Origin of the sequence: Shinella yambaruensis, from assembly GCF_022899355.1 — a bacterium.
Lineage (GTDB): Bacteria > Pseudomonadota > Alphaproteobacteria > Rhizobiales > Rhizobiaceae > Shinella > Shinella yambaruensis.
Genome location: NZ_JALJCK010000003.1, coordinates 54,346 through 168,571 on the forward strand (window position 1 = coordinate 54,346; position 114,226 = coordinate 168,571).

The 114,226-nt window shown below is 66.1% G+C and carries 100 protein-coding genes and 2 other RNA genes (2 of these 102 running past the window's edge); 39 read left to right on the plus strand and 63 right to left on the minus strand.

Annotated elements, in window-relative coordinates; all coding sequences use genetic code 11:
• Positions 1–26, plus strand: the 3' end of a protein-coding gene (locus tag MUU56_RS07535) for an aldo/keto reductase (RefSeq protein WP_244766708.1). It extends 820 nt beyond the left edge of the window; the window shows 26 of its 846 coding nt (coding positions 821–846); its start codon lies off the left edge, out of view; it ends in the stop codon at positions 24–26.
• Positions 27–254: 228 nt separating this feature from the next.
• Here the strand turns inward: MUU56_RS07535 and ilvN are convergent, their stop codons facing one another.
• Both ilvN and MUU56_RS07545 read right to left on the minus strand, forming a co-directional pair.
• Entirely contained in the window at positions 255–827 is a 573-nt protein-coding gene (ilvN, locus tag MUU56_RS07540) for an acetolactate synthase small subunit (protein WP_244766709.1), read from the minus strand.
• A 71-nt stretch (positions 828–898) separates the two neighbouring features.
• On the minus strand, positions 899–2,677 hold the full coding sequence (locus tag MUU56_RS07545; protein ID WP_244766710.1) for an acetolactate synthase 3 large subunit: 1,779 nt from the start codon (positions 2,675–2,677) through the stop codon (positions 899–901).
• Between the two features lie 343 nt (positions 2,678–3,020).
• Here MUU56_RS07545 and MUU56_RS07550 point away from each other — a divergent pair, with 343 nt between their 5' ends.
• On the plus strand, positions 3,021–5,081 hold the full coding sequence (locus tag MUU56_RS07550) for an ATP-binding protein (RefSeq protein ID WP_244766711.1): 2,061 nt from the start codon (positions 3,021–3,023) through the stop codon (positions 5,079–5,081).
• Between the two features lie 63 nt (positions 5,082–5,144).
• On the opposite strand, the gene miaA is transcribed toward MUU56_RS07550, so the two are convergent.
• Positions 5,145–6,074, minus strand: a complete 930-nt coding sequence (gene miaA, locus MUU56_RS07555) for a tRNA (adenosine(37)-N6)-dimethylallyltransferase MiaA (protein ID WP_244766712.1) — start codon at positions 6,072–6,074, stop codon at positions 5,145–5,147.
• On the opposite strand from miaA, the gene serB reads away from it, so the two are divergent.
• Positions 6,073–6,963: a phosphoserine phosphatase SerB gene (gene serB, locus MUU56_RS07560; protein WP_244766713.1), complete on the plus strand. Its 891-nt coding sequence runs from the start codon at positions 6,073–6,075 to the stop codon at positions 6,961–6,963. The two genes, miaA and serB, sit on opposite strands and share 2 nt — an antisense overlap.
• On the plus strand, positions 6,963–7,520 hold the full coding sequence (locus MUU56_RS07565) for a GNAT family N-acetyltransferase (RefSeq protein WP_244766714.1): 558 nt from the start codon (positions 6,963–6,965) through the stop codon (positions 7,518–7,520). The genes serB and MUU56_RS07565 overlap by 1 nt, the downstream gene beginning before the upstream one ends.
• A 91-nt stretch (positions 7,521–7,611) precedes the next feature.
• On the opposite strand, the gene MUU56_RS07570 is transcribed toward MUU56_RS07565, so the two are convergent.
• The 7 genes from MUU56_RS07570 to MUU56_RS07600 form a co-directional block, all read right to left on the minus strand.
• Positions 7,612–9,135: a DegQ family serine endoprotease gene (locus MUU56_RS07570; protein WP_244766715.1), complete on the minus strand. Its 1,524-nt coding sequence runs from the start codon at positions 9,133–9,135 to the stop codon at positions 7,612–7,614.
• A 127-nt stretch (positions 9,136–9,262) separates the two neighbouring features.
• Complete coding sequence (locus MUU56_RS07575; RefSeq protein WP_244766716.1) at positions 9,263–9,451, minus strand: DUF2065 domain-containing protein; 189 nt, start codon at positions 9,449–9,451, stop codon at positions 9,263–9,265.
• A gap of 7 nt (positions 9,452–9,458) precedes the next feature.
• Entirely contained in the window at positions 9,459–10,409 is a 951-nt protein-coding gene (gene hflC, locus MUU56_RS07580; RefSeq protein WP_244766717.1) for a protease modulator HflC, read from the minus strand.
• Positions 10,409–11,530, minus strand: a complete 1,122-nt coding sequence (hflK, locus tag MUU56_RS07585) for an FtsH protease activity modulator HflK (protein WP_244766718.1) — start codon at positions 11,528–11,530, stop codon at positions 10,409–10,411. Before hflK ends, hflC begins: the two co-directional genes overlap by 1 nt.
• A gap of 156 nt (positions 11,531–11,686) precedes the next feature.
• Positions 11,687–12,208: a dihydrofolate reductase gene (locus MUU56_RS07590; protein WP_244766719.1), complete on the minus strand. Its 522-nt coding sequence runs from the start codon at positions 12,206–12,208 to the stop codon at positions 11,687–11,689.
• A gap of 15 nt (positions 12,209–12,223) precedes the next feature.
• Complete coding sequence (locus tag MUU56_RS07595; RefSeq protein WP_244766720.1) at positions 12,224–13,018, minus strand: thymidylate synthase; 795 nt, start codon at positions 13,016–13,018, stop codon at positions 12,224–12,226.
• An 87-nt stretch (positions 13,019–13,105) separates the two neighbouring features.
• Entirely contained in the window at positions 13,106–13,417 is a 312-nt protein-coding gene (locus MUU56_RS07600) for a DUF2853 family protein (RefSeq protein WP_244766721.1), read from the minus strand.
• A 210-nt stretch (positions 13,418–13,627) separates the two neighbouring features.
• Here MUU56_RS07600 and ssrA point away from each other — a divergent pair.
• From ssrA to MUU56_RS07620, 4 genes are all read left to right on the plus strand, one after another.
• Positions 13,628–13,988, plus strand: a transfer-messenger RNA (tmRNA) gene (ssrA, locus tag MUU56_RS07605).
• A gap of 210 nt (positions 13,989–14,198) precedes the next feature.
• Positions 14,199–14,717, plus strand: coding sequence for an SspB family protein (locus MUU56_RS07610; RefSeq protein WP_244766722.1), 519 nt, complete (start codon positions 14,199–14,201; stop codon positions 14,715–14,717).
• A gap of 9 nt (positions 14,718–14,726) precedes the next feature.
• Complete coding sequence (locus MUU56_RS07615) at positions 14,727–14,936, plus strand: DUF4169 family protein (protein WP_244766723.1); 210 nt, start codon at positions 14,727–14,729, stop codon at positions 14,934–14,936.
• A gap of 157 nt (positions 14,937–15,093) precedes the next feature.
• Positions 15,094–15,318, plus strand: coding sequence for a ribbon-helix-helix domain-containing protein (locus MUU56_RS07620; protein ID WP_244766724.1), 225 nt, complete (start codon positions 15,094–15,096; stop codon positions 15,316–15,318).
• 93 nt (positions 15,319–15,411) lie between these two features.
• Here the strand turns inward: MUU56_RS07620 and MUU56_RS07625 are convergent, their stop codons facing one another.
• From MUU56_RS07625 to MUU56_RS07640, 4 genes are all read right to left on the minus strand, one after another.
• A complete protein-coding gene (locus tag MUU56_RS07625) occupies positions 15,412–19,209 on the minus strand; it encodes an AsmA family protein (RefSeq protein ID WP_244766725.1) in 3,798 nt (1,265 codons plus the stop codon).
• Positions 19,210–19,251: 42 nt separating this feature from the next.
• Positions 19,252–20,673, minus strand: coding sequence for an FAD-binding oxidoreductase (locus MUU56_RS07630; RefSeq protein ID WP_244766726.1), 1,422 nt, complete (start codon positions 20,671–20,673; stop codon positions 19,252–19,254).
• 261 nt (positions 20,674–20,934) lie between these two features.
• Entirely contained in the window at positions 20,935–24,111 is a 3,177-nt protein-coding gene (locus MUU56_RS07635; RefSeq protein WP_244766727.1) for an efflux RND transporter permease subunit, read from the minus strand.
• Positions 24,111–25,283: an efflux RND transporter periplasmic adaptor subunit gene (locus tag MUU56_RS07640; RefSeq protein ID WP_244766728.1), complete on the minus strand. Its 1,173-nt coding sequence runs from the start codon at positions 25,281–25,283 to the stop codon at positions 24,111–24,113. Before MUU56_RS07640 ends, MUU56_RS07635 begins: the two co-directional genes overlap by 1 nt.
• 299 nt (positions 25,284–25,582) lie before the next feature.
• On the opposite strand from MUU56_RS07640, the gene MUU56_RS07645 reads away from it, so the two are divergent.
• The 3 genes from MUU56_RS07645 to MUU56_RS07655 all read left to right on the plus strand — a co-directional run bounded on the left by MUU56_RS07645 (position 25,583) and on the right by MUU56_RS07655 (position 29,427).
• Complete coding sequence (locus MUU56_RS07645) at positions 25,583–26,404, plus strand: cyclase family protein (protein WP_244766729.1); 822 nt, start codon at positions 25,583–25,585, stop codon at positions 26,402–26,404.
• Positions 26,405–26,454: 50 nt separating this feature from the next.
• The gene (locus tag MUU56_RS07650; protein ID WP_244766730.1) at positions 26,455–26,868 is read left to right on the plus strand and encodes a carboxymuconolactone decarboxylase family protein; all 414 of its coding nucleotides are present in this window, start codon (positions 26,455–26,457) and stop codon (positions 26,866–26,868) included.
• A 102-nt stretch (positions 26,869–26,970) separates the two neighbouring features.
• Positions 26,971–29,427: an ATP-dependent helicase gene (locus MUU56_RS07655; protein ID WP_244767143.1), complete on the plus strand. Its 2,457-nt coding sequence runs from the start codon at positions 26,971–26,973 to the stop codon at positions 29,425–29,427.
• Between the two features lie 212 nt (positions 29,428–29,639).
• Here MUU56_RS07655 and MUU56_RS07660 read toward each other — a convergent pair whose 3' ends face one another.
• The 3 genes from MUU56_RS07660 to MUU56_RS07670 form a co-directional block, all read right to left on the minus strand.
• Positions 29,640–30,830 carry a DUF2778 domain-containing protein gene (locus MUU56_RS07660; protein ID WP_244766731.1) on the minus strand — a complete coding sequence of 397 codons (1,191 nt, stop codon included), beginning with the start codon at positions 30,828–30,830 and terminating at the stop codon, positions 29,640–29,642.
• Positions 30,831–31,083: 253 nt separating this feature from the next.
• Positions 31,084–32,502, minus strand: coding sequence for an amidase (locus tag MUU56_RS07665; protein WP_244766732.1), 1,419 nt, complete (start codon positions 32,500–32,502; stop codon positions 31,084–31,086).
• A 64-nt stretch (positions 32,503–32,566) separates the two neighbouring features.
• Positions 32,567–33,058: an anthrone oxygenase family protein gene (locus tag MUU56_RS07670; RefSeq protein WP_244767144.1), complete on the minus strand. Its 492-nt coding sequence runs from the start codon at positions 33,056–33,058 to the stop codon at positions 32,567–32,569.
• Between the two features lie 179 nt (positions 33,059–33,237).
• On the opposite strand from MUU56_RS07670, the gene MUU56_RS07675 reads away from it, so the two are divergent.
• Positions 33,238–33,846 (plus strand): TetR/AcrR family transcriptional regulator, encoded by a 609-nt coding sequence (locus MUU56_RS07675; RefSeq protein WP_244766733.1) that lies wholly within the window; start codon positions 33,238–33,240, stop codon positions 33,844–33,846.
• A gap of 1 nt (position 33,847) precedes the next feature.
• Here the strand turns inward: MUU56_RS07675 and MUU56_RS07680 are convergent, their stop codons facing one another.
• The gene (locus MUU56_RS07680; protein WP_244766734.1) at positions 33,848–34,963 is read right to left on the minus strand and encodes a hypothetical protein; all 1,116 of its coding nucleotides are present in this window, start codon (positions 34,961–34,963) and stop codon (positions 33,848–33,850) included.
• Positions 34,964–35,120: 157 nt separating this feature from the next.
• Between MUU56_RS07680 and MUU56_RS07685 the strand changes: the two genes are divergently transcribed.
• The 3 genes from MUU56_RS07685 (at position 35,121) to MUU56_RS07695 (ending at position 37,599) form a co-directional block, all read left to right on the plus strand.
• The gene (locus tag MUU56_RS07685) at positions 35,121–35,909 is read left to right on the plus strand and encodes a DUF1194 domain-containing protein (RefSeq protein ID WP_244766735.1); all 789 of its coding nucleotides are present in this window, start codon (positions 35,121–35,123) and stop codon (positions 35,907–35,909) included.
• Positions 35,910–36,007: 98 nt separating this feature from the next.
• Complete coding sequence (locus tag MUU56_RS07690) at positions 36,008–36,238, plus strand: hypothetical protein (protein ID WP_244766736.1); 231 nt, start codon at positions 36,008–36,010, stop codon at positions 36,236–36,238.
• Positions 36,239–36,402: 164 nt separating this feature from the next.
• Positions 36,403–37,599, plus strand: coding sequence for an aromatic ring-hydroxylating oxygenase subunit alpha (locus MUU56_RS07695; RefSeq protein WP_244766737.1), 1,197 nt, complete (start codon positions 36,403–36,405; stop codon positions 37,597–37,599).
• 198 nt (positions 37,600–37,797) lie between these two features.
• Here the strand turns inward: MUU56_RS07695 and MUU56_RS07700 are convergent, their stop codons facing one another.
• Positions 37,798–39,222, minus strand: coding sequence for an aminotransferase (locus tag MUU56_RS07700; RefSeq protein WP_244766738.1), 1,425 nt, complete (start codon positions 39,220–39,222; stop codon positions 37,798–37,800).
• A gap of 261 nt (positions 39,223–39,483) precedes the next feature.
• On the opposite strand from MUU56_RS07700, the gene MUU56_RS07705 reads away from it, so the two are divergent.
• The 3 genes from MUU56_RS07705 to MUU56_RS07715 are packed head-to-tail and all read left to right on the plus strand — an operon-like array spanning position 39,484 to position 42,347.
• Complete coding sequence (locus MUU56_RS07705; protein ID WP_244766739.1) at positions 39,484–40,401, plus strand: ABC transporter permease; 918 nt, start codon at positions 39,484–39,486, stop codon at positions 40,399–40,401.
• Positions 40,398–41,222: an ABC transporter permease gene (locus MUU56_RS07710; RefSeq protein WP_244766740.1), complete on the plus strand. Its 825-nt coding sequence runs from the start codon at positions 40,398–40,400 to the stop codon at positions 41,220–41,222. Before MUU56_RS07705 ends, MUU56_RS07710 begins: the two co-directional genes overlap by 4 nt.
• Positions 41,223–41,252: 30 nt before the next feature.
• Positions 41,253–42,347: an ABC transporter ATP-binding protein gene (locus MUU56_RS07715; protein ID WP_244767145.1), complete on the plus strand. Its 1,095-nt coding sequence runs from the start codon at positions 41,253–41,255 to the stop codon at positions 42,345–42,347.
• A 165-nt stretch (positions 42,348–42,512) separates the two neighbouring features.
• Here the strand turns inward: MUU56_RS07715 and MUU56_RS07720 are convergent, their stop codons facing one another.
• From MUU56_RS07720 to MUU56_RS07730, 3 genes are read right to left on the minus strand one after another with little or no spacing between them, the layout of a single operon-like run.
• A complete protein-coding gene (locus MUU56_RS07720; protein ID WP_244766741.1) occupies positions 42,513–43,595 on the minus strand; it encodes an extracellular solute-binding protein in 1,083 nt (360 codons plus the stop codon).
• Positions 43,596–43,623: 28 nt separating this feature from the next.
• On the minus strand, positions 43,624–44,289 hold the full coding sequence (locus tag MUU56_RS07725) for a TetR family transcriptional regulator C-terminal domain-containing protein (RefSeq protein ID WP_244767146.1): 666 nt from the start codon (positions 44,287–44,289) through the stop codon (positions 43,624–43,626).
• Positions 44,290–44,330: 41 nt separating this feature from the next.
• Complete coding sequence (locus tag MUU56_RS07730; RefSeq protein WP_244766742.1) at positions 44,331–45,149, minus strand: methyltransferase domain-containing protein; 819 nt, start codon at positions 45,147–45,149, stop codon at positions 44,331–44,333.
• Between the two features lie 163 nt (positions 45,150–45,312).
• On the opposite strand from MUU56_RS07730, the gene MUU56_RS07735 reads away from it, so the two are divergent.
• From MUU56_RS07735 to MUU56_RS07750, 4 genes are read left to right on the plus strand one after another with little or no spacing between them, the layout of a single operon-like run.
• Positions 45,313–46,932, plus strand: a complete 1,620-nt coding sequence (locus MUU56_RS07735; protein ID WP_244766743.1) for a phytoene desaturase family protein — start codon at positions 45,313–45,315, stop codon at positions 46,930–46,932.
• Positions 46,919–48,475 carry a phytoene desaturase family protein gene (locus tag MUU56_RS07740; protein ID WP_244766744.1) on the plus strand — a complete coding sequence of 519 codons (1,557 nt, stop codon included), beginning with the start codon at positions 46,919–46,921 and terminating at the stop codon, positions 48,473–48,475. The genes MUU56_RS07735 and MUU56_RS07740 overlap by 14 nt, the downstream gene beginning before the upstream one ends.
• A 5-nt stretch (positions 48,476–48,480) precedes the next feature.
• Positions 48,481–49,704: an aminomethyl transferase family protein gene (locus MUU56_RS07745; protein ID WP_244767147.1), complete on the plus strand. Its 1,224-nt coding sequence runs from the start codon at positions 48,481–48,483 to the stop codon at positions 49,702–49,704.
• Between the two features lies 1 nt (position 49,705).
• Complete coding sequence (locus tag MUU56_RS07750) at positions 49,706–49,963, plus strand: aminopeptidase (protein ID WP_244766745.1); 258 nt, start codon at positions 49,706–49,708, stop codon at positions 49,961–49,963.
• Here MUU56_RS07750 and MUU56_RS07755 read toward each other — a convergent pair.
• The 9 genes from MUU56_RS07755 to MUU56_RS07795 form a co-directional block, all read right to left on the minus strand.
• A complete protein-coding gene (locus MUU56_RS07755) occupies positions 49,933–50,559 on the minus strand; it encodes a TetR family transcriptional regulator (RefSeq protein WP_244766746.1) in 627 nt (208 codons plus the stop codon). The two genes, MUU56_RS07750 and MUU56_RS07755, sit on opposite strands and share 31 nt — an antisense overlap.
• 6 nt (positions 50,560–50,565) lie before the next feature.
• A complete protein-coding gene (locus tag MUU56_RS07760) occupies positions 50,566–53,703 on the minus strand; it encodes an efflux RND transporter permease subunit (protein WP_244766747.1) in 3,138 nt (1,045 codons plus the stop codon).
• A gap of 11 nt (positions 53,704–53,714) precedes the next feature.
• Entirely contained in the window at positions 53,715–54,998 is a 1,284-nt protein-coding gene (locus MUU56_RS07765; RefSeq protein ID WP_398431832.1) for an efflux RND transporter periplasmic adaptor subunit, read from the minus strand.
• A gap of 169 nt (positions 54,999–55,167) precedes the next feature.
• On the minus strand, positions 55,168–56,169 hold the full coding sequence (locus tag MUU56_RS07770; RefSeq protein WP_244766749.1) for an ABC transporter ATP-binding protein: 1,002 nt from the start codon (positions 56,167–56,169) through the stop codon (positions 55,168–55,170).
• Positions 56,170–56,179: 10 nt separating this feature from the next.
• The gene (locus MUU56_RS07775; RefSeq protein WP_244766750.1) at positions 56,180–57,244 is read right to left on the minus strand and encodes a Gfo/Idh/MocA family protein; all 1,065 of its coding nucleotides are present in this window, start codon (positions 57,242–57,244) and stop codon (positions 56,180–56,182) included.
• The gene (locus MUU56_RS07780) at positions 57,241–58,080 is read right to left on the minus strand and encodes a carbohydrate ABC transporter permease (protein WP_064330485.1); all 840 of its coding nucleotides are present in this window, start codon (positions 58,078–58,080) and stop codon (positions 57,241–57,243) included. Before MUU56_RS07780 ends, MUU56_RS07775 begins: the two co-directional genes overlap by 4 nt.
• 15 nt (positions 58,081–58,095) lie before the next feature.
• On the minus strand, positions 58,096–59,046 hold the full coding sequence (locus MUU56_RS07785; protein WP_244766751.1) for a carbohydrate ABC transporter permease: 951 nt from the start codon (positions 59,044–59,046) through the stop codon (positions 58,096–58,098).
• A 321-nt stretch (positions 59,047–59,367) separates the two neighbouring features.
• Positions 59,368–60,627 (minus strand): ABC transporter substrate-binding protein, encoded by a 1,260-nt coding sequence (locus MUU56_RS07790; RefSeq protein ID WP_244766752.1) that lies wholly within the window; start codon positions 60,625–60,627, stop codon positions 59,368–59,370.
• Positions 60,628–60,671: 44 nt separating this feature from the next.
• Positions 60,672–61,565, minus strand: a complete 894-nt coding sequence (locus MUU56_RS07795; protein WP_244766753.1) for an N-acetylmuramic acid 6-phosphate etherase — start codon at positions 61,563–61,565, stop codon at positions 60,672–60,674.
• A 197-nt stretch (positions 61,566–61,762) separates the two neighbouring features.
• Here MUU56_RS07795 and MUU56_RS07800 point away from each other — a divergent pair, with 197 nt between their 5' ends.
• From MUU56_RS07800 to MUU56_RS07830, 7 genes are all read left to right on the plus strand, one after another.
• A complete protein-coding gene (locus MUU56_RS07800) occupies positions 61,763–62,650 on the plus strand; it encodes a glucosamine kinase nucleotide-binding domain-containing protein (protein ID WP_244766754.1) in 888 nt (295 codons plus the stop codon).
• Entirely contained in the window at positions 62,647–63,411 is a 765-nt protein-coding gene (locus tag MUU56_RS07805) for a GntR family transcriptional regulator (protein ID WP_133032888.1), read from the plus strand. The genes MUU56_RS07800 and MUU56_RS07805 overlap by 4 nt, the downstream gene beginning before the upstream one ends.
• A gap of 20 nt (positions 63,412–63,431) precedes the next feature.
• A complete protein-coding gene (locus MUU56_RS07810) occupies positions 63,432–64,454 on the plus strand; it encodes an SIS domain-containing protein (protein WP_244766755.1) in 1,023 nt (340 codons plus the stop codon).
• Entirely contained in the window at positions 64,451–65,611 is a 1,161-nt protein-coding gene (gene nagA, locus MUU56_RS07815) for an N-acetylglucosamine-6-phosphate deacetylase (RefSeq protein ID WP_244766756.1), read from the plus strand. The genes MUU56_RS07810 and nagA overlap by 4 nt, the downstream gene beginning before the upstream one ends.
• Positions 65,612–65,695: 84 nt before the next feature.
• Complete coding sequence (locus tag MUU56_RS07820) at positions 65,696–66,751, plus strand: dipeptidase (RefSeq protein ID WP_244766757.1); 1,056 nt, start codon at positions 65,696–65,698, stop codon at positions 66,749–66,751.
• A gap of 22 nt (positions 66,752–66,773) precedes the next feature.
• On the plus strand, positions 66,774–67,520 hold the full coding sequence (locus tag MUU56_RS07825; RefSeq protein ID WP_244766758.1) for a copper homeostasis protein CutC: 747 nt from the start codon (positions 66,774–66,776) through the stop codon (positions 67,518–67,520).
• A gap of 91 nt (positions 67,521–67,611) precedes the next feature.
• Positions 67,612–68,118 carry a CreA family protein gene (locus tag MUU56_RS07830; RefSeq protein ID WP_398431825.1) on the plus strand — a complete coding sequence of 169 codons (507 nt, stop codon included), beginning with the start codon at positions 67,612–67,614 and terminating at the stop codon, positions 68,116–68,118.
• A 55-nt stretch (positions 68,119–68,173) separates the two neighbouring features.
• On the opposite strand, the gene MUU56_RS07835 is transcribed toward MUU56_RS07830, so the two are convergent.
• A complete protein-coding gene (locus tag MUU56_RS07835) occupies positions 68,174–68,536 on the minus strand; it encodes a hypothetical protein (protein WP_244766759.1) in 363 nt (120 codons plus the stop codon).
• Between the two features lie 196 nt (positions 68,537–68,732).
• Positions 68,733–69,197, minus strand: a complete 465-nt coding sequence (locus MUU56_RS07840; protein ID WP_023514279.1) for a chemotaxis protein CheW — start codon at positions 69,195–69,197, stop codon at positions 68,733–68,735.
• 266 nt (positions 69,198–69,463) lie between these two features.
• Between MUU56_RS07840 and MUU56_RS07845 the strand changes: the two genes are divergently transcribed.
• The 5 genes from MUU56_RS07845 to MUU56_RS07865 all read left to right on the plus strand — a co-directional run bounded on the left by MUU56_RS07845 (position 69,464) and on the right by MUU56_RS07865 (position 74,254).
• Positions 69,464–69,622 (plus strand): hypothetical protein, encoded by a 159-nt coding sequence (locus MUU56_RS07845; protein ID WP_244766760.1) that lies wholly within the window; start codon positions 69,464–69,466, stop codon positions 69,620–69,622.
• Positions 69,623–69,741: 119 nt separating this feature from the next.
• Positions 69,742–70,341, plus strand: a complete 600-nt coding sequence (locus MUU56_RS07850; RefSeq protein ID WP_244766761.1) for an SCO family protein — start codon at positions 69,742–69,744, stop codon at positions 70,339–70,341.
• 79 nt (positions 70,342–70,420) lie between these two features.
• The gene (locus MUU56_RS07855; RefSeq protein WP_244766762.1) at positions 70,421–71,302 is read left to right on the plus strand and encodes a 50S ribosomal protein L11 methyltransferase; all 882 of its coding nucleotides are present in this window, start codon (positions 70,421–70,423) and stop codon (positions 71,300–71,302) included.
• A gap of 428 nt (positions 71,303–71,730) precedes the next feature.
• Complete coding sequence (locus tag MUU56_RS07860; protein WP_244766763.1) at positions 71,731–72,255, plus strand: hypothetical protein; 525 nt, start codon at positions 71,731–71,733, stop codon at positions 72,253–72,255.
• Between the two features lie 163 nt (positions 72,256–72,418).
• A complete protein-coding gene (locus tag MUU56_RS07865; RefSeq protein WP_244766764.1) occupies positions 72,419–74,254 on the plus strand; it encodes an aminopeptidase P family protein in 1,836 nt (611 codons plus the stop codon).
• On the opposite strand, the gene MUU56_RS07870 is transcribed toward MUU56_RS07865, so the two are convergent.
• From MUU56_RS07870 to panC, 4 genes are all read right to left on the minus strand, one after another.
• Positions 74,244–74,555 carry an AzlD family protein gene (locus MUU56_RS07870; RefSeq protein WP_244766765.1) on the minus strand — a complete coding sequence of 104 codons (312 nt, stop codon included), beginning with the start codon at positions 74,553–74,555 and terminating at the stop codon, positions 74,244–74,246. The two genes, MUU56_RS07865 and MUU56_RS07870, sit on opposite strands and share 11 nt — an antisense overlap.
• Before the next feature lie 2 nt (positions 74,556–74,557).
• Entirely contained in the window at positions 74,558–75,286 is a 729-nt protein-coding gene (locus MUU56_RS07875) for an AzlC family ABC transporter permease (protein ID WP_244766766.1), read from the minus strand.
• 348 nt (positions 75,287–75,634) lie between these two features.
• A complete protein-coding gene (gene panB, locus MUU56_RS07880; protein WP_064330502.1) occupies positions 75,635–76,459 on the minus strand; it encodes a 3-methyl-2-oxobutanoate hydroxymethyltransferase in 825 nt (274 codons plus the stop codon).
• Position 76,460: 1 nt separating this feature from the next.
• Positions 76,461–77,330: a pantoate--beta-alanine ligase gene (panC, locus tag MUU56_RS07885; protein WP_244766767.1), complete on the minus strand. Its 870-nt coding sequence runs from the start codon at positions 77,328–77,330 to the stop codon at positions 76,461–76,463.
• Positions 77,331–77,609: 279 nt separating this feature from the next.
• Between panC and MUU56_RS07890 the strand changes: the two genes are divergently transcribed.
• The 4 genes from MUU56_RS07890 (at position 77,610) to MUU56_RS07905 (ending at position 82,066) form a co-directional block, all read left to right on the plus strand.
• Positions 77,610–79,553, plus strand: coding sequence for a DEAD/DEAH box helicase (locus MUU56_RS07890; RefSeq protein WP_244766768.1), 1,944 nt, complete (start codon positions 77,610–77,612; stop codon positions 79,551–79,553).
• A gap of 237 nt (positions 79,554–79,790) precedes the next feature.
• Positions 79,791–80,621, plus strand: a complete 831-nt coding sequence (locus MUU56_RS07895; protein ID WP_244766769.1) for a TIGR02587 family membrane protein — start codon at positions 79,791–79,793, stop codon at positions 80,619–80,621.
• Between the two features lie 7 nt (positions 80,622–80,628).
• The gene (locus tag MUU56_RS07900) at positions 80,629–81,039 is read left to right on the plus strand and encodes a TIGR02588 family protein (RefSeq protein WP_244766770.1); all 411 of its coding nucleotides are present in this window, start codon (positions 80,629–80,631) and stop codon (positions 81,037–81,039) included.
• 85 nt (positions 81,040–81,124) lie between these two features.
• Entirely contained in the window at positions 81,125–82,066 is a 942-nt protein-coding gene (locus MUU56_RS07905) for a M23 family metallopeptidase (RefSeq protein ID WP_244766771.1), read from the plus strand.
• Here MUU56_RS07905 and ligA read toward each other — a convergent pair.
• The 8 genes from ligA to MUU56_RS07945 all read right to left on the minus strand — a co-directional run bounded on the left by ligA (position 82,053) and on the right by MUU56_RS07945 (position 93,444).
• Positions 82,053–84,212, minus strand: a complete 2,160-nt coding sequence (gene ligA, locus MUU56_RS07910; RefSeq protein WP_244766772.1) for an NAD-dependent DNA ligase LigA — start codon at positions 84,210–84,212, stop codon at positions 82,053–82,055. The two genes, MUU56_RS07905 and ligA, sit on opposite strands and share 14 nt — an antisense overlap.
• 228 nt (positions 84,213–84,440) lie before the next feature.
• Positions 84,441–86,111, minus strand: a complete 1,671-nt coding sequence (gene recN, locus MUU56_RS07915) for a DNA repair protein RecN (RefSeq protein WP_244766773.1) — start codon at positions 86,109–86,111, stop codon at positions 84,441–84,443.
• 18 nt (positions 86,112–86,129) lie between these two features.
• Positions 86,130–86,996: an outer membrane protein assembly factor BamD gene (locus MUU56_RS07920; protein ID WP_244766774.1), complete on the minus strand. Its 867-nt coding sequence runs from the start codon at positions 86,994–86,996 to the stop codon at positions 86,130–86,132.
• Between the two features lie 140 nt (positions 86,997–87,136).
• A complete protein-coding gene (gene lpxC / locus MUU56_RS07925) occupies positions 87,137–88,093 on the minus strand; it encodes a UDP-3-O-acyl-N-acetylglucosamine deacetylase (protein ID WP_244766775.1) in 957 nt (318 codons plus the stop codon).
• Positions 88,094–88,452: 359 nt separating this feature from the next.
• Positions 88,453–90,183: a cell division protein FtsZ gene (gene ftsZ / locus MUU56_RS07930; RefSeq protein ID WP_244766776.1), complete on the minus strand. Its 1,731-nt coding sequence runs from the start codon at positions 90,181–90,183 to the stop codon at positions 88,453–88,455.
• 98 nt (positions 90,184–90,281) lie between these two features.
• Positions 90,282–91,613, minus strand: coding sequence for a cell division protein FtsA (ftsA, locus tag MUU56_RS07935; protein WP_244766777.1), 1,332 nt, complete (start codon positions 91,611–91,613; stop codon positions 90,282–90,284).
• Positions 91,610–92,530: a cell division protein FtsQ/DivIB gene (locus tag MUU56_RS07940; protein ID WP_244766778.1), complete on the minus strand. Its 921-nt coding sequence runs from the start codon at positions 92,528–92,530 to the stop codon at positions 91,610–91,612. Before MUU56_RS07940 ends, ftsA begins: the two co-directional genes overlap by 4 nt.
• Positions 92,518–93,444, minus strand: coding sequence for a D-alanine--D-alanine ligase (locus MUU56_RS07945; protein WP_244766779.1), 927 nt, complete (start codon positions 93,442–93,444; stop codon positions 92,518–92,520). Before MUU56_RS07945 ends, MUU56_RS07940 begins: the two co-directional genes overlap by 13 nt.
• Positions 93,445–93,879: 435 nt before the next feature.
• On the opposite strand from MUU56_RS07945, the gene MUU56_RS07950 reads away from it, so the two are divergent.
• Positions 93,880–95,184: an MFS transporter gene (locus tag MUU56_RS07950; protein ID WP_244767149.1), complete on the plus strand. Its 1,305-nt coding sequence runs from the start codon at positions 93,880–93,882 to the stop codon at positions 95,182–95,184.
• A gap of 63 nt (positions 95,185–95,247) precedes the next feature.
• Here MUU56_RS07950 and aqpZ (MUU56_RS07955) read toward each other — a convergent pair whose 3' ends face one another.
• From aqpZ (MUU56_RS07955) to MUU56_RS08040, 18 genes are all read right to left on the minus strand, one after another.
• Complete coding sequence (gene aqpZ / locus MUU56_RS07955) at positions 95,248–95,934, minus strand: aquaporin Z (protein ID WP_244766780.1); 687 nt, start codon at positions 95,932–95,934, stop codon at positions 95,248–95,250.
• Positions 95,935–96,064: 130 nt separating this feature from the next.
• Positions 96,065–96,799 (minus strand): aquaporin Z, encoded by a 735-nt coding sequence (gene aqpZ, locus MUU56_RS07960; protein ID WP_244766781.1) that lies wholly within the window; start codon positions 96,797–96,799, stop codon positions 96,065–96,067.
• A gap of 134 nt (positions 96,800–96,933) precedes the next feature.
• The gene (gene murB, locus MUU56_RS07965) at positions 96,934–97,908 is read right to left on the minus strand and encodes a UDP-N-acetylmuramate dehydrogenase (protein WP_244766782.1); all 975 of its coding nucleotides are present in this window, start codon (positions 97,906–97,908) and stop codon (positions 96,934–96,936) included.
• Positions 97,905–99,320, minus strand: coding sequence for a UDP-N-acetylmuramate--L-alanine ligase (gene murC, locus MUU56_RS07970; protein WP_244766783.1), 1,416 nt, complete (start codon positions 99,318–99,320; stop codon positions 97,905–97,907). The genes murB and murC overlap by 4 nt, the downstream gene beginning before the upstream one ends.
• Positions 99,317–100,453 (minus strand): undecaprenyldiphospho-muramoylpentapeptide beta-N-acetylglucosaminyltransferase, encoded by a 1,137-nt coding sequence (gene murG / locus MUU56_RS07975; protein ID WP_244766784.1) that lies wholly within the window; start codon positions 100,451–100,453, stop codon positions 99,317–99,319. Before murG ends, murC begins: the two co-directional genes overlap by 4 nt.
• 178 nt (positions 100,454–100,631) lie before the next feature.
• Positions 100,632–101,786, minus strand: a complete 1,155-nt coding sequence (ftsW, locus tag MUU56_RS07980; RefSeq protein ID WP_244766785.1) for a putative lipid II flippase FtsW — start codon at positions 101,784–101,786, stop codon at positions 100,632–100,634.
• 173 nt (positions 101,787–101,959) lie between these two features.
• On the minus strand, positions 101,960–103,357 hold the full coding sequence (murD, locus tag MUU56_RS07985) for a UDP-N-acetylmuramoyl-L-alanine--D-glutamate ligase (RefSeq protein WP_244766786.1): 1,398 nt from the start codon (positions 103,355–103,357) through the stop codon (positions 101,960–101,962).
• A 7-nt stretch (positions 103,358–103,364) separates the two neighbouring features.
• Complete coding sequence (mraY, locus tag MUU56_RS07990) at positions 103,365–104,465, minus strand: phospho-N-acetylmuramoyl-pentapeptide-transferase (RefSeq protein ID WP_244766787.1); 1,101 nt, start codon at positions 104,463–104,465, stop codon at positions 103,365–103,367.
• 116 nt (positions 104,466–104,581) lie between these two features.
• Positions 104,582–106,015: a UDP-N-acetylmuramoylalanyl-D-glutamyl-2,6-diaminopimelate--D-alanyl-D-alanine ligase gene (locus MUU56_RS07995; RefSeq protein WP_244766788.1), complete on the minus strand. Its 1,434-nt coding sequence runs from the start codon at positions 106,013–106,015 to the stop codon at positions 104,582–104,584.
• Positions 106,012–107,463, minus strand: coding sequence for a UDP-N-acetylmuramoyl-L-alanyl-D-glutamate--2,6-diaminopimelate ligase (locus MUU56_RS08000; protein ID WP_244766789.1), 1,452 nt, complete (start codon positions 107,461–107,463; stop codon positions 106,012–106,014). Before MUU56_RS08000 ends, MUU56_RS07995 begins: the two co-directional genes overlap by 4 nt.
• 64 nt (positions 107,464–107,527) lie before the next feature.
• Positions 107,528–109,276, minus strand: a complete 1,749-nt coding sequence (locus MUU56_RS08005) for a peptidoglycan D,D-transpeptidase FtsI family protein (protein WP_244766790.1) — start codon at positions 109,274–109,276, stop codon at positions 107,528–107,530.
• Positions 109,276–109,668 (minus strand): cell division protein FtsL, encoded by a 393-nt coding sequence (ftsL, locus tag MUU56_RS08010; RefSeq protein WP_244766791.1) that lies wholly within the window; start codon positions 109,666–109,668, stop codon positions 109,276–109,278. The genes MUU56_RS08005 and ftsL overlap by 1 nt, the downstream gene beginning before the upstream one ends.
• 3 nt (positions 109,669–109,671) lie before the next feature.
• A complete protein-coding gene (gene rsmH, locus MUU56_RS08015) occupies positions 109,672–110,697 on the minus strand; it encodes a 16S rRNA (cytosine(1402)-N(4))-methyltransferase RsmH (RefSeq protein ID WP_244766792.1) in 1,026 nt (341 codons plus the stop codon).
• A 14-nt stretch (positions 110,698–110,711) separates the two neighbouring features.
• Positions 110,712–111,152, minus strand: a complete 441-nt coding sequence (mraZ, locus tag MUU56_RS08020) for a division/cell wall cluster transcriptional repressor MraZ (RefSeq protein WP_244766793.1) — start codon at positions 111,150–111,152, stop codon at positions 110,712–110,714.
• A 421-nt stretch (positions 111,153–111,573) separates the two neighbouring features.
• Positions 111,574–111,969: RNase P RNA component class A (rnpB, locus tag MUU56_RS08025), an RNA gene on the minus strand.
• 41 nt (positions 111,970–112,010) lie between these two features.
• Complete coding sequence (locus tag MUU56_RS08030) at positions 112,011–113,192, minus strand: NAD(P)/FAD-dependent oxidoreductase (protein WP_244766794.1); 1,182 nt, start codon at positions 113,190–113,192, stop codon at positions 112,011–112,013.
• A 73-nt stretch (positions 113,193–113,265) separates the two neighbouring features.
• On the minus strand, positions 113,266–113,928 hold the full coding sequence (locus MUU56_RS08035; protein ID WP_244766795.1) for a lytic transglycosylase domain-containing protein: 663 nt from the start codon (positions 113,926–113,928) through the stop codon (positions 113,266–113,268).
• Positions 113,929–114,153: 225 nt separating this feature from the next.
• A protein-coding gene (locus MUU56_RS08040) for an N-acetylmuramoyl-L-alanine amidase (protein ID WP_244766796.1) crosses the window boundary here: on the minus strand, positions 114,154–114,226 show its 3' end. Its footprint extends 692 nt past the window's final position; the window shows 73 of its 765 coding nt (coding positions 693–765); the start codon falls outside the window, past its right edge; it ends in the stop codon at positions 114,154–114,156.

Sequence of the window (114,226 nt, forward strand, 5' to 3'; positions counted from 1 at the left end):
GCAAGCGGCCGCTGGAGATGATCTGATCCTTCTGAAAAGAAAAGGGCTTTTCCTTTTCCTGAAAAGCCCTCCCCCACCCGCGACGTCATCCTCGGGCTTGACCCGAGGACCCACCCACAAACTCAAGGCGCGCCGTGTCACGTGGATCCTCGGGTCAAGCCCGAGGATGACGGAGGAGAGGCTTGAGGCTCTGCCAAGACGTCCAACGCGGAAGCTTCGTCCGACAGGTTGAAAGCACTCGCCCCTCTACCCGCTCACATGCCCTGCGGGCCGCGGTTCATCGCGGCGATGCCCGTGCGACACACTTCGCTGAGGCCGAGCGGCTTCATGATCGCGACGAACTGGTCGACCTTGGACGATTTCCCCGTGATCTCGAAGATGAAGTGGTCCGTGGTCGCATCGACGACCTTGGCGTGGAAGGCGTCGGCAAGGCGCAGGGTTTCCGCGCGCATCTCGCCGGAGCCCGTGACCTTGACCAGCGCCACCTCGCGTTCGATCGGCCGTTCCTGGCCGAGCACCTTTGCACGAACGGTGAGATCGACGACCCGGTGCACCGGCACGATGCGTTCGAGCTGCGACTTGATCTGTTCGAGAACGCTGGGCGTGCCGCGCGTCACGATGGTGATGCGCGAAAGATGCGCCTCGTGCTCGGTCTCGGAAACCGTGAGGCTCTCGATGTTGTAGCCGCGGCCGGAGAACAGGCCGATGACGCGGGCAAGCACGCCCGGCTCATTGTCGACGAGCACGGAGAGCGTGTGGCTCTCCGCGACCTGGGTTTCCTTGGCGATGAAATAGGCAGAGCCGGTGGGCTGAAGGTGTGCGTTCATGATGTTCTTTCCTCACGCAATTCCAAACGCAAAACCGCTTCACGCTTTTGCTGGAATTGCTCTCCTTTCCATCAAACGAGCTGGCGGCCCTTGGCGTCGATCGCATTGGCGACCGCTTCGTCCGTGGCCTCGTCGGGCAGCAGCATTTCGTTGTGCGCCTTGCCCGAGGGGATCATCGGGAAGCAGTTGGCGAGGTTCGCCACGCGGCAATCGAAGATGACCGGGCGCTTGACGTCGATCATCTCCTGGATCGCGCCGTCGAGATCGCCGGGCTTGTCGCAAGCGATGCCGACGCCGCCATAGGCTTCCGCGAGCTTGACGAAGTCAGGCATCGCCTCCGTGTATGAGTTCGAAAGGCGGTTGCCGTGCAGCAGCTGCTGCCACTGGCGCACCATGCCCATGTACTGGTTGTTCAGGATGAAGATCTTGACCGGCAGGTTATACTGCACGGCACAGCTCATCTCCTGGATGCACATCTGGATCGAGGCATCGCCCGCGATGTCGATGACGAGGCTGTCGCGGTGCGCGACCTGCACGCCGATCGCCGCCGGGAAGCCGTAGCCCATCGTGCCGAGGCCGCCCGAGGTCATCCAGCGGTTCGGCTGCTCGAAGCCGTAGAACTGCGCCGCCCACATCTGGTGCTGGCCGACTTCCGTCGTGATGTAGGTGTCGCGGTCCTTGGTCAGCTCGTAGAGGCGCTGGATCGCGTATTGCGGCATGATCACGTCGTCGCTCGCCTTGTAGGCGAACGAGTTGCGCGCGCGCCACCTGGCAATCGACGTCCACCAGTCCGCCTGGACCGCCTTGTCGTAATCCTTCGCGGCAGCGCGCCACTGGCGGACCATGTCCTCCAGGATCGCGCCGACATCGCCGAGGATCGGAACGTCGACGCGGACGTTCTTGTTGATCGAGGACGGGTCGATGTCGATATGGATCTTCTTCGAGTTCGGCGAGAAGGCGTTGAGGCGGCCGGTGATGCGGTCGTCGAAGCGCGCGCCGATGCAGACCATGACGTCGCAGTCGTGCATCGCCATGTTCGCCTCGTAGGAGCCGTGCATGCCCAGCATGCCCAGCCAGTTCTTGCCGGAGGCCGGATAGGCGCCGAGGCCCATCAGCGTCGAGGTGATCGGGAAGCCGGTGATCTCGACCAGCTCGCGCAGCAGGCGCGAGGCTTCCGGTCCGGAATTCACGACGCCGCCGCCGGAATAGATGACCGGCCGGCGGGCCGAGCGCATCAGGCTGACGGCGGCCGCGATCTGGTTCGCGTCGCCCGTGAGCTTCGGCTGGTAGCTCTTCTGGATGGGCGCGGCGGAGGGCGGCGTATAGGTGCCGGTCGCGAACTGGACGTCCTTCGGGATATCGACGACGACGGGACCGGGACGGCCGGACTGCGCGATGCGGAAGGCCTCGTGGATGATGCGGGCGAGATCGTTGACGTCCTTGACCAGCCAGTTGTGCTTGGTGCAGGGGCGCGTGATGCCGACCGTATCGCATTCCTGGAAGGCATCCGATCCGATGAGCGTGGTCGGAACCTGGCCGGTGAGGCAGACGAGCGGGATGGAATCCATCAGCGCATCCTGCAGCGGCGTGACGGCATTGGTCGCGCCCGGGCCCGAGGTGACGAGCATGACGCCGACCTTGCCGGTGGAGCGGGCATAGCCTTCGGCCATGTGGCCGGCGCCCTGCTCGTGGCGCACGAGGATATGCTCGATGTCGTCCTGCTGGAAGATCTCGTCATAGATCGGCAGGACGGCACCGCCCGGATAGCCGAAGATATGTTCCACGCCATTGTCTTTCAGGGCCTGCAAGACAATTTCGGCGCCCGTCATCTGATTTTCTGTTCCGCTCATCGGATTTCCGTCCGTCTCTTTCGTATTTCGGGTGATTATCGAATTTCTGGGCATAAAAAAAGGCCCCTTGGAGGAGCCTGTTTACCGCGCATGGGTGCTTTCGCCGGGTGGTTACACCACCCTGCCCATGCGCGTTCCCACCACAAGAATGATAGAGGTCAGATTTTTCATGGGGCGAAGTGTTAACGGCAAAGCCCCCGCGCGTCAACGCCTTTCCGTCTGTTTCGCAATGGCACGGATTCTGGTGTGAGCGTCAAATTACAACCAAAGGATGTATCAGGACGAAACGTCTTATTAAGCGGCAATCATTAGACTTCGCCTTTGATGGCAAGGAGTGCCGTGATTGCTGAACAGTGATTTTCAGAATTCCATTGTAGCCGGCGAGCAGGATCGCCGGAATGGCCTGTCGACGGGCAACCGGCTGCTCGGCCGCGTCGTCGCCTGCAATGGGTCGCACGCCACCATCAGCGCCGTCGCCGAGAGCGGGGAAACCGCACTCACGGAACTGTGGGCCGTCGGCCGCCTCATCTCCATTTCCGTCGGCCGCAACCGCGTCGTCGCGCTCGTCTATTCCATGTCCACCGACCAGCAGAGCTGGGTGGAGAACCACGACACGGTCTTCCGCATCGAGGTGGAACTGCTCGGCGAGGTGCATGTCAGCGCCGACGGCCGCGAGGAATTTTCCGCCGGCATCACCGATTACCCGCATCTCGGCGCCATCGCCCACCGCATCCGCGCCTCGGATCTCGCCAAGGTCTACGACACCGGCAAGAACGACGTCTGCGCCATCGGCAAGCTGACGCAGGACGAGACGCTCGACGCGACGATCCATGTGCCGTCGATGCTGGAGAAGCACTTCGCCATCGTCGGCACGACCGGCGTCGGCAAGTCCACCTCCGTCACGCTGCTGCTGCACAAGGCGATCCAGGCCGATCCGCGCCTGCGCGTGCTCATCCTCGACCCGCACAACGAATTCGCCTCCGCCTTCGGCGAGCTTGCGGTCATCATCGATACCGATACGCTGGACCTGCCCTTCTGGCTGTTCCGCCTGGAGGAATTCGCCGAAGTCGTCTTCCGCGGCCGCCCGCCGGTGCCGGAGGAGATGGACATCCTGCGCGACCTGATCCCGGAGGCCAAGCGCGCCTTCCGCGGATCGAGCGACAACGGCCTGATGCGCCGCACGAGCGAGAAAAGCTCGGTGACGGCCGATACGCCGGTGCCCTTCCGCATCGCCGACCTGCTCGCCCTCATCGACGAGCGCATCGGGCGCCTCGAAGGCCGGGCGGAAAAGCCGCACCTGCGCTCGCTCAAGGTCAAGATCATGTCGGCGATCAACGACCCGCGCTACCATTTCATGTTCTCCTCGAACACGATCACCGATACGATCCTCGACACGATCGCCCGAATCTTCCGCATTCCCGGCGACGGCAAGCCGGTGACCACCTTCCAGCTCGCCGGCATCCCGTCCGAAGTCGTCAATTCGGTCGCCTCCGTGCTCTGCCGCATGGCCTTCGAAATCGGCCTGTGGAGCAATGGCGGCGTGCACATGCTGGTCGTCTGCGAAGAGGCGCACCGCTACGTGCCGGCCGACATGAAGCTGGGCTTCATGCCGACGCGCCAGGCCATCGCCCGCATCGCCAAGGAAGGCCGCAAATACGGCGTCTCGCTCGGCATCATCACCCAGCGCCCCGGCGAGCTCGACCCGACGATCCTCTCCCAGTGCTCGACGATCTTCGCCATGCGCCTTGCCAACGAGCACGACCAGGAGATCATCCGCTCGGCGATCCCCAATTCCTCGTCCTCGACGACCAGCTTCATCTCCTCGATCGGCAATGGCGAGGCGATCGCCTTCGGCGAGGCCGTGGCCGTGCCGATGCGCATGCGCTTTTCGCGCGTCGACGCCAATCGCCTGCCGAAGGCGAACGGCACCGGCGTCAAGATCAGCGACGAGACGCCGCAAAGCGTCGACCTGCGCTCCATCGTCGCCCGCATGCGCGCCATCACCGGACCCGACATTTCCGGCTTCCAGAACGCCTATCTCGCCGCCCAGGGCCAGAATGGCTCCTTGCCGACCGGCTACGAGGATGCGCCCTACGAGGACGAGGAGGATTACATCGAGACGCTGCAGGCCGCGCGTCCCGCCGCCCAGCCGTCCCAGCACGAGCCGTACCGGCCCGACATGCTGCCGGGCGCCCAGGGCGCCTACGACCCCTCGCCCCAGGAGCGTTTCGAGGCGATCCGCCGGGAATTGGCCTCCGAGCCGCAACGCCCCGCTGCCGATCCCTACCGCCAGCCGGCGGCACGCCCCGCGCCCGCCTTCGGCGAGCAGCAGGAGCCGCGGCGCGAGGGCTCCATCCGCGAACAGCTTCTCAAGAAGCCGCTGAGCAGCCTGATCCGGCGCTAGGGCGGGCGGACCCTTCCGCCTCCTGCGCCTTGAGGCCTGGTTTACGCCCGTCGCGGAAAGCCGCTACGGACCCTCATTGGTCGTGCCCGCGGCGGCCAGCGGGTCGATGCGCTGCCAGCTCTCGTCGAGCTGGTTGCGGAACCAGGTCATCTGGCGCTTGGCATATTGCCGCGTCGCCGCCGCGCCGCGCGCGACGACCTCCGCCGCACTCATCGTCCCGGCCAGCATCGCCGCGATCTGCGGCACGCCGATCGCCTTCATGACGGGCATGGCGGGGGAAAGGTCAAGCGCCAGCAGCGCCTGCACCTCCTCCACCGCGCCGGATGCCAGCATGTCTGCGAAGCGCCGGTCGATGCGGGCGGCCAGCACCGCGCGGTCCGGCAGGACGACCAGCTTCTCCGCCCGGTCCGCATCGATGACGGCCGGCCCCGTCGCCGCCTGGAAGGCCGAGATCGACTGCCCCGTCGCCTCCAGCACCTCCAGCGCCCGCACGATCCGCTGCCCGTCGCCCGGCTTCAGGCGCGCCGCCGTTTGCGGATCATGCGCCTCAAGCACACGGTGCAAGGCCTCGGCCCCCTCTTCCGCAAGCCGGCCGCGCAGATGCGTGCGGACGGCCTCGGGAATCGCGGGCATGTCGGAGAGCCCGCCCGTCAGCGCGCGAAAATAAAGGCCGGTGCCGCCGACGAAGACCGGCAGTTTCTCCCGCCGCCGCAGTTCCGCAACGACCGTCGCCGCCTCGCGCAGCCAGTCGCCGGTCGAATAGGCCGCACCGGCCGGCACATGGCCGTAGAGCCGGTGCTCGATGCCGGCCATGTCCGCCGGCTGCGGGCGGGCGGTGAGCACGTTCAGCGTGTCGTAGACCTGCATGCTGTCGGCATTCACCACCACGCCATCGTGCTCGGTGGCCAGCCGCACGGCGAGCGCGGACTTGCCGCTGGCCGTCGGGCCCGTTATCAGGATCGCGTCCCGCTTTCGATCAAGGTTTCTCATCATGGCTTTCGTTGCCACGCTTGTCGCCAATCCGTCAAACCCCGTCCTGACGCCGGCCCTTGCCGAAAAGGCCGCCGATGTGGTCAAGGCGTCCGGGCTCTACTGGCTTGCCGACGGCATCGCCTGCGACATCGCGCTGCGCGACGGCGGCGACCTTGGCGCCGCGGAGGCCGCAATCCGCGCCGTCATTGGGGCCGAGCCGGTCGATCTTGCCATCCAGGAAGCGGAAACGCGGCGCAAGAAACTGCTGATCGCCGACATGGATTCGACGATGATCGGCCAGGAATGCATCGACGAGCTCGCCGCCGAAGTCGGCCTCAAGGACAAGGTCGCGGCGATCACCGCCCGTGCCATGAACGGCGAGATCGCCTTCGAGCCCGCGCTTCGCGAGCGCGTCGCCCTTCTCAAGGGGCTCCCGGTCTCCGTTATCGACGAGGTCATCGAAAAACGCATCACGCTGACGCCGGGCGGACGCGAACTGATCGCGACGATGAAGGCCAAGGGGTATTATACCGCCCTCGTCTCCGGCGGCTTCACCGTCTTCACGAGCCGCATCGCCGCCATGCTCGGCTTCGACGAGAACCGCGCCAACCTGCTGCTCGACGCCGACGGCAAGCTCACCGGCGCGGTGGCGGAGCCGATCCTCGGCAAGCAGGCCAAGGTCGACGCCCTCATCGAGGTTTCCGAACGGCTCGGCATCTCGCCGGACGAAGCCATGGCCGTCGGCGACGGCGCGAACGACCTCGGCATGCTGCACCTGTCGGGTGCCGGCGTCGCGCTGCACGCCAAGCCGGCCGTCGCGGCCGAGGCGAGGATCCGCATCGACCACGGCGACCTCACCGCCCTGCTTTACCTCCAGGGCTACCGCAAATCCGACTTCGTGACCGGCTGATGCCCATCGCCACGACCAGGCGCCTGGTGCTCAGGAACTGGGAGGAAAAGGACCGGGACCTTTTCCACGAGATCAATTCCGATCCCGTGGTGATGGAATTCTTCCCGTTCCTGCGCACACGCGCGCAGTCCGACGAGCTCTTCGAGCGCATCCGCGGCATCATCGCCGAAACGGGCCTCGGCTTCTACGCGCTCGCCGAGCGGGAAAGCGACGCCGCCCTCGGCTTCTGCGGCCTTTCCCGCACGACGGACCGGCTGGAACCGCACCTGCCGGCCGGCACGGTGGAGATCGGCTGGCGGCTGGCGCGACGCCACTGGGGCCGGGGCTACGTCACCGAAGCCGCCGAACGGCTGCTCGCCTACGGCTTCGAGGAGAAAGGCCTTGCCGAGATCGTCTCCTTCGCCGTCGCCGGCAACACGCGCTCCATCGCGGTCATGCGGCGCATCGGCATGCGCACCGCGCCGGAGCGGAATTTCGACATGCCCGACCTCGACGACCCCACCCTTCGCCCGCATGTCCTCTACACGCTGGATCGCGCGGGCTGGCAGAGCCGCTGAGAGCCCCCGTAAAACGGCCGCTGAAGCAACACTCCAGCGGCCTAATTCCATCTCGCAGCTTTCGCCCGCAAGCCCCTGAAGGGACTCGCCCTTAATCGATGCGCACGGTGATGTAGCGCAGCGCTCCGGTGCGGTTGGCGATCATCATCAGCGCGTTGCGGCGGTCTTCCGACTTCAGCTTGGCGATGCGGGTCTTGACCTCTTCCGCCGTCGTCACCGCCTCCTGGCCGATCTCGACGATCACGTCGCCGGGCACGATGCCGCGCTCGGCGGCGGCCGAATCGGGCGCCACCTCGGTGATGACGACGCCCTTGACGCTTTCGACGATCTCGAAGGTCTTGCGCGCCTCCTCGCCAAGGTCGCTGATGCCCATGCCGAGCACCGTGTCGGCCTTGCTGGGCTGGGCCTCGCCGGTCTCGGGCGCCATGCCTTCCTCCGTGGTGCCCTCGCCCTCCGTCACCTCGTCCTCGCCGGCCTGCTTCTCGCCGTCCTCGAGGCGGCCGAGCGTGACCTTGACGGTCATTTCCTTGCCGTCGCGCAGCAGCACGACATCGACGGCCTTGCCGACCGGGCTTTCGGCGACGACGCGCGGCAGGTCGCGCATCTCGTCGACATCCTTGCCGTCGAAGCGGATGATGACGTCGCCGGTCATGATCGAGCCGTTGTCGACCGGCCCGCCCTTGATGATGCCGGCGACGAGCGCGCCCTTGGCCTCGCTCATGCCGATGCTTTCGGCGATGTCGTCGGTAACCGGCTGGATGCGCACGCCGAGCCAGCCGCGCCGTGTCTCGCCGAAGTCGCGCAGCTGCAGGAAGATGTTCTGCGCAAGCTCCGTCGGCACGGAGAAGCCGATGCCGATCGAGCCGCCGGAGGGCGAGATGATCGCCGTGTTGATGCCGATGACCTCGCCCTTCATGTTGAACAGCGGGCCGCCGGAATTGCCGCGGTTGATGGCGGCGTCCGTCTGGATGAAGTTGTCGTAGGGACCGGCATTGATGTTGCGCCCGCGCGCCGAGATGATGCCGACCGTCACCGAACCGCCGAGGCCGAACGGGTTGCCGATCGCCATCACCCAGTCGCCGATGCGCATGGTGCGGGAATCGCCGAAGGGCACCGCCTTCAGCGGCGCTTTCGGCTCGACCTTCAGGAGCGCAAGGTCGGTCTTCGGGTCGGTGCCGACGAGCTTGGCCTTCAGCTTGGAGCCGTTGGCGAAGTTCACCTCGATATCGTCCGCGCCCTCGATGACGTGGTTGTTCGTGGCGATGAAGCCCGAGGGATCGATGACGAAGCCGGAGCCGAGCGAATTGACGGTCTGGCCCTGGTTGCCCTCCTCGCCGCCTTCCCCCTTGAAGAACTCGTCGAAGAAGTCCTGGAAGGGCGAGCCTTCCGGCACCTGGGGAACGGGCGCCTTGTCGTCGCTCTTGACGTTCTGCGAGGTGGAGATGTTCACCACGGCATCAAGCAGGCTTTCGGCGAGGTCGGCGACAGATTCCGGGCCGTTCGGCTGGACCTGCGCGGCCGCCGGAACGGCAAGCGGTCCCCCCGCGACCAGCGAAAAACTCACCGCGAGCGCGAGTACCGCATGGGCAACGCTGGACCTCATCTTCAAAGCCATGGTCGGCATCCTCTTTCGTCTGGATTGTCGCAGCGAGTGTTTGCCCCGGATACGGCAAAAATCAGTCCGCCGCGCTGAAATCATGTGAAGTCTTGCCCGTCTTCGCGGGCAGCCGCAAGGGCCGCGTTCACGCGCCGCGGATGAACCAGACCATGGCGACGCCCAGCGCCACGGCGGCGAGCCCCGACATGCGCAGCTGGCTTTCCGGAATCTGCGGCAGCATTTCCGCCATGAGCTTCAAAACCGAAGGGGCCAGTGCGTACACCAGCCCCTCGATGATCAGGAAGAACGCGATCCCCGTCAGGAAATCGGACATGCCGTTCTCAGTTTGCGGTCGACGGCGTCGTCGCCGTGCCGTTGCCGGTGCCCGTCGCCGCACCCGAGGTCGCAGGCCTCATGCCCGCAGCGTCCTCGAAGTAGCGGAAGAACTCCGACTGCGGCGACAGAACCAGCGTGGTGTCGGACGAGGTCATCGAGGTCCGGTAGGCGCTCATCGACCGGTAGAAGTCGAAGAAGTCCGGGTCCTGCGAGAAGGCTTCGCCGAAGACGCGGTTGCGCTCGCCTTCGCCCTCACCTCTGAGGATTTCCGAATCGCGCTGCGCGGCCGCGATGAACTCGACGACCTGGCGGTCGGCGATGGCACGGCGTCGCTGGCCCTCTTCGTTACCGCGGGCGCGGATGAGTTCGGCTTCCGCCAGACGCTCGGCCTTCATGCGATCGTAGGTCTGCTGCGAGACTTCCTGCGTCAGGTCCGTGCGGCGGATGCGCACGTCGGAGATCGTGAGGCCGAGGTTCGAGGCGTCGTTCGTCAGTTCGCCGCGCACTTCACGCATCATCGAGGCGCGCTCTTCGGAAAGCGCGGATTCGAAGCCGCGCAGACCGTAGACCCGGCGCAATGCCGCATCGAGACGGGTGCGCAGGCGCGCTTCCGCCGATTCCCGGTCGCCCGAGACCGCTTCGCGGAAGCGGCGGGCATCGGTGATCTTGTAGACCACGAACGCATCGACCTCGTAGAACTTGCCGCCCGAGACCTGGACGCGGATGTCGTCGAGGTCGAAGCGCAGCGCCTGGTCCTGGATATACTGCACGCTGTCGGCGTCCATGAAGCCGAAGGGCAGCTTGAAGTAGAGGCCGGGCTCGGCCTTGACGTCCTGGATCTGGCCGAAGCGGATGACGATCGCCTGCTGGCGCTCGTTGACGACGAACACAGAGGAATAGGCGATGAAGAGGAGAACGCCGATGGCGATCAGGATTGCCGGTACACGATTGCCCATTACTGCGTGCCTCCCGCCTGCTGCTGGCTGGTCGACCGGCCAAGTTCGTTGAGGGGAAGGAACGGAACGACGCCCTGGCCGCCCTGCTTCTCGTCGATGATGACCTTCTTGGAATTCTGCATCACGCCTTCCATGGTTTCAAGGAAGAGGCGCTTGCGGGTGACGTCCGGCGCTGCCTTGTACTGTTCGTAGATGGACAGGAAGCGTGCCGCCTCACCTTCCGCTTCCTTGACGACGCGGTCCTTGTAGGCGGCCGCCTCTTCGCGGATCTGCGCGGACTGGCCGCGGGCAAGACCCAGCTTCTGGTTGGCGTACTGGTTGGCTTCCTCGACGAAGCGGTCCTCGTCCTGCTCGGCGCGTTGCACCTCGTCGAAGGCATCGGCCACCTCGCGCGGCGGGGCCGCGTCCTCGATGGCGACCGTGTTGATCGAGATACCGGAGCCGTAGGCGTCCATGGTCGCCTGGATCGTCGTCTTCACGCCTTCCGCGATCGCCTGGCGGTTGTCGCGGAAGATGTCCTGGGCGGGACGGCGGCCGACGACTTCGCGCATGGCGCTTTCGGCAACCTGCTGCAGCGTCTCGGCCGGGTATTCGAGGTTGAAGAGGTAGGACTGCGGATCGGTGACCGAATAGAGCACCGAGAACTGCACGTTGACGATGTTCTGGTCGCCCGTCAGCATCAGGCCGGAGCTGTCGGAATTCGAGGAGGCCGTGCGGCGGCCGATATTCTGCTGCTGCTCGGTGATCTTCACGAGTTCGACGGTTTCCAGCGGCCAGAGGTGGAAGTGCAGGCCGGGCATGGAGACTTCCTGCTTCGGCTTGCCGAAGCGCAGCTCGACGCCGCGCTCGTCCGGCTGGACGGTGTAGATGGAACTCATCAGCCAGAAGACGCCGACGAGCAGCAGCGCGATGACCACGACGCCGCCGTTGATGCCGCCGGGCATGACGTTCTTCAATTGGTCCTGGCCGCGCCGGATGATGTCCTCAAGGTCGGGCGGGCCGCCATTGCCGCTTCCGCCGCCGCCGCGGGGGCGGTTCGGTCCCTGCCCCCATGGCCCCTGATTGTTTCCGCCGCCGCCGCCCCAAGGGCCGCCGCCGCCGTTCTGATTGCTCCAGGGCATCAATACCTCTTTCTTTATATCCCTACGTGCCGCATTTCGCGGAGTGTTTCACCGCGAAACGCGAGGTGAACCCGTTATAGGTATCCCTCCGGCACCTTTCAACAAATCCGCGTGGGCTTGCGGGCCTGTGCGGCAAAATAGTTCGTGATCGGGGGCTTATGCGGCCGCTTTTCGGCGCCAGGTGACAAAACGCATGGCGTGACTGTCCTTCTCGCCCTGCGGAATCGGCTCTTCCACCGCCTTTTCGAAGACGGCCGGGTCGATGTCGGGAAAGCGCGCATCGCCCTCCACATCCGCCTTGACATGGGTGACATGCAGGATATCCGCCCGGTCGAAGGCCTGGGCGTAGATCTGCCCGCCGCCGATGACGCAGACCTCGTCGACGCCCAGTCTTCCCGCCTCCCGGCGTGCGGCGGCCAGCCCCTCCTCGAGCGAGGAGACGACCTCGGCGCCGGGCGCGGAAAAGGCCGCGTCGCGGGTGATGACGATATTCGGCCGGCCCGGCAGCGGCCGGCCGATCGATTCCCAGGTCTTGCGGCCCATCAGCACCGGCTTGCCGAGCGTCAGCTGCTTGAAGCGCTTGAGGTCCGACGGCAGGCGCCACGGCAGGTCGCCGTCGCGGCCGATGACGCCGTTCCTGGCGACGGCCACAACGAGGACGATCTTGGCTTCAGTCATGCGGACACCTGGAAATCAGACGGCAATGGGCGCCTTGATGGTTGAATCGGCTTCATAGCCGATCAGGGTGAAGTCCTCGAATTTGAAGGAGAAAAGGTCCTTCACATCGGGGTTGAGCTTCATGAAGGGCAAGGGCTTCGGGCGGCGCGTCAACTGGGTGCGCACCTGCTCGAAATGGTTGGAGTAGATGTGCGCGTCGCCCAGCGTGTGCACGAAGTCGCCCGGCTGCAGGCCGGTCGCCTGCGCCACCATCATGGTCAGCAGCGCATAGGAGGCGATGTTGAAGGGCACGCCGAGGAAGATGTCGGCGGAGCGCTGGTAGAGCTGGCAGGAGAGCTTTCCGTCCGCCACGTAGAACTGGAACAGGCAATGGCAGGGCGGCAGCGCCATCTCGTCGACCAGCGCCGGGTTCCACGCCGAGACGATGTGGCGGCGCGAGTTCGGATTGCGCCTGATGCTGTCGAGGACGGCGACGATCTGGTCGAGATGGCGCCCGTCATGGGTCGGCCAGGAGCGCCACTGGTAGCCGTAGACCGGGCCGAGCTCGCCCTCGGCATCGGCCCATTCGTCCCAGATGGTCACGCCGTTCTCGTTGAGATAGGCGATGTTGGTATCGCCCTTCAGGAACCACAGGAGTTCATGGATGATCGAGCGCAGGTGCAGCTTCTTGGTCGTCAGCACCGGAAAACCTTCCGAAAGGTCGAAGCGCATCTGGTAGCCGAAGACGCCGCGCGTGCCCGTGCCGGTCCGGTCGGCGCGGTCGGTGCCGTTTTCCATCACATGGGCGAGAAGGTCGAGATATTGCTGCATGGTCGCCGCCGATTCGTTGTCCAGCGTGAGATACTAGAGCGGGAACGGCGGCGTCCAAAGCGTGAAATCGGGTTGTCCCGGTTTTCCTCAGGCGAGCGCGCCGAGCGTGCCGAGCTCCTTGGCGGTGAGATAGTAGAAGGTGACGCGCGATTTGGTGCGGTCGTCGGCCATGGTCTTGCAGACGGTCTCCACGGCCTTGTCGGCCGCCTCGCCCGTGATGCCGAACTTCTTGGCGCACCACTTTTCCTTGACGCGGTTCAGCTCTTCCGGGTCGGAGCAGGAGACGAGCGAGGAGTCGCGGTTGCGCAGCGCGATGCCGAGATGGCTCACGATCTTCTTGACGATGGCCTCGTCCGCACCGCTGTCATACTTGCGGACATCTGCGAGATAGTCGGTCATGGTAGCTCCTCTACGATCTCTCGGCCGCCGCCATCATGACGGACCTGCCGCGTGCCATGTTTTTCATGCGGTCGCGGCAAGTCAAGTGCTAATAAAGCCCGGCCATCCCGTCCCGCTCGCCGGCTTCCAGGGCCGAGGCCCGCGGAAACCCCGCCCTCCGTTCGCCGAAACCGCCCGAGCCCGAAAACTTTGCCAGATCCCTGTCACAAAGCCCTTTTCTTGGGGGCCGAGAGCGCCTATATGAAGGGTGCTGCCTCGGCAGCTATGGCAATAAACGGGCGGTGTAATAAACCCATTGGACCCGGGGGCGGTACCCGGCGCCTCCACCAAAAACCGGTCTTTCCAAGCGGACCGGCTTTTGATGGGGGCGAAATAGGATCGACAAGGGCGTAAAGATCGACTTTTTGCTCGGCATTGTACCACCGTTATCGGGCTAAACTTGTAGTTGCAAACGACAACTATGCGGAAGCTCGTCTCGCTGCCTAATGGCGGTGTGACACTTCACTCAAAGTCCTGACGGGTCGCACCGGCAGGCGGGGTCCGAAGGCACCTGGCAACAGAAGCCTTCACCTTCTCCAATCTCTTGAAATGGTCTATAGCTGTGCCAGATGACTCGTGCCGACAGGTATGAGGCCGGAGCAGTTCCAGCAAAAAGCGTGAAGCGGTTTTGCGTCCGGAATTGCGTCGAAACAAGGGACGGAGCATTTCTGCGTTTCGAAGAAAAGCACAAATGCTCTCATGCAATGCCTGAACACAAAGGCTGGAAGAAAGACAGGAACGGATGGCGCAAGACCATATTCGCTATGACATTCTCGCCCAGGACGCGCTGCGCAGCGTCATCCGCAAGGTTTTGTCCGAGGTCGCCGTCACCGGGCACCTGCCGGGCGAGCACCACTTCTTCATCACGTTCCTCACCAACGCCCCCGGCGTGCGCATCTCGCAGCACCTGAAGGCGAAATATGCCGAGCAGATGACCATCGTCATCCAGCACCAGTTCTGGGACCTTAAGGTCACCGAGAGCCTGTTCGAGATCGGCCTTTCCTTCTCCGACACGCCGGAAAAGCTCGTCATCCCGTTCAACGCCATCCGCGGCTTCTATGACCCGTCGGTAAGCTTCGAACTGGAATTCGACGTGCCGGCCGTCGAGGAAGACGGACACTCCGCCGAGATCACGGCCTACCCCGCCTTCGCGGAAAAGGCGGAGGAAGCCATCGAGGAGCCGACGCCGCCGACCGGTGGCGACGACAACAACAAGGGCGGCTCCGTCGTCTCGCTCGATTCCTTCCGCAAGAAGAACTGAGGTCGCGCGATGAGCGGCGACGTCGTCAATCTCCGCCAGGTCCGCAAGCAGAAGGCCCGCTCCGAAAAGGAAAGGCAGGCCGAGCAGAATCGCATCAGCTTCGGCCGCACCAAGGCCGAAAAGGCGCTGACGCGCGCGCTGAACGACAAGGCGCAGAAGACGTTCGAACAGGGCCATCTGGAACGGCCCGGCCGCGACCCCGAGGATGGCGAAGGCTGATCTTTCAAGCCCTTGCCGTCGGGACCGGACTCGATACCGGAGAACGTTCCGGCGGCTCAAGGCAGAGCGGGCAGCTCCTCGCGCCTTCGGGCAAGCAAGGACCGCCGCGCTCTGCCGGAACGCTCCAACCGGACGGCGCCGGGGCGCAGGAATGGGCATGATCCGCAAATATTCGACGACCCTGCACGGCCACCGCACGAGCTTCTCGCTCGAGCCCGCCTTTCATGACGCGCTAAGGGCTATCGCCGACGAGCGCGACCTGCCGGTCGCCGCCCTCATTCGTGAAATCGACGATGCCCGCGGCGTCGAGGGCAACCTGTCCTCGGCGCTGCGCCTCCATGTGCTGGACTGGCTGAAACGCAAGGCAGACGGCGCAACGTAGCGCACGGCCCGCAAGAGGCCTTGCCGGCTTCCCGGCGGGCCACGTCCGCGGCGGCATGGACCACAATTCGCTGTTCCCGAAACGCGGAACGGCTCAGTTGACACCCGGCAGTGCGTCGAAATTCAGGTTCTGCCCGCTGTCGACGGGCGGCAGTTCGCCGCCCCGCTCCACGCCCTCCTCCGGCGAAACCGGAAGGCGGCGGCGTTCCGCCTCTTCCTCCGCCCGGCGGGCCTCATCCGCCGCGCGCTGCTCGGCGCGGCGGCGGGCCTGTTCCTCGACCTCCAGCAGGCGGCGTGCGTCGTCCGCGGCCTTGCGGCGAGCGCTTTCGGCCGCTTCCGCCGCTTCCCGCGCGGTCAGTTCCTGCTCGGCGCGCGCGCGCGCCTCCGCACGACGACGCTGCTCTTCCTCCATCTGCAGGCGCATCGCCTCGGCCAGTGCGGCCCGCGCCTCGGCGCGCGAACGATAGAGGGCCGCCTCGCGCCTGAGCCGCTGCTTTTCCAGCACGTTGGCCTGCAGGGTCTCCACCCGGCGGCGTTCCGTCTCGAAGCGCCGCAGCGAGAGGTAATTGGCGAGCGGCTGCACGTCGAGCGCAACACCCGGCGCCTCCACGAGGCCGCGATAGTCAAGCACCACTTCGGGCTCCGCGCCCGCCAGTGCCTCCTCGCCGGCCGCGTAGGTGACGGACAGCCGGCCCGCCATCGCATCGCCGGCAAGGTCAATATCCGCATCGCCGGAGAAACCGGCCCTGCCATCTCCTACCGTCACGCTCTGGACGCGCAGCTTGCCGCCGGCAAGCGCGAAGGGCATGCGCACCGTGCCCAGCGCCGCCTCGCCCTTGAGGATCGCATCCGCCGCGAACCCGGCGACGCGCTCGGGCGTGATATCACCCTCGATACCGTCGGCCGCCGTCAGCAGCGCCGGCAGCGCGCCGGTATCGAGCCCGCGCAAGGTGAGATCAGAGAGCCGCGCCTCGCCCGAGCCGCTGGCGCCCTCAACCATGGCGCGCACGCTTTTGCCGGAGGCGTCGACGGCCAGTGTCACATCCGCCTTGCCCATGGCGACGGCGCCCTGCGGGCCGCTCCAGACGATCCTTGCCAAATCGGCGCCGGAAAGCTCCGCCCGTGCCTCGAACAGGCCGTTCTCCTCCGCATTGGCGACCTTGAGCCGTCCGGCAAGCCGGCCGCCCAGCCAGTCGCCCGCCATGTCGGTCAGCGCCAGTTCGCCCCCCTTCCAGACGAGGTTGCCCGAAAATCCCTCCACCGCGCCGTAGAGCCCCGGCCAGAACGCCCCGGCCTGCAGCGCGACGGACACATCGGCGGCATCCTGAAGCGGCTGCACGAGCGGCGCGGTGTTCAGCCCGCCGTCAAGGGGATCCGTCACCGGCCCGGCGACAGCCTCGGCGAGGAAGGCGAAATCGACCGTATCGAAGCGCAGCGCGCCCGTTCCCTTGAGCGTCGCCGCCGTGCGGTCGAGCGTCAGGCGGCCGGAAAAGGCATTGCGGTCGGCCTCCCCGGCAATGTCGGTGATCGTGATGGCCTCGGCGCTCGTGGCGACGGACGCCTGCAGGGCAAGCGGCAGGCCGGCGCCGGCCTGCGGCACGGCGATGCCGTTCATCATCAGATAGGGCTCGATGTCGTCGCTTTTCACCGAAAGCGCGAGCGCACCGGCCGGGAAACCGGCGGCGGAGAGCGCGGCCGTGCCCTTGATGGAGATCGTCGTGCTGCCCGCGTTGAAGGCCGCAGAGACATCGGCCGGACCGTCCTCCGGCTGCGTCACGCGGAAGGTGACGCTGCCGTCGGGGTCCGCATCGAAGGGCAATGGGTCGAGCCCGACCTGCCCGGCCAGCACGACCGACTGCGGATTGAAGATGCTGCCTTCAAGCTCGAAATTGCGTCCCACCAGCAGGTCGGCGGGTGTCGCGGCGGAGAATCTCATCTCGACCCGCCCGTCATTGACCGGGCCGCTGAGCGTCAGCGTCGCCGGATTCTCCGCCCCTGAGACGGCCAGGCGGACGGCGAGGTCCGCATTGTCGTAATAGCCGGAATTGGCAAGGAAACGGGCGAGCACGGGATGGGCCGGCAAGTGCCGCGCCAGCAGCTCGGCCACCGGACGCATCGCGGCCGCCTTCACCCTCACGTCGAGCCCGGCGCTCGGCGCAAGAAGCGAGCCCCCGAGCGTGCCGCTGGCCGAGACGGCCGCGCCGTCCAGCGAGGCGATGTTGAGGCGGCTCAGCGTCAGAAGGCCATCCTTGACGGACAGCGCCGCGTTGACGCCGGAGGCGCTTTCGCCGAAGGCGAGGAAACGATCGGCCTTGACGTCAAGCGCGATCGAATGATCCAGCACGGTCGAAAGCGAGGCATCGCCCGCGACAAGGCCGACAAGCGCCTGGAGCGATTCCAGCGCGACTTCGTTGCCGCGCAATTGCAGCGACAGGGTGGGCGCGGCGTCCGCGCGCGATTCCCGCTCGATACGCCCGAGCAGCGAGGCGCCGCCGATGGCGATTTCGAGGTTTTCGAAGCGCTGCAGTTCGTCGGTGAGGCTCACTTCGGCGGAAAAGCCCGCCGTCTTGAGCTTGCGGATTTCCGGATCCACGGATCCGGCAAGCCATGTCGCCAGCCCCGACGGCTGGTTCGAGGCGACCAGCAGGTCGCCGACGAAGCCGCGGTTCTGCCTGAGCGTCAGCCGGCCCTTGGCCTCCAGCGTGGTGCGGCCGGGCAGAAGCGCATCCGCCCGGTCGATCCGCCAGCCCTCGCCGTCCGGCTTCACGTCGAGACGCACCTCGCGCACCGTCGTGTCGCCGACCACCACGGCCGGCAGGAACAGGCTGGCGCGGCCGGGCACCTGCGGGATCGGGATGTCGGCGGCGATCGCCAGCAGCGCCTGGAGCCGCTGGCGGGCGGAAACCTGCGGGTTGCGGCCGGTCTTGCCCCCCTCGCCGTTGTTGCCGATGCGCGAGACGTCGATCTGCTGGCCGTCGGCGATCAGGAGGAACTCCGGTGCGCGGCCGGTGTCGAGCGTCGCCTCGCCCGTCACCACATAGGGGTCCTCGTGCGGGCCGGCCTCGAGGCGATAGTCCGGAACGCGGATGCGCTCGTTGGAAAGCTCGAATTTTCCGGCGACGCGGATCGGATCGGCCGGCCCCTCACCCTTCGGCCGCGGCTTTTCCGCGATGGTGAAGTCGCCGTGATATTGCGGGCGGAAATCGACGACCTTCAGCGCACCGTCGAGATCGGCGGTGAAGGCGAGCCGGTCGGGCACGATGCGGGCGCGCAGGGAAAGCGCGCCGTTCTCCGCCTGGCCGCTCGAAAGCTGGAAGGCCCCGCTCTCGCCATCGAGCGCCGCGCGCCCGTCGATGCGCCACGGGCCGGCGAGCGACTTTGCCGAGACCTGCGCATCAAGGCCGGTGACATGGCGGGTGCGACCGGTCTGCGCATCGACGAATTCGATCTCGCCGCCGGTGATCGCGACATTTTCGAGGATGACAGTGCGGGCCGGGATATCGGACTTGCGGCCACGCGCCCAGTCCAGCGTGCCGTCCTCGAAAAGCCTGATGCGCGCCTTCGGCTCCTCGATGCGCATGTCGAAGATCAGCGCCTCGCCGGAGAGGAACGGCGCCAGTTCCGCATCCATGGAGAAGCGCGCCACCTCGACCAGCGGCTGCCCGTCCTCGGGCGCCCCGACACGCACGTCGTTGAGCGTCACGGAGGGGAACGGGATCAGGCGGGCATCGACGCTGCCATGCACCACGACGGTGCGGCCCATGATGCGGCTCGCCTCGCGCTCGAAATCCTGGCGGAAGCTGGTCCAGTCGACGAAGAGCGGCGCGAGCAGCGCCGCAAAGAGCGCCACGACCACCAAGCCGCCAACGAAGAGCATGATTCTCGAAAGCACGCCGCCTGCCTTGAATTTCGTTTCACCGCCTCAGGATAACGACTAATTGCCCGAGAGGGTCGAAAAAATCTTGCCGGGGTTCAGAATGTTGTCCGGATCGAGCGCCTGCTTGATCTGCCGCATCAGCTGGACCGTGCCGCCGAGCTCGCCCGGCAGGAAGGCCTGCTTGCCCTGGCCGATGCCGTGTTCGCCGGTGCAGGTGCCGTCCATGGCGAGCGCCCGGGCATTGAGCCGGCCGACGAAGGCCTCCACCTCGGTGACATGCGCCGGGTCCTTGTCGTCGAAGACGAGGCTGACATGGAAATTGCCGTCGCCGGCATGGCCGACGATCGGCGCCAGGAGCCCGTGCTCCTCGATGTCGACCTCCGTTTCGGCCACGCAGTCGGCAAGGCGCGAGATCGGCACGCAGACATCGGTCGCGATCGCCTCCCAGCCGGGTCGCAGCGCCTTGGCCGACCAGTAGACATTGTGCCGCGCCTTCCAGAGCTTCGCGCGCTCCTCGGCGTCCGCGCTCCACTGGAACGTCCCGCCGCCGCATTCGGCGGCGATCGCGCCGAACTCCTCCGACTGCAGGCGCACGCTGTCCTCGTTGCCGTGGAACTCGACGAAAAGCGTCGGCTGCTCCGGCAGCGTCAGGCCGGAATAGGCGTTGCAGGCCTTGATCTGCAGCGTGTTGACGAGCTCGATGCGGGCGACGGGAATGCCGAGCTGGATGGTCATGATGACGGCATTGCAGGCGTCCTTCAGCGTCGGGAAGCCGCAGATGCCGCCGGCGATGACCGAGGGGATACCCTGGAGGCGCAGCGTGATCGAGGTGAGCACGCCGAGCGTGCCCTCGGCGCCGACGAAGAGCCGCGTCAGGTCGTAGCCGGCGGAGGATTTTCGTGCGCGGCGGGCGGTGCGGATCTCCTCGCCGGTGGCCGTGACGGCGGTCACGGCGAGCACATTGTCCTTCATCGTACCGTAGCGCACCGCATTGGTGCCCGAGGCGCGCGTCGAGGTCATGCCGCCGATCGAGGCATTCGCGCCGGGATCGATCGGGAAGAACAGGCCGGTATCGCGCAGGTAGACGTTCAGCTCCTCGCGCGTGATGCCGGGCTCGACGGTGCAGTCGAGGTCTTCGGCATTGACCTCCAGCACCCGCTTCATGTTGCTGAAATCAATGGAGATGCCGCCGTTCGGCGCGTTCACCTGCCCCTCCAGCGAGGAGCCCGTGCCGAAGGGGATGACCGGCACCTTCAGTTCGGCGCAAAGGGAGACGACGGCCTTCACCTCGTCGGCATTCTCGACGAAGACGACGCCGTCCGGCAGCTGGGCGGGAATATAGGTGGTGGTGTGCGCATGCTGGGCACGGATCGCCGCGCCCGTCTGGAACCGCGCCCCGAATCGCCCGGCAAGACGCGGCAGCGCCGCGGCGATGCCCTCCTCGTTGCGCGTGCCGCCCGTGATATCCGCCAAAGCCATCGTAAGGTCCTCAATTCCGTGAGGATTTACTCAGCAAATTGGCGGGCGGCTGTCCAGCCGCAATTGCGCGCAGGATGCAAGTCTTGGTAGCCCCTCATCCGGCCTGCCGGCCACCTTCTCCCCGCAAGCGGGGCGAAGGGATATGCTGCACCGATTTCCCCAACAAATACCCGTTCGTCAGGCAAGTCCCCTCTCCCCGCTTGCGGGGAGAGGGTTATGGTGAGGGGCAACTCGCCACAGGGCGGATAGCGCCGTGAGGCTTCACTCCGCCGCCTGCGGCAGGGCTTCCGCCGGCGGCGGCAACGCCTCGTCCTTGCGCTTGCCGAGCGTCTCGGCATGGGCAAGCTCGGCGGCGAGGCGCTTTTCCTCGTCGGCATGCGGGCTGGTGAAGCCGGCGATGACGAGATAGGCGACGGGCGTCAGGTAGAGCGTGACGACGGTGGCAAGGCCGAGGCCGCCGACCAGCACCCAGCCGAGCGAGATGCGCGCCTCCGCGCCCGCCCCGCTGGCGAGGATCAGCGGCAGGGCGCCGACGACGGTGGCGATCATTGTCATCAGGACCGGGCGCAGGCGGATGTTCGAGGCGTCTTCGATGGCGCTGCGGATATCCTGCCCGCGGTCGCGCAGCTGGTTGGCGAACTCGACGATCAGGATGCCGTTCTTCGCCATGATGCCGACGAGCAGCACGAGCCCGATCTGGCTGTAGATGTTCAGCGTCGTTCCCGTCATGATCATCGCGAAGACGGCGCAGGCAAGCCCCAGCGGCACCGTCACCATGATGATGATCGCGCTGACGAAGCTCTCGAACTGCGCGGCGAGCACGAGGAAGATGATGGCGAGCGCGAAGCCGAAGGTGATGAAGAGCCCGTTCGAATTCTCCTGCAGCGTCGCCGCTTCCGCCATGGGCAGCACGCGGGAACCTTCCGGCAGCAGCGGCGCGGCCATCTCCTGAACCATGGAAAGCGCCTCGCCGAGCGCCAGACCGTCCTTCAGGCCGGCGGAAAGCGAGACGGCGCGCAGCTGCTGTTCGCGCGAAAGCTGCGGGGCGACGGCCTTCTCCTCCAGCGAGGCGATGGACGACATGGGCACGATCTTGCCGTCGCCGGTCTTCAGGAAGATGTTCTCCAGGTCCATCGGGTCGTTGATCGGCTGCGTCGTCGAGGACAGCTTGACGGGATAGGCCTGCCCCTCGACATAGATGTCGACGACGCTCGTGCCTTCCAGCATGGCCTGCAAGGCCGCGGAAAGACCGGTGATGTCGATGCCGAGATCGGCGGCGCGCTCGCGGTTGACGGTCACGGAAAGCTGCGCCTGGTTGGCCTCGTAGTTCAGCCGCACGTTCTGGAAGCGCCCGCTGTCCTCGATCTGGCGCACGAGTTCGGCGGCCGCATTGCCGAGCTTGGTGTAGTCGTTGCCGACCAGCGCGACCTGCAGGCCGTTGCCGGCGCCGCGGATGCCGAGGCTGTTCGGCTGCATGGCGAAGGCGCGCACCGAGGGCACGGCGCCGACCGCCGCGTTGATGTCCTGCACGATCTGCTGCTGCGTGCGCTCGCGCTCGCCCCAGGGCGCCAGCGTCAGCACCATGAAGCCGCTGTTCGTCGAGCCGCCCTGGCCGGAGATCGAGAAGATGTTGACGATCTCGCCGCTGTTGTAGAGCGGGCGCAGCTTGTTCTCGATCAGCTTCATCTGGTCCTGCGCATATTCCAGCGACACGCCCTGCGGCGCGTTCACGCGCAGCATGACCATGGACCGGTCCTCGCTCGGCGTCAGCTCGGACTTGATGGTGAAGAAGGAGGTGGCGCCCGCCGCGGTGAAGATGAGCGCCACGACGAAGACGATGAAGGGCGCGCCGAGGCAGGCATGCAGCGTCGAGCGGTAGAGGCGCGAGGCCGCGCCGCCGATGCGGGCGAGAAGGCCCGTATGCGCGTGCGTCATGTCCTTGGTCAGCATGCGCGAGGCCAGCATCGGGCACAGCGTCAGCGCCACGAAGGAGGAGAGCAGGATGGCGAAGGCGAGCACGAAGCCGAATTCGCGGAAGAGACGCCCCGCCTGCCCGGGCAGGAAGGAAAGCGGGATGAACACGGCGGCGAGCGTCGCCGTCGTGGCGATGACGGCGAAGAACACCTCCAGCGTGCCGAGGATGGCGGCCGCGCGCGGCTTCAGGCCTTCGGCCCGGCGGCGCACGATGTTTTCGAGGACGACGATCGCGTCGTCCACCACGAGACCCGTCGCCAGCACGATCGCAAGCAGCGTGAGGATGTTGACGGAGAAGCCGGCCATGTAGATGGCCGCGATCGTGCCGATCAGCGCGATCGGCATGCTGATCGTCGGGATCAGCGTCGCGCGCCAGTCGAGCAGGAAAAGATAGATGACGAGCGTGACGATCGACACCGCGACGATGAGCGCGATCTCCACTTCGTGGATCGCGCCGTCGATGAAGACGGCGTCGTCGCTGGTGATCTTGATCTCGGTGCCCTCCGGCAGGATGTTGGCGAACTGCGCCACCATCTGCTTCACGCCGGCGGAGATATCGAGCGTGTTGGACTGCGCCTGGCGGATGATGCCGAGGCCGATGCCTTGCCGGCCGTTGGAGCGCAGCGCGGTGGAGCCCTCGTCCGGCCCCAGCGTCACCAGGGAGACGTCGCCGAGACGCACGCGGTTCTTCAGGATCAGGTTTTCGAAGTCGGCAGGCGTTTCCAGATCCGCCGTCGCGCGCACGGTGATGTCCTGGCTCTGGCTCTTCAGCGAGCCGGCGGGCACGTCGAAGGCGGCCGTCGCCAGCGCGTTGCGCAGGTCCGCGACCGTAAGGCCGCGCGCGGCGAGCTTCGACTGGTCGACGTCGACGCGGAAGATCTTCTCCTGGTCGCCATAGACGGCGACATCGGCAACGCCCTCCACGGAGGCGAGCCGGTCGGTGATCTCGTTTTCGGCAAGAAGCGTCAGGTCCTCGAGCGAGAGCGTGTCCGAGGTGAGCGCCAGGCGCATGATCGGCTGGCTGTCCGCATCCGCCTTGACGACGCGCGGTTCGTCGGCCCCGTCGGGGATCTGGTTCGCCACGCGGCCGAGCGCGTCGCGCACGTCGTTGGCGGCCTGGTTGACGTCGGTCGTGTCGGAGAATTGCAGGGTGACGCGGCTGCGGCCGAAGGAAGAGGACGAGGAAATGTCCTTGATGCCCTGGACGCGCGAGACGGCGCCCTCGATCACATCGGTCAGCTCGCGGTCGACGGTTTCCGGCGAGGCACCGTCGAACGTCGTGGAGACGCTGATCACCGGCTGGTCGACGGAGGGCAGCTCGCGGATCTCCACACCGTTGAACGCCGCAAGTCCGGCGACGACGATCAGCGTGTTGAGCACGAGGGCGAAGATCGGCCGGCGGATGAAGAGCGCGGTGAACCCCGCCTTGCCGGATGTATCCAGTCCGCTTGCCCCGCCCGACATTACGAGCCCTCCGACACGGAGGACGTCACCTGGCCGTCCTGCTCGGCCACGGTGCGCACCGCGCCGCCCGGCCTCAGCGTCTGCACGCCTTCGGTGACGATCTGGTCGCCCTCGGCGATCTCGGCCTTCACGAGAACCTTGTCCGGATTGCGCTGCACGATATGGACCGGCACGCGCTCGACCGTCTCGCCCTTCACCCGCCAGACATAGGAGCCTTCGGCGCTCCACAGCACGGAAAGCGGATCGACGCTCGGATAGAGGTCGCCGGCAAAGCGCATGGTCACCTGGAAGGACATGCCCGCGCGCAGGAGGTCCTCGGGATTGTCGATCTGGGCCCGCACGCGAAGCGTCCGGCTCTCCTGGTCGATGCGGTTGTCGATGGCCTGCACCTCGCCGGTGAAGGTTTCGCCCGGCCGCGCGACCGCCGTCGCCGTCACGGCGCCGCCGACACGCACGCTCGTCGCAAACCGCTCCGGCACCCAGAAATCGACAAGGATTTCCGAACGGTCGTCGATGCGGGCGATTGCCGACGACGTGGTGACGTAATCGCCGGGATTGACGGAGATGATGCCGACGACGCCGCCATAGGGCGCGGTGATGTCGCGGCGGCGCAGCGTCAGCTCCGCGTTCTGCAAGGCGAGTTCCGCAGCCTGCAGCGCCGTCTGGGCGTCCTGCAGCTCGGCGGTACTCATGGTGGATTTCAGGTTCTCGATGCGCGTCAGCTTCTGCCGGGCGCTGTCGCGCGCCACGCGCGCCTGGTCGGCGGTGATGCGCTGCTCGTCGCTGTCGAGGCGGGCGATCACCTGCCCCTGCTCCACCCGGTCGCCGGATTTCACCAGTACTTCCGTGAGGTTCCCGGTGGCATAAGGCGTGACGGTCACCGTGCGGATCGCCTCGCCGTCGCCGATGGCGTTGAGCCGGTCGTTGACGACGGACATGGCCACAGGCTTGGTGGCGACAAGCGCCGGGCCGCCGCCGAAGCCGCCGCGGCGGCCACCTTCGCGGCCGCCCTGCGCCTCGCCTTCGCCGGCCGGCGCGATGGCCGCAACGAGCGTGCCGGGCAGGCCCGTAGCCTCCAGCGTGGCATTCGCCCCGGGCACGAAGCGACCCCAGAGCAAGACCCCGGCCGAAAGGACGCCGAGGCTTATGAGGAGCTGTTTCCAAACCCGCATGCAATCTGTCTCCGAAGGAAGCGAACCGTCACCTGTTGCGGCGCGACATAGGCCAAGTATCCCGCTTTGAAAATGAACGGGCAATGAAAGAATGTGATCATTACCGAAATGTAAGATTGGCAGGCTGCTCTGTTACCGAAATGTAAGAAAAGGCGGAGAAATCTTCCCGTCCCGCCCCTTCTGCGAGCACGCACATGACTGGACGCCTCCTGCGCTTGTGGTAGCTTTTTCCCGACCCCGGCGGCCAAGCCCTATTTCAGTATTCTTTCATCAACGCATTGAACGACAGGGGGAATTCCATGTGTGACGCCTGCGTCATCGATACCGTCAAGAACCGCATGCTTTCGAGGAGGAGCTTTTTCCGCGCCGCTGCCGCGGGCGCTGCCACGGTCGCGGCCGCAAGTTCCGGGGCGCTCAGCCCGGCGCTCGCCCAGGCGCCGACGAAGGCAACGGACCTCACCCATGAGCTCTACGAGGAATTTCCGACCTTTTTCGGGGAGCAGCAGTTCTGGCGCGAGCAGAAGTTCAATTACAAGGAACACAAGTTCAATCTCTTCGAACTGCGCGTGAACGAGCATACCGGCACCCATCTCGACGCGCCGCTGCATTTCTCCGAGGACGGCAAGTCGGTGGCGGAAATCCCGGTCTCCGATCTCGTGGTGCCGCTCGCCGTCATCGACATCCGGGAGAAGGCCGCCGCCAATGCCGATGCGCAGCTGACGCCGGACGACATCAAGGCCTGGATCGCGGCCAATGGCGAGCTGCCGGAAAAGGCCTGCGTCGCGCTGCTTTCCGGCTGGGACAAGCATCTCGGCACCGACAAGTTCCGCAATGCCGATGGCGAGGGAAAGATGCACTTCCCCGGCTTCCATGTCGAAGCGGTGCAGTATCTCGCGGAAAATTCGAGCGCGGTCGGCATCGCCGTCGATACGCTCTCGCTCGACTACGGCATCTCGCCGGATTTCGCGACGCACTATTCCTGGCTCGCCTCGGGCCACTGGGGGCTTGAGGCGGCCGCCAATCTGGGAGAGCTTCCGGCCAGGGGCGCGACCCTCATCGTCGGCGCGCCCAAGGTGCGCGGCGGCACAGGCGGCCCGACCCGCGTCATCGCGCTGGCCTGATCCCCATCCGGCCGGCGGTTCCGCCGCCGGCCCATTCACCCGGAGGAACCATGAGCACCGTCAAGCCCGCCGACGATCTGGAAGCCGACCCGCGCGTCAAGGCGGTGTTCGACGATATCCGCGCCACCCGCAAATCGGACTTCGTCAACAATATGTGGCGCTACCTCGCCTTCGACCCGGCGCTGCTGGAGCGCACCTGGGCGGAGGTGAAGGCCGTCATGGCGACGCCCTCGACGCTCGATCCGCTGGTCAAGGAAATGCTCTACATCGCCGTCTCGGTGACGAACGGCTGCAGCTACTGCGTCCATTCCCACACCGCCGCCGCGAAAGCCAAGGGCATGACGGACGGGCAATATGCCGAGCTGCTGTCCATCGTCTCGCTCGCCGGCAAGACGAACCAGCTCGCAACGGCCCTCCAGGTGCCCGTGGACGACGTCTTCGACGCGGACCGCGCAAGGGCCTGAAGGCCGCCGCTTTCCACAATCTTGCGGCCATTCTTCTTCCCCGCGGAATAAAAGCAGAACGGAAAACTGGCCTTTCGGGGCCGAATCACTACATTGAGCCGCATGATCAGCGGTTACGACGACATTCCCTTCTTCGACGAGGACCCGCAGCTCGCCGGCAAGCCCGCGGCACCGGCCAAGCCGACGGGCGGCATCGCCGCGCGCGCCATGGCGGCGCGCGATGCGCACCGGGCGCCGGATTATCTCTCCGGCCTCAACCCCGAACAGCGCGAGGCGGTGGAAACGCTCGACGGCCCCGTCCTGGTGCTCGCCGGCGCCGGCACCGGCAAGACGCGCGTGCTCACCACCCGCATCGCCCATATCCTCGCCACCGGCCGGGCCTTTCCCAGCCAGATGCTGGCCGTGACCTTCACCAACAAGGCCGCGCGCGAGATGAAGGAGCGCATCGGCCTCCTCGTCGGCGGCGCCGTCGAGGGCATGCCCTGGCTCGGCACCTTCCACTCGATCGGCGTCAAGCTGCTGCGCCGCCATGCCGAACTCGTCGGCCTCCGGTCGGATTTCTCCATTCTCGACACCGACGACGTGGTGCGGCTGATCAAGCAGATCATCCAGGCAGAAGGCATCGACGACAAGCGCTGGCCGGCCAAGCAGTTCGCCGGCATGATCGACACCTGGAAGAACAAGGGCCTCGATCCGGCGCAGATCCCCGAGGGCGACGCGCGTGCCTTCGCCAACGGCAAGGGCCGCGAACTCTACGTCGCCTACCAGAACCGCCTGAAGACGCTGAACGCCTGCGACTTCGGCGACCTCCTGCTGCACCCGATCCGCCTGTTCCGCGCCAATCCGGATGTGTTGGCCGAATACCACCAGAAATTCCGCTACATCCTCGTCGATGAGTACCAGGACACCAACACCGCGCAGTACATGTGGCTGCGCCTTCTCGCCCAGCGGCCGAAGGGCACGCCGCAGAACGTCTGCTGCGTCGGCGACGACGACCAGTCGATCTACGGCTGGCGCGGCGCGGAAGTGGACAACATCCTGCGCTTCGAGAAGGATTTCCCGGGCGCGAAGGTCATCAAGCTGGAGCGCAACTACCGCTCCACCGCCCATATCCTCGGCGCCGCCGGCCATCTCATCGCCCATAACGAGGACCGCCTCGGCAAGACGCTCTTCACCGACCGGCGCGATCCCGACGACGACAAGGTCGTCGTGCACGCCGCCTGGGATTCGGAGGAAGAGGCCCGCGCCGTCGGCGAGGAGATCGAACAGCTCCAGCGCAAGGAGCACAAGCTGAACGACATGGCGATCCTCGTGCGCGCCTCCTTCCAGATGCGCGAATTCGAAGACCGTTTCGTCACGCTCGGCCTCAACTACCGCGTCATCGGCGGCCCGCGCTTCTACGAGCGGCTCGAGATCCGCGACGCGCTCGCCTATTTCCGCCTGGTCAGCCAGCCGGCCGACGACCTCGCCTTCGAGCGCATCGTCAACACGCCCAAGCGCGGCCTCGGCGATACGACGATCCGCAACCTGCACGACTATGCGCGCGCCCGCGACATCCCCATGCTCGCCGCCGCCGCCGACATCATCGAGACGGACGAGCTGAAGCCGAAGGCGCGCAAGGCCCTCTTCGACGTCGTCACCGATTTCCGCCGCTGGCAGTCGCTGCTGGAGACCATGCCGCACACCGAGCTTGCCGAGCAGATCCTCGACGAGAGCGGCTACACCGCCATGTGGCAGGCCGACAAGTCGGCCGAGGCGCCGGGCCGCCTCGAAAACCTCAAGGAACTCATCCGTTCGATGGAGGCCTTCGAATCGATGCGCGGCTTCCTCGAACATGTCTCGCTCGTCATGGATGCCGAGCAGAACGAGAACCTCGATGCCGTCTCGATCATGACGCTGCACTCGGCCAAGGGCCTCGAATTCGAGACCGTCTTCCTGCCCGGCTGGGAGGAAGGCCTCTTCCCGCACCAGCGCTCGCTCGACGAGGGCGGCCGCTCGGGGCTCGAGGAGGAACGCCGCCTCGCCTATGTCGGCATCACGCGCGCCAAGCGCCGCTGCCATATCTGGTTCGTCTCCAACCGCCGCATCCACGGCCTCTGGCAGACGACCCTGCCCTCGCGCTTCCTCGACGAACTGCCGGAAGCCCATGTCGAGGTGGCCGAGGTCGAACAATCCTACGGCGGCTACGGCCGCGGCGGCTATGGCCAGTCGCGCTTCGACAAGCAGGAGCCTTTCCAGAACGCCTATTCGACGCCCGGCTGGCGGCGTGCCCAGGCGAACCGCACCGATGCGACGCGCGACAACTGGGGCTCACGCTCCGGCCATGCGGTCGAGCGCATCGGCTATGGCGAGAGCGGGCCGCGCGCACGCACCATCGACGGCGAGCTCGTGGCGAAATCGACCGTGAGCGAGCCGTCGAAATTTGCGATCGGCGACCGCGTCTTCCACATGAAGTTCGGCAACGGCAACGTGGCGGCGATCGAGGGCAACAAGCTGACGATCAATTTCGACCGCGCGGGCCAGAAGCGCGTGCTGGACGGCTTTGTCGAAAAGGCCTGATCGGCGGCATCTGATTATTATCGTATCCGGTCTCACCCCCCTCTGCCCTGCCGGGCATCTCCCCCTCAAGGGGGGAGATTGGATGGAGGACCGTGCCGCCAAATTACGACGTTGCTGACCAAGCAAGGTTTTCGCCTCTTGCCGATCTCCCCCCTTGAGGGGGAGATGCCCGGCAGGGCAGAGGGGGGTGCCACCGCCGCCCATGAGAGCAATCAGGCGCCGGCCTTGCGATAGAGCGCGGCGAGCTGCGTGCGGGAGGACGGCAGTTCCGGGACCACGACCAGCATGGTCACATGGCCGCGCTTGAAGGCGTTAAGGAACGGCTCGTAGTTCTGGAAGGCGACACAGCCATGCGAGCCCTTCTGGCCGCGCAGCAGGTTGGTGTGCGTCAGAAGACCCGTGCGGTTCTTCGGATCGCGACCGTCGATCGACGTCATGCGGATCGCCTCGACGCCGTGGAAGCGCCGCTCGCGCATCTTCAGGCGATAGATGCCGGCCGGCGTCGGCCCGTTCATCTTGACATGCTCATAACGCGGATTGTCGCGCATCTTGCCGATGCCGGAATGGGCACGCAGCTTCGTGCCGTCGGGCATGTAGACCGTCGCGTTGGAGACATCGTAGATCGCGACCTTCGTGCCGCGGCCCGGCCAGCCGGTACCGCTGCCGCCCTTGCTCTTGAAGAGGTCGCCGAACAGCGAGCGCTCGGGCTTGACGAGGGCGACGTCTTCCCTGTCCCTGGTCTTCGCATCCTCGCGCCTGGTGCGCGCGACGGGCTTTTCCTCCACCACCGGCTTTTCGATGGTGACCGTCTCCAGCGCGGGCTTTGCCTCCGGCAGCGGGATCTGGCCGAGAAGGTTTTCCTCCTCCGCCTCCGGCTTCTGCATGACGAGGCCGAAGGGCTGGATGTCCTTGCGGGCGGAAACGTCCTCGACGAGCGCCGTCACCATGGTCGGCTGGCCGGTGATCCGCTTTTCGTCTTCCACGGAACGCTCGGCGCGGGCGATGGCCGCCTCGATCATCGCCGCCTTCGCCTTCTCCCGCTTGACGGCGGCGGCGAGCTGAATGGAAATCCGGCGCTGATGGGCGACCTGGATGGCCTCCGCGGTCAATTGCTTCTGGCGCAGCTCGCTTTCCGACGGCGACGAGAGCCGCGAAAACTTCGCGACCTTCACCATGCGCTCGGTGTGGTTCTTCTCCGTTGAAACGGGTTTGCCGTGAAGGGAAGCGGCCATTGTCTTCTTGCCCTCGGAAAGCAGGGAAGCCGCGTCCTGCATTGCGCCGAGCGTCGAGACGACAGCCCAGGCGGAACCGGCGACGACGCCGCAAGCCAGGAACGTGCTGAGAAGGATACCCCCCCGGCGGGATTTCGACGCGGAACGCGCGGAACTGTATACAGACGCCATGATACTCGTTACCCGATACTCGTTACTCGACGCGGCCGCGGAAAACACGCTCCGGAAGCCGTTACGCTTGCGGCAGGCGGCGGGATCACGCGTCCCGGGCTTCTGCCGAACGAGCAAAGAATGGCGAAATATGGTAAGCAATTCCTAAACGGCGCCTCGCGTTTTTGAAGGAGTCTGCCGGACGGTCCTCAACATCCGGCAAAGCTGCCTTTCACGAGAATGCGGCGCGGGCGTGTCGAAAGTCCGCGTATCCCTAGAACTGGGGATGCCGGGAAAGCCAGTCGGTGGCCGCCTCGTAGCGCGCGGCGGCGGCCAGCACGTCGCGGTCGGCCCGCGGGCGGCCGATGATCTGGATGCCGGCGGGCAATCCGTTCGCGCCGAAACCGGCCGGCATGGCGGCGACGGGAAGGCCGGCCAGCGTCGGGCCTATGACCACCTCCATCCAGCGATGATAGGTATCCATCGCCCGCCCCGCGATCGCCTTCGGCCAGTCGAGCCCGGCCTCGAAGGGGAAGACCTGGGCGGAGGGCAGGATCAGGAAATCGTAGCGTTCGAAGAGGCCGGAGATGTGGCGCTGCCAGTCGCTGCGGCCGAGCGAGGCGGCATAGACCTCCGCCGCCGAGAGGTTCCGGCCGTTCTCGATTTCCCAGATCATCTCCGGCTTCATGCGTGCGCGCCGGTCCGGATCGGCATAGTCGGCCGCCTGGCCGTTGGCGACGAGGAAATGGCGCAGCGTGCGCCAGGTCTGCCAGAGCCGCGCCATGTCGAAGCCCGGCGGCACCTCCTCCACGCGGCATCCAAGCCGCCGGAAGACGTCGAGCGAGGCGCGGCAAAGCTCCAGCACGCCGGGCTCGAAGGGAAGGTAGCCGTCGAAATCGCCGAGCCAGCCGATGCGGGCGCCGGAGAGATCGTGGTCGGCATCGAACGCGAGGTCATCGTCGGGAAGCGACAGCGGGTCGCGCGGATCGTGGCCGGATTGCGTCGCCAGGAGGGCGGCGACATCGGCGACGCTGCGCCCCATCGGGCCGTTGACCGCGAGCTGGCCGAGGAAGAGCTCGGTGTTGAGCGAGGGCACCCGGCCGAAGGACGGGCGGAAGCCGACGACATTGTTGAAGCCGGCGGGATTGCGCAGCGAGCCCATCATGTCGCTGCCGTCGGCGACCGGCAGCAGCCGGGCCGCCAGCCCCGCCGCCGCGCCGCCCGAGGAGCCGCCGGCACTCCTGCCGGTATCGTAGGGATTGCGCGTGACGCCGAAGACCGGATTGTAGGTGTGCGAGCCGAGGCCCATTTCCGGCGCATTGGTCTTGCCGATGACGATGGCGCCGGCCGCCCGGATGCGCTCGACATGGATGTCGTCGTAGTCGGGCACGAAATCCGCATAGTTGGCCGAACCGAAGGAGCAGAGGATGCCCTTCGCCTCGGAAAGGTCCTTCACCGCGAAAGGCATGCCGTGCAGCCAGCCGCGATGGTCCCCCGCCGCAAGCGCCCGGTCCGCCGCCTCCGCCTCGGCCAGCAGCACATCGGCCGGGCGCAGGCTGACAAGGGCGTTGAGGCGCGGGTTGATCGCCTCGATGCGGGAAAGATAGGCCGCCATGACGCTGCGGCAGTCGAGCCGGCGCTCGGCGATGGCGGCGGAAAGGGCAAGGGCGGAAAGGTCGGTGATGTCCTGCAAGGTCGGCTCCGGCATTCGTCTGGAACAGAGCTAGCAGGCGGAAGGAAGGAGCGCCAGCCCGGTCCTAGCCGGGCGGGACGCCCTGACGGAAGGCGAGCGCGAAGAAACCGACGGCGGCGAGCGAGCCGACCGTGCGCACGTGGTTCCACATCGTCCAGACGCCGAGATAGCGCTGCCAGAGGGCCGCCTGTTCAGGGCTGCCGACGGGTGCGGCGGCGAGCGCCTCGTTGAGCGGCACGTTGAAGACGATCGTCACGCCGATGACGGCGAGGAGGAAGACGACGCCACCCGCCGCAGCCAGCAGGCCGCCGGCTCCGCCCTGCAGGAAGCCGAAGACCGCCAGCACCAGCGACAGCAACGCCCCGCCGAAGAAGGCCGAGAAGAACCAGGGGTTCTGAATGACGGCATTGATGGCGTTCATCGCCGCTGCCCCTTCCGCCGGCGAAAGGCGGGTGAAGGCCGCCATGATGCAGACCGAGAAGATGAAGAACAGCCCGGCATTCAGCGCCGCGGCGAGAATGGAAAGGAAGGTCAGGATGGGAAAGGCGCTTGCCATGGTCGGGTCCTCCAGAAGCCGTTTCGTCCGCATCACGGGCGCGTTAAAAAATCGCGTGGCGGTCGGTCGGCCCCGCGCGCGGCATCGCCGCCCGAAAATATGAGTAATCCTCATATTTGCAAAATGTGAGGAATGCTCGTATTTGTCAAGACCAATCGAACGTCCTCTTGGAAAGACCGATGGCCGAACCGCAGACGCGCCGTGCACCGACCCAGAAGCGCAGCCGCGAACGGGTGGACGCCATCCTCGCCAATGCAACGGACATGATCGCGCAGGCGGGCAGCGACGCCCTGCGCATGAGCGAGCTCGCCCAGCGCACGGGCATCTCGATCGGCTCGCTCTACCAGTATTTTCCCGACAAGAGCGCGGTGGTGCACGCGCTTGCCGAACGCTGCAACGCGGAAAGCCGCGCCTGCATCGCCGAAGGCCTTGCCGCCGTCGGCAGCATGGAGGCGCTTGCCGACGCCTTCGGCAGCCTGATCGACACCTATTACGCGATCTTCCTCGCCGAGCCGGTCATCCGCGACATCTGGTCCGCCGTGCAGGCGGACGGGGCGCTGCGGGCCATGGAGGTGGAGGAGAGCCGCCGCAACGGCGCCCTGCTCGCCGCCCGGCTGCGGATGCTGCGCCCCACGGCCGATGCCGCCCGGATCGAGGCGGCCGCCCTCCTCGTCATGCATCTCGGCGAGGCGACGATGCGCCTTGCCGTCTCGGTCGACCGGGCGGAAGGCGACAGGCTGGTCGCGGCCTACAAGCGCATGGCGATCCGGGAGCTGACGGCGCTGTAGCCTATCGGGCGCGCCGCGCCTCCAGCACCTCGGCCGCCTCCAGCAGCGTGGCGAAGAGATAGGCGATCTTGTCGCTGCGCGTATCGCCGTACCAGATCTGCGGCACCATCACGCGGAAGCGCGTTTGGAGCAGATCGGCCAGCGCCTCGGTGTCGCCCATCCACTCCAGCATGTCGGCATAGAGGTTCATCACGCTCGGCGCGGGAAAGCGCGACAGGAGGTCCTCGAAGCCCTGTTTCGCCATGTCCGGATCGCAGAGCGTATCGGCAAGCGCGTGGTCGCCGACATCGGTGTTGGCCTGCTGGATCAGCGCGTAGAAGCCGAGGCCGAAACGATCCTGCGTCAGCGCCACCGCCCGGCGGGCAAAATCCTCGAGGTCCTGCGCATCGCGCCCCAGCCAGCGCGGCATGATCATGCGGGCATGCGATCGGCAGAGATCGATATTGTAGCGATCGAGCTGCCAGGCCTGTTCGAAGCGCGCCGTGAATGTCTCGAAATCGCCGTCATTGGCCGAGCGGCGGTAGTCGCTCATCCGCCAGCTGAAATTGTCCGGGTCGGCCTGGCTGTCGAGCACGGCGTCCGCCGTCTCCAGCAGCGCCTCGCAGCTCTGCCGCTGCTCCGCCTGGACGAGGTGCCCATAGGCGGTGCCGCGCTGAACGAAGGCCGCCACGCGCAGCGCATCGGCATAGGTCGCGGCGGAAAAGGCCGACGGGCTGCGTTGGAAGAAGGCCCGGAAAGGCTCCAGCATGGCGACATGCGCCGGCGCCTCGTCTTCCGGCAGTTCCAGGAACGGTTCGACGAACCATTCCTTCACCAGCGAATAGAGCGGCCGGCCGCTTTCCGTGATGACGCCGCTCGCCCGCGCCGCCTCGAAGGCCCGCTGGTAGGCCTCGAAATCGCCGTTGCGCCAGGCGGAGCGCATGGCGTCGCGCTGCGGCACGAGGGCCGGTATCTCGTCGTGGAGATCGACGAGATAGAGGTCGTAGTCGCGCACCAGCCGCTCTTCCGGGGACAGCAGTTCCTGCGGCGCGGCGCTCGCCCGACCGAGCATCCTGGTGCGCAGAGCGGCAAGAATATCCTTGAAAACCATGTCGATCCGCTTTCTCAGCCCCGGCATGCCTGCATTCCGCCCGCATGCGGCGGGAACCAGCGGAAGACGGTTGCAGCCGGGCGGCTATTCGCCTGTCATCACCGATTTTTGAAGAGCGCATGCCCTTTCCCTCCGCCGGTCGTGATACATTTCCAAACCCCGGATGCACGGATAGGTGACGGCCATGCTGACAACGCTTGCCTTGCTGATGAGCCTGATGCCCGGCGCGGAACTCGCCGCCGCGGACCAGGAGGTGGATGTGGAGCTGGTGCTGGCGGTCGACGTCTCCGGCTCCATGGACCTCGAGGAGGCGCAGGTGCAGCGCGCCGGCTACGTCGATGCCCTGCGCCACCCCGACTTCATCAATGCCGTGCGCGACGGGCTGACCGGCCGCATCGCCATCAGCTATTTCGAATGGGCCGGCACGATCCGCGACAATTCCCTGGTGCCCTGGCAGATCATCTCCGGCCCGGAGGACGCCGACGCCTTCGCCGCCCAGCTCGAAGCCCGCCCGATCGCCACGCGCCGCGGCACGTCGATCTCCGGCGCCATCGCCTATGGCGCGCAACTCTTCGATGCCAACGGCTATACCGGCCTGCGCCGCGTCATCGATGTTTCCGGCGACGGCCCGAACAATTTCGGACCGCCGGTGACGCCGGCGCGCGACGCGGCGACCGCGCTCGGCATCATCATCAACGGTCTTGCCATCATGATCCGCCCCTCCGCCGCCTACGGCTCGCTCGACAACTACTATGCCAACTGCGTCATCGGCGGCCCCGGCGCCTTCGTGCTGCCGGTGCAGGAGCCGGAGGATTTCGCCATCGCCATCCGCCGCAAGCTGATCCTCGAAGTCAGCGGCGCCGAGCCGCCCGCCCGCATCATTCCGGCCGCCGGAGAACCGGCCGATTGCCTGATCGGCGAAAAGCTGAGGCCCAGCTACATGGAGCGCTTCTACCCGGAACTCGACCGCTGAGCCCTGTTCCACCCGAAACAGCGCCGCCCGGTCCCCCATGCGACAGTCACCCTACTGGATGAATGGTTCGTCCATTGACTGGTAGAGAGGAGACTGAAATGCGCAAGTTCATCATGTCCGCCGTTGTCGCGACCGTCGCAGCGGTGTCCTTCGCCGCCCCCTCGCAGGCCGGCGGCTTCTACATCGGCTTCGGCCATGGCTGGGGCGGCCATCACCACGGCTATGTCAGCCACTACCATGGCCATCACCGCCATTGCTTCTGGAAGAAGATCAAGCGCTACAACAAGTGGGGACACGTCGTCTACAAGCGCGTGAAGGTCTGCCGTTAAACACCGGCACCGGCGCGGTTTTCCGCGCAGAATCCGCCCTGCCCCGGCCGCCTCGCGGCCGGGATTTTTCCGTTACGAAAACACACGGCGTTCGCAACCTATTCCTTTTGAACGGAAATCGTGCTTATATTGAATGAACGTTCAGCAAAATACAGGGGAGCGACATGAACGAGATGATCCGCAATATCAGCGTTCCGAACGACTGGGACAGGAGCGGACTTCCCGGCTGGTGTTATCACAGCCCCGCCCTCCTCGAACTGGAGAAGCAGCATGTCTTCCGCGAGCACTGGCAGATCGCCTGCCACGTCTCCGATATTCCCGAGCCCGGCAACTACCTCGCCATGGACGTCGTCGGCGAGCGCGCGCTCATCCTGCGCGGGCAGGACGGCGCGGTGCGCGCCTTCCACAACATCTGCCGCCATCGCGGCTCGCGCCTCGTCGCCGACGAGAAGGGCAGCTGCCGCAACGCGCTGGTCTGTCCCTTCCACGGCTGGGTCTACAATCTCGACGGCACGCTGCGCGGCGCCGCGCGCCCCCGCAGCTTCCCGCCGCTCGACAAGAACGAGTTCGCGCTGAAGGCGCTGGAATGCGAGGTCTGGCAGGGCTTCGTCTTCATCCGCTTCGCGCCCGGCCCGCAGCCTTCCGTCGCCGAGCTGATGAAGCCCTTCGAGGCGGAGCTGGCGCACTACCGCACCGAGGAGATGATCCCGGCGGGCGACATCTGGACCCAGGAGACGCCCGTCAACTGGAAGTCCGTGCGCGACGTCGACAACGAGGGCTACCACGTCGCCATGGCCCATCCCGCCCTGCAGGACCTCTACGGCTCGACTTACTACGACGAACCCTTCGTCGACGGCCTCTGCCGCTCCTTCGCCACCTACAACCCGCATGCCGGCCGGCGCTGGAGCGTGCGCAACTACGTGAAGATCTCGCCGGAAAACCATGCGCTGCCCGAGCGGCTGCGCAAGGCCTGGATCTATTTCGGCCTGTTCCCGAACGCCGTCATCGCCGTCACGCCGGAGACCGTGCAGTTCTACCAGGAATTCCCGCTCGGTGTCGGCCGGACGCTGCTGCGCGGCGGCATCTATCGCTACCGGCAGGAGGAGCGCGCCCAGCGCCTCGCCCGCTACCTCGCCTTGCGCATCGACCGCGACACCCAGGCCGAGGACGTGCAGCTCACCGTCTGGTCGAACGAGGCGATGACCTCCAACGCCTTCGCCGGCTTCTACCTCTCCGACCTCGAATACGGCGTGCGCACCCATCACGACCATCTGCGCAAAGTGCTGCCGGTGGTGACGATGAAGGAGGCGCCGGAGGAGAAGGCGATGGCGGAGGCCAATGCCGGGCTGCGGCAAGGCTAGGTTTCTCCGATAGGCCGTGGGTGCCGCGTGGGTCCTCGGGTCAAGCCCGAGGATGACGATAGGAGAGAAGCACGGCGGGCAAAAGCGACATGGCCGCATGCCGCACCGCTTGACAGGTGGGAGCCTCCTCCTCCCCACCGTCATCCTCGGGCTTGACCCGAGGATCCGCATCACACCGCAGGCCCAACGCGAAGAGCCTCAGCCCTTCCAGAGCCCTTCGCGCGCCAGGTCGTCCATCGTCAGTTCGATCCCCTTGCGCAGGATCGCCGCCATGTCGTCGATCTGGGCGGAAGTGATGGTGAGCGGCGGCGACATCACGCACATGTTGATGAGCGGGCGCACCAGGAGGCCGAGTTCCTGGCAATGCCGGTCGATGCGCTTGCCGACCTCCAGGTCGAGCGTCAGCGGGTTCTTGCTGACCCGGTCGGCGACGCATTCCACGCAGGCCATCAGCCCGAGGCCGCGCACCTCGCCGACCAGCGGCAGGTCCTCCAGCGCCTTCAGGCTCGCCTGGAAATGATCGGTAATGGCACGCGCATGGTCGAGCAGCCCGTCCTCCAGGATGTCGAGGTTCTTCAGCGCCACCGCGCAGCCGACCGGATGGCTGGAATAGGTCAGCCCATGCGCGAACATCGCCTCCGAATGGTTCGAGCGGCGCAGTTCCTCGAAGAGGCGCCCGGCGATCATCACGCCGCCGAGCGGGAAATAGCCCGACGTCACGCCCTTGGCGAAGGTGATCATGTCCGGGTCGATGCCGAAGACGTCCTGCGAGGCGAAGACGTGGCCGAGACGGCCGAAGGCGGTCACCACCTCGTCGGCGATGAAGAGGATGTCGTTGGCGCGGCAGAGCGCGTGCATGCGCTTCAGGTAACCGGCGGGCGGCACGATGACGCCGCCGGATGCCATGACCGGCTCGGCGATGAAGGCGCCGATATGTTCCGCCCCCCTCTCCTCGATCACCGCGCGGAACTCCTCCACGAGGAAATCGCAGAAGGCCTCGACGCTCATGCCCTCCGGCCGGCGGAACGGATCGGGGCAGGACAGCTTGACGACGAGATCGGCGGCGCTGTCCATCCAGTCATGGTCGCGCGGCCGGCCGTTGAGCGAGGCGGAGAGGTACGTCGAGCCGTGATAGCCGCCCTGGCGCGAGACGATCAGCTTCTTCTCCGGCCGGCCCTTCACATTGTTGGCGAACTGCATGAAGCGCAGCGCCGTCTCGACCGCCGACGAGCCGCCGGTCGTGTAGAAGACATGGTCGATCCCGTCGGGCGCATGTTCGGCAAGGCGGGCGGAGAGCACGGCGGACGGCGCGTTGGTCGTGTACCAGGGCGAATTGTAGGAGAGCTCCATCGCCTGCGCGGCCATGACGTCGGCCAGTTGCCTGTTGCGATGGCCGGCATTGACGCACCACATGCCGGCAGGCCCGTCGATCAGGCGCCGGCCGGCGGCATCGGTCACATAGATGCCCTCGCCCGCCTCGATGCGCCCGCGCGCCTCCGCGCCGATGGAGCCGGAAACCGGCCAGGGCTGCACCAGATGGCGCTCGGCCAGCCGGGTGAGTTCGTCGCCGGCCGCCTCGTCGGCACGCCGGTCCTCGTTCGCCGTCTTCGGAATTGCCGCCATGTCCCTCTCCATCGATTATTTGCCAGAAAAAATCTCGGAACAACGATATGAAAGATTTTGGTTTTCCCAATCATATTGAATGTTCGTTCAATCAATATTGCAGAAACAGGGCTTGATTTCAACGGGGATTTCGGCGCATGCTGTCCACCAGGGAACAGCAGCGTGCCCGAGAAGGAGCACGCAGAGGCCGAAAAGGCGCAGGCGCATGGGAACGGGAAATCTCACGCTCTACGAGAGTTGTCGCGGCGGGAGTTGCGGCCGATGACGGCGGCGGCGTTCGGCGCGCTTGCCGATACGCCCTCCTCCGGGAGGCGCAAGGCCTGGATGCGCAGCGAGGAGGCCCGCGGCCTCGCCCTGATCTCGCCGACCTTCCTCTATGCACTGGCGCTGCTCTTCCTCCCGGTCCTCATCGTCATCGCCTACAGTTTCTGGACCCAGGACTATCTCGACATCGACCGCACCTTCACGCTGGAGAACTACCGGCAGGCCCTCACCGAGCCGATCTACCGTGACCTGTTCGTCCGCTCGCTGTGGATCTCGCTGACGGTCAGCATCGTCACCGTCGTCTTCTCCTATCCGGTCGCCTGGTTCATCTCCTTCCACGGCGGGGTGCACAAGAACCTCTGGCTCTTCCTCGTCACCGTGCCCTGCTGGACGAGCTATCTTCTGCGCGTCATGTCGTGGAAGGTCATCCTCGGCTATGGCGGCGTCATGAACACCGGCCTCATCTCGATGGGCCTCATCGACAAGCCGCTGACCTCGCTGCTCTACAATTCCAACGCCGTCGTCATCACGCTGGTGCACAGCTGGGCGGCCTTCGCCATCCTGCCGATCTACGTCTCGCTGCAGAAGATCGACCGCACGCTGATCGAGGCGGCGCGCGATCTCGGCGACAGCCGCCTGAAGGCCTTCCTGCGCATCACCCTGCCGGTCTCGCTGCCCGGCATCATCTCCGCCTTCCTGATCGTGATGATCCCGACCGTCGGCGACTATGTCACGCCGCGCCTCGTCGGCGGCAAGGACGGCGTGATGATCGCGACCGCCATCCAGGCGCAGTTCGGCAAGGCCGCCAACTGGCCGCTCGGCGCTGCCCTCTCCGTCACGACCATGGTGCTCGTTTCGCTGACGGCGGCGGCCGTCGTGCTGGCACTGAAGTTCACCGTCAGGAGGATCAGATGAGCCTCCTCACGCAGCGCCTGCGCGTCCTTCCGTTCCTGCCGGCCTATGTCGCGCTCTATTTCCTCTTCCTCTACCTGCCGATCCTGCTTCTGCCGGTCTTCTCCTTCAACGATGCGGCGACGACCACCTTCCCCCTCGCCGGCTTCACCACCAAGTGGTACGCCTCGCTCGCCGGCAATTCGGTCATGCTGCAAGCGGCCTGGAACAGTCTCGTCGTCGGCGTCGCCGTCTCGCTGCTCTCCACCGTGCTCGGCATCTGCGCCGCCCGCGCCATCACGCGCTACCGCTTCCGCGGCCAGAGGGCGGCGGCCGGCCTCATCATGGCGCCGCTCTTCCTGCCGGAGATCATCGTCGCCGTGTCGCTCTTGATGATCGTGCTCGCGATGGGCGTCGAACTGTCGCTGATCACGGTCATCCTCGGCCAGACGGTGTTCTGCGTGCCCTATGCCATGTCGGTGCTGGTCTCCGGCTTCGAGGGCTTCGACCGCAGCCTGGAGGAAGCCTCCTACGATCTCGGCGAGACCGCGATCGGCACCTTCCGGCGCGTCACGCTGCCGGTCGTCGCGCCGGCCATCGTCTCCAGCCTGCTCGTCACCTTCACCATCTCGCTCGACGAGTTCATCCTCGCCTTCTTCCTTTCCGGCACCGAGCCGACGCTGCCGGTCTATATCTGGGGGCAGTTGCGCTTCGCGGCGAAGCTGCCGGGCGTGCTGGCGCTCGGCAGCGTCATGCTCGTCGCCTCCATCCTGATGCTCACCCTTGCCGAGATCCTGCGCCGCCGGGCCGAGCGCCGCACGCAGATGGCATTCACGCTGCCTTAGAAACAGGAGCCGGACATGGCCGACCGCCCGATGATCGAGATCGCCAACGTGTCGAAGTTCTACGGCATCTACAAGGCGCTCGACGATGTCTCGCTCACCATCGGCGAAGGCGAGTTCTTCTCGCTGCTCGGGCCCTCCGGCTGCGGCAAGACCACGCTCTTGCGCTCCATCGCCGGCTTCGAGACACCGACGGCGGGCGAGATCTTCATCGACGGCGTGCCCTCCCTCGCGCTGCCGCCGAACCGGCGCCCGACCAACATGGTCTTCCAGAACTACGCCATCTTCCCCCATCTCGACGTCGCCGAAAACGTCGCCTACGGCCTGAAACGGCTGAGGCTTTCCGCGCAGGACGAGAGGAAGCGGGTGGGCGACGCGCTCGACCAGGTGCGCCTTTCCGGCCTCGGCCAGCGCAAGGCGCACGAACTCTCCGGCGGCCAGCGCCAGCGCGTGGCGCTCGCCCGCGCCCTCGTCATGCGGCCGAAGGTGCTGCTGCTCGACGAACCGCTCTCCGCCCTCGACAAGAAGCTGCGCGAGGAGATGCAGGTGGAGCTGCGCACGCTGCAGAAGGCCGTCGGCATCACCTTCATCCTCGTCACGCACGACCAGTACGAGGCGCTGGCGCTCTCCGACCGCATCGCCGTGATGTTCGGCGGCCGCATCGCGCAGATCGCCAGCCCGAAGGAGATCTACCAGCGCCCGCGCACCCGCAAGGTCGCCGATTTCCTCGGCGGCATGAATTTCCTGAAGGCGAAGGTGCTGGGAGAACAGGGCAACGCCGTCTCCGTCGACGCCGCGCGCTTCGGCGCCGTCAATCTCGACAAGCCGCAGGGTTTTGCCGCCACCAACGGCCACGTCACCGTCGGCATCCGCCCGGAACGGCTGCGGCTCCTGTGGGACGACGACCGCGCCCCGCATGAGCTTGCCGGCCGCATCGAGAACCGCGCCTATTTCGGCGAGGTCACACATCTGACGGTCGGCGTCGACGGTCTGGAACAGCCGCTCTCGCTGGTCGAGACGAACAGTTTCGGCGCCGACGACCTGCCGGTCGGCGCTGAGATCCGGCTGGCCTATGATCCGGAGGCGTTCGTGTTGCTGGCGGAGGATCCGCCGGTTACGCGCGTGTGAGTGGCCCCTCATCCCGCTGCCGCGACCTTCTCCCCGCAAGCGGGGAGAAGGAAGCTGGTGGTGACGCTTTTGCGATGATCGAAGGAAACCCTGCGGCAATGTCCCTTCTCCCCGCTTGCGGGGAGAAGGTGGCCGGCAGGCCGGATGAGGGGCCGCCGCCCCCTCTCAATACCCCGATTTGATCTTCTCGAACTCCGCGATCATCTTCTGCCGCAACTCCGTCGGGATCGGCGCCTGGAACAGGGTGTTGGCGACGAAGGCGTCGACGTCCGCATAGCCCTTGTCGGCGAGGATCTTCGGATCGACGGCGGCCATGCCCTTGGCGTTGGAATGGCCGTAGCCCCAGCTCTCGACCATATAGGCCGCAATGCCCGGATCGGTGACGGCGTTGAGGTAGTCATAGGCAAGATCTGCGCTGCCTTCGCCGCCCTTCAGCCGCGAATAGCCGCAGACCCAGGTGGACAGCCCCTCCTTGGTGTCCTTCTTGATGGCGACCGGCTGGCTTTCGGCCTGCAGCGTCGTCGCCGTCTCGTTCCAGGCCCAGGCGAGATCGACCTCGCCGCTCGCCAGCGCCTGGCTGAGGTCGGTATTGTCCGTCCAGTAGAGCCGCACGTTCTTGTGCACCTCGCGCAGGAAGGCGGAAGCCTCCTCGAACTGCGCGTCCGTCAGGCTCGCCCAGTCCTTGACGCCGATGGCAAGGCTCGCCAGCGCATAGGCATCGTCCACATTGTCGCCGATCGAGACACGGTCCTTGAACTTCGGATCGGCGAAGGCCCTGAGCGAGGCGATTTCTTCCGGCTTCACCGTGTCGGTACGGTAGGTCAGCACCGTGTTGCCCCATTCGAACGGCAGGAACCAGGCCGTGCCGTCGTCCGAGGTCATCAGGTTCTTCATGCCCTTGAAGGCCGGCAGGATATCGTTCCACGCGGCCAGCCTGGACGTGTCGAGCGGCTCGAGCAGCCCGGCCTCGCGCCATTTCACGATGCTCTGCGCGCAGGGATGCGCAAGATCGGCCTTGAAGCCGGAGCGCAGTTTCTGGAAGGCCTCCTCCTCGTCGCCGAAGAACGAGAAATCCGGCGAGCCGCCGTGCTTTTCCGTGTAGGCGGGGTGGAAGGCGGGGTCCTCGTAGCCGGACCAGTCGAAGACGGTGAGCGTATCGGCGGCAAGGGCTGGAAGGGCGGTTCCGAGGGCGAGGAAGGCGGCCAATGCCGCTATCGTGGTGCGTTTGGCCTTGTCTTTGGTCTTCATGCCGTACTCCTTCCCCGTTTCGGGTTCCCTATTGTGATTGTGGTCCTTGCAAGGTGAGATGCTTCGGGAAGATCGCGACGACGAAGGCGATCGCCGCCTCCAGCGCCTTTTCCCGCGTGGTGCCGTCGCCCATCATCAGGCGCAGCCACAGGCCCTCCAGCATGGCGCAGAGCGAGAGCGCCATCGGCTCCGGCTCGTAGGCGTAATCGCCCTCCGCCTTCAGCGCGGCGCAGAGCGAGATCACGGTCTCCTGGTATTTCACGTCGCGCGCGCCGCACAGCGCCTGGTAGGTCGGCCGGGACTTGGCCTCGCCCCAGAAGGCGCACCAGGCGGCAAGCTTGCGCTTGGTGCAGATCTTGCGGTCGAAATCCGCATGAACCAGTGCCCAGACGCGGCTCGCCGCATTCGGGCCGGCCTTTTCCAGCGCCGCGTTCCAATGGTCCGCATATTCCTCGGACATGAACTGCAGCGTGGCGATAAGCAGGTTTTCCTTGCTCTCGAAATGGAAGTTGACGATGCCGCGCGAAAGGCCGGCGCCGTCCGCGACATCCGCGAGCGTCGTGTCGGAATAGCCGCGCCTTGCAAGCGAATCGATCGTCGCCTCGACGAGCTGCTGCCGCCGCGTCTCCTTGGAGGCCTTGCGCCCCCGCTTCTCGCCGTCGCCCGAGCCCTGTTCAGCCCCGCCTGCCCGCATCTTCACCGCCACCTTGCCTTTGGGATTGCGCATCGTCACGGTCACGGGCGCACTCCCGCGGCCGGCCTGACGCCGCGCAGATGAGCCGGACAATGCTCCCCGCTGTCAAGAACCTTCTGCATGGCCGTCCAGGTGCGGATGTTTTTGGCGACATAGGCCTCGCCCACCGCCGCCACCGCCTCGGCATGGAGCGGCCCTTGCAGCCGCGCCAGCTCGCCGCGCGCCACCTCGCGATACCAGGCATTGCGGCTCTCCACCGTGCCGTCGGCAAATCCCGCCGCCGCCATCGCCTCAAGGTAGCGGCGCGGCGAGGCCATGCCGAAGCTCAGCCCTTCGGCGGCGATGTAGTCCTGCATGTCCGGGCTCGGCGCGCCGTCATGGCCGATCAGCCAGTCGGACGCGGCCAGAACGCCGCCCGGCTTCAGCACGCGGAAAAGCTCGGCGAACAGCGCCTCCTTGTCCGGCACGTGGATCATCGCATCCTTGGAGAAGACGACGTCGAACTCACTATCGTCGAACGGCAGGCGGCCCGGCGGGCTGGAGACGAAGCGCGCCACCGCGCAAAGCCCCGCACTTGCCGCAGCCGCCCGCGCCCGGTCGATGACCGGCTGCTCCACGTCGTAGCCGACGATCTCGGCCGGGCCGTGGGTCCTTGCGATATGCAGCGTGATGCCGCCTGCCCCGCAGCCGAAATCGAGGACGCGCCTGCCCTTCAAGTCGACGCCCGCAAGGACGCGATCGACCTCCGCCGGTCCGCCCGGCGAAAGATAGCCGTCGCCCCACAGGACCGCGAGGAAGCGGATCGCAGCCTCGTCATATTCCGGCTCCGCCGCCGCACCGTCCCTGCCCGTTGCCGTCATGGCCTCCGTCACCCTTCGGCCGCATGGCCGGCGCGCTTTTTCCCTGGCCGAAATTCTAGCGCATAATCAGGCGATTGCAAGATACTTGCTGAATGATCATTCAGAATATCTGGACAACATTTTGCTTTTGATGCAGCTTTTAGAAACAAGGGAGACATCAAAAATGCAAAAGTACGATGCCCTGATCGTCGGCGGCGGCCATAACGGGCTCGTCGCCGCCTGCTATCTCCAGCGCTCCGGCCTGAACGTCGCGGTGCTCGAAAAGAACGGCTGGGTCGGCGGGGCGGCGACGAGCCGCGAGCTGACCCCGGGCTTCCTCTACTCCAACTGTTCCTATGTCTGCTCCCTCTTCCGGCCGGAGATCATGCGCGACCTGGAACTGCCGAAACACGGCCTCCAGGTCATCGCCTACGAGGGCGGCGCGGTCTTCACCCGCGACGGCGACTACCTCGCCTCCTACCGCGACCACGACAGCCACCGCCGCGAATTCGCGCGCTATTCGAAGCGCGACGCCGAGGCCTACGAGCGCTACGCCCGCGACGTGACGCGCCAGTGCCGCTTCATCCAGCCGCTCCTGATGCGCACGGCGCCCGACCCCTTCGGTTTTCGCCCGCGCGACCTCTCCGAATTCCTCTATCTCGCCAGAAAGTTCGGCGAATTCAGCCCGCAGGAAATGGCCGAGACGCTGCGCTTCTGGACCATGTCGATCTCCGATTTCCTCGACGAATATTTCGAGACCGACGTCATCAAGGCCTATCTCGCGCTCTCGGGCATCATCGGCACCGCGCTCGGCCCCATGTCGCCCGGCACCGCCTATGTCCTGCTGCACCACTATATGGGCGAGGTAGACGGCTCCGTCGGCGCCTGGGGCTATGCGCGCGGCGGCATGGGCGCGGTGACGCAGGCGCTCGCCCGCTCCTTCGAGGCTTCCGGCGGCACCATCCGCACCGATGCCGAGGTCTCGAAAATCCTCACCCGCGGCGGCAGGACCACCGGCGTCGTGCTCGCCAATGGCGACGAAGTCAGCGCCCGCCTCGTCGTCTCGAATGCCGACGTGAAGCGCACCTTCCTCAAGCTCGTCGACGAGGACACGCTGCCCGGCGACTTCGTCCACCGGGTCAGGCATTTCAAGATGCGCGGCTCCTCCGGCAAGGTGAACATCGCGCTCGACAGCCTGCCGGCGTTCCCGGCTTTGCCGGAAGGCTCCTCCTGCATACGCGGCGACATGCATTTCACCGATTCGATCGAGCGCATGGAACGCGCCTATGACGACTGGAAGGCGGGCCGCTGGTCGGCCGATCCCTTCCTCGACATGGTGATCCCGACGACGCTCGACCCGACCATGGCCTCGCCGGGAAAGCACTTCATGAGCTGCTTCGTGCAGTACTGCCCGCCGAAGCTTCAGGGCCGCGACTGGACGGATGCCGACCGCGACGCCTTCGCCGAGACGGTGATCGGCCAGATCGCCGATTATTCGCCGGGCTTCCGCGAACGCATCGTGCATATGGAGGTGCGCACGCCGCGCGAGATCGAGAACGAGGTGGGCCTGACGGAGGGCAACATTTTCCAGGGCGAGCTCACCTTCGACCAGTTGCTCTTCAACCGGCCGGTGCCCGGCTACGCCCAGTACCGCAGCCCGATATCCGGCCTCTACATGTGCGGCTCCTCCACCCATCCGGGCGGCGGGGTGATGGGCGCGCCCGGCCGCAACGCCGCCGCCGAGATCCTGCGCGACCTGAAGCGTTCCCCCGAACAGATGAGCAAAGCCCATGACGTCATTTGATGCCATCGTGATCGGCGCCGGCCACAACGGCCTTGCCGCCGCCACCCGCCTCGCCAGGGGCGGCCGCAGGGTCCTGGTGCTGGAAGCGGCGAACGAGCCGGGCGGGGCGACGCGCGGCCGCGAGTTCGCGCCCGGCTTCCGCTCCGCCGGCCTCGCCCATCTCGTCAACCGGCTCGATGCGGACGTGGCGCGCGACATCGGCCTCGACCTTGCCGGCGCCGATACCTTGCTGCCGACCACGGTTCTCGACGGCTCGGGAAAGGCCGCCGTGCTGCACGGCGCCTATGGCGAGCGCATCGACGGCGTCTCACCCGGGGAAGCGGACGCCTTCGCGGCCCTGCGCAGGAAGCTGGTCTTCCAGGCGGGCATCCTGAAGCGGTTCCTCCGCCGCCCGCCGCCGCAGATCGGCGCGCTCTCGCTCGGCGACCTCTCCACCTTCGCCGCTACCGGCTTCGGCCTCATCCGCAAGGGGCGCGGCGAGGGCCGCGATTTCCTGCGCATGCTGCTGATGAACGTCGCCGACGTCGCCGACGAATATCTTTCGGACGACCGGCTGAAGGGCCTCCTCGCCTTCGATGCGACGCTCGGCATCCATCTCGGCCCCCGCTCGCCGACCTCCCTGCTCGGCCTCTACTATCGCCTGACCGGCGAGGTCGCGGGCAAGGCCGGCGGCCAGTTCGTGCCGGCAGGCGGCATGGCGCGCGTCGCGCCCGCCTTCCTGCGCGCCGCCGAAAAGGCCGGCGTCACCCTGCGCTGCGGCACGTCCGTCGGCCGCATCCTCGCCGATCGCGGCCGGGCGAGCGGCGTGGTTCTCGGCGACGGCACGGAGATCGTTGCCCCCGTCATCGTCTCGGCTATCCACCCGCAGACGACCTTCCTCCGCCTCGTCGATCCCGCCGAAAGCGGCACCGGTTTCGTGCGCTCGGTGAAGAACGTGCGCAGCCACGGCAATGTCGCCAAGCTCGACCTCGCGCTCGACCGCATCCCGAACTTCACCGGCCTGCCGGCGGAAGCCCGCGGCGGGCGCATCGTGCTGGTGCGCTCGATGGAGCAGGTCGAGGAGGCCTTCAACCCGGCGAAGTACGGCGAATTCTCCAGCGACCCCGTCATGGAGGTGACATTGCCGAGCCTTGCCGACCCGTCATTGGCGCCCAGCGGCGGCTGCACAGTGTCGGCACTCGTGCAATATGCGCCCTACCGCCTCAAGGCGGGCTGGGAGAGCGGCAAGCCGGCCTTCCTCAGGATCGTGCTCGACACGCTGGAACGCCATGCGCCTGGCCTCGGAAAGTCCGTGGTCGCGGCCAGCCTGATGACGCCGGTCGATATCGAGACGGAATACAACCTGCCGGGCGGCCATTGGCATCACGGCGAATTGCAGGCCGACCAGCTGCTCGTCAACCGGCCGACCGGCGCCGCCTCCGGTTACCGCACGCCCATCGAAGGCCTTTATCTCGCGAGCGCCGGGGCGCATCCGGGCGGCGGCATTTCCGGCCTGCCGGGCTGGAACGCGGCCCGCCACATCCTTTCGGGAGCGAGCGCATGAACGCCATGACGAAATCCGCCGCGGAGCTGCGCCGCGCCGCCCGCAACCATATCCTCGCGCCGCGGCTCGAAAGCCCGTTCCATGATCGTCTGATGGCGCTGAGCGAGGTCAACGACTGGTACAACTGGGCGGGCTACAAGGCGCCGCATGCGCTGTTCGACGGCGAACTCGAATATTTCGCCATCCGCTCCACCGCCGCCCTCTTCGACATCTCGCCGATGGTGAAGTACCGCATCGCCGGCCCGGACGCCGAGCGCTACCTCAACCGGCTGACCCTACGCGACGTGCGCAAGCTCGGCGTGAACCGCGTGCACTACACCGCCTGGTGCGACGACCACGGCCATGTGCTGGACGACGGCACGCTCTTCCGCCTCGGCAAGAACGAATTCCGCCTCTGCTGCCAGGAACGCCACCTGCCCTGGCTCCTCGACAGCGCCTTCGGCTTTGCGGTCGACATCCACGAGGAGACGGAGGAGATCGCCGGCCTCGCCCTGCAGGGGCCGACGAGCTACGCGGTGCTGCGCGATGCCGGGTTTGCCGGTGTTGAGCAATTGAAACCCTTCCATATAGGCGCCTTCCCGCATGAGGACGGCGACGTGACCATATCGCGCACCGGCTTCACCGGCGATCTCGGCTACGAACTCTTCGTGCCCCGCGCCAGGGCGCTTTCCTTGTGGGACCGGGTGTGGCGCGCCGGCGCGCCGCACACGATCCGCGCCATCGGCTACGGCGCGCTCAACCAGGCGCGCATCGAGGCCGGCTTCATCGTCGCCAATACGGATTTCGTCACCGCCGAGGGGGCGCTGCGCGCCGACCGGGTGCGCATGCCGGACGAGATCGGCCTCGACTGGCTGGTCGATCCGGACAAGCCGAATTTCAACGGGCGCCGGGCGATCCTCGACGCGCGGCGGAATCAATCTCTCAAGCACATCCTCGTCGGCCTTGAAATCGAAGGGAATATTCCCGCCGAGCATGCCATCGTCTATCATCGGCAAAAGCACGAGGCGGGCCTCGTCACCGCCGCGATCTGGTCGCCGACGGCCAAGCGCAACATCGCCATCGCCAGCCTCGAACGGCCCTACGGATCGAAGTTCACGGAGGACCTTTGGGTGGAGATCTATGCGATGCGGGAGCTGAAATACCAGAAGCTGATGAAACGGGCGAAGATCGTGCCGCGCCCCTTCGTCAGGCTCGCCCGACGCACAGCAAGCCCGCCGGGCCTCACCTGACATGGACGAGGAGACCCGCCGCAACTGGGAGATCATCGCCATGCCGCCCGGCGCCGAATGGTCCGGGCGCGCGCGCTATGCGGCGGCCATGTATTTCTGCCAGCGCGGCGAGATGGCGCCGGAGGTGCTGGAGGTCTACCGCATCTGTTCGCGGCTCGATGCGGAGGACCCGGTTTCCGTGCTGCGGCGCTGGAAGATCGGCGGCGAGTGGATCGAACGGCTCGAGGCCTATCGCGCCGAGGGGGCGTGCGAGGAATAGGTCGCGAACAGGCGGCGGAGGGCATCCCTGCCTTCGCTGGCGATATCGAACCTGCGGCCGAACAGCAGCCATTCCGAGCACAGGCCCTTGATGACCCAGCGCAGCATGGAGGCCGCCGAGCGCGGCGTCCAGCAGGCGCAGAGTTTTCCCTGTTTCTCCGCCTTGGCGAAGGCGGCTTCCAGCGCCTGCATGTGCTCGTCGTCGAGATCGTTCTGCCGCTCGGAGATCGCGGAAAATTCGCCGGACGTATCGCAGCGCAGGAGGATCGACAGGATGCGCTGGCGGTGCTCGTCGGTGGCGAGCAGTTCGAGCCATTCGCGGCCGACCCGTTCGAGCACCGCGAAGACATCGGCGTTTTCGGCTTCCAGCTCGCGGGCGATCAGGTCCTCCTGCGGCATGGGCAGCGAATTGTAGAGCTCCAGCACGAGATCCGCCCGGTTGGCGAAGTGCCAGTAGATGGCGCCGCGGGTGACCCCCGCGGCACGCGCCACATCCTCCATGGAGGCATGGGCGACACCTTTTTCGTAGAAGACCTTTTCTGCCGCCAGCAGGATCTGCTGGCGGGTTTCCTTGGCCTCTGCCTTGGTCCGGCGCATGGCGGCTTACTCCGCCGGGCTTGCCGCCGGTGCCGGCTCCTCCTTTTTCTTCCTGCCGTAGCCGAACAGCTTCATCACGAAGACGAAGAAGACCGGCACGAAGAAGATGGCGAGCACGGTGGCGGTGATCATGCCGCCCATCACGCCCGTGCCGATGGCGCGCTGGCTGCCCGAGCTTGCGCCCGTCGCGATCGCCAGCGGCAGGACGCCGAGCGTGAAGGCCAGCGAGGTCATCAGGATCGGCCGGAAGCGCAGGTGGCAGGCCTCGATCGTCGCGTCGATCAGCGACCTGCCCTCCGCCATCAGGTCCTTGGCGAACTCGATGATCAGGATGGCGTTCTTCGCCGAAAGGCCGATGATCGCGATCAGGCCGACCTTGAAGTACACGTCGTTCGACATGTCGCGCAGCGTGACCGCGATGACCGCGCCGATGACGCCGAGCGGCACGACGAGGATGACCGCGAACGGGATCGACCAGCTTTCATAGAGTGCCGCAAGGCACAGGAACACCAGGAGGATCGAAAGGCCGACGAGGATCGGCGCCTGCGAACCGGACTGGATTTCCTGCAGGGACTGGCCCGTCCACTCATAGCCGAAGCCCGGCGGAAGCTGGGCGGCAAGCCGCTCCATCTCGGCGATGGCATCGCCCGAGGAGAAGCCCGGCTTGGTGTCGCCGCTGAAGCGGACGGACGGATAGCCGTTGTAGCCGACCGTCTGCGTCGGCGCCTTCACCCATTCCACGCTCGCAAAGGCCGAGATCGGCACCATGCCGCCGTTCGAATTGCGCACGTTGAGGTTCAGGAGGTCGGCCACCTGCATGCGCTCGCCCTGGTCCGCCTGCACCGTCACGCGCTGCATGCGCCCGGCATTCGGGAAGTCGTTGACATAGGTCGAGCCGAGGTTTGTCGAGATCGTCGAGTTGATGTCGGCGAAGGTCACACCGAAGGTGTTGGCCTTCTCGCGATCGATCATGACGTTGACCTGCGCGGCATCCGGCATGCCTTCGACGCGCACGCCCGCCACGACATTGCTCTGCGCGGCAAGGCCGAGAAGCTGGTCGCGGGCCGCCGAGAGCGCCTCCTGGCCGAGGCCGCCGCGGTCCTGCAGGCGGAAGGAGAAGCCGCCCGTCGTGCCGAGACCCTGGATCGGCGGCGGCGACAGCGCGAAGCTGATCGCGTCCTTGATCTGGCTCATCGCGACGGTCGCCCGGCCGGCGATCGCCTGCGCGGCGTTTTCCGGTCCGCGCTCGCTCCAGTCCTTCAGCGTCACGAAGGCTAGGCCGGCATTCTGGCCCGCACCGAAGAAGGAGAAGCCGTTGATGCCGACGATGGTGTCGACCGCCGTTTCCTGGCCGAAGATCTTCTCGGTCTGGGACAGCACCTCGTCCGTGCGGTGGCCGGTCGCTTCCGAGGGCAGCTGCATCATGACGATGACGAAGCCCTGGTCCTCATCCGGCAGGAACGAGGACGGCAGCTTCATGAACATGTAGCCGAGGCCCGCGAGGATGGCGAGGTAGATCACCATGAACCGGCCGGCACGGCGGATCAGCCAGCCGACGCTGCCGCTATAGCTCCTCGACGTCCTGTCGAAGCTGCGGTTGAACCAGCCGAAGAAGCCGCGCTTGGCATGGTGATGCCCCTTCGGCACCTGCTTGAGGAAGCTGCCGGCCAGCGCCGGCGTCAGCGAGAGCGCCAGGAACGCCGAGAACAGGATCGAGACGACCATCGTCAGCGAGAACTGCTGGTAGATGACGCCGACCGCGCCCGGGAAGAAGCCCATCGGGATGAACACCGAGGCGAGCACAAGCGTGATGCCGATGACGGCGCCGGTGATCTGCTTCATCGCCTTGCGGGTCGCCTCCTTCGGCGGCAGGCCTTCTTCCGACATGATGCGCTCGACGTTCTCCACGACGATGATCGCATCGTCGACGAGGATACCGATGGCAAGCACCATGGCGAACATGGTCAGAACGTTGATCGAGAAGCCCATGGCAAGCATGACGGCGCAGGTGCCGAGCAGCGCCACCGGAACGACGAGCGTCGGGATGATCGTGTAGCGGATGTTCTGCAGAAACAGGAACATCACGAGGAACACCAGGCCGACGGCCTCGAGCAGCGTGTGCAGCACCTTCTCGATCGAGACCTTCACGAAGGGCGAGGTATCGTAGGGAATCGAATATTCGAGGCCCGGCGGGAAGAACTGCGCCAGTTCGTCCATGCGCGCCTTGATCGCCTCCGATGTCTGCATGGCATTGCCGGTCGGCGAGAGCTGCACGCCGATCGCCGCCGAAGGCTGGCCGTTGAGACGGGTCGAGAAGGAATAGGTTTCGCCGCCCACCTCGACGCGGGCAACGTCACGCAAGCGCACGGCCGAGCCGTCCGCATTGGCACGCAGCACGATGGAGCCGAATTCTTCCGGCGTCGTCAGCTGCCCCTTGATGTTGACGGGCGCTGCGATCTGCTGGGTGATCGGGTTCGGCTGGGCGCCGATGGAACCGGCGGCGATCTGCGCGTTCTGCGCCTGCACGGCGGCGGTGATGTCGGCCGCCGTCAGGTTGAGCCCGAGCATCTTGTCGGGGTCCAGCCAGATGCGCATGGAGCGCTGCGTGGCGAAGAGCTGTGCACGGCCGACGCCCGGCACGCGCTGGATTTCGGAAAGGATGTTGCGGTTGAGATAGTCGCCGAGGCTGATGGCGTCCATCGAGCCGTCGGTGGAGGTCAGCGAGACGATCAGGAGGAAGCCGGAGCCCGCCTCCTCCACCTGCACGCCCTGGCGGCGCACGGAATCGGGAAGGCGCGGCTCGACGCGGCTGATGCGGTTCTGCACGTCGACCGAAGCCTGGCTCGGATCGGTGCCGGGCGCGAAGGTGATGTTGATCTCGGCCGAGCCCGCGGCGCTCGAGGTCGATTCGAAATAGAGCATGCCCTCGACGCCGTTCAGCTCATCCTCGATGAGCTTGGTGACGCTCTGATAGGTGTCCTGCGAGGAGGCGCCGGAATAGGTGGTCGAGACCGAGATCTGCGGCGGCGCCACGTCCGGATATTGCGCGATCGGCAGAAGCGGGATGGAGATGGCGCCGGCGATCATGATGAAGATCGCCACGACCCAGGCGAAAATCGGCCTGTCGATGAAAAAGCTGGGCATCGTCCGGATCCTTACTTTGCCTGCTCGGCCTTGGCGGCGTCGTCGCCGCCTTCGGCCTTGCCGGTCTCGCCGGTCTGGGCAGCGCCCTCCGTGGTGGCGGCGTCGCCCGCCTGGGCCGCGCCGCCTTCGGCAGCCGGCTGCTGGGCGCCGGCGACCGCGCCCGGGTTCCATTCCGCCGGAACGACTTCACCGCCCGGCTGAACCTTCTGGAAGCCTTCGACGATGATCTTCTCGCCATCCTTCAGGCCATCGGTGATGACCCAGCGCGTGCCGGCCGCGCGGCCGACGCGGACGCTGCGGGTGCCGGCCTTGTTGTCGGCGGAGACGACATAGACGAGCGCGCTGCCCGACGAGTCGCGCTGGACGGCCTGCTGCGGCACGAGCACGGCATTCTTCTCGATGCCCTGCTCGATCTGCACGCGCACATACATGCCCGGCAGCAGGTCGCCGTCCGGGTTCGGGAATTCGCCGCGCAGCGTCACCTGGCCGGTCGTCTCGTCGACGGCGGCCTCGGAGAACAAGAGCTTGCCCGGATGCGGATAGGCCGAGCCGTCGTCCAGCACCAGCTTGACGTCGGCGGAATTGTTGTCGGCCATCAGGTCGCCGTCCTCCAGCGCCTTGCGCAGGCGCATGAGATCGGTCGCCGACTGGGTGAAGTCGGCATAGACCGGATCGAGCTGCTGGATCGTCGCGAGGTTCTCCGTGCCGTTCGCCGACACCAGAGCGCCCTCGGTGATGAGCGCGCGGCCGATGCGGCCGCTGATCGGCGCCTTGACCTCGGTATATTCGAGATTGAGCTTCGCGGTCGCAAGGCTCGCCTCGGCGATCGCGACATCCGCATCCGCCTGCGCCAGCTGGGCGACGGCGTCGTCATAGGTCTGCGCGGAGGCGACGTTCGACTTGCGCAGCTGCTCCTGACGCTCGGCCGTGTTCCGCGCCTGGGCCTGGACGGCCTTGGCACGGCGCAGCGTCGCCTCGGCGCTGTCGACCTGCACCTGGAACGGCGCGGGGTCGATGCGGTAGAGCACGTCGCCTTCCTTGACCTGCGAGCCCTGCTCGAAGATGCGCTCGATGACGATGCCGGTCGCCCGCGGGCGGACCTCGGCCGTGCGCGTCGCCGCGATACGGCCGGGAAGGTCATTGGTGATCGGCACGTCTTCCGTCTTCACGGCGACGACGGCCACCTGCGGCGGCGGAAACGCAAAGCCGCCCTGCGGCGCCTGCTCGTCCTGACAGCCGGCGAGAATCAGAAGGGCGCCGAAGGTCGCAATCGAAATCGGTCTCGTGAAACGCATGGGTTCTTCCATAAGCGGTGCCGCCCGAAGCGCGGCAGGGTCCTGAAAACGTGAAGATGCGGTGATCGCAGGACCACCGCATCGCAACATACAAACAACGCTGTATGTTAGTTTCTGACGTTTGACAATCACTGCCGCGGCGCCAATCACGGACTTGTGATGAGGGTCCTCATCGTATGGCACGACCATTTGCATCGAAGCGATGCAGCTGATTTTCCGCCGGCGTGGCGAAGACCACATCGTCCGGTTGATAGTGGTGCTCCCCGAACAGGCGGACGGTGAAGGCCCCGACCTTCTCCGATTCCAGGTAGACGATGGTGTCGGCGCCGAGATGCTCGACATGCACGGCTTTCGCCTGCCAGTCGCCGCTCTCGCGCGACAGCGTGATGTGCTCCGGGCGCACGCCGATGGTCTTGGCGTCGGAGGCGCCGAGGCGCCCCGCGTCGATGAAGTTCATGCCCGGGGAGCCGATGAAGCCGGCGACGAAGAGGTTGGCCGGCCGATTGTAGAGCTCCATCGGCGAGCCGACCTGCTGGATGACGCCCGCATCCAGCACCACGATCTTGTCCGCCAGCGTCATCGCCTCGACCTGGTCGTGCGTGACGTAGATCATGGTGGCCTTCAACTCGCGGTGCAGCCGGGCGATCTCGAGGCGGGTGTTGACGCGAAGCGCCGCATCCAGGTTGGACAGCGGCTCGTCGAACAGGAACAGCTTCGGCTCGCGCACGATGGCGCGGCCGATGGCGACGCGCTGGCGCTGGCCCCCGGACAGTTCCGCCGGACGGCGGGCGAGGTACTTTTCCAGCGACAGCATGCCCGAGGCCTTGGCGACGCGCTTTTCGATTTCGTCCTTCGGGGCGCCCGCCTGCTTGAGGCCGAGGCCCATATTGTCCTTGACCGTCAAGTGCGGATAGAGCGCGTAGGACTGGAACACCATGGCGATGCCGCGTTTTGCCGGCGGCACGGTCACGACTTCCGTGCCATTGATGGTGATCGAGCCGGAGGTCGCATCCTCGAGGCCGGCGATGATGCGCAGCAGCGTGGACTTGCCGCAGCCCGAGGGGCCGACGAAGATGACGAATTCGCCGTCCTTCACGTCGAGGTCGATGCCCTTGATCACGTCGACATTGCCGAAGGACTTGCGTACGGATTTGAGTTGAAGAGAGCCCACTGATATCCCCTTAAAACTTGACCGGTTGGCCGGTTCTGACACTTTCATCGGCCGCCAGGCAGATCCTCAGCGACTGCACCGCGTCGTCCATGTGCCGCGTGAGGTCGATGTCCTCGCGGATCGCCTTCAGCACATAGGCCTGCTCGCGGTCGCACAGTTCCTGGTGGCAGGGCTCGCCGGCCATCTTCAGGTCCTCGTCCGGCGACAGGAACCTGCCGTCCGGGCCGGTGGCCGCGTTGTGCAGGCGGATGACCGCCGTCTTGGTGTGGGTGTCGATGTCGTCCGACTTGGCGTTCGGGTCCATGACGATAGAGACGGAGCCGTTCGGCGACATGACGTCCTTCACGAAGAAGGCCGTTTCCGAGATCATCGGCCCCCAGCCCGCCTCGTACCAGCCGAGCGAACCGTCGTCGAAAAGCACCTGGAGATGGCCGTAATTGTACATGTCCGGCGCGATCTCGTCGGAGAGGCGCAGGCCCATGCCGCGCACCTCGACCGGTTTGGCGTCGGTGATCTGGCACATCACGTCGACATAGTGCACGCCGCAGTCGACGATCGGCGGCGTCGTCTGCATCAGCGCCTTGTGGGTCGCCCAGGTCGGCCCGCTCGACTGCTGGTTCAGGTTCATGCGGAAGACATAGGGCCCGCCGAGCTTGCGCGCCTCCTCGATGAGCCGCATCCAGGAAGGATGGTGGCGCAGGATGTAGCCGACGACGAGCTTGCGGCCGTTCGCCTTCGCGCAGGCCACCACCCGCTCGGCATCCGCCACGGTCGTCGCCAGCGGCTTTTCGAGGAAGACATGGGCGCCCGCTTCCATCGCGGCGATCGCATATTCGGCATGGCTGTCCGAATAGGTGTTGATCGAGCAGAGCTCCGGCTTCAATTCGCGCAACGCGTCGGGGAAGGACGGATGGATCTCGTAGCCCTCCAGCCCCGCCGGGACGGGAACCTTCGAGCGGTTGACGAGGCCGATGATCTCAAAGCCCGGATTCTCATGGTAGGCGAGCGCATGGCTGCGGCCCATATTGCCGAGGCCGGCGGACAGGACGCGAATGGGGGATGTGGCAGAACTCACTTGACTGCTCCCGAAGTGATGCCGCGGATCAGCTGCCGCGAGAAGATGAAGTAGAGGATGAGAACGGGCAGGATCGCGAGCGAGAGCGCGGCGAGCACTGCATTCCAGTTGGTGACGAACTGGCCGATGAAGATCTGCGAGCCCAGCGTCACCGTCTTGGTCGCCTCGCTCGGCGCCAGGATCAGCGGAAACCACAGGTCGTTCCAGATCGGGATCATGGTGAAGACCGCGACCGTTGCCATGGCCGGCCTGACGAGCGGCAGGACGAGGCGGAAGAAGATCGCATATTCCGAAAGGCCATCGATGCGTCCGGCATTCTTGAGGTCGTCGGAGACGGTCCGCATGAACTCGGAGAGGATGAAGACGGCGAGCGGGATGCCCTGCGCGGTATAGACGAGGACCAGCGCCGTCAGCGTGTTGACGAGCCCCGTCGCCACCATGCCCTGCAGGATCGCCACCGTGCCGAGACGGATCGGGATCATGATGCCGATGGCAAGGTAGAGGCCCATCAGCGTGTTGCCGCGGAAGCGGTATTCCGAGAGCGCGAAGGCAGCCATGGCGCCGAACAGCAGCACCAGCGCGATGGAGGCCACCGTGACGATGAAGCTGTTCTGGAAGTAGGTCGCGAAATCCCCCTGCCCCAGCACCGTCGTATAGCCGACGAGGTCGAAGGTCTCCGGCGTCGGAAGCTGCATCGGGTTGCGGAAGATGGCGTTGCGATCCTTCATCGAGTTGATGAGCGTCAGGAACACCGGGAAGACCGAGATGATCGCGTAGCCGATCAGCGCCAGGTGGACGAGCGACGTGCGGGTCAGCGAAGTGCGTGCTTTGGACATGTCCGGCCCTCCCGATCAGAACTGGTAGCGACGCATGCGCCGCTGGATGGCGAAGAGATAGAGCGAGACGCCGGCGAGGATGATGAGGAACATGACCGTCGCGATCGTCGCACCCATCGAGCGGTCACCGAGCTGGAGCTGGAAGCCGAAGAAGGTGCGGTAGAGCAGCGTGCCGAGGATGTCGGTGGACTTGTCAGGCCCCGCCAATGCGCCCTGCACGGTGTAGATGAGGTCGAAGGCGTTGAAGTTGCCGACGAAGGTGAGGATCGAGATGATGCCGATGGCGGGCAGGATCAGCGGCAGCTTGATCTTCCAGAACTGGCTCCAGCCGGTGACGCCGTCGCATTCGGCCGCCTCGATCACCTCTTCAGGGATGTTGAGCAGCGCCGCATAGATCAGCATCATCGGAATGCCGACATATTGCCAGACCGAGATCAGCGACACGGCGATCAGCGCCGAACCCGGCTTACCGAGCCAGGGCGAGAAGAAGGACTTCAGGCCGACCAGATCCATCAGGTAGGGCGAGACGCCCCAGATCGGCGAGAGGATCAGCTTCCAGATGAAGCCGACGATCACGAAGGACAGCAGCGTCGGCAGGAAGATCGCCGTGCGGTAGAAGGCGGCAAAGCGCAGCTTCGGGATCGACAGCATGGCCGCGAGCGCCACCCCGATCGGGTTCTGCACCAGCATGTGGATGATGAAGAAGATGACGTTGTTCTTCAGCGCGTTCCAGAAATCGGCCGCCCAGCGCTCGTCGCCGAACAGCACCTTGAAGTTGCCGAGGCCAACGAAGGCCGGCTGGCCGTCCACCGTGTTGAACAGCGACAGGCGCAGCGTCTCTATGAGCGGCAGGATCATGACCGCCGAATAAACGATGAAGGCCGGCAGCAGGAAAACGCCGATATGCCAGCGCCTTGGCCGCCTGATCGGCCCCGTTGCCTCATGGGAAGAAGGTATGTCGCTCATGGCCCAGCGTGCCCCGTCCGGTTGTTGTTGGTTAGGTCCGCATGCACGGACGCGTTGCGCGGCCGGTTGTGCCGCACATGACAAATTCAGCATACACGATAGTGCCGGGGTCGCTCCCCGATTTTGCCTTGCGGCGTCCTGACCTCTCCATCTTCGGAAAGATCGGGGGCACCCAGCCCCTCATCCGGCCTGCCGGCCACCTTCTCCCCGCAAGCGGGGAGAAGGAGACTTGCCGCAACGTCTCGGTCCCCTCTCCCCGCTTGCGGGGAGAGGGCTGGGGTGAGGGGCATTCCCCTCCCCGCACATTAATTTGTCCCGGTCTTAGTTGGCCGGCTTGTACCAGCTGTCGAGGCCCTTCTGGAGCTTCTCGCCGGCCACCTCAGGCGTGTCCGTGCCGTTGATGACGTTGGCCGATTCGGTCCAGGTCTCGTTTTCGAGGTTCGGCGTGCCGCGCGACAGGATCTGGTAGGTCGAGCGGATCGTCGGCTGGCACTTCTCGCGCCAGGAGACGAATTCCTGCGCCAGCGGGTCGTTCATCTTCACGGCCGTCGAGTTCAGGCTGAAGAAGCCCGGCAGCGAGTTGGCGTAGATGTCGGCGAATTCCGGCGAGGCGACGAAGCTCAGGAACGTCTTGGCGGCCTCCGCATTGCCGCTCTTGGCGTTGAGGCCGATGCCGATGTCGTTGTGGTCCGAGATGTAGCAGGTGTCGCCGGCATTCTTCACCGGCGGCGGGAACGCGCCCATCTTGAACTGCGCCTGCGTGTTGAACAGGCCGATTTCCCACGAGCCGGCCGGGTAGATGGCAGCGCGGCCGAGCGTGAAGAGGTTCTGGCTGTCCGGATAGGTCTGGGCTTCGAAACCGTCGCCGAGATAGTCCTTCCACTTGGCGAGAACGCGGTAAGGCTCGACCCAGGCGTCGTCGGTCAGCTTCTGCGTGCCGGCGATCAGCGCCTTGCGGCCTTCCTCGCCCTTCCAGTAAGTCGGGCCGATGTTCTGGTAGCCCATGGTCGCGGCCTCCCAGAGGTCCTTCGTGCCCATGGCCATCGGGATGTAGCTGCCCTCTTCCTTGATCTTGTCGAGCGCGGCGAAGAATTCGGCTTCCGTTGCCGGAACGGCGATGCCGAGCTGGTCGAAGGCGTCTTTGTTGTAGATGAAGCCGTGGATGACCGAGGCCATCGGCACGCAGAAGGTCGTCGCGCCGTCGTCCGTCGTCCAGGCGGACTTGGCGACGTCGGAGAAGTTCTCCATGCCCGGCAGGTCGTTCAGGCCGGCAAGGTGCCCCTTGTTGAAGAGTTCGAGCGAGGCGTCGAACGGACGGCAGGTGATCAGGTCGCCGGCCGAGCCGGCGTCGAGCTTGGCGTTCAGCGCGGCGTTGTATTCGGTCGGCGCGGTCGGCGAGAAGACGACCTTGATGCCGGGATTCTTGGCTTCGAAGGCCGGGATGATCTTTTCCTGCCAGATGGACAGGTCGTCGTTGCGCCAGCTTTCGACCGTCAGCGTGACGTCCTGCGCCTGGGCAAGCCCGGCCGTGCCGAGGATGCTCGTGGCGAGCAACAGGCCTTTGATTGCGGTGCGTGTCATTTCATTCTCCCCTTTTATGCGCCGCGGCGCGTTTTGAGACCAGTTTATCCAAGGGTTTTCAGGGCGCGCCGGAGGCTCTGCCCCGCGCGGTCCAGCGCCGCCTCGGCCGCGCCGGCATCCCGCGCCCCCGCAGCGAGCAGCACGGCCGTCTTGACCGAGCCTTCGGAGCGCTGAAGGAGGCGTTCCGCCTCGTCGAGCCCGACACCGGAAATGTCGGAGACGATGCGGCAGGCACGTCCTCTCAGTTTGATGTTGTCGGCCTTGAGATTGACCATGTGGCCATCGTGCACATGGCCGAGATGCACGCCGACGAGCGTGGAAAACATGTTGAAGGCGATCTTCTGCGCCGTGCCGGCGCCCATGCGCGTCGAACCTGAAATGACCTCCGGCGGCGTTTCGAGCAGGATCGCCACATCGGCCCCCTCGAACAGCGCGGCGCCGGGATTGTTGGCGAGCGCCACGACCCGGGCGCCCTTCTCCTTCGCATGGGATGCGATCGCCAGCGCATAGGGCGTGTTGCCGCTCGCCGAAACGGCGACCACGCAGTCGCGCGCGCCGATGCCTGCCGCCGCGGCGTCGCCGACGGCGAGCGCACGGTCGTCTTCGTAGCCGCCCGCCAGGTCTTCGAGGCTCGCAGCCCCGCCGGCGAGCAGGATGACGATGCGATCGCGGGAAATGCCGTAGGTGCCGGGAAGTTCGAGCGCGTCGGCCATGGCCATCAGGCCGGAGCTGCCGGCGCCCACATAGACCAGGCGTCCGCCGGACAGAAGCGCATCGGCCGCAAGACGGGCGGCAGTGGCGATATCGGCAAGCGCCGTATCGACGGCGCCGGCCGCGACCTTCTGGGCATCCGCAAGCACTTTCAGCACATCCACGGGCTGACGCTCGTCCAGCCCGCTTGCCTGATCGTGTCTGCCTTCTGTCCTGCCTGCAGCCATCGCCGTGTCTCCTCTGGCCGGAATTAATGCCAAAAAAATACCAATTGTCCATAGGAAATTAATTTTTGAGACCACTTTTTTGATCTCAAATATTTTTATCATTTAAAAACAGCAGTTTGAACGAAAGCTTATTTTCGGCATCACCATACCCCTTGGTTAATGGTATTTTTTTGGTATCGTTGTGCTCGGAGGTGCCCATGACAGATCTTATTCTCGGTATCGACGGCGGGGGGACGAGTTGCCGCGCGGCGGTCGCACGCCCGGACGGCTCCATCCTGGGGCGCGGCAAGAGCGGCGCGGCCAATATCCTCACCGATCCCAACAATGCGATCATCTCCATCGCGGAAGCGGCCAGGGCCGCCTATCGCGACGCCGGGCTCGACGAGGCCGGCGTCGACGGCGCCTCCGCCTTCCTCGGCCTTGCCGGCACCAATGTCGGCGATCTCACCCGCTACGTGCACGACCGCCTGCCCTTCCGCCATACGGACATCGATTCCGACGGCCTGATCGCCCTGCAGGGCGCGATCGGCGATACCGACGGGGCCGTCGCGATCCTCGGCACCGGCTCCATCTATATGGGGCGCAAGAACGACGTGGTCCGCTATGTCGGCGGCTGGGGCTTTACCGTCGGCGATCTCGGCGGCGGCGCGCGCATCGGCCACGCGGCGCTCCAGGAAGCGCTGCTCGCCCATGACGGCGTGCATCCGCGCTCGGGCCTCACGGATGCCATTCTCGACGAGTTCAAGCACGATCCGCGCGGCATCGTCGAATTCGCCCGCCTCTCCAAGCCCGGCGATTTCGGCCGCTATGCCCCCCTCGTCTTCACCCGCGCGAAGGAGGGCGACCCGCAGGCGATCGCCATCGTCACGGCGGGGGCGGCAAGCGTCAACGAATCCCTCGACGCCATCATGGCGCTGGCCGGCGCGCCGCGCCTCTGCCTGCTCGGCGGCCTTGCCCCGCTCTATCCGCAATGGCTCTCCGAACATCACCGCGCGATCCTGGTGGAGGCTGAAGCGGACGCCCTGACCGGCGCCGTGGCGCTTGCCGCCAAGGGTTACAGAGAGCGAACGGGAGCTGCCGCATGACCACGCCCCTTGCCGCGATCCTCACGCCGGAAAGCCTGCAGTCGGGCGTGCCCGGCCCGCTCTATGTCAAGCTGCGCCAGATGCTGGAGGAGGCGATCACCTCGGGCAAGCTGAACTACGGCGACGCCCTGCCCGCCGAGCGCGACCTTGCCGACCACGCCAATGTCAGCCGCGTCACCGTGCGCAAGGCCGTCGACGACCTCGTCAAGGACGGCCTGCTGGTACGCCGCCACGGCTCCGGCACCTTCGTCGCCAAGCCCGTCGCCAAGGTGCAGCAGTCGCTCTCCCGCCTCACCTCCTTTACCGAGGACATGGCCCGGCGCGGCCTCGTCACCCGCGCCGAATGGCTGGACCGCGGCCTGTTCCACCCCTCGCCGGACGAAATGATGATGCTCGGCCTTCCTGCCGACGCCCTCGTTGCGCGGCTCGGGCGCCTGCGCGTCGCCGACGACATGCCGCTCGCCATCGAGCGCGCCTGCATCTCGGCGGAATTCCTGCCGGATCCGATGCAGGTCACGACCTCGCTCTATGCCGCGCTGGAAAAACGCGGCTGCCGGCCGGTGCGCGCCGTGCAGCGCATCTCCGCCTACAACATGAAGGATCCGGACGCGGCCATGCTTGGCGTGCCCGCCGGCTCCGCCGGGCTTTCCATCGAGCGGGTGTCCTATCTGCGCTCCGGCCGGGTGGTCGAGTTCACCCGCTCCATCTATCGCGGCGATGCCTACGATTTCGTCGCCGAACTGACGCTTTCCGAGACGTGACCAACCGCAAAGGCAATTCCATGCAGACCAACATGCGCAAAGAGATCAACGAAATCCCGGAAGCGGCGGCGCGGCTGCTCGAAAATTCCGCCAGCGCCGTCACGGCGGCCGGCAAGGCACTGCGGGAGCGTGATCCGCAGTTCTTCGTCACCGTCGCCCGCGGCTCCTCCGATCATGCCGCGCTCTTCCTGAAATATGCGATCGAGCTCACCGCCGGCCGGCCCGTCGCCTCGCTCGGCCCGTCGCTCGCCTCCATCTACGGCGCGAAGCTGAAGCTCGGCGGCGCGGCCGCCATCGCCATCTCCCAGTCCGGCAAGAGCCCCGACATCGTCGCCATGGCCGAGGGCGCGACCAAGGGCGGCGCGATCTCCATCGCGCTCACCAACACCCTGCCCTCGCCGCTGGCGGATGCCTGCTCGCACTCGCTCGATCTTTCCGCCGGCCCGGAACTTTCCGTCGCCGCGACGAAATCCTACGTCAACTCCATCGTCGCCGGCCTTGCCGTGCTCGCCGAATGGACGGGCGATTCCGACCTCGACCGCGCCGTGAAGACCCTGCCGGAACAGTTCGCGAAGGCCGTGGCGCTCGACTGGTCCGACCTTGCCGGTGACCTCAAGGACGCCCAGTCGCTCTACGTGCTCGGCCGCGGCCCGGGCCTTGCGATCGCCAGCGAGGCGGCGCTGAAGTTCAAGGAAACTTCCGGCATGCACGCAGAGGCCTATTCCTCCGCCGAAGTGCTGCACGGCCCGGTCGCCCTCGTCGGCCCGTCCTTCCCGGTCATCGCGCTTGCCGCACGCGACGCGGCGGAAGCCTCGGTCACCGGCATGGCCGACAGCCTCGCCGACCGCGGCGCCTATGCCTGCGTCACCGCCGCCGGCGCAAAAAGCGCGCGAAAGCTCCCCTTCGTCGCCACCGGCCATCCGATCACCGATGCGCTCGCCCTCATCGTGCCGTTCTACGGCTTCGTGGAGGCCTGGTCGCGCGGCAAGGGCCTCGATCCCGACAAGCCGGTCAACCTGAAGAAAGTGACGGAAACCCGATGACAGCGCTCACCGCCCTTACCGGCGCCCGCATTTTCGACGGCGATCTGTGGCACGAGGACAGCGCGCTGCTGATCGCGGATGGCAAGGTCACGGCCATCGCGCCCCTTCGCGATGTGCCGGCCGACGCCCGCGCCGTGCCGATGGACGGGCTGTCCCTCGTCCCCGGCTTCATCGACCTGCAGGTCAATGGCGGCGGCGGCGTTCTGCTCAACGAGCGGCCGGACCTCGAAGGCATCCGCACGATCTGCGCCGCCCATGCCCGCTTCGGCACGACGGCCCTCCTGCCGACGCTGATCACCGACAATGTTCAGGTGACGACGGAAACCATCGCCGCCGGCCTTGCGGCGCAGCAGGCGAAGGTGCCGGGCTTTCTCGGCCTCCATCTCGAAGGCCCGCATCTTTCGGTCGCCCGCAAGGGCGCGCATGACCCGAACCTCATCCGCCCGATGGAAGACGACGACCTCGCCCGCACCATCGCGGCGCGAAAGGGCCTCGATGCCCTCCTGATGACACTGGCACCGGAAAACGCCACCAACGACCAGATCGCCGCGCTCCATGCGGCGGGCGTCACCGTCAGCCTCGGCCATTCGGATTGCAGCTACAGGACCGCCGCCGCCGCCGTCGAGGCCGGCGCCGGCATGATGACCCATCTCTTCAACGCCATGAGCCCGCTCGGCCACCGCGAGCCCGGCATGGTGGGCGCGGCGCTCGATCTCGGCCATCTCAATGCCGGCCTGATCGCCGACGGCTTCCATGTCGATCCGGCCTCCATCGGCGTGGCCCTGAGGGCCAAGCGCGGCCCCGGCCGGATCTTCCTCGTCACCGACGCGATGTCGACCATCGGCACCGACATGACGAGCTTCTTCCTCAACGGCCGCGAGATTTTTCGCGAAGGCGGGCGCCTGACGCTAGCCGACGGCACGCTCGCCGGCGCCGATATCGACATGGCCTCCTGCATCCGCTTCATGCGCGACCACGTCGGCCTCGACCTGGAGGAGGCGCTGCGCATGGCCTCGCTCTACCCGGCCGAGGCGATCGGCATGACCGGCCGCAAGGGCCGTCTCACCCACGGCCATGACGCCGACATCGCCGTCATCGACGGCAATATCAACGTCCTCTCCACCTGGATCGCCGGCACGCCGGTCTTCGCCGCCTGATGCCTCCGCCGCGGTTCTTGCGGGCCGCGGCGGAATCGGCTCTACCCCGTCGGATGATCTGACGTATCGATCCGGGAGCGCCCCATGCAATTGATCTTCGACGGCCACAACGACGTCCTGCTTCGCCTGTGGGAGAATGCCCGCAAGGGCGCCGACCCGATCGCTGAATTCATCGACGGAACGGACCAGGGCCATATCGACGCGCCGCGCGCGAAGAAGGGCGGCCTTGCCGGCGGCTTCTGCGCCATGTTCATCCCGCCAGTGGAGGACTATCCGCCGCGCGAGGTCGACGAGAACGGCCACTACAACATCCAGATGGTCGGGCCGCGCGAGCATGCCGACGCGCTGAAGATCGCGCTCGACATGGCTGATATCGCCGCCCGGCTGGAACAGGCCGGCGGCCTTTCGATCTGCCGCTCCACGGCGGCGATCCGCGCGGCCATGGATGCCGGCCGCTTCGCCGCCGTGCTCCATATCGAGGGCTGCGAGCCGATCGCCGAGGACCTGTCGAACCTCGAAAGCTTCCATGACAAAGGCCTGCGCTCGCTCGGCCCCGTCTGGAGCCGCCACAACCTGTTCGGCCATGGCGTGCCCTTCGCCTATCCCTCCTCGCCCGATACCGGGCCGGGCCTGACGGCGGCCGGCGTCGAACTGGTGAAGGCCTGCGACCGGCTCGGCATCATGATCGACCTCGCCCACATCACCGAACAGGGTTTTTGGGACGTGGCGCGCGAAAGCACGCAGCCGCTCGTCGCCACCCATTCCAACGCCCACGCCCTGACGCCGATCTCGCGCAACCTCACCGACCGCCAGCTCGACGCGATCCGCGAGCGCAAGGGCATTGCCGGCCTCAACTACGCCACGACCATGCTGAGGGCCGACGGCCTCGAAAACCCCGAAACGCCGCTTTCCGACATGGTGCGCCACATCGACCACATGGTGGAGCGCATGAGCATCGACTGCGTGGCGCTCGGCTCGGATTTCGACGGCGCGACCATTCCCGGCGCGATCCACGACGCCGCCGGCAGCCAGGCGCTCGTCGAGGCGCTGCGCCAGACCGGCTACAGCGAGGACGACCTCGCAAAGCTTTGCCGGGAAAACTGGCTGCGGCTCCTCAGGACCGTCTGGCGCGAAGCCTGACCAGAACAACCGGAAGGACATCATGGCCAAGCCCCTCATCGAACTCTGCGTCGAAGGCATCGACGGTTTCATCGCCGCCCAGGACGCCGGCGCCGACCGCGTGGAACTCTGCGCCAGCCTGGTGGAGGGCGGCCTGACGCCGAGCCTTGCGACGATCCGCGCCGCGGTGAAGGCGGCCAGGATCCCCGTCCATGTCATCATCCGCCCGCGCGGCGGCGACTTCCTCTATTCGCAGACGGAATTCGAGACGATGGTGGAGGACGTCATCGCCCTTAGGCACGAAGGCGTTTCCGGCGTCGTCATCGGCTGCCTGACGCCCGACGGCAGGATCGACGAGGCGCGCACGAAGCGGCTGGTCGAGGCCGCCCGGCCGATGTCCGTCACCTGCCACCGCGCCTTCGACATGACGGCCGATGCCGGCGAGGCGCTGGAGGCGCTCATCCGCTGCGGCGTCGACCGCGTGCTGACCTCCGGCCAGCGCGACACCGCGCTGGAGGGCCTCGCCATCCTCAAGGCCGCCAACGAGCAGGCCGCCGGCCGCATCGTCATCATGGGCTGCGGCGCGCTCGATGCGGACAACATCCGAAAGGTCCGCGACGGCGCCAATCTCACCGAACTGCACTTCGCTGCGCTGAAGACCGTGCCAAGCGGCATGGCCTTCCGCAACCCGCATGTCGGCATGGGCGGCACCGAGAAGGACCGGGAATACGAGGTGACGCTGACCGACGGGGACGCGGTGCGCGCCGCCATCGCCGCGGCAAAATCGTGAGAACAAGTGCGGCAAAAGCGAAAATGCTTCAGCGCCGGCTTGCAAGCGGGCCGCTCCTCCTTACGTTGAAGACGGAACAAGGAGACCTGCCATGCCGCTGACGATTTCTGCCGCCCCCCGCCTCCGCACGGCCATCGCCGCCGGCCTGATGGCGCTTGCCGCCCTGCCCGCCGCCGCCGAGACGGTCGGCAAGGTCGGCGTCGACTGGATCGGCAACGACATCTATGTCGACGCGGTGACCGATCCGGAGGTGTCCGGCGTCACCTGCCACGTCACCTATTTCGACCGCAGCGTCATCGACCGGCTGAAGAAGGGCAACTGGTTCGAGGACCCCTCGAACAACGCCATCTCCTGCCAGCAGACCGGTCCCATCACCATCGGCGACATCGACCTCGACCGCAGCGGCGAGGAGGTCTTCAAGTCCGGCCTGTCGCTGATCTGGAAGTCGCTGATCGTCACGCGCATCTACGACAGGAAGAACGACACGCTGATCTATCTCGCCCATTCGCGCGAACTGACGGAAGGATCGGCGAAGATGTCGATCTCCACCGTGCCGCTCTATGGCGAGACGGTCACCTGGACCAACGGCAAGCCCTGAAAAACGCCCCGGCACCTGAAGAGGTCCGGGGCGTTTCCATTGATGGGGCAGCGGTTTACTTGACGTAGACAACCTTGCCGCCATCACCCGATGTCTGGATCTCGATGACGTTCTGCAGCTGGACGTTCTTGGACGCCAGTGCTTCGGCAAGGCCCGGCTCGCCCTGCAGCTCGGCCTGGACCTTTTCCATCGTGATCGGGTCGTTGGCCTTGAGGCTCAGGCGCTCGGCTTCGCCGCGCTTGCTGTCGTCAGCCTCCAGCGAGGACAGCGTGACGACATTCACATTGTCCGCGCTGATCGAGCCCGTGGACATGCTGTCCGAGGTCATGGGCACCGTGGCATCCTGGGCATAGGCGATGCCCGCCGCCGGCGCGGCGACAAGAAGCGAAGCAAGGGCAATGGTAACGGTCTTCTTCATAAGAATTCTCCATGTTTTCTCTATGGGAAGCATGGAGGAAACGATGCGGGCTTCGCATGGTTCCTGATAAATCGCCGCGAAACCGCGCATTATTAAATGTTAATTTAGGATACTATACTGCAGATGACGTCAAACGGCAGAAGGCACCCCGCCGCAAACCGGCCGGGCGCCTGAAATCCGAAGGTTCGCGCCGCGATCAGGCGGCCTGGGCGAGCTCGTCGGCGATGACGGTATCGAGGTTGAGGAAGCAGACCATCGACTTCTCCAGCGCGACGATGCCGCGGCAGAAGGCGCGCTGGGCTTCCGGGATGATTTCCGGCGCCGGCTGGAGGGCTTCGCTCTTGATGGTCATCATGTCGGAGACCTGCTCGACGAGCAGGCCGACGAGCTTGCCGGCAATGTCCGTGACGATGATCGCCGAGCGCTCGGACGGCTCCGTCATCTTCATGCCGAGGCGGCAGGCCATGTCGATGACCGGGATCACCGCGCCGCGCAGGTTGATGAGCCCAAGCACATAGGGCGGCGTGTGCGGCATCGGCGTCACCGGCGCCCAGCCGCGGATTTCGCGGATGGCCATGATGTCGATGCAGAATTCCTGCTCCCCGAGATGGAAGGAGACGATTTCGAGATAGGCGCCGGACTGCTTCAGGGCGTTGGACATGGTGAGGCTCTTTCCAATCGACGATGGACTTGTTGGAATGCGCTGCACGCCGTCTCCGGCGCACGGCGGACATCATGTCCAGCGGGTCTGACCGGCCCTTTGCGCGTTGTCCGAAAGTGGCAAAGAGAGATTAAACAATGGCTAAGGAACGGCACCGGAAACTGGTATTTCAGCAACTTTTGATGAAATACCGGGCACCGGAACACCTTCCGTTACGGCAGTCCGGCCCGGTTTGAAATCCCGCCATTCCGGTCTATACTTGCCCCATGGACAAGACCGCCCGCCGATACACCGCCCTGCCCGCCGCGCTCATCATGCTCGGCCTCGGCGTGATGGCCGCCACCGCCGCCTTTGCCGGCTGGGTGGAGCATGGCACGGCGATCTTCCTCAGCCTTGCCGAATCCGGCATGGCCTGGTGCTTCTGATCACAATTCCGCGAGACGCCGATCCCGCTTCGCATTGCGGCAATTGGCCCGTTTGCGCGCGTCCGGCCGAAGGACTATGACACCGGCAGACCTCGGACCTTGCTTATCGAAGGACTGCCATGAAGACCCTGCGCCTCGTACTGTGGATCGCCGTCGCGCTCGTCGCGGCCCTGCTCGGCTGGCTGACGCTGGAAATGACCAAAACGAAGGAAGAGGTCGCGGGCGGCCCGTTCGGCGTGCCCTTCGAGCTCGTCGCGCAGGATGGCAAGCCGATCACCGAAAAGGCCTTCACCGGCAAGCCCACCGCCCTCTTCTTCGGCTTCACCCATTGCCCGGAAGTCTGCCCGACGACGCTGTTCGAGATGAACGGCTGGCTCACCAAGGTCGATCCCGACGGCTCGAAGCTGCAGGCCTATTTCGTCACCGTCGATCCCGAGCGCGACACGCCGGAGCTGATCGGCCAGTATGTCGGCAACGTCTCCAAGCGCATCACCGGCATTTCCGGCCCGGTGGACAAGGTGCTGGACATGGTCAAGGGCTACCGCGTCTACTATCGCAAGGTGCCGCTCGACGAAGAGAAGCCCGACGGGGACTACACGATGGACCACACGGCCTCCGTCTTCCTGCTCGACGCGACCGGACGCTTCGTCGGCACCATCGCCTACGGCGAGAACCCCGAGGTCGCCGAGCAGAAGCTCGCCAACCTGATCAAGGGATAAGGCTGCCGGCGGGCGATCCGCCTTTGCCCTCGGCTTTCGGACATGCTAGGCGGGCCTGAAACAACAGGAACCCCGAGCCGTGAGCGAAATCCGCCTCTACATCACCACGACCGAGAAGCGGGCCGAGATCGCCCTCTCGCTGATGACCGACGTCTTCGAGGACGAAGGCTATGCCATCGCGACGATGGAGATCGACGAGAAGAAGGACATCTGGGAAGCCTCCGTCTACATGTTCCGCAAGGACGAGGCGGAGATCCACGCGCGTTTCGCCGCGCTGCTTGCCGGCGAGTTTCCCGATGCGACGATCGAGCGCGAGGAGCTTCCCGACATCGACTGGATCGCCAAGTCGCTGGAGGGCCTGAAGCCCGTGCGCGCCGCCCGTTTCGTCGTTCATGGCTCGCATGATCGCGGCAAGGTGCGGGCCGGCGAGATCGCCATCGAGATCGACGCGGGCCAGGCCTTCGGCACCGGCCATCACGGCACGACGGCGGGCTGCCTGGAGGTGATCTCCGACGTGATGCGCGCGCGCAAGGTCAGGCGCGTGCTCGACCTTGGCACCGGCAGCGGCGTGCTGGCGATCGCCGCGCGCAAGCTTGCCCCGGTCACGGTGCTGGCGACGGATATCGACCCGGTCGCCACCCGCGTCGCGCGCGAGAACGTCCGCCTCAACGGCATCGCCTCCGGCATCACGCTGGAGACGGCGCCGGGCTTCCACTCCACCGCCTTCGGCCGCCACGGCCCCTTCGACCTCATCATCGCCAACATCCTCGCCCGGCCGCTGATGCGCATGGCGCCGCAGCTCGCCGCCCAGTTGGCGCCGCAGGGCGACGTCATCCTGTCCGGCATCCTCGCCTCGCAGCGCTGGAAGGTGCTTGCCGCCTATAACGGCGCGGGCCTGCGCCATGTGCGCACGATCTGGCGCGAAGGCTGGGTGACGATCCATCTCGACAATCGCCGGTAACGCACCGGCTTGAAGCGGGGTGGCAACATCCCGCTTCAACATCAGAGAATTGCAGGCAAAAGAAAAGGCGGTGCCAGAGGCACCGCCTATGGGCCGGCGAACCGACCTGCCCGCGAGCTTGAGGAGGAGGAGTGCTCAAGCGGGCCTATGTGTTCCGAGCGCCTTCCCGGAGGAGGGAGGAGGAGTGACCGGCAAGACGCCTGATCGGAACACCTAGTCTTTTGCCTTTCGGCAGTTCATTTTGCGATCCGAAGGACTGGAGGAGCTTTCACTTCGTTTCGCTTAAAGCGCGTTTTGTTTCGCTTCGTTGGCGCCGCTTATACTGGATTCGAAAATTTGCGACAGGGCCTTTGGAACATGGGTGCCATGCACGGAATGCATAAGTCCAATTGCAGGCCTCTTCCCGATGCCGCAGGGTTTTCCTGAGCATGGCCGCCATCGTCATCCCGCTCATCGCGCTTGCGGTCATCGTCTTCGTGCTGTGGGTCGCGATTCGCGCCAATATCGAGGCGCGCAAGACCCCCTACCGGGTCGAAAGCACCACCCGCACCGAGGCGGAGCGCCGCCGCATCGCCGAATCCCTGCGCGATGCCCTCAGCCGCAAGCCGCTCGGCGCGGCGCTGGCCGAACGGCTCTGGCGCAAGCTGACGAACGAGATGCCCGGCAACGGCGTGATCTACGACCATCACCGGGATTTCTGCGGCCATGGCCTCATCCGCACCGAAGACGGCGTCATGCTGGCCGACGTGCAGGACGGCGGGATCTATTTCGGCCCGCCCATCGCGGAGTGGAAGACCGAGGAGGACTTCGTCGCCTTCCTCGCCCGCCAGTCGGATTTCTCGATGAGCGGCTGGGATGCCGGCGAACCCGCCTTCTTCACCGAGGACGACTGGTATCGCAACAACCAGCGCCTGACCCGCGCTGTGCTGGAGCGCTATCTCGCCCGCCTTTGACGCGGCCGGCCGATGGGCTAAAGCGCATCGCGATCTTTCAGATTCGCTCCTTGCGCCTTAGCTCTCTGGTTTTTCGCATGTCGTTGGCGCAAAACCGCTGCACACTTTTGCGCGACATGCTTTAGATTGCCGGCACGATTCATCGCCATACCGGAAGTCTTCCATGTTCCAGAGTTTCGACGTCACCTCCACGCCCCAGTTCGGCCGCGAACGCGCCGAGGCGCTGCGCGCCACCTTCGATGCGCTCGGCATCGACGGCTTTCTCGTGCCGCGCGCCGACGAATACCAGGGCGAATACGTGCCGGCCTCGGCCGAGCGCCTCTCCTGGCTGACGGGCTTCACCGGCTCGGCCGGCGTAGCGCTCGTCATGCGTGGTGCGGCCGTGGTCTTCGTCGACGGCCGCTATGTCACGCAGCTCGCCGAGCAGGTGGACGGCAGCGTCTTCACCGGCGGCGACCTCGTCGGCGAACCGCCGCATCTCTGGCTGCAGAACCACGCGCCGAAGGGCTTCCGCCTCGGCATCGACCCGTGGCTGCACACCGGCGCGGAGGTGCGCCGGCTGGAAAAGGCGCTTGCCGGCCTTGGCGGCGCCCTCGTCTTCCTGCCCCACAACCCGCTCGACAAGGCCTGGACCGACCGTCCGGGCGAACCGCTCGGCCGCGTGACGATCCAGGCGATCGACCAGGCCGGGGAACTGGCCAGGGACAAGCTCGCCAAGATGGCGGAGGCGACCGCCGGGGCCGGCGCCGATGCCCTCGCCGTCACCGATCCCTCCTCCATCGCCTGGATCTTCAACATCCGCGGCAGCGACGTGCCGCACACGCCGCATCCGCTGGCCCGCGCCATCATTCCGGCAGAGGGTCGCCCCCAGCTCTTCCTCGACAAGCGAAAGACCGGCATCGAGCCCGAGGCCTACCTCACCCAGCTCGCCGACCTCGTGCCGCCGTCGCAGTTCGACGAGCGCATCGCGGCGCTCGCCGCCGAGGGCAAGCGCATCCTGATCGATCCCGACCAGGCGCCCTTCGCGCTTGCCGAGATCGTGCGCCGCAAGGGCGGCACGCTTGTCGAGGCCGCCGACCCGGCCCGCCTGCCCCGCGCCTGCAAGAATGCCGTGGAGCTGCAGGGCTCCGCACGCGCCCACCTTCAGGACGGCGCGGCCATGGTGGAATTCCTCGCCTGGCTCGACGGGACGACGCCCGGCACGCAGACCGAGATGGCCGTCACGAAGAAGCTGGAGGCCGTGCGCGCCAGCGTCGGCGAGCGCCACCAGAACCCGCTGAAGGACGTGTCCTTCGACACGATTGCCGGCGCCGGCGCCCATGCCGCCATCATGCACTATCGCGTCACCACCGCGTCGGACACCGTCATCGAGCCCGGCACGCTCTTCCTCATCGATTCCGGCGCGCAATACATCAACGGCACGACGGACATCACCCGCACGGTGGCGATCGGCGCGGTGCCGGACGAGCAGAAGCGCTTCTTCACCCTGGTGCTGAAGGGCATGATCGCGATCAGCACCGCGCGCTTCCCGAAGGGCACGCGCGGCTGCGACCTCGATCCGCTCGCCCGCATCGCGCTGTGGAAGGCCGGCGCCGACTTCGCCCATGGCACCGGCCACGGCGTCGGCTCCTATCTTTCGGTGCACGAGGGCCCGCAGCGCATTTCGCGGCTTTCGACGCAGGAGCTGCTTGCCGGCATGATCCTGTCCAACGAGCCCGGCTACTACCGCCCCGGCGCCTTCGGCATCCGCATCGAGAACCTGATCCACGTCCTGCCGGCGGCCCCGGTCGAGGGCGGCGACATGGACATGCTCGGCTTCGAGACGCTGACCTTCTGCCCGATCGACCGCCGGCTCGTCGTGCCGGCGCTGATGACGGACGAGGAGCTTGCCTGGCTCAACGCCTACCACGCGGATGTGCGCGAGAAGATCACGCCGCTGCTGGCGGACGACGCGACGAAGCGCTGGCTGGAAAAGGCGACGGCGCCGGTCAGCCGATGACCTGACGCAGGACCATCACGACGACCCAGCCGATGGCCAGCACCGGCAGCAGCGAAAGACGCAGGCCAACGAGGAGGGCGACCGCCATCGTCAGGCTGACATCCAGCCCGCCCGTCACGGCTGCCGGCGCCACCAGCGTGGTGAGCACGGCGGCCGGAACGGCGTTCAGCGCCGCTTCGGCGCGCGGCGGGATGCGCTTCATGCGCGTGATGAAGACGTAGCCGCCGACGCGCGTGAGATAGGTCGCGATCGCGCCGGCGGCGATGATCAGAAGCGTCTGCATATGGAACAGCGTATCCATGCTCACGCCTCCCCTTCCACGACATCGCCGACCGCGGCCTCGTCGCCGTCGAGCGGCATGAGCGCGGCAACGAGGATGCCGGCCAGCGCACCCAGGCTGACATGCCAGGGCGAACCGACGAAATGCAGCGCCAGGATCGAGCCCGCCGAGGAGGCCAGCACCACCGGCAGCCAGTTCGCCCGGCTGCGGAAGCCGAGCACGAGGCCCATGAAGTAGATCGGCAGCAGCACGTCGATGCCGATCGCCTTGGGGTCGCTGATCAGGTTGCCGAGCAGGCCGCCGACGACCGTCAGGCAGAGCCAGGGTACATAGACGCTGAGGCCGAGCACCAGGGACCAGATATAGCTGACGCGGATGCCCGCATCGGCGCGGCGTTCGGTTTCGGCGAACTGCGGATCGGTGAGGAAGAACAGCGACGTCGCCTTCTGCCAGAAGGTGAGATGCCGGATATGGGCGGCGATCGCCGCCGAATAGAGCACATGCCGGAAATTCACGGCGAAGATCGACAGCACCACCAGCCAGGGCGCGACATTGTGATCGAAGAGCTCGACGCCGACGAGCTGGCTGGCGCCGGCATAGAGCGTCGCGCTCATCAGCGCCGCCTCCGCGATCGTCAGGCCGTTGTCGATGGCGACGGCACCGAACAGGACGGCAAACGGCGCCGCGGCGATCGCCACGGCGCTGCCACGCCGGAAGGCATCGCGGATTTCATCTTTCGTGGCGGGGGTCATGGGTCTGCTCTATCTCGGGATCGTACAGCCATAGAGCAGCAAGGGTCCACCTGCAAACCAATATGGCTGATGCATCGTTCAGCGCCGTTGATCGATCAGCGTCGAATTTCGCCTGATGCTGATGGATGTAGCCCCCTCTCCTCCGTCATGGTCGGGCTTGACCCGACCATCCACAACCCCGGGTGCCGCGTGGATGGTCGGGTCAAGCCCGACCATGACGAAAGAGAGGTAGAGCCAAGCGAAAGAGAGATGGCGCCGGGCGGAAGAGAGGTGGAGCCATGGATATGGCGCCAGACGAATAGAGAGGTGGCGCCCAGACGGAAGAGTGGCGCCTGGCGGTGCCGAAAATCACCCCTTCTTGAGCTGGAACGTGTGCTCGGGCCCCGGGAAACTGCGCGCCTTCACCTCTTCGGCATAGGTCGCGAAGGCCTCGCTCATGACGGGCGCGAGATTGGCGAAATGCTTGACGAAGCGCGGCTTGAAATCCGTGAAGATGCCGAGCACGTCGTCGACGACCAGCACCTGCCCATCGCAGGCCGGCGAGGCGCCGATGCCGATGGTCGGCACCTTGACCTTGCCGGTGATCTCGCGCGCCAGCGGCTCGACCGTGCCCTCGATGACGATGGCGAAGGCGCCGGCTTCGTCGATGGCCGCGGCGTCCCGGCGGATCTTCTCGACTTCCTTGTCGTTGCGGCCGAGCGAGCGGTAGCCGCCGGTCGTGTTGATGAGCTGCGGCATCAGGCCGACATGGCCGAGCACCGGGATGCCGCGCTGGGTGAGGAAATGCACCGTCTCGGCCATTTCCGCGCCGCCCTCCAGCTTGATCGCCGAACAGCCGGTTTCCTTGAGCACCCGGGCGGCCGTCGCAAAGGCCTGTTCCTTCGACTGCTGGTAGGAGCCGAAGGGCAGGTCGACGACGACGCAGGCATTGGACGAGCCGCGCATGACGGCCTGGCCATGGGCGATCATCATCTCGATCGTCACGCCGACGGTGGAATCGAGGCCGTAGAGCACCATGCCGAGGCTGTCGCCGACCAGCATGAAATCGACATGCGGATCCATGAGCTTGGCGACCGGGGTCGTATAGGCGGTGAGGCTGACGATCGGGCGCTCGCCCTTGAGGGCCCTGATATCGGCGGGCGCCAGTCGGCGCTTGGCGGTGTGTACGCTCATGTCACGCTACCTTTTTCGCGTTTTTCGGGCCAAGAACCCGGTTATCGAGGAGTTTCGTGCTCCCAAAGCGCACGAAAAGCAACAAAAGAACCGGCCTGTCGCCGACCGTGTCGATCTTGGCGAGCGTCTGCGGATCGCGGATCGCGACCACTTCGGGCCTTGCCAGCGGCTCGCTGGCAAGGAAGGCGGCAACGCCCGCCTCCAGCCGTTTCGCATCGGTCTCGCCGGCCATGATCAGCCGCTCGGCCTCCTCCAGCGCGCGCGGCACGATGACCGCAGCGGCGCGCTCCTCGGCCGAAAGGTAGACATTGCGGGAGGAACAGGCGAGCCCGTCCGCCTCCCGCACCGTCGGCACGCCGATCACCTCGACCGGCTGCGCCAGGTCCTCGGCCATGCGGCGGATGATGGCGAGCTGCTGGAAATCCTTCTCGCCGAAATAGGCGCGGTCCGGCTGGGCGATGTTGAAGAGTTTCGTCACCACCGTCGCGACGCCCGCGAAATGACCCGGACGCACCGAGCCTTCCAGCTCGCTGCCGAGCGTCGGCACGTCGACGACGGTCTCCATCGGCCGCGGATACATGTCCGCGACGCCGGGCGCGAAGAGATAGTGCACACCTTCCGCCTCCAGCATCGACTGGTCGCGGACAAGATCGCGCGGATAGCGCGCCAGATCCTCGTTGGCGCCGAACTGCAGGGGATTGACGAAAATGGTGGCGACGACGATGTCGTTGCCGGCACGGGCGCGGCGGGCAAGCTCCATATGGCCGACATGCAGGTAGCCCATGGTGGGCACGAGGCCGATCGTGCGGCCGTCCAGCCGGTGCGGGGCCAGCGCCGCGCGCAGGTCCGCGATGGTGGTGAAGGTCTGCATCGGCGGTTCCTCCTTGCTCTCGCCCTCTCCCGCGGGCGATGCCCCCGCTCGATCTCTGCGGATCGTTTGAGGAGGCGCCGTTTTCTATCTTGTGCAGCGCAAAAAGACAATCGGCAAACACCTTTGGCGGCGATAGGCCTCGCCGCTGGGCAGGGTTGCGTTTTGCGCACTGTACTTTTCGTGCAAGGGCCAGTAGAGAGCGCACCAGCAAGCTCGTCGCGGACGGGCTGAGAGCGCGACGCATGATCGTTGCGGAACCCGAATTCCGAAAGACCCTCGATGACAAGTTTTGAAGGCCTCGCTCCGGCGATGGCAAAGGCGTTGGAAAAACGCGGCTATACCACTTTGACGCCGGTGCAGGTCGCCGTCTCCGACCCGAAGATCGGCGATGCGGATGCGCTGGTCTCCGCCCAGACCGGCTCCGGCAAGACCGTCGCCTTCGGCCTCGCGCTCGCTCCGACGCTGCTTCAGGGCGAAGAGCGTTTTGCCCGCGCCGGGAACCCGCTTGCCCTCGTCATCGCCCCGACCCGCGAACTCGCCATGCAGGTCAAGCGCGAGCTGGAATGGCTCTACGAGATGACTGGCGCCGTCATCGCCTCCTGCGTCGGCGGCATGGACGTGCGCAACGAACGGCGCGCGCTGGAGCGCGGCGCCCATATCATCGTCGGCACGCCGGGCCGCCTGCGCGACCACATCACCCGCGGCAATCTCGATCTGTCCGATATCCGCGCCGTCGTGCTCGACGAGGCCGACGAGATGCTCGACCTCGGCTTCCGCGAAGACCTCGAATTCATCCTGGAAGCGGCGCCGGAAGACCGCCGCACGCTGATGTTCTCGGCCACGGTGCCGAAGGAGATCGCCGCGCTCGCCAAGAACTACCAGCGCGAGGCGCTGCGCATCTCGACCGCCGCCGAGCGCGAACAGCATGTCGACATCGACTATCGCGCGCTGCTGGTCGTGCCGGCCGACCGCGAGAACGCCATCATCAACGTTCTGCGCTACTACGATGCGCAGAACGCCATCGTCTTCTGTTCGACGCGCGCGGCGGTGAACCACCTGACCGCCCGCTTCAACAACCGCGGCTTCTCGGTCGTCGCCCTCTCCGGCGAACTCAGCCAGAACGAACGGACCCACGCGCTGCAGGCCATGCGCGACGGCCGCGCCCGCGTCTGCATCGCCACCGACGTCGCCGCGCGCGGCATCGACCTGCCGAACCTCGAGCTCGTCGTGCATGCCGACCTGCCGACCAACCCGGAAACCCTGCTGCACCGCTCGGGCCGCACCGGCCGTGCCGGCCGCAAGGGCGTCAGCGCGCTCATCGTGCCGCTCAGCGCCCGCCGCAAGGCCGAGCGCCTGCTGCAGGCGGCGAACCTCAAGGCCAACTGGGCGACCCCGCCGTCCGCCGAGGACATCCTGCGCCGCGACGACGAGCGCCTGCTCGCCGACCCGATGCTGACCGACGCGATCGGCGAAGACGAGGTCGAGACGATCGACGCCCTGGCCGCACGCTTCGATGCCCGCCAGCTTGCCGCCGCCGTCGCCCGCTTCTTCAAGGCCGGCCGCTCCGCGCCGGAAGACCTGGTCGAGGTGTCGCTCGAGCAGCGCAAGCCGCGCGAGCGCGGCAACGACTTCATCCCGGCCGAAACCAAGCGCCCGCGCGAGGGTTTCGGATCGAGCGTGTGGATCTCCGTCTCGGTCGGCCGCAAGCAGCGCGCCGAACCGCGCTGGCTGATCCCCATGCTCTGCCGCAACGGCAGCATCACCAAGAACGAGATTGGCGCGATCAAGATGCAGCCGGAGGAGACCTATATCGAGCTCTCTGCCGATGCCGCCGACGGCTTCCTCGGCCATCTCGGCCCGAACAGCATGCTGGAGCGCGGCATCCGCGTCACCGTGCTGGAAGGCCAGCCCGACCTGACGCCGCAGCCCTATACGCGCACGCCCGGCGAGAAGACGCAGCGCTACGACCGGCCGGAACGCCGCGCCGACTGGAAGCCGAAGGGTGACTTCGACAAGAAGCCGCGTTTCGAGAAGAAGCGCGATTTCGACAAGCCGGAAGGCGCTGCCGCCAAGCCGCACTGGAAGGACCGCGAGGACGGCGGCAAGAAGCCGGCAAAGCCGTTTGCCGGCACAAAACCCTTCAAGGGCAAGCGCGATGAAAAATTCGCCAAGCCCGAAGGCGCCGCGCGCAAGCCGAAGGGCAAGAAGCCGGACCGCTTCTGACGCGGCCGGCGCGTTTGGCCGTGGCTTGGCGACACACCGCGCGCCATTCTCAACGTCATCCTCGGGCTTGACCCGAGGATCCAAATCCACCGCGTGCCGGTGGGATGGATGCTCGGGTCAAGCCCGAGCATGACGGAGGAGAGTGTAGCAGGAGCCAAGGCCAACAGGCCTGTCGATCCAGCGCGGAACTTTCATCACCGCGCCGCATTACCCTCGCGCTTTTGCGAGGGGATATTCATGACACGCGCCGAGGGCGACAAGGACGAATTCAGCCGCTTCGTGACCGGGCTCGGCCGGGGCGTCGCCGGCGCCCTCCTCCTGGCGCTGCCCATGCTGATGACCATGGAAATGTGGTATCTCGGCTTCTACATGGCGCGCGAGCGCCTGTTCCTGCTGCTGCTGCTCAACATCCCCCTGCTCATCCTGCTCGCCCACCGCATCGGCTTCGAGAAGACCTTCAGCTGGCGCGAGGCGACACGCGACGCGGCGATCGCCTATGGTATCGGCATCGTGACCAGCCTGGTGGTGCTGACGGCGCTCGGCCTCCTGCGCGGCGGCATGCCGGCGAGCGAGCTTGTCGGCAAGGTCGCCCTGCAATCGGTCCCCGCCAGCATCGGCGCCATGCTCGGCCGCAGCCAGCTCGGCCATGACGAAGGCGACGCCGATACGAAGGAGACGAGCTATCCCGGCGAACTGCTGCTAATGGCGGCCGGTGCGCTGTTCCTCTCGCTCAACATCGCGCCGACCGACGAGATGATGGTGCTCGCCTACAAGATGACGACCTGGCACGCCCTCGTCGTCGCCGTCCTCTCCATCGCCCTCATGCACGGCTTCGTCTATGCGGTGTCCTTCACCGGCGGCCACGAGCTTTCGCCGCAAACGCCCTGGTGGCACGCCTTCGTGCGCTTCACCCTGCCCGGCTATGTCATCGCGCTGGCGATCAGCATCTTCGCGCTGTGGATCTTCGAGCGCCTTGGCGACAGTTCGCCGGTCGAGATCATGCTGTCCGTCATCGTGCTCGGCTTTCCCGCCGCGCTCGGCGCCGCCGCCGCGCGGCTGATCCTGTGAGGCCGACATGACCCGTTCAGAACAGGGTCGCCACAGGGAACGCCATGATCCGCACTGGATCGAGTGGCTGACAGGCCTCGTTTCCGCCCTGCTGATCGCCGGCATGCTCGGCTGGGTCGGCTGGGAAGCCTTCACGCGGGAAGCGATGCCGCCGGACCTCTCCGTCACCATTCTCGCCACGCAGAAGGCGAAGGCCGGATACCGCATCACCTTCGACATCGCCAATTCCGCGACCACGACCGCCGCCGCGGTCACCGTCATCGGCCGGCTGATGGACGGCGACAAGATCATCGAGGAGAACCATGTGATCTTCGACTATGTCGCCGCGGAATCGAAATCGACCGGCGCCCTCCTGTTCGAAACCGATCCGGCGGGGCGGCAGGTGGATATCCGCGCCGCCGGCTACACCGATCCCTGACCGCCGGCGGCCTTGAAACCGGGAACCAATTTCATCGCCGGGGATTGAACAGAGCACAAGTATCCGTGTCCGCAGATGAAAGGACATGGCCGATCCCACAAGGTTCTTCCCCATGGAATGGCCCATTCTCATTCTGCTGATCACCCAGATCCTTCTTCCAGCCTTCTTTCTGCTCTGGCTCTGGCTGCCGAGCCCGGCCGACCGGCTCGGCTGGCTCACGCGCGTGGTCTACGGCGCGGCCTATTTCGCCTTCGTCACGGTCATCGGGCGCTGGGATTTCCTGGGCACGGCGCTGACCTTCCTGCTGCCGGTCGCCTTCGTCGCGGCGACCGGCCTTTCCTATCTGCGTGTGCGTCGCCGCCGCTGGAACGCTTCATCCTCGGTGCTGCGCACGCATGGTTTCACCGCGGCCATGGCCGTGTTCTTCCTGGCGCTGACGGCGCGGGCGCTCTCCGGCTACGGCTATCAGGAGACGGCGGTCGATCTCGCCTTTCCCTTTGGCGCCGGCACCTACTATGTCGGCCAGGGCGGCGGCACGGCGTCGATCAACCATCACCACGGCAGCCAGAGCCAGCGCTTCGCCCTCGACATCGTCGCCCTCAACGGCTTCGGCATGCGCGCGGCAGGGCTGATGCCGGAGAACCTTTCGGACTACGCGATCTACGACCGCGAGGTGAAGAGCCCCTGCAACGGCATCGCCATATCCACCCATGACGGGATCGACGACAACCGCATTTCCGAGACGAACACCGAGGCGCCGGCGGGCAACCACGTCATCCTCGCCTGCGGCACGGCGCGCATCCTGCTTGCCCATTTCCGCAAGGGCTCCATCGTGGTCGCCGACGGCGCGATCGTCACGAAGGGCGAGACGCTCGGGCGCGTCGGCAATTCGGGCAATTCCTCCGAGCCGCACCTGCACATGCATGCCTATCTCGGCGGCACGCGCGACTACAATGAAGGCCAGGGCGTGCCGATGACCTTCGATGGCCGCTTCCTCGTGCGCGGCTCGACCGTCACGGTGCCTTGATCCGCTCGAACCAGCCCTCTTCGTCGATCACCTCGACGTTGAATTCCCGTGCCTTGTCGAGCTTGGAGCCGGCGCCCGGCCCCGCCACCACGAGATCCGTCTTCTTGGAGACCGAGCCCGCCACCTTGGCGCCCAGCCGCTCGGCCATGGCCTTCGCCTCGTCGCGCGTCATCTTTTCCAGCGAGCCGGTAAACACCACCGTCTTGCCGGCGACCGGGCTCGAGCTTGCCACGACCACCTCGGCCGCCTCCGGCGTCACCTCCTGCAACAGCCGGTCGATCACGTCGAGATTGCGCGGCTCCTTGTAGAACTCGACCATCGCCCGGGCGACGACCTCGCCGATGCCGTCGATGCTGTTGAGCTCGTTCCACGCCTCGCCGGACAGCGAGACGGAGGCCTTCATGCCCTCCTCGAAGGCCGCATAGGTTCCGTAGGCACGCGCCAGGAGCTTGGCATTGGTCTCGCCGACATGGCGGATGCCGAGCGCATAGATGAAGCGGTTGAGCGCGATCGACCGGCGGGCATCGATGGCGTCATAGAGCTTGCGCACACTGACCTTGCCGAAACCGTCGATGTTTTCGAGCTTGGTGAGCGAATCGGCCTGCCGCTTCTCCAGCGTGAAGATGTCCGGCGCGGTGCGGATCGTCAGCGACGGATCTTCAGCCGCGAAGAAGAAATCGATCTGCTTGGCGCCCAGCCCCTCGATGTCGAAGGCATTACGCGAAACGAAATGCTTCAGGTGCTCCACCGCCTGCGCGCGGCAGACGAAACCGCCCGTGCAGCGCGTGACGGAATCGAGCCGGCCCGTCTTCTCGTTGCGCTCGCGCACGGCATGGCTGCCGCAGACCGGGCAGGTCTTCGGGAATTCGTAGCGCTGCGCCTCCGCCGGCCGCTTTTCCATCACCACGTCCAGCACCTGCGGAATCACGTCGCCCGCGCGCTGCACGATGACCGTGTCGCCGATGCGGATGTCATGATCCTCCGCGCGGATGCGCTCGCCGCTGTTGCCGATGCCCTCGATATAGTCGGCATTGTGCAGCGTCGCATTGGTGACGACCACGCCGCCGACCGTGACGGGCGTCAGCCGCGCGACGGGCGTCAGCGCGCCGGTGCGGCCGACCTGGATATCGATCTTCTCGACGGTGGTGAAGGCCTGCTCGGCCGGGAACTTGTGCGCCGTCGCCCAGCGCGGCGAGCGGGAGCGGAAACCGAGGCGCTCCTGCAGCGCCAGCTCGTCCACCTTGTAGACGACACCGTCGATGTCGTAGTCAAGGTCCGGGCGGGCAAGGCCGATCTCCCGGTAATGCGCGATGATGTCGTCGACGCGGGAAAGCCGCCTGGTCAGCGGGTTGACGGGGAAACCCCAGCTCTTCAGGGTCTCGATCATGCCGTATTGCGTATCCGCCGGCATCGCCGACATCTCGCCCCAGGCGTAGGCGAAGAAACGCAGCCTGCGGCTCGCCGTGACGCTCGCGTCGAGCTGGCGCAGCGAACCCGCCGCCGTGTTGCGCGGGTTGACATAGGTCTGCTTGCCCTCCGCCGCCATCTTCTCGTTGAGCGCCAGGAAGTCGCTCTTGGCCATGTAGACCTCGCCGCGTACCTCCACGACGTCCGGCGCACCGGTCGGCAGGCGGTTCGGGATTTCTGCGATGGTGAGCACGTTGGCGGTGACGTTCTCGCCCGTCGTGCCGTCGCCGCGCGTCGCCGCCGTCGTGAGGCGCCCGTTCTCGTAGCGGATCGACATGGAAAGGCCGTCGATCTTCGGCTCGGCGGTAAAGGCGATCGAATCGTCCGGCAGGCGGCCGAGGAAGCGGTAGACGGAGGCGACGAAATCCCGGACATCCTCGTCGGAGAACGTGTTGTCGAGCGAGAGCATCGGGCGCGAATGGGTGATCGGCGCGAAGGTCGGCAGCGGCGCGGAGCCCACCCGGCGCGACGGACTGTCGTCGCGGACGAGCGCCGGGAACCGCGCCTCGATCGCCTCGTTGCGCCGCTTCAGCGCGTCGTAGTCGGCGTCCGAGATCTCCGGCGCGTCCTGGCCGTGATAAAGTTCGTCATGGCGCGCGATTTCCGCCGCCAGATAGGCAAGCTCGGCTGCTGCCTCTTCTTCGGTGAGATGCTCGACGGGGGTTTTCACATTTGCCATGGCCTGCTCCGGATTAGGCCACCGGTTTTAGAGAAAAGCTGACGAAAGGAAAGATGGAACAGCCCCTCATCCCGCTGCCGCGACCTTCTCCCCGCAAGCGGGGAGAAGGGGAACGCCGCCCGGGCTTCCCAGATTTTCTCCGCCGGCTGTTTGGGGAAAACGGAGCCACATCGCCCTTCGCCCCGCTTGCGGGGAGAAGGTGCCGGCAGGCGGATGAGGGGCAGCCCGCTACACCCCGCCCGACAGCAGCCGCGCCGCGGCCGCCCTCGCCTCGTCCGTCACCGAGGCACCGGCCAGCATGCGGGCGATCTCCTCGGTGCGGGCGCCGTCATCCATCCGGGCGACGCGGGTGGCGACCGTCTCGCTGCCTTCGACCGGCCCCTTGGAGATGAGCAGATGCGTCGCCGCGCGGGCCGCGACCTGCGGGGCGTGGGTGACGGAGAGCACTTGCACGGTCGAAGAGAGCCGCTTCAGCCGCTGGCCGATGGCATCGGCCACCGCGCCGCCGACTCCGGTGTCGATTTCGTCGAAGACGAGGGTCGGCGCGGAGCCGCGATCGGCGAGCGCCACCTTCAGCGCCAGCAGGAAACGCGAGAGCTCGCCGCCGGAGGCGACCTTCATGATCGGGCCGGGGCGCGTACCGGGATTGGTCTGGACGTGGAATTCGACCGTGTCGATCCCCTCCTCCGCGCCGCCTTCCGGGTCGGTGGTGATCTCGACGGTGAAGCGCGCACGCTCCAGCTTCAGCGCCGGCAGCTCGGCCATCACGGCGGCGGCGAGCGCCTCTGCCGCATGGTGGCGCTTGTCCGAAAGCGCGCGGGCGGCAAGTTCGAAGGCGGCGCGCGTCTCGGCAAGATGGGCCTGAAGGCGCACCAGCTTCTCCTCGCCCGCATCGAGATCGGCAAGATCGGCGATCATCTTGGCGGCGAGCGCCGGAAGGCCGGTGACGGGCACGGAATATTTGCGGGCGGCCGCGCGCAGGGCGAAGAGGCGCTCTTCCGTGCGCTCCAGCTCCTTGGGGTCGTATTCGGTCTTGCGCAACGCCACCTCGACGGCCATCTGCGCATCGGAAAGCTGGTTCAGCGCCTGGTCGAGCAGTTCGACCGTTTCCTCCAGCAGGCCCGGCGCCTCGTGGCTCTTGCGCTCCAGCCGGCGCACGAGCGCGGCGATGAGCGGCACGGGCGAGGCATTGCCGTTCAGGAACTCGCTTGCCTCGTTGATGTCGCCGGCAATGCGCTCGGCCTTCATCATGCGCGCGCGGGTTTCCGCCAGCACATCCTCCTCCCCGTCCTGGGGCGAGAGGATTTCGAGCTCCTCGACGGAGGAGCGCAGGTAATCGGCCTCGCGGGCCGCCGCCTCCACCTTCTCGCGGTGGCGGCGCAGCGTGCGCTCGGCTTCCTTCCACTGATGATAGAGCGTGCCGACGTCAGCAGCCGCCTCGCCAAGGCCGCCGAAGGCATCGAGCAGCAGGCGGTGCGCATCGGTGTCGACGAGCGCGCGGTCGTCGTGCTGGCCGTGGATCTCGACGAGACGCTGGCCGGCCTGGCGCATCAGCTGCACGGAGACCGGCTGGTCGTTGACGAAGGCCTTGGTGCGTCCGTCGGCGGATTGCTGGCGGCGGAAGATCAGGTCGCCGTCGTCATCGATGCCGTTGTCGCGCAGCAGCGCGCGGGCGGCATGGCCGTGCGGCACGTCGAAGACGGCCGTCACCTGGCCGCGCTCCAGGCCGTGACGCACCAGCGAGCCGTCGCCCCGCCCGCCGAGCGCCAGCGAAAGACTGTCGAGAAGAATGGACTTGCCGGCGCCCGTCTCGCCCGTCAGCACGGAAAGGCCCGGCTCGAAAGCGAGGTCGAGCCGTTCGATCAGGACGATATCGCGGATCGAAAGCTGCGCCAGCATGCGGTGTTTGCTCTTCGGTCAGACGCCGAGCAGGTTCTTGCCGGCGCGGGAAATCCAGGATCCGGTATTTTCGCGCGGCTCCAGCCCCTTCGATTGAAGCAGCTTGTAGCTGTCGGCATACCACTGGCTGTCGGGATAGTTATGGCCGAGCACCGCCGCCGCCGTCTGCGCTTCCGTATCCACGCCCATGGCGTAATAGGTCTCGACGAGACGGGCGAGCGCTTCCTCGATCTGGTTGGTCATCGGATATTTCTCGACGACGACACGGAAGCGGCTGGCGGCCGCGATATATTCCTTGCGCTCGAGATAGTAGCGGCCGACCTGCATTTCCTTGCCGGCGAGCTGGTCGCGGGCAAAGCGCATCTTGGTCTGCGCGTCCTCGACATATTCCGAATCGGGATAGTTCTCGACGACGGCCTGCATGGCTTCCAGCGTCTGCGCCGAGGCGCGCTGGTCCTGCGTCACGCTCGGGATCTGCTTCCAGTAGGCAAGGCCGACGATGTATTGCGCATAGGCCGCGTCTTCCGAACCCGGATAGAGGTTGAGATAGCGTTTGCCGGCGGCGATCGCTTCCTCGTTGCGGCCCTGACGGTAATTCGTGAAGGCCGACATGACGAGCGCCTTGCGCGCTTCCTCGGAGAACGGATGCTGGCGGTCGACGGCCTCGAACTTGCGGCTCGCCTCGCCCACCTTGCCGGCATTGAGGTTGGCAAGGCCCTGGTTGTAGAGCTTGTCGGCCGGTTCGGTCTCGCCGGTCAGCTTGGTGATGTCGATGTCCGGATCCGACTGGCACGCGGAAAGGACGACAGGCGAAGCCGCCGCAAAAAGCGTAAGATAGACAATGCGCGCCGTCTTCTTCACACCAACAGACCCTGCAACAACCATGTGACAATCCCAGTTCAACGGACGCGGTGCGGTAACCCGCCGCGCGCGCCCCGCGTTGTATCTCCAAATGCGTGAAGACCGCAACGCCATGCCGGCGCATTAACGCATTTTTATGGCAAGGCTGTCTGGAAGCGCACGCCTTACAGGGACCAGGGCGCAAACTCGGGGGCGTTGACGGCGATCAGCTCGCGCTGGCCGGCGCGCGAGCGCGGCGCGGAGGCTTCGACGACCTCGTAGGCCGTGCGGTCGCTGAGCAGCGCCTTCAGCGCATGGGCGTTCATCCTGTGGCCGCCGCGATAGGAGCGGTAGCAGCCGATGAACTGCGCGCCGGCAAGCGCAAGGTCGCCCACGGCATCGAGCGTCTTGTGACGCACGAACTCGTCCTTCGCGTAGCGCAGGCCCTCGACATTGATCACGGTGTTGTCGTCGGAGATGACGACGGAATTTTCCAGCGACGAGCCGAGCGCATGGCCGGAGGCCCAGAGCTTTTCCACATCGCGCATGAAACCGAAGGTGCGGGCGCGCGACAATTCGCTGCGGAAGGTCATCGGCGTCAGGTCGCCCTTCCAGGCCTGGCGGCCGATCAGCGGGCAATCGAAATCGATCTCGACCTCGAATCGCGTGCCGTCATAGGGCGAGAACTCGGCCCAGGAAGCGCCGGCCTCGACGCGCACCGGCTTGACGATGCGGATATAGCGGCGCTTGACGGCGAGCGGGATGAGGCCGACCTGGTCGATCGCATCGATGAAGGGGGCCGAGCTGCCGTCCATGATCGGCATTTCGGCGCCGTGGACCTCGATGAGGACATTGTCGAGACCGAGCGCATAGAGCGCGGCCATGACGTGCTCGACGGTGGCGATCGACGTCGCGGGCGTGAAGCCGAGCACGGTGCACAGGTCCGTGTTACCGACCTGCGCGGAGACCGCGCGGTACTCGCTCACGGTGCCGTCGTCGTGCAGGCGCTGGAAGAGGATACCGCTGTCGGCTTCGGCCGGGTTGAAGGTGATCGATACGGCCGCGCCGGAATGGACGCCCGTGCCGGCAATCGTCACCGGGCTCGCAATCGTCGTCTGGAAACCGAGCATACCGATCGTCATGTGCATTCGCCTCGTCTTACTGTCGGCTCATTCTTCGCCGACATTCTTATTTCACGGGCTCGCGGGAGCCCCGGTATTTCATTGGCCCAAGGAAACCCTTGGCCGGGCGCGTTGCGCCCACCGACAAGTCCGCCTCAACGTCTGGAGTGATTTGATGCCTCCGGCGTGATGCCGGCATCCGATCCCTGACTGGCCCCTGTGCCTAGTGTGAATGTAGTAGGTCCCTCAGGGTTACACAAATCACTGTTTCTTTCGTTTTGTTACGCTCCACATCAACGGCAAACTCTTGAATTTAGACAAGAATCAAAAATGCCCGGACCACGGTCCGGGCATTCTGTCAACGGGCTCCGGGGAAGGCCTCAGTTCGACTGGCGGCGCAGGAACGCCGGGATTTCGAGCTGGTCGTCCTCACCGAGCGAACGCGGCTGCGGATTGGCGCGGCCATGATCGTCGAGCTGACCGCGGCGCGGGGCGTAGAGGCTGGCTTCGGCCGACAGCGGACGGCGCTGCTGCTGGGCCTGCGGCGCCGGCTCCTGGGCGGCCTGCGGCTCCTCGTGACGGCCGAGCGAGGACGTCAGGCGCTTGAGGAGGCCCATCGGGCCGCGCTCTTCGCTGTGCGAGGCGACCGGCTGCTGGGCGGCGCGGTGGTCGATCTCGGCCTGCACGACGGGCGGGAAATCCTCGATCTTCGGCATGCGCATCGTCTGCGGCTCCTGACGGATGATCGGAGCGGACGGCTCGACGCGCTGCTGCATGACCGGGGCCTGCTGCATCGGCTGCTGCTGGACCGGGCGCTGCACCGGCGTCTCGGCCGGGGCGGCGAACAGGCGGTTCTGCAGGCGCGGCTCTTCCTGGACGGAAGCCACCGGCTGCTGCACCGGAGCCGGACGGTTCACCGGAATGGCGAGTTCCCGCTCGAGGTTCTCCTCCGAGGCGCGGATGGCCTCGGCGATCGGATCGACGACCAGCTGCTGGGCGACCGGCTGCTGCATGACGGGCTGCGGGACCGGCTGGGGCTGCGGCGCTGCGGCCTGGACCTGCGGCTGGGCCGGAACGGCGGCGGGGCGGACTACCGGCTTGCTGTGGCTGCGAAAGTCAGCATGACGTGCAGCCACCTCCGAGGCCGCGCGGTCGATGCCGGTTGCAACAACGGAGACGCGGATCAGGCCTTCGAGCTCTTCGTCGAAGGTTGCGCCGAGAATGATGTTTGCGTCCGGATCGACTTCCTCGCGGATACGGGTCGCGGCTTCGTCGACTTCGAAGAGGGTGAGGTCACGGCCGCCGGTGATCGAGATCAGCAGGCCCTGCGCGCCCTTCATCGAGGTTTCGTCGAGCAGCGGGTTGGCGATAGCCGCTTCCGCGGCGGCCATGGCGCGGCCTTCGCCCGAAGCTTCGCCCGTGCCCATCATGGCGCGGCCCATCTCGCGCATCACCGAGCGGACGTCGGCGAAGTCGAGGTTGATGAGGCCTTCCTTGACCATGAGGTCGGTGATGCAGGCGACGCCCGAATAGAGCACCTGGTCGGCCATCGCGAAGGCGTCGGCAAAGGTGGTCTTGTCGTTGGCGATGCGGAAGAGGTTCTGGTTCGGGATGACGATCAGCGTGTCGACCGACTTCTGCAGTTCCTGGATGCCCTCTTCGGCAAGACGCATGCGGCGGCCGCCCTCGAAGTGGAACGGCTTGGTGACGACGCCGACGGTCAGGATGCCCTTGTTGCGGGCCGCCTGCGCGACGACCGGCGCTGCGCCCGTGCCCGTGCCGCCGCCCATGCCGGCGGTGACGAAGCACATGTGGGTGCCGTTCAGGTGATCGATGATCTCGTCGATGCACTCTTCCGCGGCGGCGCGGCCGACCTCCGGCTGCGAGCCGGCGCCGAGGCCTTCCGTGACGGCGACGCCCATCTGGATGATCCGCGAAGCCTTGGTCATGGTCAGCGCCTGGGCATCGGTGTTGGCGACGACGAAATCGACGCCTTCCAGGCCCGCGGTGATCATGTTGTTGACAGCATTGCCACCGCCCCCGCCGACACCGAAGACGGTGATGCGGGGCTTCAGCTCGGTGATGTCCGGCTTCTGGAGCTTGATAGTCATTGCAGTGTTCCTTTCGTTTCCGGCTGCTTCGCCCAGCCGGTCTATTCCCAAAACTCTAGTGTCGGTCTTTCCCGGCCGTAACGCCGCCGGGAAACCCGTCAGAAACTCTCCTTCAGCCACTGGCCCATGCGGGCGATGCGGCCGTTGCCACCCGTCAGCTGCGAGAGCATGCCGCCCTGCACAGCGTGTTCTTCCAGTTCCGCGACCTGCGGATAGATCATCAGCCCCACCGCCGTCGAAAAGGCGGGCCCCTTGGCCGCCGTCGGCAGGCCGGAGACGCCGAGCGGGCGGCCGATGCGGACATTACGGGCAAGGATGCGGCGGGCCGCTTCCGGCAGGCCGGTGAGCTGGCTGGCGCCGCCCGTCAGCACGATCCTTTTCCCGACGATCGGCGAGAAGCCGGAGCGCTGGATGCGGTCGCGGATGAGTTCGAGCGTCTCTTCGATGCGTGCCCTGACGATGCGGGACAGCAGCGCGCGCGGCACATGGGTCGGCTGGTCGCGGTCGTCCTCGCCGATCGGCGGGACGGTGACGATGTCGCGCTCGTCGCTGGCGTTCGGCAGGGCCGAGCCGTGCACGACCTTCAGGCGTTCGGCATCCTCGATGCGGGTCGACAGGCCACGCGCGAGGTCCGTCGTGACGTGGTGGCCGCCGAGCGAGACGGCATCGGAGTGCACCAGCTTGCCTTCGGCGAAGACGGAGATCGTCGTCGTGCCGCCACCCATGTCGATCGAGGCGCAGCCGAGTTCGACCTCGTCGTCGACGAGGGCCGAAAGGCCGCTCGCATAGGGCGTCGCCACCATGCCCTCGACGGAGAGGTGCGCACGGTTGATGCAGAGTTCGAGGTTCTTCAGCGCGGCCCGTTCGGCCGTCAGCACATGCATGTCGACGCCGAGCACGTCGCCGAACATGGAGAGCGGATCGCGGATGCCGCGCTCGCCGTCAAGCGAGAAGCCCGTCGGCAGCGAATGGAGGATGGCGCGGTCCTGGCGCAGCGACTGCTGGCCGGCGACGGCGAGCACCTTGCGCAGGTCGTTGGCATCGACCTCCTGGCCTCCGAGATCGATGGTCGCGGTGTAGACGTCGCTCTGCAGGCGGCCGGCCGAGACGTTGACGATCAGGCTCTCGATGGTGAGGCCGGCCATGCGCTCGGCGGCATCGACGGCAAGGCGCACGACGCTTTCGGCGGCATCCAGATCGGTGATGACACCGTTCTTCACGCCGCGCGATTTCTGGTGGCCGATGCCGATGACCTCGACATTGTGCGTGCGGCCGGGAAGGATCTCGCTTTCGGCGCGCGGCGTCAGCCGGCCGATCATGCAGACGACCTTGGTGGAGCCGATGTCGAGGACCGAAACGACATGCGCCCGCTTGGAGGAAAGCGGCTTCAAGCGCGGCAGGCCAAAATGGGACGAACCGAAAATGCTCATGTGCGCTTCGCTGCCTTCTTCAGGTCCTTCGTTCTCTGCTCGACCGCCGCATTGCGGCGTTCCAGCGCCCCTTCCGTCAAACGGACCGTCGTACGGTCTTCGAGCCGGAGATCGACGGCCGCGATGTCGCGCTCCAGGATCCCCTGCTCCGCTTCCAGCGTCGCCAGCGTGTCCATGGCGCGCGGCACGTTGTGCTCCGGCAGCTTGACGACGATGCCGTTGTCGAGCCTCAAGTCCCAGCGACGGCCGGCGACCCGGATATAGGCCTTCACCCGCGCCTTGATTTCCGGCCAGTTGTCGAACTCGTCGGCAAAGCCGGCCGCGGCCGTCTCCGCGTCGCGGCCGACGAACAGCGGCAGCGTCGAGAACTTGTTGTCGCGCAGCGGCGCGATGACGCTGCCGTTCTTCTCAATCAGCGACAGGTCGGAGCCGTGCTGCCAGATGGCGAAGGCTTCCCGCTCCTTCAGTGCGATCTCGATCGTGCCCGGATAGACTTTCCGCACGGATGCGTCCTCGACCCAGGGCAGCTCGGTGAGCTGCTTGCGGGCTTCCTTGACGTCGAGGGCGACCAGCGAGGTCGTGCCGTCGAGGCCGAGGCGCTCCAGAATGTCGATTTCCGAGGTCTCGCGGTTGCCGGAGACCTTGACGTCCTCGATGGCAAAGCCGATCGCCGTCGTCGAGGCCTGGGCGACATCCTGCGAATGGCCGCCCAGCGACATGCCGTAAAGGCCCGTCGCGCCGATGAACAGCACGGTGGCGACGCTGCCGGTGTGGCGCGGAATATGGATGCGGCCGGCCGCGAGGCTGACCAGGAACCGGACAATCCGGCGCAGCGGGCGCGGCAGCACGCGACCGGCTTCCGTATCCGGCAACCCGACGGGGCGCACCCTGCTCTTCTTGACGCTCAACGCAAACACGACGCGTCCTCCACCATCCACCGCAAGAATTCACCAAAGGAATGGCCGGCATGAACGGCCATTTCGGGCACCAGGGAGGTCGGGGTCATGCCGGGCTGGGTGTTGATCTCCAGCCAGATAAGCTCGCCATTCTCGGAGAATCGGTCGTCGTAACGGAAGTCGGAACGGCTGACGCCACGGCACCCGATCGCTTGATGCGCCTTGAGGGAGAGTGTTTGAACTTTTTGGTAAATATTCGGTGAAATTTGCGCCGGGATGACGTGTTTCGAGCCGCCTTTCACATATTTGGAATCATAGTCGTAGAAAGCGTGGCCCTGCGGCACCACTTCCGTCACGCCGAGCGCGACGTCGCCCATGACGCCGCAGGTCAGCTCCCGGCCGTAGATGTAGCGCTCGACCATGACGCTGTCGCCATAGCGCCATTCGGACGAGGTGATGATCTGCGGGGGATGCGACTGGTCTTCCTTGACCATGACGACGCCGAAGGACGAGCCTTCGCGCACCGGCTTGACCACGTATGGCGGCTTCATCGGATGCGCCGAGGTGAAATCGAAGCGATCCATCAGCCGCTGCTCGGCGATCGGAATGCCGGCGGCCTTGGCGATGATCTTCGCCTGCGCCTTGTCCATGGCGAGCGCCGAGGCGAGCACGCCGGAATGGGTATAGGGGATCTGGAGATATTCGAGGATGCCCTGGATGGTGCCGTCCTCGCCGAAGGGCCCGTGCAGCGCATTGAAGGCGACGTCCGGCTTCAGTTCGGCAAGCACGCTCGCGACGTCGTGGCCGACATCGACGCGGGTGACCTTGTAGCCCTCGGCCTCAAGCGCGTCGGCGCAGGCGTTGCCCGACGAAAGGCTCACCGGCCGTTCCGACGAAAAACCACCCATCAGCATCGCGACATGCTTCACGCTCATAGAACCCCCAACTGAATTCCGTACTCTGGTGCTCGTCCCTTGCGCGGACCTGATTTGCTTGCGATCCGACTCGGGCAGCGAGGTAGGATCACTAGAACGTCATTAAGGTTAATGAAGCGTTTACTTTCGTTAACCGGAGCCGCCCGGAGGCGAATTTTCCTGTCCCGAATCAAGTCGCGCTTCGATTCTCTCTCTGGAATCAGAGAGTTGTGGCCGACGCAAGAAAAAGAAGAATTTAGAATTCTCTAAAGCGGAACCGGAAGCCGGGCCCATGGCCGCAAACCCCTGGTAAACGCGGGCAACGCCTCCAGCGCACGAAAAGTACGATTTTTCGCCGGCCTGCGTACTTTTGTTGTTTCGCTGACCGCCCGGTTGGCGTAATAAACCGCCGCTGCCTCCCAAGACAGCTTCAAAAACCAAGAAAAGGCACCCATGATGAGTGACACGCTCGCTTCCGGGTCGCCGACCGCAACGCATTCCAACCGCGCTGGGCTCAACTCCCCGGCGCGCGTTCTTTTTGCAAGCCTGGTCGGAACGACCATCGAATTCTTCGATTTCTACGTCTATGCCACGGCCGCCGTGCTGGTCTTCCCGACGCTGTTCTTCCCGAACAGCGATCCGACGACGGCCCTGCTCGCCTCTTTCGCGACCTTCTCGATCGCCTTCTTCGCCCGCCCGCTCGGCGCGATCGTCTTTGGCCACTATGGCGACCGCATTGGCCGCAAGACGACGCTGGTGGCGGCGCTTCTGACCATGGGCGTCTCGACCGTGATCATCGGCCTGCTGCCCTCCTACGAGACGATCGGCGTTCTCGCGCCGCTGCTCCTGGCGCTTTGCCGCTTCGGCCAGGGCTTCGGCCTTGGCGGCGAATGGGGCGGCGCGGTGCTGCTGGCGACGGAAAATGCCCCGCCCGGCAAGCGCAGCTGGTACGGCATGTTCCCGCAGCTCGGCGCACCCGTCGGGCTCTTCCTCTCCTCCGGCGTCTTCTGGCTGCTGCTGCATGTCATGTCGCAGGAATCGCTGCTCGCCTGGGGCTGGCGCATCCCCTTCGTCGCCTCGATCGTGCTGATCGCCGTCGGCCTCTGGGTTCGCCTGTCGATCACCGAGACGCCGGCCTTCCAGAAGGCCATCGAAAAGCAGGAGCGTGTCGAGGTCCCGGTCGTGGAGCTCTTCCGCAACCACAAGCGCAGCCTCGTGCTCGGCACCTTCGTGGCGCTCGCCACCTTCGTGCTGTTCTATATCGGCTCGGCCTACCTGCTCTCCTACAATGTCAAGGTCCTGAAGCTGCCCTTCGTCGAGGCGCTGGAAGTCCAACTGCTCGGCTCTGTGCTGTTCGGCCTCTTCATTCCCTTCGCCGGCAAGCTCGCCGAAAGGTTCGGCCGCCGGGAGGTGCTGATCCTCACGACCGTGCTGATCGGCGCCTTCTCGTTCCTCCTGCCGGGACTGATGACGAGCGGCGAGAGCGGCATCTTCGTCTTCGTCATTCTCGCCATGGCGCTGATGGGCATGACCTACGGTCTCATCGGCACGGCGCTCGCCGCGCCCTTCCCCACCAAGGTGCGCTATACGGGTTCGTCGATCACCTTCAACTTCGCCGGCATCTTCGGCGCCTCGCTCGCGCCCTATATCGCGACGTGGCTGCAGGCGAACTACGGCATGACCTATGTCGGCTACTATCTCGGCATATCGGCCGTGATCACGCTGGCCTGCATCCTGCTTTCGGGCAAGGAAGAGGTCTGAGCCCTTCGGGACCTTCGAGAGAAAACCCGCCGCGGCGACGCGGCGGGTTCTTTTTGTCCGCGATCAGTCGTCCTCGCCGACAACCTTCCAGATCACCGCGCCGATCACCGCGCCGAGGACCGGAGCAAGCCAGAACAGCCAAAGCTGCGAAAGCGCCGCCGTATCGGCAAAGAGCGCGACGCCGGTCGAGCGGGCCGGATTGACCGAGGTGTTCGTCACCGGGATCGAGATGAGATGGATCAGCGTCAGGCCGAGGCCGATGGCGATCGGTGCGAAGCCGACCGGCGCACGGCCATGGGTCGAACCGAGGATTATGATGAGGAAGAAGGCCGTCAGCACCACCTCGGCAACCAGCGCCGCCGTCAGCGAATAGCCGCCGGGCGACAGGTCGCCATACCCGTTCGAGGCGAATCCGCCCGCCTGGAAGCCCGTCTTACCGGAAGCGATGAGATAAAGCACCACCGCCGCGACGACCGCGCCCACGACCTGCGCCACGATATAGGGCACAAGGCTGGACGCCGGGAACTTGCCGGCCACCGTCAGGCCCACGGAGACGGCCGGATTGAAGTGCCCGCCGGAGATGCCGCCGACCGTATAGGCCATGGTGAGCACCGTAAGGCCGAAGGCGAAGGCGACACCGAGATGGCCGATGCCGACCTCCGGGAAGGCGGCGGCCAGCACCGCGCTGCCGCAACCGCCGAAGACGAGCCAGAACGTGCCGAGGAATTCGGCTGAGAGTTTCTTGAACATGAATGCCCCCTGGTCAAAACCCCGCTGGAGCGGGGCTTCATCGCGCAACCAACGCGCGACCGAGCATAGCCTTCGCTAAACCCGCATGAACAGGGGCTGAACGAAGAAAATGAATCTGCGCGCCTGCTAATCAAGCACGCAGATTCGCCTTCAATGCAAGGGTGGGGTCGGCCTGCGCCGCGCCGCTTTCGCCGACCAGCCTCCAGGCCGCCGCGCCGACGACGGCGCCGAGCATCGGGGCGAGCCAGAACAGCCAGAGCTGCGAGAGGGCCGCCGTCTCGGCAAAGAAGGCAACGCCCGTCGAGCGGGCCGGGTTGAGGGAGGTGTTCGTGACCGGGATCGAAACGAGGTTGATCGCCGTCAGGCTGAGGCCGATGACGACGGGCGCGACATCCACCGGCGCGCGGCGATGGGTCGAGCCGAGGATGATGAAGAGGAACAGCGCCATCAGCACCACTTCGCTCACCAGGCCGGCCGTCAGCGAATAGCCGCCCGGGGAGAGATCGCCATAGCCGTTCGCGGCAAAACCGCCCGGCCGGAAGCCCGCCTTGCCGGAGGCGATGAGATAGAGAACGGCGCCCGCCGCCGTCGCACCCGCGACCTGCGCCACCATGTAGGGCAGGATATGGCCCGCCGGAAACCGGCCGGCGACGGCGAGGCCCACGGAAACGGCCGGGTTCATGTGCCCGCCGGAAATGCCGCCGATCGTGTAGATCATCGCCATCAGCGCGATGCCGGCGGCAAGGGAGACGCCGGCAAGGCCGATGCCGACCTGCGGAAAGGCAGCAGTCAATATCCCGCTGCCACAGCCGCAGAAGACGAGCCAGAACGTGCCGATGAACTCGGCGGCAAGTTTCCTGTTCATGAATATCCCCATCAGGACCCTGGCATGCAGGGCCGTCGCGCGCCGGAGGCGCGACGTCACACGGTTTCGTTTCGGTGAACTTGCCTGTGGGGGAGAGGGCGTTTCTCGAACGCCCCAGCAAGAATCGTGTCGGATCAGGCCGTTGCGCGGCCCAGGAACTCCTTGACCTCGTAGCCCGGCATGAAATTGCCGAGGCGCTTGATTTCCCATTGCAGCATGATGCCGGAATGCTCCAGCACGCGGCTGCGCACGGTCTCGCCGAGATATTCCAGCTCGTAGCCGGTGGCCTGGCCCGTGTTGATCATGAAATTGCAGTGCATCGGCGACATCTGTGCGCCGCCGATCATAATGCCGCGGCAGCCCGCCTCGTCGATCAGCTTCCAGGCCGAATGCCCCTCGGGGTTCTTGAAGGTCGAGCCGCCGGTCTTCTCGCGGATCGGCTGCACGGTCTCGCGGTGCTGGCGCACCGCATCCATCCTGCCGCGGATATCCGTCTTGTCGCCCGCCGCGCCTTGGAAGACGGCGTGGGTGAAGATCAGGTCGGACGGCGCGGCGGAATGGCGATAGGTATAGCCCATGTCCGCATTGGACAGCACATGCGGATTGCCCTTGCGGTCGATCGCGTACACCTCCACGACAAGATCCTTGGTCTCGCCGCCATTGGCGCCGGCATTCATGCGCAGCGCACCGCCGATCGAGCCGGGAATGCCGTAATAGAACTCGAAGCCGGCAATGCCGTGGTCGAGCGCCATGGCGGCGATGTTCTTGTCCGGGCAGATCGCGCCGGCCTTGATCCGGTTCTCGCCCGCAAGCTCGACATCGCCGAAACCCTTGGCCGAGAGGCGGATGACGACCCCCGGAATGCCGCCGTCGCGCACAAGGAGGTTCGAGCCGACGCCGGTCACGGTGACCGGCACCTCCTCCGGCACGAGCTTGAGGAAGGTGGCGAGGTCCTCGCTGTCGTGCGGATGGAACATCAGCTCGGCAAGGCCGCCGGCGCGGAACCAGGTGACGCGGTCCATCGGTGCATCGGGCGTCAGACGGCCGCGGACCTCCTTGATCCCCTCGCCCAACGACGCCAGAAGTTTCGCACCATCCACCTGCTTCATGCCACCTGCCCCGAAATGCCTGCCAATTCCTTCGGCAGCGCCTGCGCCCAATACGTGATGCTGCCAGCCCCCAAGAGAACCACAAAGTCACCGGGCTTTGCAATGCCGGCGACGACGGGCGCCAAAGCTTCCGGCGACGGCAGGAAGCGCGCATCCCGGTGGCCGGCGGATTTGATGCGGGAAACCATCTCCTCCGCGGTGACGCCGTCGATCGGGTCCTCGCCCGCCGCATAGATCGGCGCGATCATCACCGTGTCGGCCTCGTTGAAGCAGCCGGCGAACTCCTCGAACAGGCTCGCGACGCGGCTGTAGCGGTGCGGCTGGTGAACGGCGATGACGCGGCCCGCGCAGGCCTCGCGCGCCGCGCGCAGCACGGCCTTGATCTCGACCGGGTGGTGGCCGTAGTCGTCGTAGACGTTCACGCCGTTCCAGCTGCCGGTCAGCGTGAAGCGGCGCTTGACGCCGCCGAAGCCGGCAAGCCCCCGGGCGATCGCCTCCGGCGACATGCCGAGACGCTGGGCAACGGCGATGGCCGCGGTGGCGTTGGAAACGTTGTGGCGGCCCGGCATCGGCAGGCGCAGGTCCTTCAGCGCGATGACCTGGCCGGTGCGGCGGCGGCGGATCTCCACGTCGAAGACGGAGATCGCGCCGTCCATGCGGATATTGGAAAAGCGCACGTCGGCCTGCGGGTTCTCGCCGTAGGTGATGACCTTGCGGTCCTCGATGCGGCTGACCATGGCCTGCACCTCCGGATGGTCGAGGCACATGACGCCGAAGCCGTAGAACGGCACGTTCTCGACGAACTGGCGGAAGGCCGCGCGCACGGCGTCGAAATTGCCGTAGTGGTCGAGATGTTCCGGGTCGATGTTGGTGACGACGGCAATGTCGGCGGGCAGCTTCAGGAAGGTGCCGTCCGATTCGTCCGCCTCCACCACCATCCACTCGCCCTCGCCCATGCGCGCGTTCGTACCATAGGCGTTGATGATGCCGCCATTGATGACGGTCGGGTCGAGCCCGCCGGCCTCCAGAAGCGTCGCGACCATCGAGGTCGTCGTCGTCTTGCCATGCGTGCCGCCGATGGCGATGGCATTGCGGAAGCGCATCAGCTCGGCGAGCATTTCCGCCCGGCGCACGACCGGCAGCAGCTTTTCGCGCGCCGCGACGAGTTCCGGGTTGTTCTTCTTGATGGCGGTGGAGACGACGACCACTTCGGCGTCGCCGAGGTTTTCCGCCTTGTGGCCGACGAAGACATCGATGCCCTTCTCGCGCAGGCGCTGCACATTGGCGCTGTCCGCCTGGTCGGAGCCCTGCACCTTGTGGCCGAGATTGTGCAGCACCTCGGCAATGCCGCTCATGCCGATGCCGCCAATGCCGATGAAATGAACGAGCCCTATGCTCTGCGGCATCTTCATGGCCGTTCTCCCTTGAATTGTGCGCCCTTGAACTGTGCAATGGGCCTGCCGCCCGCAATAGCCTCAACCATCGAGGCGAGCAAGCGCGCGGCATCCGGTTTGCCCGCCTTTCTGGCGTTTGCGGCCATGGCCGTCATGCCCGCCGGATCATGCATCGCCTTGGAGACGATGCCCGCCAGGCGCTCCGTCGAAAGCTCTCCTTGCGCGATCACCTTCGCCCCGCCGCCCGAAGCCAGCGCCGCGGCATTCGCCGCCTGGTCGTGATCAAGCGCATAGGGATAGGGCACGAGGATGGCGGGACGGCCGATGACCGAGACTTCGGAGACCGTCGAGGCGCCGGAGCGGCTGATGACGAGATGGGCGTTGCCGATGCGCGACGCCATGTCGGTGAAGAAGGGCGAGACATCGGCCGGAATGCCGAGCTCGCCATAGGTGCGCACGACCTCGTCGCGGTCTTCCGGCCGCGCCTGCTGGGTGATTCGGAGCCGCGCCCGGTCGGCGGGTTCCAGCGCCGCGATCGCCGAGGGGATGGCCTTGGAGAAGAACTGCGCGCCCTGGCTGCCGCCGAAGACGACGAGGCGGAATTCGCCCTCCGCCGAGGCCTGGTAGGGAATGTCTGCGGCTTCGAGCACGGCGGGGCGGACCGGATTGCCCGTCGTCACCGTCTTTGCCGCATATTGCCCGCCCGTCTCCGGCAGGAAGCCGCCGGCGATCGCCTTCACGCGGTTCGCCAGCGCCTTGTTGGCGCGGCCCATCACCGCGTTCTGCTCGTGGATCATCGAGGGGATGCCCATGCCCGTCGCGGCGAGAAGCGGCGGAACGGTGGGGTAACCGCCGAAGCCGACGACCACCTTCGGCCGCAGGCGCGCCATCAGTCTGCGCGCGACGCGAATGCCCTTCCACAGCGTGAAGAGCGATTTCACGACGCTGACCGGGTTCTTCGAGCCGATCGTCGCGGAGGGAACGACATGGATCTCGTCCGCCGGAAATTTCCCGGCAAAACGCTCGGCGCGGCTGTCGGTGACGAGATGCACCGACCAGCCGCCGGCCTTCAGCTCATGGGCGAGCGCCTCTGCGGGAAAGAGATGGCCGCCGGTGCCACCGGCGGCGAGGAGAACGATGCCTTTGCTCATGAGGTGCATGCCTTGTGCGTTGCGGAGGCATTACCCCCCTCTGCCCTGCCGGGCATCTCCCCCTCAAGGGGGGAGATTGAATCGTGGCACCGCCTTGCTTCCAGCCGATCTCCCGCCCTGAGGGGGAGATGCCCGGCAGGGCAGAGGGGGGTGAAACCCACATGCGCCATCGAACCGATCACTCCGCAGGCGCCACGATGCCGCCGCGGAAGAGGCTGCGCTCGGAGGCGCGCTTTTCCGGGCGGTGGCGGGTCAGCGCCAGGATGAAGCCGGCCGTCACGCAGATCGCGATCATCGACGAGCCGCCATAGGAGATCAGCGGCAGCGTCATGCCCTTGGCCGGCAGCAGCTCGAGGTTCACGCCGATATTGATCATCGACTGCGTACCGATCTGCAGCACGAGGCCGGCAACAGCGAAACGCGTGAAATCGTTGCGCTCCTTGAAGGCATGGTTGAGGCCGCGCATCACCACGAAGGCGAAGATCATGACGATGACCATGCAGAAGAGGATGCCGAACTCCTCCGCCGCGACGGAGAAGATGAAGTCGGTATGGCTGTCCGGGATGATGCGCTTGACGGTGCCCTCGCCCGGCCCCTGGCCGAACCAGTCGCCGCGGATGATGGCTTCCCGCGCCGTGTCCATCTGGAACGTGTCGCCCTCGCCGGTCAGGAACTTGTCGATACGGCCAGCCACATGCGGCAGGAAGGTGTAGGCCGTCAGGAGGCCGCCGACGGCCGCGCCGCCGAGCACTATGATCCACAGCCACGGCATGCCGGCCATGAAGAACATGCCGCCCCAGACGGCGGCTGTCAGGATGGTCTGGCCAAGGTCTGGCTGGGCGACGAGCAGCGCCGCGACGATGCCGAAGAGGATGATGGCGAAGAGGTTGCCGGGGATTTCCGGCTGGCGGGCATGCTCGGCAAAAAGCCAGGCGCAGATGACGACGAAGGCCGGCTTCATGAATTCGGACGGCTGGATGGAGAAGCTGCCGATCGAGATCCAGCGCCGCGAGCCCTTGACCTCGACGCCGAAGAACAGCGCCAGCACCATGGCCGCAAGCGAGACGACGAGCAGGATCATCGCCGCGCGCCGCACCTGGCGGGGCGACATGAAGGAAATGCCGAACATCACCGCGATGGCCGGAATCAGGAACACGGCGTGGCGCTTGACGAAGTGGAAGCTGTCGAGCCCGAGGCGCTCGGCAACCGGCGGGCTGGCCGCGAAGGACAGCATGAAGCCAAGGCCCATCAACAGGATGAAGGCCGCCAGGAAGAACCGGTCTATCGTCCAGAACCAGTCCGCCAATGCACCACGTTCGGCACGACTAACCATGTCTCGTTCCTCTCACTAAGCGGTTCGGATTCCCCCGCGTCCACTCCCTCTCCTCCGTCATCCTCGGGCTTGACCCGAGGATCCACGCGGCACGCACGGCGCAAATGGATCCTCGGGTCAAGCCCGAGGATGACGGAGAGGCAGGGAGCAAGGTCGCAAATCCCGATACCATCCTAAACCTCGACCAGCATGGACACGCCCGGCAGCGCCGAAACGTGTTTCACGAAGGCATCACCCCTGACTTCAAAGTTCTTGTACTGGTCGAAGCTTGCGCAAGCCGGGGAGAGCAGAACGGCAACCGGGCCGTTTCCTTCCCGCTCGGCATCCGCCGCCGCGTCCTGGACCGCCCGTTCCAGCGTGCCCGACATGTCGAAGGGCACGGCCTCGCCGAGCGTCGCCGCGAAGGCGGGCGCCGCCTCGCCGATGAGATAGGCCTTGGCGATCTTCGGAAAGAAGGCACCGAGCGAGGAAATCCCGCCCTCCTTCGGCACGCCGCCGGCGATCCAGTAGATGCGCTCAAAGCTCGACAGCGCCGGCGCGGCCGCATCGGCATTCGTCGCCTTCGAATCGTTGACGAACAGCGTGTCGCCCTTGCGGCCGACCGGCTGCATGCGGTGCCTGAGGCCCGGGAAGGAGGCAAGGCCGGCGCGGATCTCGTCCTCACTGAGGCCGACCGCAAGGCAGGCCGCGACGGCCGCGGCGGCGTTCTGCGCATTGTGGGCGCCGCGCAGGGTCTCGATCGGGGAAAGGTCCGCGATCACGCGGGTCGCCCCGCCCTGCGCCAGGATGAGGCGCGGGCCATCGGCATAGATGCCGTCGGCCAGCACGTTGCGCTTGGAGATGCGCACGACCTTCGTGCCGGCCCGCTCGACGCGATCGGCGATGCGCTCGCAGAAACTGTCGTCGACGCCGACGATCGCCGTCCGGCTGCCGGCGACAAGGCGTTCCTTGACATCGGCATAGTGCTCCATCGAGCCGTGGCGGTCGAGATGGTCGGGCGTCAGGTTGAGAAGGATGCCGGCGGACGGGTTCAGCGTCGGCGCCAGGTCGATCTGGTAGGAGGAGCACTCGACCACGTAGAAGCGGCCGGCCTTCGGCGGATCGAGCGTCAGCACCGCCGTGCCGATATTGCCGCCGAGCTGGGTATCGCGCCCGCTCGCCTTGAGGATATGGGCGATCAGCGCCGTCGTGGTCGACTTGCCGTTCGTGCCGGTGATGGCGACGAAGGCGCAGTCGGGCGCATGCGCCCGGCGCTCGCGCACGAAGAGCTCGACATCGCCGATGATCTCGACGCCGGCGGCGCGGGCAAGTTCCGCGCTCCAATGGGGTTTGGGATGGGTGAGCGGCACGCCGGGCGAAAGCACCAGCGCGTCCACGGCCTTCCAGTCGAGCCTGCGCAGGTCGCCCGTCCGGATGCCGGCGGACGACGCGTTCTCGACGCTCGACGCGCTGTCGTCCCAGGCGATGACCTCGGCGCCGCCCGCAGCAAGCGCCAGTGCCGTCGCAAGGCCGGAGCCGCCGAGCCCGAAGAGCGCGACCGTCTTTCCCTTGAAGGTGGTGACGGGGATCATGACCGGCTCACCGCAGCTTGAGCGTGGAAAGGCCGACCAGCGCCAGCACCACGGCGATGATCCAGAAGCGCACGACGACCTGGCTTTCCGTCCAGCCCTTCTTTTCGAAATGGTGATGGATCGGCGCCATCAGGAAGACGCGCCGGCCCGTGAGCTTGAAGGAGGCGACCTGGATGATGACCGACAGCGTCTCCATGACGAAGAGGCCGCCGATGATCGCCATGACGATCTCGTGCTTGGTGGCGACGGCGACCGTGCCGATGAGGCCGCCGAGGGCCAGCGAACCGGTATCGCCCATGAAGATGGCGGCCGGCGGGGCGTTGAACCACAGGAAGCCGAGGCCGGCGCCGATGACCGCGCCGAGCACGACGGCGAGCTCGCCCGTGCCGGGCACGAAATGGATCTGCAGGTAGTTCGCGAAGACGGCGTTGCCGGCGAGATAGGCGATGACGCCGAACGAGGCGGCCGAGATCATCACCGGAACCGTGGCAAGGCCGTCGAGCCCGTCCGTCAGGTTCACCGCATTGCCGGCAGCAACGATGACGAAGCCGCCGAACAGCACGAAGAAGATGCCGAGATTGATCAGGAAATCCTTGGCGAAGGGAAAGGCGATGGAGGAGCCGAAGGTCGAACCAGCCGCCCCCGTCGCAAGCGAGGCGCGCATCATGAAGTAGGTCGCCACGCCCGCGATGATGAACTCGAGGCCGAGGCGCGCCTTGCCGGAAAAGCCCTTCTCCGTCTGCTTGGTGACCTTGAGATAGTCGTCGTAGAAGCCGATCGCGCCGAAGCCGAGCGTCACGAGCAGGGTCGCGACCACATAGACGTTGGAAAGATCGGCCCAGAGCAGCGCGCTGCCGACGATGCCGGCAAGGATCATTAGGCCGCCCATGGTGGGCGTGCCGGCCTTCTTGAAATGCGTCTGCGGTCCGTCGGCACGGATCGGCTGGCCCTTGCCCTGGCGGATGCGCAGCGAGGAGATGATCATCGGTCCGAAGAGGAAGACGATGGTGGCCGAAGTGAACAGCGCAGCGCCCGTCCTAAAGGTAATGTAGCGGAACAGGTTGAACACCTGCACGGTGTCAGCCAGCTCGACGAGCCAAAGCAGCATTGTCACCCTTTCCCCAAAAGGTTCCCCGCATCATCCGCGGCGTGACCGACCGCGGACGGAGATGTCGATTCCATAAAAAAGAAGGCCCGGCGGGCATCTGCCCGGCCGAACCTCCCTCAAAGCTCGCGTTCCCTCTCCGGGAACGTCGGATATTTGTCAAGCAGGGCCGCCACGATACGGCTGAATCCCGTGCCCTTCGACGATTTCACGACCAGGACGTCGCCCGGCTGCACCGCATCGAGCGCATGGGCGGCAAGCGCGTCCGCCGTGTCGCGGTATTCCGTCGCCACGCCCTCCGGCAGTACATCCCGCAGCGCCGCCATGTCCGGTCCGCCGAGCCAGACGTCGCCGATGCCCGCCTCCAGAAGCGGTTCGGCAAGGCCGGCATGGACGAGAGGCGAATGCTCGCCCATTTCCAGCATGTCGCCGAGCACGGCGATGCGCCGGCCCCGGCCATGCGGCTCGGCATCGCGCAACAGCGCGATCGCCGCGCGCATCGAGGCCGGGTTGGCATTGTAGCTCTCGTCGATCAGCGTGAACCAGCCGCCGCCCTTGGCGAGCCGGTAGCGGCGTCCCCGCCCCTTCTCCGCCTGCATGGTGGCAAGCCCCGCCATCGCCTTCTCGATATCGCCGCCGGCAAGATGCACCGCGCCGAGCACGGCGACGGCGTTTTCGGCGATGTGCCGCCCGGGCGCGCCCATCGGCACTTCCAGCGTCTGCCCGCCGACCGCGGCGCGCAAAAGCCCGCCCTCGGCGCTCGGGATGAAATCGAGCAGGCGGAACTCCGCCTTGGCATCGGCGCCGAAGCTGTGGACATGCGAGACGCCGGCCGCCTCAGCCGCCTTTTCGAGGAAGGCGAACTGCTCGTTGTCGCGGTTGAGAAGGGCGTGTCCCCCCGGCACGACACCCTCGAAAATCTCCGCCTTGGCGGCGGCGATCTCCTCGAGATCGCGGAAGTTGCCGAGATGGGCCGGGGCGATCGTCGTGACCATCGCCACATGCGGGCGCACCATGGCGACCAGCGGGCGGATCTCGCCGGGATGGTTCATGCCGATCTCGAAGACGCCGTAATCGGTGGTCTCCGGCATGCGGGCGAGCGTCAGCGGCACGCCCCAATGGTTGTTGAAGGAGGCGACGGAGGCGTGCACGCTGCCGGAGGGGCCGAGCGCCTGGCGCAGCATCTCCTTGGTCGTCGTCTTGCCGACGGAGCCGGTGACGGCGATGATGCGGGCCGCCGTGCGGTCGCGCGCCGCGCAGCCGAGGTCGACGAGCGCCTGGAGCACGTCCGGCACCACGATCATCGGCGTGACGAGCCGGCCGAGCGCCGGCAGCTTGCCTTCGCTGACGACGAGCAGCGCCGCGCCGTTCGCGACCGCGAAGCTTGCGAAATCATGGCCGTCGACGCGGTCGCCCTTGATGGCGAAGAAGGCTTCGCCCGGCGCGATGTTGCGGCTGTCGATGGAAATGCCGGTGACGCCCTGCGGCAGGTTGCCGATGGGGCGGCCATTCAGGGCGGCGACAAGATCAGGCGTGGTCCAGAGCCATTTCAACGGTCGAATTCCTCCAGGGCCTTGCGCAATTCCGCGTGGTCGGAGAACGGCAGCGTGACGGTGCCGACGGTCTGCCCCTCCTCATGCCCCTTGCCGGCGACGATCAGCGTGTCGCCGGATTGCAGCATGCGGACGGCGCTGCGGATCGCCTCGGCACGATCGCCGATCTCGGTCGCGCCCCTGGCCGCCGCCATGATTTCGGAGCGGATGACTTCGGGCACCTCGGAGCGCGGATTGTCGTCGGTGACGACCACCACGTCGGCAAGGCGCGTTGCGATCTCGCCCATGATCGGCCGCTTGCCCCTGTCGCGGTCCCCGCCGCAGCCGAAGACCACGATGACGCGGCCCGTCGTGAAGGGGCGCACGGAGGTCAGCACGTTTTCCAGCGCATCCGGCTTGTGGGCATAGTCGACATAGGCGAGCGCGCCGTTCCTGGCGTGGCCCACCAGTTCGAGCCGGCCGGAGGCGCCGATCAGCTTTTCGAGCGCGGCCATGGCGACGGCGGCGGGAACGCCGGTCGACATGGCAAGGCCTGCCGCCACCAGGGCGTTCGCCACCTGGAAATCGCCGGCGAGCGGGATATGCACTTCATAGATGTCGTCGCCGACATGCACTTCGGCGGTCTGCTTGTGGCGGAAATGCTCGACGCGCTTCAGCGTCAGGTATTCGCCCTTGCGGCCGACCGTGCGCACGTCGAGCCCGGCCTTCCGCGCCGCCTCGATCGCAACGCCCGACCATTCGTCATCGGCATAGATGACGGCGGGCGCGCCCTTGGCGAGCAGCGTATCGAACAGCCGCATCTTCGAGGCCATGTAGTGCTCGACCGTCGGGTGGTAATCCATGTGGTCGCGGCCGAGATTGGTGAAGGCGGCGGCGGCAAGCTTCACGCCGTCGAGACGCGCCTGGTCGAGGCCGTGGCTGGACGCTTCCATCGCGGCGTGGGTGACGCCGGCATCGGCAAGCTCGGCGAGCAGTTCGTGCAGCGACACCGGATCGGGCGTCGTCAGCGAGCCGTAGTCGTTGCGGCCGGGCGCGACGACGCCGGTCGTGCCGATCATCGCGGCGGCGTGGCCGGCATGGGCCCAGATCTGGCGGGTGAAGGAGGCGACGGAGGTCTTTCCGGCCGTGCCGGTCACGGCGACCATGGTTTCCGGCTGGCGGCCGTAGAAGCGGGCGGCGGCAAGCGCCAGGAACCGGCGCGGCTCGGCGACGGGGATGACCGGGACGGAGGCTTCGGCCGTGCTGCCGGCGGCAACGGCAACCGCGGCGGCGCCGCGCGAGACGGCATCGGCGATGAAGGCGCTGCCATCGGCCCTGGTGCCCGAGAGTGCAACGAAGAGATCGCCCGGCTTCACCTTCCGGCTGTCGCTGGTTATGCCGCCGATGTCTATCGCGGCTGCGGCGGAAAGGTCGTTGGTTTCGGGTCCGGCGAGGTCACTGATCTTCATTGTCCGCTCTGCTGCTTTCCAGTGGAAGCCGTTTCCATTCGAATCGGCCTCCCGTCTTCTCCATTCAATAAGACACAAGCAAGGCAGACCCGTCCTCACCAAATTTCGGCTTTACACCGAGAAGGGCGGCCGAGCGGCGGATGATCTCGCCGACCATCGGCGCGGCGTTGAGGCCGGCGGTGCGCCCCCCGCCCTCGCCCGTCTGCGGCGCGTCGATGAAGGTGAGGACCACATATTTCGGGTCGTCGATCGGGAAGGCGGAGAGGAAGGCGTTGAAGTTCTGGGTGTTGGAATAACGGCCGCCGACGACCTTGTTGGCCGTGCCCGTCTTGCCGCCGACATTGAAGCCCGGAACGAGCGCGCGGCGGCCGGAACCGTCGTTCGCGTTGAGCTTGAAGAGGTAGCGCATCTTGTCGCCGGTCTCCGGCTTGACGACGACCCTGGCCACCTCGTTGGCCTCCTCCACCGTGCGCGGCAGGAAGGTCGGGTTGATCAGGAGGCCGCCGTTCATCAGCGCCGCGGCGGCCACCGCCGTCTGCAGCGGCGTCGTCGAGACGCCGTGGCCGAAGGAGATGGTGATCGAGTTGATCTTCTTCCATTCGCGCGGCTGCGTCGGGGTCTTCACCTCCGGCAGCTCGGTTTCGAGCCGGGTCAGAAGGCCGAGCCGCGTCAGGAACTCCTTGTGGCCGGCAATGCCGACGACGTCGGCCATCTTGGCCGTGCCGATGTTGGAGGAGTACTGGAAGATCTCCGGCACGGTCAGCACGCGGTGCTTGCCGTGGAAGTCCTTGATGGTGAAGCCGCCGATGCGGATCGGCGCGCGGGCGTCGAAGCTGTCGGTGATCTTCACCTTGCCCGAATCGAGCGCCATCGCCGTCGTGAAGCTCTTGAAGGTGGAGCCCATCTCGAACGTGCCGTTCGACATGCGGTTCATCCAGCCTTCCTTGGCGCCTTCGGCCGGGTTGTTGGGATCGTAGTCCGGCACCGAGGCCATGGCGAGGATCTCGCCCGTATGCACATCCATCACGACGGCGCCGGCGGCGATCGCCTTGTATTTCTCCATGCCCGTCGCCACGACGTCGCGCACGATGGCCTGGACGCGCAGGTCGATGGACAGGCGCACCGGCTCCAGCTTGGCATCGCTCGTCATGCCGATCGCGGCGAGGTCGGCGAGCCCCTGGTTGTCGATATAGCGCTCCATGCCGGCAATGCCGCGGTTGTCGATGTTGACATGGCCGACGATGTGCGAGGCGGTGACGCCACCCGGATAGAAGCGGCGCTTTTCCGGCCGGAAGCCGACGCCGGGAATGCCGAGCGCCAGGATGCGGCTCTGCTGCTTGGGCGTCAGCTGGCGTTTCAGCCACTGGAAGCGGGATTTCGAGGTGAGCTTGCGGTAGATGCCGCGCCGGTCGAGGTCGGGCATGACGGTGGCGAGCATTTCCACCGCCTCGTCCGCATCGACGATCTTGTGCGGCTCGGCATAGAGCGAGACGGTGCGGATGTCGGTGGCGAGGATCTCGCCGTTGCGGTCGACGATGTCGGGGCGCGAGGCCATCAGGTGGTCGGCGGGGCCGATCGAGGACACGGTTTCGGGCGAGGCCATGCCATATTGCACGAGGCGGCCGCCGATGACCGCATAGACCATGCCGAAGCAGCAGATGATGACGGCGACGCGGCTGCGGGCCTGCGAGCCGGAGCGCTTGCGCGTTCCCTCGAAGGCATGGCCGCCATTGCCGGCCGCGCGGTTGTTGTTGCCGCCGGCGCTGAAATGCGCCTTGCTCTTGAGGTCCATGATGCGGGAGAGAAACGACATCAGTTTGCCACCGATCCGGTTTGGATTGCGTCCGTGCCTTTGGCTTTCTTCTTGTTCTTCTGGGCGACCTTCTCGTCCTTCTCCGGCGCCAGCGCCGGCAGTTCGGCCGTCGGCATGGGCAATTCGTTCGGCTGGGCGAGCTGGGTCGATTCGGTCGGCACGAGCTTCAGGTCGGCCTCGAAGGTCTTCACCAGGCGGTTCAGGCGGTTCGGCTGGGTCAGGAGAGCCCAGTCGGCCTTGAGGAGGTCGATCGTGTCCTCCTCCAGCTTGATCTCGGCGTCGAGCTTGCGCACCTCTTCCAGCTTGTTCTCGGCCTGGTGCTTGATCGAATAGGTGACGGTGGCGGCTGCCGTCATGACGGCGATCATCACGACATCAAGGGTACGGAACATCACTCAGCTTCCCATCTTCGCAAGGTCGGCAAGGTTCGGCAGGTTGAAAATGGACAGATCATCCGTCCCGGCGGGGGCGCTCGTGCGCTCGCCTGCCCGCAGCTTCGCGGATCGGGCGCGCGGATTGACCGCACTCTCCTCGTCGCCGGCCGCCACCATAGGGCGCCCGACTGGTGCGAAGGTTGCGGCCTTGTCGTGGACTTGCGGCAGATGCCTGGAGCCCGCCGCCTTGCCGGCGCGATCCTGGAAGAATTTCTTGACGATCCGGTCCTCCAGCGAGTGGAAGGAGACGACGACCAGCCGCCCGCCCGGCTTCAACACACGCTCGGCGGCGAAGAGGGCTTCGGCAAGTTCGCCGAGCTCGTCGTTGACGAAGACACGCAGCGCCTGGAAGACGCGCGTCGCCGGGTGGATCTTGTCCTTCGCCTTGCGCGGCGTCGTCAGCTCGATGAGGTTGGCGAGCTGGCGCGTCGTGGTGAAGGGTTCCTTCTCGCGCGCCTTCTCGATGGCGCGGGCGATGCGCCCGGCCTGCTTCTCCTCGCCGAGGAAGCCGAAGATGCGGATGAGATCGGAAACCTTTGCACGGTTCACCACGTCGGCGGCCGAAACGCCGGCGGCCGACATGCGCATGTCGAGCGGGCCGTTCTTCTGGAACGAGAAGCCGCGCTCCGCCTCGTCGATCTGCATGGAGGAGACGCCGATATCGAGCACGACGCCGTCGAGCCCGCCCGCGGGCGCGTGCTCGGCAAGCTCGGAAAAGCGCGAATGGATGAGGGTCAGCCGGCCGCCGGATGCTTCGACCAGCGCCTTGCCGCCGGCAATGGCGTTGGGATCGCGGTCGAGCGCGATGACGTCTGCCCCCTCGGCAAGGATGGCGGACGTATAGCCACCCGCGCCGAACGTGCCGTCGAGGATGACCTGGCCGGGTTTGGGCGAAAGCGCCGCGAGGACCTCGGAGAGAAGAACCGGAATGTGACGGACCGGTCCGCCATCGGCATCAGAAAAACCTCCGCCAAGATCCGCCGCCATTCCGATTCTCCGTCTTACCCCAAGCCCAGACCTCGCGTCCTGAACTCTTCCCGGGCAGCCGCCTGCGTGGCTAGGAATGTCTGCGGTGCCCAGAGCTGAAAATGATCCGCCCGACCGACAAAGGTCACCTCCGCGGTGATGCCCGTATAGTCGCGGATGAAATCCGTGACCGGCAGGCGCCCTTCCGAATCGAGCTTCATGAAGACCCCGCCCCCGTGGACCAGGAGCGACATCCGGTTGGCTTGCGGCGAAAGAACGTCCTCGCTGGCGATCTGGCGCTCGAAACGATCGAGCAGATCCAGCCCGCCGACGCTGATCGCCGGAAACAAGAAATCCTGGAAGCAGTACAGCTCCCGGATGTCGCGCTGCGACAGGACGGAGCGAAAGGCCGACGGAACGGAGACCCGCCCCTTGGCATCGATCCTGTTTGTCGCATTCGACAGGAACCGGTTCATGACGCGATACAGCCGCTTCCAGAGCCCAGGCGCTGTGCATCCGCCCCGGCCGACCCAACACAACACCGCGCACGCAAGCCAGCCCTGATGCGTCGCCTACGCGCCGCACCGTCCCCAGCCGGTTAGCCTCAAAGCTTTGCGATGATCGGACGCTCATGCGTCCTCGTGCAGTGTGAGTTTGGGATATCATGGGACCATATGGGCGTCAATGGGAAGTGACCTCGTTCCCCGTGATGAGACCGTCAAATGTTTATAAGGCGTTAAGTTTAACAAATGGTTAGGAAAGCCCTGCCAACGCCTTGTATTTGCGTGGGTCGGAACACCGCAGGCGTGCGTTTCGGCACGCGGCAAGCCATGCGCGAACCCCAAGGAATTCAGCGCATTAACGCGTCATGAAAAATCGTTCTTCAGGGGAGAGATTTTTGCCAGTTGGCCTGTAAGCCGGGTTCTGTATGGCTCCGGCTTGCGCCGGAACGTGGCAGCCATTCATCTGGGACCGGACTTGCGCCCGGCCTCTTGCAACCCACCCGGATGACCGGCCCGGAAACGGGCTGAAGCGCTTGCGCGCTTCGCGTCATCCCTATTCGGTTTTGCTCCCGGTGGGGTTTACCGTGCCGACCATGTCGCCATGGCCGCGGTGGGCTCTTACCCCACCCTTTCACCCTTACCTTCCGGGGAAGGCGGTTTGCTTTCTGTGGCACTTTCCCTGGGGTCGCCCCCGCCGGACGTTATCCGGCACCGTGTTTCCGTGGAGCCCGGACTTTCCTCACCCTGCGGCCTTTCGGCCCTTGCAAGGCGCGGCTGCCCGGCCAACTGGCAGGCGCTGACTAACCGATACGGAAGGGAAAGACCAGTGTCTTAGCGGAAATGAACCGCGAAATCCGTCATGTAGTCCGGTTCGTCCATCTTCCCGCGAATCACCAGGTCCGCGCCGATGCGGCCGATCTCGTCGGAACTCTTCGCCGCCGCCCCGTTGCCGCCGGTCAGGAGCGCGATGCGGTCGCTCCCCACGAAGCCGGCATAGGGATAGCCATGCACCGTATAGGTCGTGACGCAGGGCGCGGAGACAAGGCGGACCGGATCGAGGTCGGGAATGGAGCGTGCAAGCAGGCGCTTCAGATGCACGATCGCCTCCGGGCGCCCCTCGCCGCGGAACCAGTCGCGAATCGCCTCTTCCTCCTCGATCTCCACCTCGGTCGGATCGCCGCCGATCTTCAGGTAGGAATGGCCGTCCGGATAGACGATCGGCGGCAGGAAGTAGAAATGATCGGCAGGGCCGGCGCTCTCGTCGATCCAGGACGGCATGGTGCGATAGGCCTCCGCCTGCTCGGGCGACAGCTGCGCCAGCACGACGGTGCGCGCCTTGATGGCAAGCGCCGGTACCTTCGGCAGGAGCCCCGGTGCGCGGGAGAAACCGCCGGTCGCCACCAGCACGCGCCCGCCGGTGACCGTGCCGCCCGCCTTCAACGCCACCGAAGCGCGGTCGCCGGCATCCGTCACCGACAGGGCATCGTCGGAAATGGAGACGCCGCCGGCCCTTTCCATGCAGGCGACCTGCGCCGCGACGAGCTTGCGCGGGTCGATATAGCCGGCGCCCTCCATCTCGAAGACGCCGGCGGAACTTTCCGGCAGGTCGAACCAGGGGAACCGCGCCCGCAGCGCCGCCCGGTCGAAAAGCGGCGCCTCCAGCGCATGGCGCTTCACCACCGCCTCGACCGCATTGAGGAAATCGCCGCCGGCGGGGCCGCTGATCAGGCAGCCCGTCTCGCCGTAGAAGCCTATGCCGCTCTCCGCCTCGATGGCGCGGTAGCGGGCGATCGACCGCTTGGCGAGCAGCGCCCAGTCCGGGTCCTGGTCGATCGTGCGGGTGATGCGGCCGCTGTCATAGTGGCTGGCGAAGACGCCGTCGTGCTTCTGCCAGTCGGCCGGCTCTCCCCGACCGACGAGCGCAACGGAAGCGCCCGTCGCCGTGAGGTGGCGCGCCGCCGCCGCCCCCATCATGCCTCTGCCCACGACGACGAAATCGAAATGCCGATCCATGCCCTACCCTCGCTTTTCACCGGTGGCATAGCATGGCCGCGGGCCGATTCCAGCCCGCGAAACGTCGCGCCGGTCAGTCGATGATGCTCTGCACCTTGCCGCAATAGCGCTTGGAGACCGGGTTCATGCGCTTGGCGCCATGGCCGGCATTGTAGCGCAGGATCGTGCCGCAGGTCGTGCCGCCGGAAAGGTCGTGCGCCATGGCGAGGTACTTCATGCCGAACTTGATGTTGGTCTCGGGATCGTAGAGGCCCTTGGCGCCGCCGCGGTAGCCCATCATGCGCGCCGTCGCCGGCTTGATCTGCATGAGGCCGATCTCGCCTGCGCTGCCGCGGGCGCGCGGGTTGAAGTTGCTCTCGACGCGCACCACCGCATGGGCGAGGTCGACGGGCACGCCATAGGCCTTGGCATAGGTCTGGATCAGGCCGGAATAGCCGGCCGTCTTGCGCTCCGCCGACAGCGGGTTCTCCGCCTTGGGATAGCCGGTCGTGCTCTTGTAGGTCTTCAGCCTGCCGACGACCACGCCGTCCTTGTCGATGACGGTCTTGCGCTTGGTGCTGCGCTTGCTGGAAACCTTGCGCGGCTTTTCCTTGCCGGCGGCCTCCTGTTTTTCGGAGGTCTGGAACAGATACTGTTTCTTGGCCGGGCCCCGGGAAGGTTCGGCATGCGCCGTGGCGGCGGAAAGAACGGACACACAAAAGCAGGCCGCACCGAAGGCGGCAAGAAGTCTTCTCATCTAGTCATCGTCTCCAAAAGGCGCAAAGGCAGAGCCCCGGCCCGCGGCATCTCAAGCCGCGCAGCCCGCGCAAACGTCTCGATCCTCATTGATTGCGATCAGGCCCTGACCGCATGCTGCGCTGCAATGAACGCAGGCGGAAAGAACATGCCCAATCGGGTCAGGATGTGGCGAAACGGTAAACTTCTGTTACAGGCCGTAATATTCGAATATTCGGATAGGCTGTCAGGCGGCCAGCCGCGGCAGCGCGGAAAGCAGACGGTGCAGCGTGTCGATGGTCGAAAAATCGGCAATGCCA

Coding starts and splice junctions, on each gene's coding strand:
- ftsZ (WP_244766776.1), bottom strand. CDS start 90,183: ATGACTATCAAGCTCCAGAAGCCGGACATCACCGAGCTGAAGCCCCGC.
- MUU56_RS07920 (WP_244766774.1), bottom strand. CDS start 86,996: ATGGTTGTTGCAGGGTCTGTTGGTGTGAAGAAGACGGCGCGCATTGTC.
- MUU56_RS07840 (WP_023514279.1), bottom strand. CDS start 69,197: ATGTCCAACGCCCTGAAGCAGTCCGGCGCCTATCTCGAAATCGTCTCC.
- aqpZ (WP_244766781.1), bottom strand. CDS start 96,799: ATGAACAGGAAACTTGCCGCCGAGTTCATCGGCACGTTCTGGCTCGTC.
- lpxC (WP_244766775.1), bottom strand. CDS start 88,093: ATGACGATCGGTATGCTCGGTTTCCAGACGACGATTGCGAGCCCGGTG.
- MUU56_RS07635 (WP_244766727.1), bottom strand. CDS start 24,111: ATGTCGGGCGGGGCAAGCGGACTGGATACATCCGGCAAGGCGGGGTTC.
- serB (WP_244766713.1), top strand. CDS start 6,073: ATGGCTTTCGTTGCCACGCTTGTCGCCAATCCGTCAAACCCCGTCCTG.
- MUU56_RS07640 (WP_244766728.1), bottom strand. CDS start 25,283: ATGCGGGTTTGGAAACAGCTCCTCATAAGCCTCGGCGTCCTTTCGGCC.
- panC (WP_244766767.1), bottom strand. CDS start 77,330: ATGCAGACCTTCACCACCATCGCGGACCTGCGCGCGGCGCTGGCCCCG.
- MUU56_RS07620 (WP_244766724.1), top strand. CDS start 15,094: ATGATCCGCAAATATTCGACGACCCTGCACGGCCACCGCACGAGCTTC.
- MUU56_RS07945 (WP_244766779.1), bottom strand. CDS start 93,444: ATGAGCGTGAAGCATGTCGCGATGCTGATGGGTGGTTTTTCGTCGGAA.
- ftsA (WP_244766777.1), bottom strand. CDS start 91,613: ATGAGCATTTTCGGTTCGTCCCATTTTGGCCTGCCGCGCTTGAAGCCG.
- MUU56_RS07890 (WP_244766768.1), top strand. CDS start 77,610: ATGACAAGTTTTGAAGGCCTCGCTCCGGCGATGGCAAAGGCGTTGGAA.
- ftsL (WP_244766791.1), bottom strand. CDS start 109,668: ATGTTCCGTACCCTTGATGTCGTGATGATCGCCGTCATGACGGCAGCC.
- MUU56_RS07870 (WP_244766765.1), bottom strand. CDS start 74,555: ATGGATACGCTGTTCCATATGCAGACGCTTCTGATCATCGCCGCCGGC.
- MUU56_RS07735 (WP_244766743.1), top strand. CDS start 45,313: ATGCAAAAGTACGATGCCCTGATCGTCGGCGGCGGCCATAACGGGCTC.
- MUU56_RS07650 (WP_244766730.1), top strand. CDS start 26,455: ATGAGCACCGTCAAGCCCGCCGACGATCTGGAAGCCGACCCGCGCGTC.
- MUU56_RS08030 (WP_244766794.1), bottom strand. CDS start 113,192: ATGGATCGGCATTTCGATTTCGTCGTCGTGGGCAGAGGCATGATGGGG.
- MUU56_RS07670 (WP_244767144.1), bottom strand. CDS start 33,058: ATGGCAAGCGCCTTTCCCATCCTGACCTTCCTTTCCATTCTCGCCGCG.
- MUU56_RS07690 (WP_244766736.1), top strand. CDS start 36,008: ATGCGCAAGTTCATCATGTCCGCCGTTGTCGCGACCGTCGCAGCGGTG.
- MUU56_RS07905 (WP_244766771.1), top strand. CDS start 81,125: ATGGCCGATCCCACAAGGTTCTTCCCCATGGAATGGCCCATTCTCATT.
- MUU56_RS07810 (WP_244766755.1), top strand. CDS start 63,432: ATGCAGACCAACATGCGCAAAGAGATCAACGAAATCCCGGAAGCGGCG.
- hflK (WP_244766718.1), bottom strand. CDS start 11,530: ATGCCCTGGAGCAATCAGAACGGCGGCGGCGGCCCTTGGGGCGGCGGC.
- MUU56_RS07565 (WP_244766714.1), top strand. CDS start 6,963: ATGCCCATCGCCACGACCAGGCGCCTGGTGCTCAGGAACTGGGAGGAA.
- nagA (WP_244766756.1), top strand. CDS start 64,451: ATGACAGCGCTCACCGCCCTTACCGGCGCCCGCATTTTCGACGGCGAT.
- MUU56_RS07845 (WP_244766760.1), top strand. CDS start 69,464: ATGGACAAGACCGCCCGCCGATACACCGCCCTGCCCGCCGCGCTCATC.
- MUU56_RS07790 (WP_244766752.1), bottom strand. CDS start 60,627: ATGACACGCACCGCAATCAAAGGCCTGTTGCTCGCCACGAGCATCCTC.
- mraY (WP_244766787.1), bottom strand. CDS start 104,465: ATGCTGCTTTGGCTCGTCGAGCTGGCTGACACCGTGCAGGTGTTCAAC.
- MUU56_RS07805 (WP_133032888.1), top strand. CDS start 62,647: ATGACCACGCCCCTTGCCGCGATCCTCACGCCGGAAAGCCTGCAGTCG.
- MUU56_RS07795 (WP_244766753.1), bottom strand. CDS start 61,565: ATGGCTGCAGGCAGGACAGAAGGCAGACACGATCAGGCAAGCGGGCTG.
- MUU56_RS07835 (WP_244766759.1), bottom strand. CDS start 68,536: ATGAAGAAGACCGTTACCATTGCCCTTGCTTCGCTTCTTGTCGCCGCG.
- MUU56_RS07630 (WP_244766726.1), bottom strand. CDS start 20,673: ATGGCTTTGGCGGATATCACGGGCGGCACGCGCAACGAGGAGGGCATC.
- MUU56_RS07825 (WP_244766758.1), top strand. CDS start 66,774: ATGGCCAAGCCCCTCATCGAACTCTGCGTCGAAGGCATCGACGGTTTC.
- recN (WP_244766773.1), bottom strand. CDS start 86,111: ATGCTGGCGCAGCTTTCGATCCGCGATATCGTCCTGATCGAACGGCTC.
- ligA (WP_244766772.1), bottom strand. CDS start 84,212: ATGGCAAATGTGAAAACCCCCGTCGAGCATCTCACCGAAGAAGAGGCA.
- MUU56_RS07675 (WP_244766733.1), top strand. CDS start 33,238: ATGGCCGAACCGCAGACGCGCCGTGCACCGACCCAGAAGCGCAGCCGC.
- MUU56_RS07655 (WP_244767143.1), top strand. CDS start 26,971: ATGATCAGCGGTTACGACGACATTCCCTTCTTCGACGAGGACCCGCAG.
- MUU56_RS07660 (WP_244766731.1), bottom strand. CDS start 30,830: ATGGCGTCTGTATACAGTTCCGCGCGTTCCGCGTCGAAATCCCGCCGG.
- MUU56_RS07705 (WP_244766739.1), top strand. CDS start 39,484: ATGACGGCGGCGGCGTTCGGCGCGCTTGCCGATACGCCCTCCTCCGGG.
- MUU56_RS07760 (WP_244766747.1), bottom strand. CDS start 53,703: ATGCCCAGCTTTTTCATCGACAGGCCGATTTTCGCCTGGGTCGTGGCG.
- MUU56_RS07615 (WP_244766723.1), top strand. CDS start 14,727: ATGAGCGGCGACGTCGTCAATCTCCGCCAGGTCCGCAAGCAGAAGGCC.
- MUU56_RS07850 (WP_244766761.1), top strand. CDS start 69,742: ATGAAGACCCTGCGCCTCGTACTGTGGATCGCCGTCGCGCTCGTCGCG.
- MUU56_RS07800 (WP_244766754.1), top strand. CDS start 61,763: ATGACAGATCTTATTCTCGGTATCGACGGCGGGGGGACGAGTTGCCGC.
- MUU56_RS07755 (WP_244766746.1), bottom strand. CDS start 50,559: ATGCGCCGGACCAAGGCAGAGGCCAAGGAAACCCGCCAGCAGATCCTG.
- MUU56_RS07875 (WP_244766766.1), bottom strand. CDS start 75,286: ATGACCCCCGCCACGAAAGATGAAATCCGCGATGCCTTCCGGCGTGGC.
- MUU56_RS07575 (WP_244766716.1), bottom strand. CDS start 9,451: ATGTCCGATTTCCTGACGGGGATCGCGTTCTTCCTGATCATCGAGGGG.
- mraZ (WP_244766793.1), bottom strand. CDS start 111,152: ATGAACCGGTTCCTGTCGAATGCGACAAACAGGATCGATGCCAAGGGG.
- murC (WP_244766783.1), bottom strand. CDS start 99,320: ATGAAGATGCCGCAGAGCATAGGGCTCGTTCATTTCATCGGCATTGGC.
- MUU56_RS07765 (WP_398431832.1), bottom strand. CDS start 54,998: ATGCGTTTCACGAGACCGATTTCGATTGCGACCTTCGGCGCCCTTCTG.
- MUU56_RS07900 (WP_244766770.1), top strand. CDS start 80,629: ATGACCCGTTCAGAACAGGGTCGCCACAGGGAACGCCATGATCCGCAC.
- MUU56_RS07830 (WP_398431825.1), top strand. CDS start 67,612: ATGCCGCTGACGATTTCTGCCGCCCCCCGCCTCCGCACGGCCATCGCC.
- MUU56_RS07545 (WP_244766710.1), bottom strand. CDS start 2,677: ATGAGCGGAACAGAAAATCAGATGACGGGCGCCGAAATTGTCTTGCAG.
- aqpZ (WP_244766780.1), bottom strand. CDS start 95,934: ATGTTCAAGAAACTCTCAGCCGAATTCCTCGGCACGTTCTGGCTCGTC.
- MUU56_RS07820 (WP_244766757.1), top strand. CDS start 65,696: ATGCAATTGATCTTCGACGGCCACAACGACGTCCTGCTTCGCCTGTGG.
- MUU56_RS07740 (WP_244766744.1), top strand. CDS start 46,919: ATGACGTCATTTGATGCCATCGTGATCGGCGCCGGCCACAACGGCCTT.
- MUU56_RS08035 (WP_244766795.1), bottom strand. CDS start 113,928: ATGAGAAGACTTCTTGCCGCCTTCGGTGCGGCCTGCTTTTGTGTGTCC.
- MUU56_RS08005 (WP_244766790.1), bottom strand. CDS start 109,276: ATGTCGTTTCTCTCCCGCATCATGGACCTCAAGAGCAAGGCGCATTTC.
- MUU56_RS07715 (WP_244767145.1), top strand. CDS start 41,253: ATGATCGAGATCGCCAACGTGTCGAAGTTCTACGGCATCTACAAGGCG.
- MUU56_RS07780 (WP_064330485.1), bottom strand. CDS start 58,080: ATGTCCAAAGCACGCACTTCGCTGACCCGCACGTCGCTCGTCCACCTG.
- murG (WP_244766784.1), bottom strand. CDS start 100,453: ATGAGCAAAGGCATCGTTCTCCTCGCCGCCGGTGGCACCGGCGGCCAT.
- panB (WP_064330502.1), bottom strand. CDS start 76,459: ATGAGCGTACACACCGCCAAGCGCCGACTGGCGCCCGCCGATATCAGG.
- MUU56_RS07710 (WP_244766740.1), top strand. CDS start 40,398: ATGAGCCTCCTCACGCAGCGCCTGCGCGTCCTTCCGTTCCTGCCGGCC.
- MUU56_RS07680 (WP_244766734.1), bottom strand. CDS start 34,963: ATGCCGGGGCTGAGAAAGCGGATCGACATGGTTTTCAAGGATATTCTT.
- MUU56_RS07700 (WP_244766738.1), bottom strand. CDS start 39,222: ATGGCGGCAATTCCGAAGACGGCGAACGAGGACCGGCGTGCCGACGAG.
- MUU56_RS08000 (WP_244766789.1), bottom strand. CDS start 107,463: ATGAAGATCAGTGACCTCGCCGGACCCGAAACCAACGACCTTTCCGCC.
- MUU56_RS07695 (WP_244766737.1), top strand. CDS start 36,403: ATGAACGAGATGATCCGCAATATCAGCGTTCCGAACGACTGGGACAGG.
- rsmH (WP_244766792.1), bottom strand. CDS start 110,697: ATGGCGGCGGATCTTGGCGGAGGTTTTTCTGATGCCGATGGCGGACCG.
- hflC (WP_244766717.1), bottom strand. CDS start 10,409: ATGGGCAATCGTGTACCGGCAATCCTGATCGCCATCGGCGTTCTCCTC.
- MUU56_RS07645 (WP_244766729.1), top strand. CDS start 25,583: ATGTGTGACGCCTGCGTCATCGATACCGTCAAGAACCGCATGCTTTCG.
- MUU56_RS07600 (WP_244766721.1), bottom strand. CDS start 13,417: ATGACCGACTATCTCGCAGATGTCCGCAAGTATGACAGCGGTGCGGAC.
- MUU56_RS07720 (WP_244766741.1), bottom strand. CDS start 43,595: ATGAAGACCAAAGACAAGGCCAAACGCACCACGATAGCGGCATTGGCC.
- MUU56_RS07730 (WP_244766742.1), bottom strand. CDS start 45,149: ATGACGGCAACGGGCAGGGACGGTGCGGCGGCGGAGCCGGAATATGAC.
- MUU56_RS07725 (WP_244767146.1), bottom strand. CDS start 44,289: ATGCGGGCAGGCGGGGCTGAACAGGGCTCGGGCGACGGCGAGAAGCGG.
- murB (WP_244766782.1), bottom strand. CDS start 97,908: ATGAAGCAGGTGGATGGTGCGAAACTTCTGGCGTCGTTGGGCGAGGGG.
- MUU56_RS07895 (WP_244766769.1), top strand. CDS start 79,791: ATGACACGCGCCGAGGGCGACAAGGACGAATTCAGCCGCTTCGTGACC.
- MUU56_RS07590 (WP_244766719.1), bottom strand. CDS start 12,208: ATGACTGAAGCCAAGATCGTCCTCGTTGTGGCCGTCGCCAGGAACGGC.
- MUU56_RS07950 (WP_244767149.1), top strand. CDS start 93,880: ATGAGTGACACGCTCGCTTCCGGGTCGCCGACCGCAACGCATTCCAAC.
- MUU56_RS07595 (WP_244766720.1), bottom strand. CDS start 13,018: ATGCAGCAATATCTCGACCTTCTCGCCCATGTGATGGAAAACGGCACC.
- miaA (WP_244766712.1), bottom strand. CDS start 6,074: ATGATGAGAAACCTTGATCGAAAGCGGGACGCGATCCTGATAACGGGC.
- MUU56_RS07785 (WP_244766751.1), bottom strand. CDS start 59,046: ATGAGCGACATACCTTCTTCCCATGAGGCAACGGGGCCGATCAGGCGG.
- MUU56_RS07865 (WP_244766764.1), top strand. CDS start 72,419: ATGTTCCAGAGTTTCGACGTCACCTCCACGCCCCAGTTCGGCCGCGAA.
- MUU56_RS07570 (WP_244766715.1), bottom strand. CDS start 9,135: ATGGCTTTGAAGATGAGGTCCAGCGTTGCCCATGCGGTACTCGCGCTC.
- MUU56_RS07750 (WP_244766745.1), top strand. CDS start 49,706: ATGGACGAGGAGACCCGCCGCAACTGGGAGATCATCGCCATGCCGCCC.
- MUU56_RS07860 (WP_244766763.1), top strand. CDS start 71,731: ATGGCCGCCATCGTCATCCCGCTCATCGCGCTTGCGGTCATCGTCTTC.
- ftsW (WP_244766785.1), bottom strand. CDS start 101,786: ATGGTTAGTCGTGCCGAACGTGGTGCATTGGCGGACTGGTTCTGGACG.
- murD (WP_244766786.1), bottom strand. CDS start 103,357: ATGATCCCCGTCACCACCTTCAAGGGAAAGACGGTCGCGCTCTTCGGG.
- MUU56_RS07685 (WP_244766735.1), top strand. CDS start 35,121: ATGCTGACAACGCTTGCCTTGCTGATGAGCCTGATGCCCGGCGCGGAA.
- MUU56_RS07745 (WP_244767147.1), top strand. CDS start 48,481: ATGACGAAATCCGCCGCGGAGCTGCGCCGCGCCGCCCGCAACCATATC.
- ilvN (WP_244766709.1), bottom strand. CDS start 827: ATGAACGCACACCTTCAGCCCACCGGCTCTGCCTATTTCATCGCCAAG.
- MUU56_RS07610 (WP_244766722.1), top strand. CDS start 14,199: ATGGCGCAAGACCATATTCGCTATGACATTCTCGCCCAGGACGCGCTG.